At 59.9% G+C, this 115,343-nt stretch carries 113 protein-coding genes and 4 pseudogenes (1 of these 117 running past the window's edge); 89 read left to right on the forward strand and 28 right to left on the reverse strand.

Translation table 11 applies throughout. The features are described 5' to 3' along the window. Positions 1-831 precede the first annotated feature (831 nt). The 19 genes from AC07UK_RS25320 (at position 832) to AC07UK_RS25410 (ending at position 17,431) form a co-directional block, all read left to right on the forward strand. Positions 832-1,851, forward strand: a complete 1,020-nt coding sequence (locus AC07UK_RS25320; RefSeq protein WP_479947397.1) for a nucleotidyl transferase AbiEii/AbiGii toxin family protein — start codon at positions 832-834, stop codon at positions 1,849-1,851. A gap of 142 nt (positions 1,852-1,993) precedes the next feature. Next, on the forward strand, positions 1,994-2,512 hold the full coding sequence (locus AC07UK_RS25325) for a hypothetical protein (RefSeq protein ID WP_494686611.1): 519 nt from the start codon (positions 1,994-1,996) through the stop codon (positions 2,510-2,512). A gap of 567 nt (positions 2,513-3,079) precedes the next feature. Further along, positions 3,080-3,367: a hypothetical protein gene (locus tag AC07UK_RS25330; RefSeq protein ID WP_494686610.1), complete on the forward strand. Its 288-nt coding sequence runs from the start codon at positions 3,080-3,082 to the stop codon at positions 3,365-3,367. A gap of 66 nt (positions 3,368-3,433) precedes the next feature. Next, positions 3,434-3,742 (forward strand): hypothetical protein, encoded by a 309-nt coding sequence (locus tag AC07UK_RS25335; protein ID WP_479947392.1) that lies wholly within the window; start codon positions 3,434-3,436, stop codon positions 3,740-3,742. A gap of 201 nt (positions 3,743-3,943) precedes the next feature. Further along, on the forward strand, positions 3,944-4,126 hold the full coding sequence (locus AC07UK_RS25340) for a hypothetical protein (protein WP_494686609.1): 183 nt from the start codon (positions 3,944-3,946) through the stop codon (positions 4,124-4,126). Positions 4,127-4,789: 663 nt separating this feature from the next. Next, on the forward strand, positions 4,790-5,005 hold the full coding sequence (locus AC07UK_RS25345) for a hypothetical protein (RefSeq protein ID WP_494693894.1): 216 nt from the start codon (positions 4,790-4,792) through the stop codon (positions 5,003-5,005). A gap of 42 nt (positions 5,006-5,047) precedes the next feature. Continuing rightward, on the forward strand, positions 5,048-5,356 hold the full coding sequence (locus AC07UK_RS25350; RefSeq protein ID WP_494686607.1) for a hypothetical protein: 309 nt from the start codon (positions 5,048-5,050) through the stop codon (positions 5,354-5,356). A gap of 617 nt (positions 5,357-5,973) precedes the next feature. Beyond that, entirely contained in the window at positions 5,974-6,324 is a 351-nt protein-coding gene (locus AC07UK_RS25355; RefSeq protein ID WP_494686606.1) for a hypothetical protein, read from the forward strand. Positions 6,325-6,345: 21 nt separating this feature from the next. Beyond that, entirely contained in the window at positions 6,346-8,289 is a 1,944-nt protein-coding gene (locus AC07UK_RS25360; RefSeq protein ID WP_494686605.1) for a site-specific integrase, read from the forward strand. Positions 8,290-8,413: 124 nt separating this feature from the next. Next, positions 8,414-12,091, forward strand: a complete 3,678-nt coding sequence (locus AC07UK_RS25365) for an SIR2 family protein (protein ID WP_494686604.1) — start codon at positions 8,414-8,416, stop codon at positions 12,089-12,091. Positions 12,092-12,345: 254 nt separating this feature from the next. Continuing rightward, on the forward strand, positions 12,346-13,131 hold the full coding sequence (locus tag AC07UK_RS25370; RefSeq protein ID WP_494686603.1) for a hypothetical protein: 786 nt from the start codon (positions 12,346-12,348) through the stop codon (positions 13,129-13,131). Positions 13,132-13,155: 24 nt separating this feature from the next. Beyond that, on the forward strand, positions 13,156-13,428 hold the full coding sequence (locus AC07UK_RS25375; protein WP_494686602.1) for a hypothetical protein: 273 nt from the start codon (positions 13,156-13,158) through the stop codon (positions 13,426-13,428). Continuing rightward, positions 13,409-14,536 (forward strand): AlbA family DNA-binding domain-containing protein, encoded by a 1,128-nt coding sequence (locus AC07UK_RS25380; protein WP_494686601.1) that lies wholly within the window; start codon positions 13,409-13,411, stop codon positions 14,534-14,536. The genes AC07UK_RS25375 and AC07UK_RS25380 overlap by 20 nt, the downstream gene beginning before the upstream one ends. Positions 14,537-14,578: 42 nt before the next feature. Then, positions 14,579-15,076, forward strand: a complete 498-nt coding sequence (locus tag AC07UK_RS25385; protein WP_494686600.1) for a hypothetical protein — start codon at positions 14,579-14,581, stop codon at positions 15,074-15,076. 6 nt (positions 15,077-15,082) lie between these two features. Continuing rightward, the gene (locus tag AC07UK_RS25390) at positions 15,083-15,313 is read left to right on the forward strand and encodes a hypothetical protein (protein ID WP_494686599.1); all 231 of its coding nucleotides are present in this window, start codon (positions 15,083-15,085) and stop codon (positions 15,311-15,313) included. A 13-nt stretch (positions 15,314-15,326) separates the two neighbouring features. Then, positions 15,327-15,581 carry a hypothetical protein gene (locus AC07UK_RS25395; protein ID WP_494686598.1) on the forward strand — a complete coding sequence of 85 codons (255 nt, stop codon included), beginning with the start codon at positions 15,327-15,329 and terminating at the stop codon, positions 15,579-15,581. Then, positions 15,578-15,733, forward strand: coding sequence for a hypothetical protein (locus tag AC07UK_RS25400; RefSeq protein ID WP_494686597.1), 156 nt, complete (start codon positions 15,578-15,580; stop codon positions 15,731-15,733). Before AC07UK_RS25395 ends, AC07UK_RS25400 begins: the two co-directional genes overlap by 4 nt. Further along, on the forward strand, positions 15,733-16,788 hold the full coding sequence (locus tag AC07UK_RS25405; protein ID WP_494686596.1) for a phage integrase family protein: 1,056 nt from the start codon (positions 15,733-15,735) through the stop codon (positions 16,786-16,788). Before AC07UK_RS25400 ends, AC07UK_RS25405 begins: the two co-directional genes overlap by 1 nt. After that, entirely contained in the window at positions 16,757-17,431 is a 675-nt protein-coding gene (locus AC07UK_RS25410) for a tyrosine-type recombinase/integrase (protein WP_494686595.1), read from the forward strand. Before AC07UK_RS25405 ends, AC07UK_RS25410 begins: the two co-directional genes overlap by 32 nt. Positions 17,432-17,544: 113 nt before the next feature. Here AC07UK_RS25410 and AC07UK_RS25415 read toward each other — a convergent pair whose 3' ends face one another. Continuing rightward, on the reverse strand, positions 17,545-18,423 hold the full coding sequence (locus AC07UK_RS25415) for a DNA-binding protein (RefSeq protein ID WP_494686594.1): 879 nt from the start codon (positions 18,421-18,423) through the stop codon (positions 17,545-17,547). A 755-nt stretch (positions 18,424-19,178) separates the two neighbouring features. Between AC07UK_RS25415 and AC07UK_RS25420 the strand changes: the two genes are divergently transcribed. Further along, complete coding sequence (locus AC07UK_RS25420; RefSeq protein WP_494686593.1) at positions 19,179-20,240, forward strand: hypothetical protein; 1,062 nt, start codon at positions 19,179-19,181, stop codon at positions 20,238-20,240. A gap of 193 nt (positions 20,241-20,433) precedes the next feature. Further along, complete coding sequence (locus AC07UK_RS25425) at positions 20,434-21,063, forward strand: hypothetical protein (protein ID WP_494686592.1); 630 nt, start codon at positions 20,434-20,436, stop codon at positions 21,061-21,063. Here the strand turns inward: AC07UK_RS25425 and AC07UK_RS25430 are convergent, their stop codons facing one another. The 3 genes from AC07UK_RS25430 to AC07UK_RS25440 all read right to left on the reverse strand — a co-directional run bounded on the left by AC07UK_RS25430 (position 21,064) and on the right by AC07UK_RS25440 (position 24,286). Further along, positions 21,064-21,696: an ATP-dependent DNA ligase gene (locus tag AC07UK_RS25430; protein WP_494693897.1), complete on the reverse strand. Its 633-nt coding sequence runs from the start codon at positions 21,694-21,696 to the stop codon at positions 21,064-21,066. A gap of 95 nt (positions 21,697-21,791) precedes the next feature. After that, positions 21,792-23,972: a TraI/MobA(P) family conjugative relaxase gene (traI, locus tag AC07UK_RS25435; protein ID WP_494686590.1), complete on the reverse strand. Its 2,181-nt coding sequence runs from the start codon at positions 23,970-23,972 to the stop codon at positions 21,792-21,794. Beyond that, complete coding sequence (locus tag AC07UK_RS25440; RefSeq protein ID WP_494686589.1) at positions 23,969-24,286, reverse strand: plasmid mobilization protein; 318 nt, start codon at positions 24,284-24,286, stop codon at positions 23,969-23,971. Before AC07UK_RS25440 ends, traI begins: the two co-directional genes overlap by 4 nt. A 261-nt stretch (positions 24,287-24,547) precedes the next feature. Between AC07UK_RS25440 and AC07UK_RS25445 the strand changes: the two genes are divergently transcribed. The 29 genes from AC07UK_RS25445 (at position 24,548) to pilV (ending at position 47,280) form a co-directional block, all read left to right on the forward strand. Further along, positions 24,548-25,507, forward strand: coding sequence for a hypothetical protein (locus tag AC07UK_RS25445; protein ID WP_494693895.1), 960 nt, complete (start codon positions 24,548-24,550; stop codon positions 25,505-25,507). A 42-nt stretch (positions 25,508-25,549) separates the two neighbouring features. Further along, positions 25,550-26,053 carry a SprT-like domain-containing protein gene (locus AC07UK_RS25450; RefSeq protein WP_494686706.1) on the forward strand — a complete coding sequence of 168 codons (504 nt, stop codon included), beginning with the start codon at positions 25,550-25,552 and terminating at the stop codon, positions 26,051-26,053. Next, positions 26,050-26,379 (forward strand): hypothetical protein, encoded by a 330-nt coding sequence (locus tag AC07UK_RS25455; RefSeq protein ID WP_494686705.1) that lies wholly within the window; start codon positions 26,050-26,052, stop codon positions 26,377-26,379. The genes AC07UK_RS25450 and AC07UK_RS25455 overlap by 4 nt, the downstream gene beginning before the upstream one ends. 22 nt (positions 26,380-26,401) lie before the next feature. Further along, the gene (locus AC07UK_RS25460; protein WP_494686704.1) at positions 26,402-26,653 is read left to right on the forward strand and encodes a hypothetical protein; all 252 of its coding nucleotides are present in this window, start codon (positions 26,402-26,404) and stop codon (positions 26,651-26,653) included. 119 nt (positions 26,654-26,772) lie between these two features. Next, the gene (locus AC07UK_RS25465) at positions 26,773-27,156 is read left to right on the forward strand and encodes a hypothetical protein (protein WP_494686703.1); all 384 of its coding nucleotides are present in this window, start codon (positions 26,773-26,775) and stop codon (positions 27,154-27,156) included. A gap of 17 nt (positions 27,157-27,173) precedes the next feature. Further along, complete coding sequence (locus AC07UK_RS25470) at positions 27,174-27,410, forward strand: hypothetical protein (protein WP_494686702.1); 237 nt, start codon at positions 27,174-27,176, stop codon at positions 27,408-27,410. 270 nt (positions 27,411-27,680) lie between these two features. Continuing rightward, positions 27,681-27,923, forward strand: coding sequence for a hypothetical protein (locus AC07UK_RS25475; protein WP_494686701.1), 243 nt, complete (start codon positions 27,681-27,683; stop codon positions 27,921-27,923). A gap of 75 nt (positions 27,924-27,998) precedes the next feature. Then, positions 27,999-28,358: a hypothetical protein gene (locus AC07UK_RS25480; RefSeq protein ID WP_494686700.1), complete on the forward strand. Its 360-nt coding sequence runs from the start codon at positions 27,999-28,001 to the stop codon at positions 28,356-28,358. Positions 28,359-28,453: 95 nt separating this feature from the next. Continuing rightward, positions 28,454-28,681, forward strand: a complete 228-nt coding sequence (locus tag AC07UK_RS25485; protein WP_494686699.1) for a hypothetical protein — start codon at positions 28,454-28,456, stop codon at positions 28,679-28,681. Between the two features lie 58 nt (positions 28,682-28,739). After that, entirely contained in the window at positions 28,740-29,213 is a 474-nt protein-coding gene (locus AC07UK_RS25490) for a thermonuclease family protein (RefSeq protein ID WP_494686698.1), read from the forward strand. 52 nt (positions 29,214-29,265) lie between these two features. Then, entirely contained in the window at positions 29,266-29,652 is a 387-nt protein-coding gene (locus AC07UK_RS25495) for a hypothetical protein (RefSeq protein ID WP_494686697.1), read from the forward strand. Between the two features lie 40 nt (positions 29,653-29,692). Further along, entirely contained in the window at positions 29,693-29,896 is a 204-nt protein-coding gene (locus AC07UK_RS25500; protein WP_494686696.1) for a DUF3717 domain-containing protein, read from the forward strand. Positions 29,897-29,948: 52 nt separating this feature from the next. After that, positions 29,949-30,710 carry a hypothetical protein gene (locus AC07UK_RS25505; RefSeq protein WP_494686695.1) on the forward strand — a complete coding sequence of 254 codons (762 nt, stop codon included), beginning with the start codon at positions 29,949-29,951 and terminating at the stop codon, positions 30,708-30,710. Between the two features lie 614 nt (positions 30,711-31,324). Then, positions 31,325-32,005 carry a nucleotide-binding protein gene (locus tag AC07UK_RS25510; protein ID WP_494686694.1) on the forward strand — a complete coding sequence of 227 codons (681 nt, stop codon included), beginning with the start codon at positions 31,325-31,327 and terminating at the stop codon, positions 32,003-32,005. An 11-nt stretch (positions 32,006-32,016) separates the two neighbouring features. Continuing rightward, the gene (locus tag AC07UK_RS25515; RefSeq protein ID WP_494686693.1) at positions 32,017-32,655 is read left to right on the forward strand and encodes a DUF6753 family protein; all 639 of its coding nucleotides are present in this window, start codon (positions 32,017-32,019) and stop codon (positions 32,653-32,655) included. An 18-nt stretch (positions 32,656-32,673) separates the two neighbouring features. Further along, on the forward strand, positions 32,674-33,564 hold the full coding sequence (locus AC07UK_RS25520) for a hypothetical protein (protein ID WP_494686692.1): 891 nt from the start codon (positions 32,674-32,676) through the stop codon (positions 33,562-33,564). A gap of 28 nt (positions 33,565-33,592) precedes the next feature. Further along, positions 33,593-33,871, forward strand: coding sequence for a hypothetical protein (locus tag AC07UK_RS25525; RefSeq protein WP_494686691.1), 279 nt, complete (start codon positions 33,593-33,595; stop codon positions 33,869-33,871). A 362-nt stretch (positions 33,872-34,233) separates the two neighbouring features. Next, entirely contained in the window at positions 34,234-35,046 is an 813-nt protein-coding gene (locus AC07UK_RS25530) for a carbon-nitrogen hydrolase family protein (RefSeq protein WP_494686690.1), read from the forward strand. Positions 35,047-35,709: 663 nt separating this feature from the next. Beyond that, complete coding sequence (locus AC07UK_RS25535) at positions 35,710-35,964, forward strand: hypothetical protein (RefSeq protein ID WP_494686689.1); 255 nt, start codon at positions 35,710-35,712, stop codon at positions 35,962-35,964. Between the two features lie 206 nt (positions 35,965-36,170). After that, positions 36,171-37,394 (forward strand): replication initiation protein, encoded by a 1,224-nt coding sequence (locus AC07UK_RS25540; RefSeq protein ID WP_494686688.1) that lies wholly within the window; start codon positions 36,171-36,173, stop codon positions 37,392-37,394. Between the two features lie 243 nt (positions 37,395-37,637). Next, complete coding sequence (locus AC07UK_RS25545) at positions 37,638-38,033, forward strand: TcpQ domain-containing protein (protein ID WP_494686687.1); 396 nt, start codon at positions 37,638-37,640, stop codon at positions 38,031-38,033. A gap of 1 nt (position 38,034) precedes the next feature. Continuing rightward, the gene (gene pilN, locus AC07UK_RS25550) at positions 38,035-39,717 is read left to right on the forward strand and encodes a PilN family type IVB pilus formation outer membrane protein (RefSeq protein ID WP_494686686.1); all 1,683 of its coding nucleotides are present in this window, start codon (positions 38,035-38,037) and stop codon (positions 39,715-39,717) included. A gap of 50 nt (positions 39,718-39,767) precedes the next feature. Further along, on the forward strand, positions 39,768-41,126 hold the full coding sequence (gene pilO2 / locus AC07UK_RS25555) for a type 4b pilus protein PilO2 (protein ID WP_494686685.1): 1,359 nt from the start codon (positions 39,768-39,770) through the stop codon (positions 41,124-41,126). Then, positions 41,113-41,601, forward strand: a complete 489-nt coding sequence (locus tag AC07UK_RS25560; protein WP_494686684.1) for a hypothetical protein — start codon at positions 41,113-41,115, stop codon at positions 41,599-41,601. The genes pilO2 and AC07UK_RS25560 overlap by 14 nt, the downstream gene beginning before the upstream one ends. 9 nt (positions 41,602-41,610) lie before the next feature. After that, entirely contained in the window at positions 41,611-43,128 is a 1,518-nt protein-coding gene (locus AC07UK_RS25565) for a GspE/PulE family protein (RefSeq protein ID WP_494686683.1), read from the forward strand. A 3-nt stretch (positions 43,129-43,131) separates the two neighbouring features. Then, positions 43,132-44,250, forward strand: a complete 1,119-nt coding sequence (locus AC07UK_RS25570) for a type II secretion system F family protein (protein WP_494686682.1) — start codon at positions 43,132-43,134, stop codon at positions 44,248-44,250. Between the two features lie 58 nt (positions 44,251-44,308). After that, positions 44,309-44,860 carry a type 4 pilus major pilin gene (locus AC07UK_RS25575; RefSeq protein WP_494686681.1) on the forward strand — a complete coding sequence of 184 codons (552 nt, stop codon included), beginning with the start codon at positions 44,309-44,311 and terminating at the stop codon, positions 44,858-44,860. Positions 44,861-44,875: 15 nt separating this feature from the next. Then, the gene (locus AC07UK_RS25580) at positions 44,876-45,847 is read left to right on the forward strand and encodes an ATPase, T2SS/T4P/T4SS family (RefSeq protein ID WP_494686680.1); all 972 of its coding nucleotides are present in this window, start codon (positions 44,876-44,878) and stop codon (positions 45,845-45,847) included. Positions 45,848-45,915: 68 nt separating this feature from the next. Further along, entirely contained in the window at positions 45,916-47,280 is a 1,365-nt protein-coding gene (pilV, locus tag AC07UK_RS25585) for a shufflon system plasmid conjugative transfer pilus tip adhesin PilV (protein ID WP_494686679.1), read from the forward strand. A gap of 203 nt (positions 47,281-47,483) precedes the next feature. Here pilV and AC07UK_RS25590 read toward each other — a convergent pair whose 3' ends face one another. Beyond that, positions 47,484-47,837 (reverse strand): hypothetical protein, encoded by a 354-nt coding sequence (locus AC07UK_RS25590; protein ID WP_494686712.1) that lies wholly within the window; start codon positions 47,835-47,837, stop codon positions 47,484-47,486. On the opposite strand from AC07UK_RS25590, the pseudogene AC07UK_RS25595 reads away from it, so the two are divergent. Further along, a pseudogene (locus AC07UK_RS25595) lies at positions 47,772-47,909 on the forward strand (DapH/DapD/GlmU-related protein); the annotation flags it as partial. The gene AC07UK_RS25590 and the pseudogene AC07UK_RS25595 sit on opposite strands and share 66 nt — an antisense overlap. Positions 47,910-48,102: 193 nt before the next feature. On the opposite strand, the gene pilM reads toward AC07UK_RS25595, so the two are convergent. Both pilM and AC07UK_RS25605 read right to left on the reverse strand, forming a co-directional pair. After that, the gene (gene pilM, locus AC07UK_RS25600; protein WP_494686678.1) at positions 48,103-48,552 is read right to left on the reverse strand and encodes a type IV pilus biogenesis protein PilM; all 450 of its coding nucleotides are present in this window, start codon (positions 48,550-48,552) and stop codon (positions 48,103-48,105) included. A 4-nt stretch (positions 48,553-48,556) separates the two neighbouring features. Continuing rightward, the gene (locus tag AC07UK_RS25605; protein ID WP_494686677.1) at positions 48,557-49,528 is read right to left on the reverse strand and encodes a TcpQ domain-containing protein; all 972 of its coding nucleotides are present in this window, start codon (positions 49,526-49,528) and stop codon (positions 48,557-48,559) included. Positions 49,529-49,657: 129 nt separating this feature from the next. On the opposite strand from AC07UK_RS25605, the gene trbB reads away from it, so the two are divergent. The 25 genes from trbB (at position 49,658) to AC07UK_RS25730 (ending at position 76,872) form a co-directional block, all read left to right on the forward strand. After that, entirely contained in the window at positions 49,658-50,662 is a 1,005-nt protein-coding gene (gene trbB, locus AC07UK_RS25610) for a P-type conjugative transfer ATPase TrbB (RefSeq protein ID WP_494686676.1), read from the forward strand. Between the two features lie 20 nt (positions 50,663-50,682). Next, a complete protein-coding gene (locus tag AC07UK_RS25615) occupies positions 50,683-51,048 on the forward strand; it encodes a TrbC/VirB2 family protein (protein ID WP_494686675.1) in 366 nt (121 codons plus the stop codon). A gap of 12 nt (positions 51,049-51,060) precedes the next feature. Further along, positions 51,061-51,396 (forward strand): VirB3 family type IV secretion system protein, encoded by a 336-nt coding sequence (locus AC07UK_RS25620; RefSeq protein ID WP_494686674.1) that lies wholly within the window; start codon positions 51,061-51,063, stop codon positions 51,394-51,396. Positions 51,397-51,403: 7 nt separating this feature from the next. After that, a complete protein-coding gene (locus AC07UK_RS25625; protein ID WP_494686673.1) occupies positions 51,404-54,004 on the forward strand; it encodes a VirB4 family type IV secretion/conjugal transfer ATPase in 2,601 nt (866 codons plus the stop codon). 388 nt (positions 54,005-54,392) lie between these two features. Beyond that, positions 54,393-54,854 (forward strand): hypothetical protein, encoded by a 462-nt coding sequence (locus AC07UK_RS25630; protein WP_494686672.1) that lies wholly within the window; start codon positions 54,393-54,395, stop codon positions 54,852-54,854. Positions 54,855-54,856: 2 nt separating this feature from the next. Further along, positions 54,857-55,591, forward strand: a complete 735-nt coding sequence (locus AC07UK_RS25635) for a TrbJ/VirB5 family protein (RefSeq protein WP_494686671.1) — start codon at positions 54,857-54,859, stop codon at positions 55,589-55,591. A 16-nt stretch (positions 55,592-55,607) separates the two neighbouring features. Beyond that, positions 55,608-55,799, forward strand: coding sequence for a hypothetical protein (locus AC07UK_RS25640; protein ID WP_494686670.1), 192 nt, complete (start codon positions 55,608-55,610; stop codon positions 55,797-55,799). Positions 55,800-55,824: 25 nt separating this feature from the next. Further along, positions 55,825-57,801: a P-type conjugative transfer protein TrbL gene (gene trbL / locus AC07UK_RS25645; RefSeq protein ID WP_494686669.1), complete on the forward strand. Its 1,977-nt coding sequence runs from the start codon at positions 55,825-55,827 to the stop codon at positions 57,799-57,801. 25 nt (positions 57,802-57,826) lie between these two features. Then, positions 57,827-58,603, forward strand: a complete 777-nt coding sequence (locus AC07UK_RS25650; RefSeq protein ID WP_494686668.1) for a VirB8/TrbF family protein — start codon at positions 57,827-57,829, stop codon at positions 58,601-58,603. A 12-nt stretch (positions 58,604-58,615) separates the two neighbouring features. After that, a complete protein-coding gene (gene trbG, locus AC07UK_RS25655) occupies positions 58,616-59,497 on the forward strand; it encodes a P-type conjugative transfer protein TrbG (protein WP_494686667.1) in 882 nt (293 codons plus the stop codon). Between the two features lie 8 nt (positions 59,498-59,505). Beyond that, entirely contained in the window at positions 59,506-60,921 is a 1,416-nt protein-coding gene (locus AC07UK_RS25660) for a TraB/TrbI/VirB10 family type IV secretion system protein (protein ID WP_494686666.1), read from the forward strand. A gap of 456 nt (positions 60,922-61,377) precedes the next feature. Then, positions 61,378-61,698, forward strand: coding sequence for a hypothetical protein (locus AC07UK_RS25665; protein WP_494686665.1), 321 nt, complete (start codon positions 61,378-61,380; stop codon positions 61,696-61,698). A gap of 140 nt (positions 61,699-61,838) precedes the next feature. Continuing rightward, entirely contained in the window at positions 61,839-62,027 is a 189-nt protein-coding gene (locus tag AC07UK_RS25670) for a hypothetical protein (protein ID WP_479947266.1), read from the forward strand. Beyond that, positions 62,020-62,760 (forward strand): ParA family protein, encoded by a 741-nt coding sequence (locus AC07UK_RS25675; RefSeq protein ID WP_479947264.1) that lies wholly within the window; start codon positions 62,020-62,022, stop codon positions 62,758-62,760. Before AC07UK_RS25670 ends, AC07UK_RS25675 begins: the two co-directional genes overlap by 8 nt. A gap of 12 nt (positions 62,761-62,772) precedes the next feature. Next, complete coding sequence (locus AC07UK_RS25680; RefSeq protein ID WP_494686664.1) at positions 62,773-63,837, forward strand: ParB/RepB/Spo0J family partition protein; 1,065 nt, start codon at positions 62,773-62,775, stop codon at positions 63,835-63,837. 162 nt (positions 63,838-63,999) lie between these two features. Beyond that, positions 64,000-65,391 (forward strand): DUF5710 domain-containing protein, encoded by a 1,392-nt coding sequence (locus AC07UK_RS25685; RefSeq protein ID WP_494686663.1) that lies wholly within the window; start codon positions 64,000-64,002, stop codon positions 65,389-65,391. A 197-nt stretch (positions 65,392-65,588) separates the two neighbouring features. After that, complete coding sequence (locus AC07UK_RS25690) at positions 65,589-65,885, forward strand: hypothetical protein (RefSeq protein ID WP_494686662.1); 297 nt, start codon at positions 65,589-65,591, stop codon at positions 65,883-65,885. Between the two features lie 15 nt (positions 65,886-65,900). Next, positions 65,901-66,407 carry a KfrB domain-containing protein gene (locus AC07UK_RS25695; protein ID WP_494686661.1) on the forward strand — a complete coding sequence of 169 codons (507 nt, stop codon included), beginning with the start codon at positions 65,901-65,903 and terminating at the stop codon, positions 66,405-66,407. 216 nt (positions 66,408-66,623) lie between these two features. Continuing rightward, a complete protein-coding gene (locus tag AC07UK_RS25700) occupies positions 66,624-67,613 on the forward strand; it encodes a KfrB domain-containing protein (protein WP_494686660.1) in 990 nt (329 codons plus the stop codon). A gap of 64 nt (positions 67,614-67,677) precedes the next feature. Then, positions 67,678-69,714, forward strand: coding sequence for an ankyrin repeat domain-containing protein (locus AC07UK_RS25705; RefSeq protein ID WP_494686659.1), 2,037 nt, complete (start codon positions 67,678-67,680; stop codon positions 69,712-69,714). A 276-nt stretch (positions 69,715-69,990) separates the two neighbouring features. Next, a complete protein-coding gene (locus AC07UK_RS25710) occupies positions 69,991-72,510 on the forward strand; it encodes an ArdC-like ssDNA-binding domain-containing protein (RefSeq protein WP_494686658.1) in 2,520 nt (839 codons plus the stop codon). 40 nt (positions 72,511-72,550) lie between these two features. After that, the gene (locus tag AC07UK_RS25715) at positions 72,551-75,067 is read left to right on the forward strand and encodes a type IV secretory system conjugative DNA transfer family protein (protein WP_494686657.1); all 2,517 of its coding nucleotides are present in this window, start codon (positions 72,551-72,553) and stop codon (positions 75,065-75,067) included. A 296-nt stretch (positions 75,068-75,363) separates the two neighbouring features. Then, entirely contained in the window at positions 75,364-75,678 is a 315-nt protein-coding gene (locus tag AC07UK_RS25720; RefSeq protein ID WP_494686711.1) for a hypothetical protein, read from the forward strand. Positions 75,679-75,755: 77 nt separating this feature from the next. Next, positions 75,756-76,361, forward strand: coding sequence for a lytic transglycosylase domain-containing protein (locus AC07UK_RS25725; RefSeq protein WP_494693898.1), 606 nt, complete (start codon positions 75,756-75,758; stop codon positions 76,359-76,361). A 103-nt stretch (positions 76,362-76,464) separates the two neighbouring features. Continuing rightward, positions 76,465-76,872 carry a hypothetical protein gene (locus tag AC07UK_RS25730; protein ID WP_494686656.1) on the forward strand — a complete coding sequence of 136 codons (408 nt, stop codon included), beginning with the start codon at positions 76,465-76,467 and terminating at the stop codon, positions 76,870-76,872. A gap of 172 nt (positions 76,873-77,044) precedes the next feature. Here AC07UK_RS25730 and AC07UK_RS25735 read toward each other — a convergent pair whose 3' ends face one another. Further along, positions 77,045-77,641 carry an MFS transporter gene (locus AC07UK_RS25735; RefSeq protein WP_494686655.1) on the reverse strand — a complete coding sequence of 199 codons (597 nt, stop codon included), beginning with the start codon at positions 77,639-77,641 and terminating at the stop codon, positions 77,045-77,047. 472 nt (positions 77,642-78,113) lie between these two features. Between AC07UK_RS25735 and AC07UK_RS25740 the strand changes: the two genes are divergently transcribed. From AC07UK_RS25740 to AC07UK_RS25750, 3 genes are all read left to right on the forward strand, one after another. Further along, a complete protein-coding gene (locus AC07UK_RS25740; RefSeq protein ID WP_494686654.1) occupies positions 78,114-78,422 on the forward strand; it encodes a hypothetical protein in 309 nt (102 codons plus the stop codon). A 98-nt stretch (positions 78,423-78,520) separates the two neighbouring features. Continuing rightward, positions 78,521-84,097, forward strand: a complete 5,577-nt coding sequence (locus AC07UK_RS25745; protein ID WP_494686708.1) for a helicase-like domain-containing protein — start codon at positions 78,521-78,523, stop codon at positions 84,095-84,097. A 12-nt stretch (positions 84,098-84,109) separates the two neighbouring features. Continuing rightward, the gene (locus AC07UK_RS25750) at positions 84,110-85,795 is read left to right on the forward strand and encodes a DNA cytosine methyltransferase (protein WP_494686653.1); all 1,686 of its coding nucleotides are present in this window, start codon (positions 84,110-84,112) and stop codon (positions 85,793-85,795) included. Between the two features lie 122 nt (positions 85,796-85,917). Here the strand turns inward: AC07UK_RS25750 and AC07UK_RS25755 are convergent, their stop codons facing one another. The 3 genes and pseudogenes from AC07UK_RS25755 to AC07UK_RS25765 form a co-directional block, all read right to left on the reverse strand. Then, complete coding sequence (locus AC07UK_RS25755) at positions 85,918-86,112, reverse strand: hypothetical protein (protein WP_494686652.1); 195 nt, start codon at positions 86,110-86,112, stop codon at positions 85,918-85,920. Between the two features lie 1,214 nt (positions 86,113-87,326). After that, a complete protein-coding gene (locus AC07UK_RS25760; protein ID WP_494686651.1) occupies positions 87,327-88,013 on the reverse strand; it encodes a hypothetical protein in 687 nt (228 codons plus the stop codon). Between the two features lie 106 nt (positions 88,014-88,119). Further along, a pseudogene (locus AC07UK_RS25765) lies at positions 88,120-88,725 on the reverse strand (IS3 family transposase); the annotation flags it as partial. A gap of 1 nt (position 88,726) precedes the next feature. Here AC07UK_RS25765 and AC07UK_RS25770 point away from each other — a divergent pair. Continuing rightward, a pseudogene (locus AC07UK_RS25770) lies at positions 88,727-90,434 on the forward strand (Tn3 family transposase); the annotation flags it as partial. A 48-nt stretch (positions 90,435-90,482) separates the two neighbouring features. Here AC07UK_RS25770 and AC07UK_RS25775 read toward each other — a convergent pair. Next, positions 90,483-90,740 (reverse strand): hypothetical protein, encoded by a 258-nt coding sequence (locus AC07UK_RS25775; protein ID WP_183035892.1) that lies wholly within the window; start codon positions 90,738-90,740, stop codon positions 90,483-90,485. A gap of 331 nt (positions 90,741-91,071) precedes the next feature. Here AC07UK_RS25775 and AC07UK_RS25780 point away from each other — a divergent pair, with 331 nt between their 5' ends. Both AC07UK_RS25780 and AC07UK_RS25785 read left to right on the forward strand, forming a co-directional pair. Then, a complete protein-coding gene (locus AC07UK_RS25780) occupies positions 91,072-91,209 on the forward strand; it encodes a hypothetical protein (protein WP_494686650.1) in 138 nt (45 codons plus the stop codon). Between the two features lie 108 nt (positions 91,210-91,317). Then, positions 91,318-92,051: pseudogene (locus AC07UK_RS25785) on the forward strand (TIGR00366 family protein); the annotation flags it as partial. A 119-nt stretch (positions 92,052-92,170) separates the two neighbouring features. On the opposite strand, the gene AC07UK_RS25790 reads toward AC07UK_RS25785, so the two are convergent. From AC07UK_RS25790 to AC07UK_RS25855, 14 genes are all read right to left on the reverse strand, one after another. After that, a complete protein-coding gene (locus tag AC07UK_RS25790) occupies positions 92,171-93,094 on the reverse strand; it encodes an enoyl-CoA hydratase-related protein (protein WP_494686649.1) in 924 nt (307 codons plus the stop codon). Between the two features lie 37 nt (positions 93,095-93,131). Continuing rightward, complete coding sequence (locus tag AC07UK_RS25795; protein WP_494686648.1) at positions 93,132-94,355, reverse strand: CaiB/BaiF CoA transferase family protein; 1,224 nt, start codon at positions 94,353-94,355, stop codon at positions 93,132-93,134. A 10-nt stretch (positions 94,356-94,365) separates the two neighbouring features. Then, positions 94,366-95,334: a Bug family tripartite tricarboxylate transporter substrate binding protein gene (locus AC07UK_RS25800; RefSeq protein WP_494686647.1), complete on the reverse strand. Its 969-nt coding sequence runs from the start codon at positions 95,332-95,334 to the stop codon at positions 94,366-94,368. A 134-nt stretch (positions 95,335-95,468) separates the two neighbouring features. Continuing rightward, complete coding sequence (locus AC07UK_RS25805; protein ID WP_494686646.1) at positions 95,469-96,431, reverse strand: LysR family transcriptional regulator; 963 nt, start codon at positions 96,429-96,431, stop codon at positions 95,469-95,471. 637 nt (positions 96,432-97,068) lie between these two features. Beyond that, complete coding sequence (locus AC07UK_RS25810; protein ID WP_494686645.1) at positions 97,069-98,319, reverse strand: adenylate/guanylate cyclase domain-containing protein; 1,251 nt, start codon at positions 98,317-98,319, stop codon at positions 97,069-97,071. A gap of 190 nt (positions 98,320-98,509) precedes the next feature. Continuing rightward, positions 98,510-99,547 (reverse strand): 4-hydroxy-2-oxovalerate aldolase, encoded by a 1,038-nt coding sequence (gene dmpG / locus AC07UK_RS25815; RefSeq protein WP_494686644.1) that lies wholly within the window; start codon positions 99,545-99,547, stop codon positions 98,510-98,512. Continuing rightward, a complete protein-coding gene (locus AC07UK_RS25820; RefSeq protein ID WP_494686643.1) occupies positions 99,544-100,506 on the reverse strand; it encodes an acetaldehyde dehydrogenase (acetylating) in 963 nt (320 codons plus the stop codon). Before AC07UK_RS25820 ends, dmpG begins: the two co-directional genes overlap by 4 nt. An 11-nt stretch (positions 100,507-100,517) precedes the next feature. Next, the gene (locus AC07UK_RS25825; protein ID WP_494686642.1) at positions 100,518-101,303 is read right to left on the reverse strand and encodes a 2-keto-4-pentenoate hydratase; all 786 of its coding nucleotides are present in this window, start codon (positions 101,301-101,303) and stop codon (positions 100,518-100,520) included. Further along, positions 101,303-102,172 carry an alpha/beta fold hydrolase gene (locus AC07UK_RS25830; RefSeq protein WP_494686641.1) on the reverse strand — a complete coding sequence of 290 codons (870 nt, stop codon included), beginning with the start codon at positions 102,170-102,172 and terminating at the stop codon, positions 101,303-101,305. The genes AC07UK_RS25825 and AC07UK_RS25830 overlap by 1 nt, the downstream gene beginning before the upstream one ends. After that, entirely contained in the window at positions 102,169-103,437 is a 1,269-nt protein-coding gene (locus AC07UK_RS25835) for an LLM class flavin-dependent oxidoreductase (protein WP_494686640.1), read from the reverse strand. Before AC07UK_RS25835 ends, AC07UK_RS25830 begins: the two co-directional genes overlap by 4 nt. A gap of 36 nt (positions 103,438-103,473) precedes the next feature. After that, positions 103,474-104,373 carry a transporter gene (locus AC07UK_RS25840; protein ID WP_494686639.1) on the reverse strand — a complete coding sequence of 300 codons (900 nt, stop codon included), beginning with the start codon at positions 104,371-104,373 and terminating at the stop codon, positions 103,474-103,476. Between the two features lie 99 nt (positions 104,374-104,472). Then, entirely contained in the window at positions 104,473-105,312 is an 840-nt protein-coding gene (locus tag AC07UK_RS25845) for an alpha/beta fold hydrolase (RefSeq protein ID WP_494686638.1), read from the reverse strand. A 157-nt stretch (positions 105,313-105,469) separates the two neighbouring features. Next, a complete protein-coding gene (locus tag AC07UK_RS25850) occupies positions 105,470-106,414 on the reverse strand; it encodes a catechol 2,3-dioxygenase (protein WP_494686637.1) in 945 nt (314 codons plus the stop codon). A 29-nt stretch (positions 106,415-106,443) separates the two neighbouring features. Beyond that, positions 106,444-107,115 (reverse strand): 2Fe-2S iron-sulfur cluster-binding protein, encoded by a 672-nt coding sequence (locus tag AC07UK_RS25855; protein ID WP_494686636.1) that lies wholly within the window; start codon positions 107,113-107,115, stop codon positions 106,444-106,446. A gap of 229 nt (positions 107,116-107,344) precedes the next feature. Between AC07UK_RS25855 and AC07UK_RS25860 the strand changes: the two genes are divergently transcribed. Continuing rightward, complete coding sequence (locus AC07UK_RS25860; protein ID WP_455286566.1) at positions 107,345-107,872, forward strand: flavin reductase; 528 nt, start codon at positions 107,345-107,347, stop codon at positions 107,870-107,872. 46 nt (positions 107,873-107,918) lie between these two features. Then, positions 107,919-108,797, forward strand: coding sequence for a TetR/AcrR family transcriptional regulator (locus AC07UK_RS25865; protein WP_494686635.1), 879 nt, complete (start codon positions 107,919-107,921; stop codon positions 108,795-108,797). A 156-nt stretch (positions 108,798-108,953) separates the two neighbouring features. On the opposite strand, the gene AC07UK_RS25870 is transcribed toward AC07UK_RS25865, so the two are convergent. Both AC07UK_RS25870 and AC07UK_RS25875 read right to left on the reverse strand, forming a co-directional pair. Continuing rightward, positions 108,954-109,367 carry a hypothetical protein gene (locus AC07UK_RS25870; protein WP_494686634.1) on the reverse strand — a complete coding sequence of 138 codons (414 nt, stop codon included), beginning with the start codon at positions 109,365-109,367 and terminating at the stop codon, positions 108,954-108,956. Beyond that, positions 109,364-110,311, reverse strand: a complete 948-nt coding sequence (locus AC07UK_RS25875; protein WP_494686633.1) for a DNA-binding protein — start codon at positions 110,309-110,311, stop codon at positions 109,364-109,366. The genes AC07UK_RS25870 and AC07UK_RS25875 overlap by 4 nt, the downstream gene beginning before the upstream one ends. Positions 110,312-110,766: 455 nt before the next feature. On the opposite strand from AC07UK_RS25875, the gene AC07UK_RS25880 reads away from it, so the two are divergent. The 5 genes from AC07UK_RS25880 to AC07UK_RS25900 form a co-directional block, all read left to right on the forward strand. Next, positions 110,767-110,988 carry a DUF2188 domain-containing protein gene (locus AC07UK_RS25880; protein ID WP_494686632.1) on the forward strand — a complete coding sequence of 74 codons (222 nt, stop codon included), beginning with the start codon at positions 110,767-110,769 and terminating at the stop codon, positions 110,986-110,988. 740 nt (positions 110,989-111,728) lie between these two features. Next, entirely contained in the window at positions 111,729-112,298 is a 570-nt protein-coding gene (locus AC07UK_RS25885; protein ID WP_494686631.1) for a TetR/AcrR family transcriptional regulator, read from the forward strand. 66 nt (positions 112,299-112,364) lie between these two features. Continuing rightward, positions 112,365-112,940: a carboxymuconolactone decarboxylase family protein gene (locus AC07UK_RS25890; protein ID WP_494686630.1), complete on the forward strand. Its 576-nt coding sequence runs from the start codon at positions 112,365-112,367 to the stop codon at positions 112,938-112,940. Between the two features lie 85 nt (positions 112,941-113,025). Next, positions 113,026-113,484 (forward strand): hypothetical protein, encoded by a 459-nt coding sequence (locus AC07UK_RS25895; RefSeq protein WP_494686629.1) that lies wholly within the window; start codon positions 113,026-113,028, stop codon positions 113,482-113,484. A gap of 968 nt (positions 113,485-114,452) precedes the next feature. Further along, positions 114,453-115,343 carry the start of a putative bifunctional diguanylate cyclase/phosphodiesterase gene (locus AC07UK_RS25900; protein WP_494686628.1) on the forward strand. It continues 1,299 nt past the right edge of the window, so the window shows 891 of its 2,190 coding nt (coding positions 1-891); its start codon is at positions 114,453-114,455; its stop codon lies off the right edge, out of view.

A 115,343-nucleotide genomic window follows, 5' to 3' on the forward strand; every position in this document is an offset into this window, starting at 1 on the left:
CGAACTACAGCCGACACTGTTGTGCGAGCTGGCGTGCGTCCGAGTAGTCTCACTATTTCGGTATCTGCAGTCTCACAAATCCGTCCCAGTCTCACCAATTCCGTCTTCCCCCACTCGCAAGGAAATTGTGGTATATAAGTAACTTTCTGTGAGCTAGGCGGCACTGGATATGCATGGCAACATCACAATCCGGCATGTAGGTATCGGCCTTTGATGCTTTTTTTATAGTATTGTTTAGGCATGCACACCAAAGGGTTCTTATGATGCAGAAGACGATGCTCCCTCTTGCGATGCACCCCAGCGACTATAACCGGCTCGCTGAGGCGGCCGCGGCTGCCGGATATTGTGTCGAAGACTTCGCTTTACTTTCCCTTCATCGAATCAGTGACGCATACCTGATGGCGGGGGATGGGCCCATGAAAGTAATGTTGCCACTGCCTCGTGCAGCTAGTTGGGCTGGAGTCGAAAACCGTCTATCCGCCCACGTTGTTCCCAAAGTCGCGTAGCCTGCCATTCCGTCTACGATGGGTGCAGAGTGCGCGAGAGTGCGCGGTAGACCTGCCAACGGGTTTCCAACGTTGGAAGGGCGTTGGACAAAGCAGGTATCCTTTGCCATACTGCAGAGCAAGGGAAAGATTATGGTTACTCTCACCGAATATCCTCAACTCCGCATGCTCCTATGGAATCGTCCTGGTACGACTAAGCTGGACGACAGGGAGGCACTCGCCGTTTACGAGGCGAACTGGCGCCACGTGGATGCGCCGCATATGACTCCCAAGGAGAGAACCCTCGTGAAGCGGCTCGCACGCCAGTTTGGTCACGGGGTGCTTCTTGTTTAAGCGCGAGCACCATCAGCGCATTGCAGCCTTGCTGTCCAAACTGGATGGTAAGTTGTTGCGTGAGTGCGATACTTATTTTGCAGGTGGGACTGCGATTGTCCTTTCGCCCGGCCTGGAAGAGTATCGCGAGTCCGTCGACGTCGATTTTCTCTGTGGATCTTCGGAAGGCTACCGGAAGTTGCGCGAAGCGATTCGCGAAAAGCCTGGGCTCCAAGGCGTCGCTACTAGCGACATCGAGCTGATGCGGGAAGTAAAGACCGATCAATACGGCATTCGGACGTTCGCCGCTCTCGACGGAGTACCGCTGAAGTTAGAGTTCGTCCTGGAGGGCCGCATCCAGATCGAGGGAGAGCTCGAGCCAGCCTTCGGTGTTCCTGTCCTGAGTCGTTCGGACATGTATGCGGAGAAGCTGCTGGCGAACGATGACCGCCAGGGCGACCGGCAGAGCATGCATCGCGACATCATTGACCTGGCAATGATGATTGAAGGATGGGGAAGCATTCCAGCGGAGGCGCTTACCAAAGCCGAAGGCGCATACGGGAATGCCATCCTGAAATCCTTCGCACGGGCTACGGAAACGCTCAGCACCGACCGAGAGTACTTGGCTTCCTGCATCGAAAATATGCAGATGGACCCCGAATTGGTCCATCGTATTCCGGCAATCTTAGAGGCGGAACTCCATCGCCTCTCGCCTGCGCACGCGCGATTGGCGCCCCCGCCACCCGCCTCAGAGTTGATCGACCAGTCCGAGCCCCTTCGGAATTTCCTGGCAGAAATCAATGCCACAGTGCAGCAGGGCAATTACGAATCTGGGCATTACCTAGGGCGAATCCTCTGGGCTGATGCCCGCTGCCTAGTCCAAGACGTTGGCAGGGGTATCGTCGTCCTCCATCCAACTGAGCATTGGCATGCACCGCCCGCCAAAGGCACTTATGCCCGAGTCCATTACCAGCATGGCGTTCCAGATTGGACCGATGTGGATCTGAGCCGCAGCATCACGTTGCAGAGGTAGCGCGCCGGGGCTGGCATGACGTCGAAATTTCCAACGTTGGAAACTAGCGGACCAATGCACGCACGCCCCTTGCGCCCTATGTATGCGATATATAAAGCATTGCAGTGCAACGCATCAATTGGGCTCAAGGAAGGTGTCTGCTGTGCCGAAAGACAATGCAAAGACAAGAAAACAAGCTTTAGAAATCTATAGCCTTGCCAGCATCGTGTGTGCGTGCTTTGCCATCGCTGCTGGGATGGCCGGTCGTCGTATCAAGCGCCGGAGAGTTGTCCAGGAGCAGATCGCGCACATTGACAGGTTGCTCGAGGCGCGTTCGACAGGTTCGCTACAGTCAAGAGAAGGCCCCATGCTGATCGCTCTATTTGTCCTTGGTGCCCTCCTCGTATCGATAGTTGCCCTCCAGCTCCTCGCCCCCTTAGGCTCTTATGGCCTCACCGAATTGTCGGAACTGGCGCAGCTACACTTCGCCGTTGAGACCTTCCTGAGACCACATATCAGGCGCGGAACTCCTCTTCGCGGCTGGCATCTGAACCGAGCCAGGAGGATTGCAGCGCGACGGGAACGACGCTTACAGCGCGAGTCTGCTATTGCGGAGGAGCACCACAAGAAGACCGTGGCCATCCAACGGTTGCGCTCTCGCTACGGCAAGAGGGGGGATTAATCCCTCCATGACCGACTATGGGCGCTGATTTTTCAGGGCGCTTGCCGGCAAAGGCGCCGACAGCGCCGTCGGCCAAGCACAGCTTAGTTCTCGCGCCCAGCCCTGCCTAGCAGCTAGCGCCCGTCGCCCAAAAAATTTCCAACGTCAGAAATCCCGCGCCAATGCCCGACCCCCTCGACCGGTTTTGTAAGCGCACTCCAGGGGGGGTATCCCGCGCTAGCCGACCATATTCAAGCTTGCGCGAGCGAAGATAGTGGACCGACACCGAGCGAATACGACGTGTACGGGGCACGAATGGATACCGGCTTACGAGTGGCTGGCCAGCCAATTTGGCGCTACGTGAAGAACGGGTTTCATATTTGCGAGAGCGCGCCAGGGAGTCGTACCTGTTTCCGTTGGGTCGAGCTTGATCCTGATCCCGCACCGATCGCTTCCCTACGTGCTGCTGGCATCGACAAGTGGTACGAACGAGAAGAAGATCGCGAGTTTTGACGAAACGAGGCGCAAGGCCGAGGGGACGCACGCCGCGAGTTTCACACACCAGATAATCCGTCCTTGACAGCGTTTATGAACGCCGCACTATTTCCATCCAGTGCAGAGCGCCTTCATGGCTGCTTTTTCCAACGTCAGAAGAAGGGCGGAAGGGCAGACGCAGTGATTAAGAAACTCTCACTGGCAGCTGGCCAATTCGCCAATATCATTTATGGAGAATCGTATGTCCCAAACCACCAAGAACCAGAAGCCCAGCATTGCTGTCTGGCTGCTTCGCTGCAGAGCCTCCTTGCTGGCGTCGCCCTTGCTCACGACATGGGTGTCTTGAAGCGCGAGCCAGAAGTTGGGCACTCGGCGCATTGACCAACGTGACGAAGCCTGGCCATCAGGAGTGCGAGCATGGCCCAACAGGCAGACTGAGATACATCGATGACACAGCACCTGACAATGACTCCCACGGATATGCATTCCGAACTGGCGGCCGCCGCATGCCGGTATGCGGCCATGAGCCCGTCAGATTTCGAGGGCGATACCCTCTTCGTGAGCTCGACCAAGCTGAGGGATCTAGGCATGATCGCCAGCGAAACGTGGGCTCGCGTCCCTGCCGGTGGTGCTGTCCGCGTCCGTCGCACGGTCGACGGCAAGCTGCAAGCACGGGTCACGCTGCCGTGGCAGGCTGCTACCGACGATCCGGGACTGGCCTTACACTGTGCCCGGCCTGCCGATCGAACCATCTGACAATTTGCGCGTGCGCCATCGGCGCTCTGACCGTCCATCGGGAATAGGTTGCGAGGACTGTGAATACTAGTTCGGCGCGCTCTCCGGCCTGATCGGATGTCATCCGGCCAACGGGCCCAATGAAGAGAAAACGCCCCTGTTGGGGAATCAGCGGCGCACCTGGAGGCGCCCCGCACCGGCAGCCGGAGGGAATCAAAGTCGATGGACCAGAATCGGGGATGGATCGTGCGCAGTGGCAACGACTACCTGTGCCCGACAGGGGGCGACGTGGGATTCACCGCCAAACTCAGTGAGGCCGGTGCGTTCGCCTCGCACGAGGAGGCCGAGCAGGCGGGGCAGGACCACTGCGACCCGGGCTATGTCATCCTGCGCGACCCGCGCTGAGCTAATCGCTTGCCCCATTTCTGACGTTGGAAAAAGTGACGCCCCCCCGGCGATCGACGCCACTGAAAACGCCCCTGGCGGGCAGACAGCGCCCGGGAGGGCCGACGATGGAAGACGACCGTAGCTGGGACAAGACAGACTGGAAGGCGCGCGCGGAAACGCTGGCTACCTTGCTGGACGGCTTCCGTGACGACGCACGCCGCTCCGGCATCTACTGTCGCTGGCGGAGCCGCATGCCGACGGCTGGCGCATCGAGCTGCCCGGCGACATGCCATTCGAGCGGGCGATCGACACGGACATGCAGACGCGGGCCGTGATCGCAGACCTGCAGCGCAGCGCTCGGGGTGACCAAAGCAACGCGGAATGACGAAAACGCCCCCAGGGCACAGGAGAAACCGATGGACGGATTCCAGAGAGAGGTGCGCACGTACCTGCGCACGCCTGACGAAGTGGCACACGAAGCCGAGGCGGCACAGGCCCGCGCGAGCGGCACGGTGTATGCCGGCCCGGAGGGATTGAAAACCCTGATGGATTGCCGACTGAGAACAGAGAAAAGCGCCCCACGGGGCAGGGGGAAGGATCGCGGGCTCGATCGCCGTGGCCGCCATTCACGATCTACAAGTGAACAATTTCACGTTCGGGGGGTTCCCTCAGGTTCTTATAGTGGAACCTGCCGACGAGACCTTCACGGTTCATTTGAGCTTTGAACGTAAGGACCAGAAGGCTCTTGCGACGCTGCAACTCACGCGCAAAGAGGCCTTTGCGACGGCGAAGCACTTCAACAAGAACAAGGGCGCCGTACATGACCCCGCCATTTTCAAGCGGGTGCAAGACGCGTTAGTAGGCCTCGAGGGACAAACGTCTGGTTGGTGGCGCTAGATCAACAACAGAAAAAACGCCCCGAGGGGCAGGGAGGAAAGCATGAGTGGTTTTCAACGCGAAGTGCGCCGCGACATGCGCACGCAGGCTGAAATCGACGCTGAGCGCGCCGACGAGGCGCGGCGCGCGCCAAGCATCTCCTATGTCGAACTCACCGCGGCGTTGGAGCGCCAAATCGACAGCTGCCGGAAGTTCGCGGCATCAAATGGGACCGAGGCGAGCCGACTGAACCAGTACCTCATCGCCGGCGGGTGTTTCGACCTCTGGAACGATGTTACGGCCAGCCAGCAGAGCGTGGGCGACCAGGAACGGCTGCGCGCGCTGGTCGACGCGGTTCGGACTGGTAGGTAGGCGGAACCGCCATCCGGGCGGTTTTTTCGCCACAGGCCACCATGCCGATAACGGCTAAACGCCCAAAATTTCGACATCGAGCGCTTCTTTGAAATGGACACCTGCTCGAAACATCGGAGAGACCACCGTGCGTAACGTTCTTAGGGTTGTGAATGCCATCGTCTGGTTCGCCTGGTTCTGGAGTTCCGCGCGCGAACATTTGGACGACGTAGGACGTGTAGTCGGCAACGCTTTAATTCCCCTATTTTTTGCGGGTGATCGATATCCTCCTATGGAAGTGGCGAGCAACTCCCCGCCGACGGGACGACGACACTGCCAAGTAGGCTCCAAGCCGCCGCGGGCGGCTTTTTCGTGTTCCGCCTTCATGCCGATAACTGAATTTATTCAGACAAGGACGAGGATCCCCAGGCAGACCTGTAGGGGTCGCTCCCAAGGTTGACGATTTGGCGTAGCGTGGGATGGGAGCAGGGCGGTCACGAGGCTCGCAATGCCGCTAAGTCGTATTAGCGGCATTGACGTTAATGGGCTAAAATCGAGGTTCTGCCACTTTGGCCATACGTGTGTGCGCTAACGTGCACAGTCCGGTCCGCGCATTGGACCGTCCAAAGGGAGCCGCCATGAACCGAGACGAGGTGTTGCACACGCTGCCAAGCGACGATGAATTCCGCGCCGCGCCAAGCTACCGCCAGCAGGCGATCGTCGCCGAGCTGATCGGGGCGGTGCTCGATCAGCTCGAGCGCGCGCAGCGCGACCCGGATCGCTGGGAGGCCGAGCACCTGGCACAGGCCATCGGCTACCTGTTGTCGGACTGGTACTTTGCCGCGACGGCCGCCGCCGTCAAGGCGCTGGCGCCTGCCAGCGAGCGCGCCGAACCGCACGCCTGGGCGAGAACCGACGACACGGTGACCACGCGCGCGCTGCGCGCCGCGCTCGCCTACGCGGCGGGCAAGCCCGCGCGCGATAGCTAACGCCAAACCGATCGCAATACGATGGCCAACCGTCCCCAGACCCTGACCACGCCGGCGCCGCGCCAGTATTCCCGCACCGAGTTCGCGGCGCTGCGCGCCTGGGTGCAGGGAATTCCCGTGGCCACCGTCGCGCGCCAGTACCTGGACGCCGGCGCGCTGGCCGACCTTGCGGATCCAGCTGACGCCGCGCTGGCCGACCCCGAGCGCTTCCTGCGCACGATGCGCGACGACCTGGTGCGCCTGGCGATCCTGCACGGCTCGCCGGTGCTGGCCGAGCACCTCAAGGCGTCGATCGCGCGGCATGGCCACGCGCGCCTGGGTGCGGCGTCGCTGCGGCTGGTCGAGCAGGCCGCGCGCCTGGCGGTGGCCGTGCCGGCGCCCGCGCACGCGGTGGGTCTGTGGTTCCGTCCGCTGGTGGCGCAGCGCCTCACGGGCGCCAATATCGCCACGCTCGCCGACCTGGTCGGCTGGATCAACGTGCGCGGGCCCGCGTGGTGGCGCGCGCTGCCGCGCATCGGCCCGGGCCGCGCGCGCGCGCTCGTGGCCTGGCTGCGCCGGCACGAAGGGTCGCTCGGTCTGGCAGTGGACGCCGACGTGCGCGAGGACGCGCCACCGGAACTGGCCGTGGCGGTGAACGAGCGCATCGAGCTCGCACCGGCAGGGCAGGGCGACAGCCCGACACGACGGCTCGTGCCGCTCGAGCGCATGGCGCTGCCACACGCGCTGTCCGGCGAGCGCGGCTCCAACCGCGCGGCACTGTTCCCGTATGTGCGGGCGCGCCACGACCTCGACGCGGTGCGCGCCTACCTGGCAGGCTTCAGCGGGCAGGATGCCACCCAGCGCGCTTACCGGCGCGAGCTCGAGCGCCTGCTGCTGTGGGCTGTCGCCGAGCGCGGCGTGGCGCTGTCCTCGCTGACGGTCGAGGACTGCGAGGCCTACAAGCGTTTCCTCGCCGCGCCGTCGGCCGCCTTCACCGGCGCGCCAGTGTCGCGCGCCTCGGGCCGCTGGCGCCCGTTCGCGCCGGGCGGCCTGTCGCCGGCGAGCCAGCGCTACGCGGTGCGCGCGCTGCGCGCCGCCTTTGACTGGCTGGTCAACGTGCGCTACCTGGCCGGCAACCCGTGGCGCGCGGTGCGCGACCCGGTCGCGGTCAAGCGCGCGGCGCCGATGCGGGTCGAGCGCGCGCTGCCGCTGGACCTGTGGACACGCGTGCGTCACGAACTGGGGGCCCGTGCGGGTGACGCGGGAGACGAAGCCGAGCCGCAGGCCGCGCGATGGCGGGCCGCCCGGGCGCTGCTGCTGCTGATGGGCGACGCCGGCCTGCGTGTGGCCGAGGCCGCGGCGGCGACCCGCGAGGCGCTGACCTGGCTGCCGGCCGATGGCGAGGTGCCCGCGACCTGGTGGCTGGGCGTGGTCGGCAAGGGCAGAAAGGAGCGCTTCGTGCCGTTGTCCGATACGTGCGTCGCGGCGCTCGGCGCGCACTGGCGCGACCGGGGACTGGTCTTCGCCGCCGAGGATGCGGTCGGGCCCCTGGTGGCGCCGCTGGTGGTGCCGCCGACGCCGCGGGCGCGGGCCAAGTTCGGATTGGGGGCAGAGGCCGGGATGGAGCCCGACGCGGCAGGGCAGGGCGGCCAAGGCAAGCAACGCGGCCGCTCAGGCTCCAACTCGGGCGGCTACTCGGTGCGCGGCGCACGCGCGCTGATGCGCTGGGCGACCGAGCAGCTGCTGGACCAGCTGCCGGATCTGAGCGAAACCGAGCGCCGCCAGCTGCATGGCACCTCGCCGCACGCGCTGCGCCACACCTTCGGCACCCAGGCAGTGGCGGCCGACATGCCGCTCGACGTGGTGCAGCGCGTGCTCGGGCACGCGTCGCTGCAGACCACCAGCACCTATGTGACCGCCGAGCAGCGGCGGGTGCGCGCCGAGGCGGCGAAGTACCATGCGCGCCTGGCACGGCCGGCACATTGATCGGCCCTGGCCGCTACTGTCTCTTATCGCCGACAGGTCGCGCGTGCGAATGGTACCGCCAGACATTGCCATGCTGGGATCCAGGGATGCCATCCCTCAGACCGTTGGGCGCTTGGTGAAATGATTGGTCCCGGATCGTGGGTTATTAAAGAAAACAATGGGGGCAAGAACAGTGAGCCTGAGATTCTCAGAGGACGGGCCGGTATTCCCGAACACGCTGATTGACGCCATGCTGGATGGTGACGTCGCCTTTCTGTGCGGCGCTGGCGTCAGTGCACCACAGCTGCCGATGTTCGGCGATCTTGTCGCGCAGGTGTATGAACGTCTCGGCGCTGAGAGTACCGCTGGCGAGTGTGTAGCAATTAGGGCTGGACGATACGAAGAAGCCTTGGGCGCCTTGTCGCGACGATTGGTCAACCCTGATTCCTTGTATCGCGAAGTGACAAATGTCCTGTCGCTGCCCAACCCCGATCTGGTCCGCCACGAGATTCTGCTCCGGCTCTCCAGGGCGCGGGACAATCGGATCGTGCTCGTCACAACGAACTTCGACACATTGTTCGAGCGCGCTGTCGAAGAGAGCGAGGGAACTGGCTGTGGGAAGCGTCAGAGCCTCGCCGGGCAGGCACTACCGCCGCCGGGCAGCGACATGTGCCATGGCATCATCCATCTTCATGGACGGATTCTGGATTCCGCGCTGGGCTTGGATGCGACCCCGCTCGTGCTCTCCAGCGCAGAATATGGCGACGCCTACATGCGATCGGGATGGGCTGCGCGCTTCCTGTTCGACCTTGTGCGCTGCAAAACCATCGTGCTCATCGGCTACAGCGCCAGCGATGCACCGGTTCGATACTTTCTGAATTTGCTGGAAGGTGACCGGGACCGGTTTGAAGATCTTCGGACGGTCTACGCGCTCGACGCATATGACGAGCATCCGGAGGAAGCAGATGCGCGGTGGTCGACCATCGCCGTGACGCCGTTGGTCTACCGAAGAGGCCCTGAGGGCGACTCGGACCGGTATGCTGCGCTATGGCGTGACCTCGCGCAGCTTGCCGACTTCGTGGAGCGGCCCCGCGCAGGACGCAAAGCGCGTGCCACCGCCATTCTGCAATCGCCGTTTGCCAGCACCACAGAGTTCCAGCGCGACGAGCTCGAATGGTTGCTGAGCGGAAAGGGCGATCTTTGGGATATTGTGGTCGCCTCCGTAACAGATCCCTCGTGGTTCGACTACTTCCAATCAGCGAAGCTGTGGGCTGCCGACGAAGCTCCCACCGTGATTGCGAATTGGTGCGCCAGGGATCTGACCAGCCAGACACGGGTGGAAGTGGCCATCGCATGGCGAGGCCGCCTGGGACAAGGCCTGCTCGATGCCCTGAATCAGCGATTGTCGTTCCCGCTCGAAACGACACCCCATCCCTGGGCGCTTGCGTGGAGAACCCTCATCAGCTCGTCATATCGCACGGGCGACGCAACCATGCACCAGTATTCCGTTGCGCGGGCCGTTGAGAGCCCCGGACGAACCGACCGTGACCTGCGACAGGCCGTTCGCATCCTGACACCGGAGGTACAAGTGAAAGCGAAATGGCGCATGGACGGCGCCGAGCAACCGGGGGAAGTGCGCTCGCTACGGGACATCCTGCATGTATCGCTGGATCTGGACGACAACAGTGAGATGGCAGACCTCAACGCTGCCGTCCGAGCCCTACCAGGAAGCAGGAAGAGGCTGGCCCAGCTTTGCACGGAAGCGCTCGTGAACGTAGGCTTCTCGGCGATGGAGGTGGACCTGATCAGCCCCGATTGGGACGGCATGGACCGAAGCGTGCCAAGCGTAGAGTCGCATGACCAGAACCAATTTCAGGATGGCGTCGTACACCTATGCGTGCTGCTCACCGATCTTCTGCCGCAACTGGTTGAGGAGGATATCGAGTACGCCCGAAGCCTGGCGCGCTCCTGGCGCAGTCTCCCGGGGACGTTGGGCCAGCGAATGTGGGTCCATGCGCAACGCAATACCGCGCTGTTCGACAGCGACCAGGCAGCCGAGAATATTCTGGCGTTACCGGGCGACGCCTTTTGGTCGATGCGGCGGGAACTGGTTCTCGCACTCAGGGAGCGAATCGGTGGCGCAGACCCGCAGATTATCGAGCAGATTGTCAGGCGGATCCTGGACGAATCCCCCTCGCTGTATGCGGGGTATGACGCGGCGAAAGGGGAGGCAGATTGGCGACCCCAAGCGCGGAGTCACCGGGTCTGGTTGCTCCTGACGCCCATCCGACTGGCCGGCGTACTGCCGGACGTCGGCCACGCCACGCTGGCATCCATTGCGGACCAGTATCCCTTCATCGTGGGTGACTATGAGGAGCAGGATCTTTTCGGCTCCTACATGTCCGGCGTGAGACATGCTTCGGGGGACCCAGCCCCCCTCGCCAGCGCAGTTCCAGAAGCGCGTCTTGACATGGCACGACAGCTCTACAACGAGAGGGATTTCGAGGCGCAAGCGAGCTGGTCGGCTTACTCCCGTGCCGACCCGACCGCTGCGTTCGAAGTTCTCAAGGATGCCGAGCCGACAGCCGAAAACGGCCGGCTCTGGTCGGACTTCCTCAACGCTCTCGTGTCTGCGACGATTCAGGAGGGAACGCGTGCCGGGGTATCGGCGCTCGTGGCCAAGGTGTTCTCCAGACTATGGAATGCCAGCGACGAGTTTCTCGCGCAGCAGTTGTCCCCCCTCAGCCACCTGCTGTCGGCGGCCTGTCAGAGCGCAACGGAGGATGACGGCATAACAAGCGCGTGGTGGGATCGCTTGTGGCGCCTCGCCGAGGCCCATGAGCCCGAAATCAGTCAGGAAGACGCGCCTCACTTCTATGATCGAGTGATCAATAGGCCAACCGGTCGGCTGGTGGAGTGGCTGCTTTCCTCGATGGATCAGCGGCGGGTCACCAGCGGAATATCGGAGTCTGACCAAAGGCGGCTGTCTGCGGTCGTATCGTCCGACACTGTCGCAGGCTGGCTCGGCCGCGGTGTGTGCGCGCGTAACGCGGGGTTCCTGCTTGCGGTTCATCCGCGGCTGGCCTTGCGGGAGTTCAGGCGGCGCTTGGCTCTCGATGGGCTGGAAGGTAAGACGTTGCGCGCCGTGCTGCTTGGTGGTCCTCCACTTGGCTTCACTGGGACACGCGCATTTAAGAAGATAATTTCTGCAGCGTTGTGCGAGACGGTGCTGGTTGACGGTGCTGCGGCCCATGCCGCATCCACGGTGCTATTACCGCTAGTGACTTGGCGCGTGACCCCCAGCACATTGCGATCCCCAATCTCACCCGAAGAGGTAAGAGAGCTGCTGGTTCACGCTCCTCACCCCGTGCTGGGAGGCGCTGCCCATTGCCTGCGCCAATGGGTCGGGCAAATCGCTGGGGGAAATCCTGAGAAGGGGTGGAGCACCTTCATCGGTCCGCTATTCGAATTGATCTGGCCAAACGAGGTACAGTTCAAGAGAGCTGCCGTTTCCAAGGAGCTTGCGGCGCTGTGCGTTGCGGCCGGCGCGGCTTTCCCGGAAGCCTTTCAAGGGGTCCGCCATCATCTTTCTCCGTTGGAGGGAGGGTGGAACGGCATCTATTTCATCAAGTCCGCGAATGTACCGACGACAGCTCCAGGAGCATGCCTGGATCTCCTTTGGTTGATCTGCGGGCCCGCATCGTCGGGGCAGACTGCGGATATGGCCGAGGTCCTCGACCAGATCGTCGCAGCCGATCCCGCATTGGAAATCGATCGACGTTTTCAGTGGCTGGAGCAGCATCGCGCGTTCAGGTATGAGTGAACAACGCCGAACGCAATGGCAGTCGAGACGGCGGCTGGCAATAACATTTGTGAGTATGGTGTTTAAATCAGAATGGGATTATCGGATGGCATTTCAAATTCGCTTGAATTGTGAATATTCAGATTATCGATCCGAAGACTCAAATGATATTAATATCCGATAACTGCTATTATCGGCATGGCGTTTGCTCCCACAGAATGGGCCGGTTTGGAAATCGGTCCGAGCCAATCCCAACAAAAACAAGGAGTTAGCCAATGGCGGAGCCACATCAGGCGTGGGGCACGGTGCGCGCGTACCTGCGCACTGAGACGTTTGACGACATTAAGGAAATCGCCGGACGTGCTGGCGTGAACATGGGGGCGTTAGCCCATCTGCACCAGCGCTCCACCGGGCAGGGCAACGGCGCGACCAAGGGGCAGTTGCTCTCGGCGCTGGATGGCGAACTGGCACGGCTAGCGGAGTCCGATTACCGGCAGGTCGTGGTGTTCATCACCGAAATCTTGCTGGACCGCCGTCGAGAGCTCGCCGGGCCGCTCGCGGATGACTTGGCCCGCCATGGCTGGGGTATCGTCGACACCAAGCTGGTGGCACTGGAGTTGTTTGATCCCGCCGAGTTAGCCGAGCTGCCCGATGCGCCCCGTGCCGAGCTAGCCAAAGCGGCGGCGCGCTTTCGCGATGGCGACCTCGCCGGCGCGATCACCGCCGCATGCGGGGCGGTGGAAACCGTCACCACGGAGATCTACCAGCGTTATGCGCTGGGCGATCCCACCGCGGCAACGTTCCAGGAGCGCTGCAACGTCGCGCTCAGGACCGTGGCCGAGCATGCGCCGGGGCTGCGCGAACTCGGCTGGGATGACGCGTCGCTCAAGCTATTCGTACGGAACCGTGGGGGCGCCTTCCGACAAGGCGCCTACGTCATGCAGACCCTGCGCTCGCAAATGGGCGACGTGCACGGCACCAAGCCCGTGCTCAAGCCGCTGGTGTTCGAGGCGCTGAAGTGGGCCGAGCTGTTCGTGCGCACCCTGACAGTGGCGGCATGAGCTGATCCCAACAAAAACACACTTATGACTACGCTCGACGTCCTCCGCTTCACCGCCTATGGGCACGGCTTCCATGCACGCGGCCCTGGCGTGCGCGCCTGCTTGCTGGAAGCCCAGTGGGACCAGAAGGCCAAGGCCATCACCTGGACCTGGCGCATCCACAGCACCGACATGCAGACGCTGCTGGCCGACGGCCAGGCCGACACGCCGGAGGCGGCTGAGGCCGCCATGCGCGCTTGGCTGGCAAGCGCACCTCACAACCTCGATGGGGCCACTGATGCTGCCACGACTCGATAACGACGTCCTGCAGTCCCTGCTCGACAGCGCCGCGCGCGAATCGTCGGAACTGGACTTCAAATCCGATTTCAACCCGGACAACCCGGACCATCGCCGCGGCTTGATCGATGATGCGTGCGCGTTGGCCAATGCCCGGGGCGGCTGGCTGCTGCTAGGCGTGGCCGAGGAGGCGGGGGCCGCGTCAGGGCTGCCCGGACTGCAGGTGGCCGACCAGGATGCCCTGCGCCGCCGCCTGATCCAGATGGTCGAAAGCGGACTGGAACCGCGGCTATCGGGGCTGCGCATCGAGTGCGTGCCGGTCGATGGCGGTCGACACGTTGTCGGCATTCGTGTGCCGCAGAGCTGGTCCGGGCCGCACCGCACCACCGGTAGCCGGCGCTTCATGGTGCGGGGCGACGGCGGTAACAGCGAGTACGATATTCAGGGCCTGCGCCAGGCCTTTCTGGCGCGGGACCACGCGACGCAGGTATGGGAGGCCTTTCGCAACGGTCGGATCGCGCGGCACTACGCTAATCGTTTGCCGCTGACGGTCCAGGCAGGGCCGGCAGCCCTGATCCACCTGTATCCGTTGAGTGCCACCGATCCCGGCAGCGCGATCGACTTGCAGGCTGCGGCAGCTGCGAGAGAGTTCGAGCAGGTAGAGGTCGTGCATCGACCGCGACCGAACCTGGACGGGATTCTCCGTCGCGGCGAAGATCGCGACGGGGCGTACACGCACTACGTGCAGATCTTCCGTAGTGGCGCGCTGGAAGCCTTCACCAATCTGGATCCCCAATTAGCCGAGCCGGGACTCGCGCTGCCATGGCTGCAGCGCCACGCCGATGAATTGCTGCCGAGATGGCTGCGCGGCTTGGAGGATCTGGGCGTTGCCGGACCGTATCAGTTCGCCGTCACGCTGGTGGGCGTGCGCGGCCTGCGCCCGTTGCACGCCAATGGACGGAATGCGCCCTGGGGCGAGGCCGCGCGGGACGATACCCTGCAACTGCCGGCGTGGTATATCGACCCCGCTGAGATCAACGCTGCCGCGCTTGCAGCTGTGCTGGAAGAGTTCCGGGTGTTGCTGCATCACGCGTTTGGACGGGATGGCATCCGGGACCGGTACTTTTAGCCCGTCGGCGCTGACGTGCGTGACTATCGAGCTGGCGCAGGCATGGATGTGCGCCGGCCATCCCACCGAAGGAGTTTCAATGCCAGTAAGACGCAAGGCTTCCACACTGCCTATCCGGACATGGTGCCTAACCCGAACGCGCACTCCGGTTCCGACCTGGCGACCTGCCGGGTCTGCCACATGTCGTTCGTGACGAGCGAGGCCGCCGACGTGCGCGCCCATGCGGCCGAGCATGCGGCGTTGGCCCAAGGCGGGATGCCATTGGTCGTCCGGGAACTACTCAAGGCAGTGGGTTGGAATCTCGCGCATCGCGATCGCCCGCTCGGCCCACTGCAGGATGATTACACCGCTGAAGACGGCAAGCTCGCCGTCGTCTACGGTTGGTGGATGCGGGCCGCGCTGCGCGGTGTGCCGGCCAGCGATTTCGATGCCTACATGGCCGAGCATTTGCGCCTGTTGGATTCGATCGTCGACGGTACCGACGGCGACGACACGCCACAGCGCCGTGCGACGAAGCGCTGGGAACAGTACGCGGGGTGATGGCATATGAGTGCTAGTTTGTTCGATCTGTATATCGCCGAAACGTGTCCGGAGGAGTACGCTGCGCTGCGCGCGGCCAACGCGCGCTATCACGCGCTGGCGGTGCGCTTTCTCGACGGCGAGGCGGGCGTGAGCGAGGCCGACTGCCTGGCGGCCAAGGATGAAGCGGACCGTGCCGAAGCCGCCGCGCGGGCGGCCTTCCGGCGCGCCTTCAAGTCGCAGGCCGATCCGAGTTAAGGAAAGAAATACCGTGGTACGAAAAGCCATTCCCGACCCCTTGCCGGCGGGCGAGTACCTGGCCACCTGCCGGGAGACCAGCCACATGCTGGCCATCGTGAACGGGCACGAGGAGGTGTTTCCCCAGGCGCGCTGTGTCAGCGACGGCCGCTGGTGCACCTTCTATCGCGACGGCAAGGAAGTGTGGGACTGCAACGCGAGCTATGCCGCTGCCAATTTCCTCATCGAACCGCTCAATCCGGTGCCCGACCGCGAGCCTCAGTCATGACCCTGCCACCACGCCCCAAGACACAACCGATCACCCACCACGTGCCCGAGCAGCTGGTCGAGGCCTTCCTGCAGGCCGCTGACGAGTTTTTCAGCGCTGCCCGAGGTCCGATCGACAAGGAGGAGGGCGAAACCCGCCCGAGCTGGTTGTGATGCGCGCCGGGCCTATGGCGGGCCTGACCCGCGCCCAGTACGCCGCCTACCGCGCCTGGCTGCAGGGCGTTCCGGTGAGCGCTATTGCCAGGCGCTGGCTGGCCACCGATCCGGACGCACTGCCGAGCGACCGCGAGGCGACCGCGATGCTGCACGCCGTGCGCGACCAGCTGGTGCAGCGCGCACACCAGCACGGCAAGCCGGCGCTAGCCGACGCGGTGGCCACGCCCGGGCGCTCCGGCAAGGGCATGGACCGCGCTATCGATGCGGTGGGCCAGCTCGAGGCATTGGGCACGCCGAGTCCCCGGCCGGAGCACGCGGTCACGCTGTGGCTGACCAGCACGTTCGCCCGCCGGCTGCAGGCAGCAGGCGTCACCACGCTGGGAGACTTGATGACGCTGTGCAACGACCGCGGCCGCAGCTGGTGGCGACAGGTGCCGCGCATCGGACCGCTCGCGGCGGCCACCATGATGCGGACGCTGCAGCGCTTCGCGCCGACGCTGGGCCAGCTGGGCGCGCACGTCACGGGCGAGCCGCTGCCGGTGCCGAGCTTAGCCGCACTGCTGCAGCCTGGCACCGGCCTCGCCGTACCGCTCGAGGCGATGCGGCTGCCGCTGGCGCTCAATGGGGCCGCCGGTTCGAATCGTGCCGAGCGCAGCCGCTGCCGGATCGCGGCCGACAACGACTATCAGGCGATCCAGACCTGGCTGTCGCTATGGCCTCAGCACTCGCACTTCAGCGCGCTGTTGTCGGACGATTGCCTCGCCTACCGCGAGTTCGTGGCGCAGCCGCAATTGCCGCCGCGCTGGAGCGGCCCCCGCCTGGCGCGCGACCTCCCGGGCTGGCGCCCGTTCACCGGGCCGCTCTCGCCCAAGAGCCGCCGCTATGCCGAGCAGGTCCTGGCGGCCCTGTGCGCGTGGCTGGTGGGCCGCCACTATCTCGACAGCAACCCGTGGGAGGGGCTGCCGACGCTGCGCGTCGCAGGCCCGGCAATCCACGCCGACCAGGCCGTCCCCGGCGCCCGTGTGGGACGAGCTGGCGGCATGGCTCGATGACCAGGCGCAAGACAGCGCCAGGATGCGCACGTTGCGCGCCGTGATCCTGCTGCTGCGCGACAGTGGCATGCGCTGTTTCGAGTTGGCCGGCGCCAGCTGCGCGGGCCTGCGGCCTGCCATAGGGGAGGGCACGGCCGGGCTCTGGGGGGAATTGCGCATCGTCGGCAAGCGCGAGAAGGAGCGCCATGTGCCCATCAGCCACCGCGCCTACGACGCGCTGTGCGCGCACTGGCACGATCGCGACTTCGCCTGGCCAGCAGCGGGCGACGGGCCATTGCTCGCACCCCTGCCCGGCAAGACGACGCCGCGCGGCCGGGCCAAGGCCGAAACTGGCCGCCGCGGCTATGGCGACCGCGGCCTGCGCAACCTGGTCGACCAGGCGGCCACGGGCTTCCGTGCCTACCTGGAAGCGTATCGGCCGGCCATGCTGGCCGAGGCCAATGTCCTGCACCCGCACGCTTTCCGGCATGCCTTCGGCACCCATGCGACCGAGGCCGGCGTGCCGGTCGACGTGCTGCAGAGCTACATGGGGCACGCCACCCCCGCGACCACGGCGCTGTACAACAAGGCCGGCGCGCGCCGGCGCCGGGCCGAGATAGGGAAGCTGTTTTCGCGTACGCGAAAATCGGCGGAGAACGGATAGCTAGCGGAACGGGATTTTCGCGCACGCGAAAAAAAGCATTTTTCTCCGGGCTCGAGCGAGCGGCCCCGCTCTCTAGGCGGTCTGTTGCAGTCGTGCGATCGAGCCGGGGCGCCTTATTTCGACCGGCCCGCTTTTCCTGGCGGAAGACTGGGCTGCTCCGTCGTAGCCAGGCGCTCCCTTAGGTCCGCAGTCGCACTTTGTGCGGCATCGCGCTCGGCCTTGGCCACGGCAGCTACCTGCTCTGCCGCCGCTCGGGCGGATCGCTCGTTGGCCAGCGCATCACGCAGCGAAGCGGCTTCCCCTTCAACCTTGGCCAGGCTGGCCTTGAGTTCGGTGATGGCCACGGCGGAGGCCTCGGCCGCGCGCTCGGCGCCGGCGAGCTCGGCCTTCGCCACGGCGGTGGCCTGGTCGGCGGCCGCCCGTGCATCGTGCTCGGCCGCCAGGGCGGCGCGCAGTTTCTCAATCTCGGCTTCGAGCGCCGGCACTTGTTCGAGACGCGCATTGGCCACCGCCAGCGCATCGTGGGTGGCCACCGCTGCCGTGCGCTCGCGCGCCGCCTCGGCCCGGGCCTCGGCCGCTTGCTCGGCGGCACCGGCAATGGCCTTGTCGCATTCGGCGCGCACGGCTTCAAGCGCCGCTTCACGCTGCAGCAGTTCGCCCTGCAGCTTGGCCACCTCCTCGGCGATTGCGGCGTTGTCTTCCTCCACCTCGGCGATGCGCGTGGCGGCCACACCTAGGGCCTTTTCCTCGGCGCCGGCAATCTGCTCGCGCAGGATCTGAAGGATGCGCGCATCGATCATGACCGGTGTGGCATCCGTCTGGGCCGGCTGCGAGGCCCGCCAACTCTTGAGATGCGCCAGCACCGCGTTGGGCGAACCACCGCCCAGCTCATTGATCACGGCGCGCACGCTGACCTTGCGGCCGGTCGCTGCCAGCGCTTCGGCGGCGGCGCGTACGTTCTCTGCCGTGACCAGGGGGGATTTCGTTTCCACGTTCGCGTCCTCGTTTTTCTCGGGTTGCTATAAGCATAGCAAATAACGCTACTAAATAACAGTAACGTTATCGATATTTGTTATCTCATTTCGACTGAAGAAGAGAGACTCGCGCCAGCGCCACCTCCTTGACGCGGACGTGACGGGTCGATGGTGTGTTATTTCTGCATCACGGCCGGCGGAGGAGGGGTGTGGGTTGGGGCCTAGCGTCTTGCTGGATCCTCGAACGACCGCAACGAACGCGAAGGTGGGGCAGACGCCTGAAAGAAGGATCGCTCCAGCCGGATGCTGGATCAGCTATGCGCTGCTTCGAGTTGGCCGGCGCCAACTGCGCGGGCCTGGCGGCAGGGGAGAGCACAGCCGGGCTCTGGGGAGAATGCGCACCCCACGCTTTCCGGCATGCCTTCGGCACCCCACTCGACCGAGGCCGGCGCGCCGGCGCCGGGCCGAGATCGGGAGGCTGTTCTCGCGTACGCGAAAATCGGCGGGGACCGGCTGACCGGGTAACCGTTTGAGGACCAGCGGAGCATGGCCGGGTATGAGTGCAGCCTTCTCAGCCTGGCGAACAAGTTCCGCGAATAGCCGCGGGGGCATTCGAGCGTGCCGTTGGGCACGGCGAGAGGCAGCGGGCTCGGCATCGGAAAAGGCCAGCGCTTTTTCCAACGTTGGAAAAAGATGCGATGGGACCTACAAAATCTCCGGAAGATATGAGACCATGAAACTACTTTAAAAATATTAGTTCGGAGGTGTACCAAATGAAGATGCATCGATCGGTGCTCGCAATCGTTGCTGCAAGTGCTATCACGGCGGCGTGTGGGGGAGGGGGTGGCGAAAGTGCTGATACCTCGACTGGAACGACGGTGCCCCCTTCCTTGGTTCCGCCGAAATCGAAAGCAGAGACAACGCTGACGGATGGACTGCTGACCATCACCGGCGCGGGTAGCACGATCAACGGGGTGGACCAAACGGCGATCTCTCGAACGAGCGCCACCGCTGCGTCCAGCGGAATGTTCAATGTGAGCGCCGCGGTAGCTGTCGGCCCAATCGGTACGACGCCGGTTTCGGCTTTTGACACGCTCGACACCGCTGCGTATTGGTCGCTAACGCAGAACGGCTGGACATCCTCGTCATTCTCGTACCAAGTTCAGTACGCGCAGGACGAAACGATCTTCGTCGCGCCCGGAGGCGTCGCCCTGGGTCCGGCCCGTTGGACGATGAAGCTCAACCTGCAAGACGTGGGAGGCAAGCCCGCCAGCGACTATCTGCTTGATGCGGCTGGTAAGCCCCTCCTGGCCAGCTTTGTTCCGACGGAGTTGCCAGCGGGCGTCATGGCCGCATTTCCGTCGTTTGCCCCCACGGCGGCCACCGTGATCACCTCCATTTTTGGCGACCTGGACCCACTGCTTGCTACGGAAGCCGACCTCTACACGCGAAAGTACTGCGAGCAAAGCAAGGGCTCGTCTGCGCGTATTGAGTATCAGGTAGCAGCTGGCGGCGTTCTCAAAGTGTGGGATGCGACGGCAGGCTGCGGTGCCAGTGCAACGCCTGTAGCCGATGGTCAGTGGCAGACGCAGACGCTCCAAGGCAAGACGGTCTATTTGCTCACGTTCCCCACTACGGTGCAATACGAGAACTTCAGCGCCTATGTTCCGGCAGGCGCCTTTGCTCAAGGTGCGATGCGGGCCATCGTCGCCGGCTCGAGCACTGAGCGCTGGAAAATGGGCTACTTCATCCCGAAGGATGTCGCAATTCAATCGAAGCGCCCATTCCTGACCAACACCGCACTCGAGGCCATCCGGAAGGCCGCCTCACTCTAACGTCCTACCCGTGCGTGCTGCTTGACCCCAGCAACGCATTTCTCCCACCCGGCCCCTGTGGCCGGGATTTTTTTTGCCACGATATAAGTCTGCGCGCTATACGGTACTGGTACTGTGCCACCGGCATTGCCATCATCACTGAAACGAAAGATGAAGAACTTCAAATGGGATAAGCGGCAAGCAGCTGCTCGCGGTGTTCACCGCTGTCGTCGTGCTCTCGACGCTGTTGTACTCGCACCGTTGGTTGGCTCTCCAGAGGGATGCCGACGTTATCGCTTTGCTGGCGGCGGAACGCATTCTGTTCCACTGCCGGCATGCGCCTACCTTACTGGAGCACTTCGGCGGCGGGGTTGCGTACGCGTGGTTTTGGTTTTGCGTGGTCCAGCTCGTCGGCTATTGCTATCGAGATTCCAAGCCGATGGCCAAAGGCGAAAGCTGGGCGACGCGTATGGCGATCCTCGGTGTCGCGGCATTCATCGAGTATCTTGTGCTCGGCCCCGACACGCGATTTTCCCCGGTGAACTATCTCGTCGCCGTACTGATGGGGTGGTGGTCCATTGCGCTCCTTTTTCGTCCCGAGGAAACACTGCTACGCGCCATGGAGAGGCCTGTCAGAGCAATGCTCCTCGGGGCCTTGACGCTGTGGCTCGTCGCGAGCGTGTCCTGGGAAGTTAAGCAGCTGACGACCGGTGAAACCACACTCGACTTGGCACTTTCGCAGCTGGCCTTCAGCCTGGCCGGATTAGTGGCAGCCATTGTGCTGATTCAGGCCCGATTCCAAGAGGGTAGGGCCGCGCAGTTGCCTTCCACCCAGCGCGCTTAGTCAGCGCTTGAAGCGGCCGGGCGGCACCGCGCCCGGTCGCTTCACCTTAACCCAGTCCGTCGATCGAACTCCCGATTGATAGGTGCTCCCCGCCCGCTTACAAACCACCCCCTCAAGCCCGAGCGCGAGTACCTGCTGGTAGAGCCATACACCGTCGTCCACAGATGTCACCAGAAGTAGGCCATTGGGCAACGGCGTGAGCAGTCTCTTCAAGGCAGCTCGGCGTCGTTCTATCGGTTCAGCGCGAATGTCTTGACCGCGAACCGCCACCATGTCGAAGACGCAGTACGCTACGTGGTCCGCCCCTGGATACCATCGTCGCCGCATAGCTCTGGCATGCAGCCGATTGAAGTCAGGGCGTCCAATGTCGTCCATGACGACGACCTCCCCATCTAGAATGCTCCCCGAGGGCAGCAGAGCCAGAGCGGCAACGACTTCCGGAAACCAGACGGTGGCGTCCGCCCCCTCTTTGGTCCGCAGGCGAGGGGCGCTGCCTGTAGTGGCCAGGAGCCGGTATCCGTCCAGCTTTAGCTCGTAGGACCAATCAGACCCCCGCGGCAAAGCGCGCTGCTGAACCAGCAGCATTGGTGCTAAATCCTTTAAATCGGGTGCCGGCGGCCGCTTCGTTGGCATGACTTTCGGCCCTCCCTTGCAGCAGACAAGCTGACTAAGTTTACCTTTGCCGGTGATCGGGAATCCGTGCAAGTCCTACACCTTCACCTCCATAGCTATCGTCCACGCTGCACGCTGTTAGGTCGCGTCAGAACGGGCCTGCCCGCGCGATACGAGATAGTCACTTCTTCACCGGTTCGGGGTGATTTCCGCATTGCCGTCTTATCGTGCACCACATAGTCGTGATGGCCAACATGCTGAACGACATGGGACTCCGTTTGAGCAACGATTCTGCCCTGATATCGGGCACTCGGGCCGGCCACATACGAAAGCTTTGCCTTCGGATCAATGCCGCGCATCTGGTCTTCGACTGCCTTGATAGCGCTGCCTTGACCATGCCGCATGTCGTTCTGCCGCTGAACCGCCGATAGCTCGTCTCGCATGCTTTGCTGCAACGCCTGCAATTCGATGTTGGCGATCCTGATTCCCAACTCTGTTGCGGCTCTAACCGCGCGCTTCTTGAACTCAACATCGCCCCCTGTTAGGCGTACGCCATCAGGCCATTTGCTGGCAGCGTAGCGGAGAGAGAGCATCAGGGCGTCCTCTGCGACCTCACGCCGGCCGTATGTCACTCGGTCGCCTTCATCAACGAAGGCTTGCGTACCCCCATCAAATGAGTAATGAACCTTGCCATTGTTGGAGACGCGCCAAATGAGATTGCTGACTGCTCTGACATAAGGATCAACGGCCTGGATACCGACCGGTCGAATTGCGTTCTCCTCGGGGGCACCCTTGTGCTCTGGAATCTGGTCATCGACACCCGGCTCATCGTCGGCATTCCCCCCCTCACCGAGCGCACGTTTTCGGTCGCGCCCCTCCTGGTAGACCATGCCACGCAAGGCGCTAATTGCAGCCTCATCGCCCAACTTTGCTTGCTCCTCCACCCATGCGCGCCAGGTGGGAACCAGGGGCAGCAGGCTCTTCCTCATCTCTCGCTCACGTTCGATAGACTCCCGCAGCTGCACGCGGGCTTTGTCTGTTGTGAGTTTGAGAAGCATATAGGCCTGCTGCTTCTGCGGACCCGCAATGGATCTGTCAGTTTGAATCGCTGCCCGATTAGCCTTGTATTGCGTGTCGATTGCGGCGAGGCGCCGTTTATCGTTAGCGAAATGGGGGGTGAGGGCCTCTGTGGCTCGCGTGCGCAACGCGCGCATGCGGTCCCGTTCCGCGGCGAATCTCGCCTTCAGGTCGTCCCTGAGAGCCTTCCGCTCGAGCCGCCGCTCCAGTCGCTTCTGCGGATCTCGCTTATAGGTTCGCACCGGCGCCGGCTGGTGAGCTTCCTGCGAAGGTGGCCGGAAGGGCCCGAGGCGAGCCTCAAGCTCGGCACGCTTCATGAATCGGAATGCCTTCGATGCTGCAACGACTACCGGCTGGCCGCCGCGCGATGTCGCCTCGCCACTGAGGTCCGCGATCACCATTCCCCCGCCCCCCGTGTCGCGTAGTTCTAAGCCATGCTGCAGAAGGACGCGATGAATGTCCTGCCAGCTGGCGGTCTTAGGATCTTTCAGGACTTTGCGCAAAGGCGCGGCCGGAACCCGGGAGCACCATTCCTGCAGTGACTCTTCCCCTGACCAGGTGTTAATTGCGTCTGCCTTGCCTTGGAGCTTCGCTATATCTTCGTCAACGAAGCCCGCGTCCTCAACGATGAGCTTCCTTCCTTGGACCTCTACAACCTTGAACAAGCCCGGGTCGTGATGCCAGCCAAATCGAATCTCCACTTCCCGTGCAGCGTGGTGGAGCGTCTTGTGGTCAAAACCCAATGGCACCGCCTTGTAGGTTTCTGGGTGGACTCGGTTCACTTCCACATGGACATGAATATTGTCGGTGTTCGCGTGGATCGCGGCGATGTACTGGTGATCAGCCATCCCGAGTGCGCCGAGGGTATGGCGGACTGCCTCGAATATATCTTCCGTTTTCGGCTTCTCGTGCTCCGGCCACGACAGGATGTAGTGGTACACCGGATTCTTCGCACGGGAATTCTTCTTGGCGACCGCGTACATTTCCGCCGGCGCAGTAGCCAGGCTGGTGACGTTGCCAATCTCCACGGCAATAGTCTTCTCCACTTCATCGCCAAGATCATCGAGTACTGATTCTTGCGTGATGTACTGGGTCAATCGGTCCCAGCTAGTCGCAGTCGGTGGCGCGGCTTGGTTCTCAATTCCTTCGGTGATGTACTTGCTCAGATCTTTGAAAGATGAGCGACCATCCCTGCGGTTCTTCGGCACCTTAACGATCATCGCCGCGCCCCTTCGTTCCACACACGTTGAATCGCAAGAACCACCTCATCAAGCGCGCGCTGCAGGTGCTGCTCGTGAATGTTGTCGGCTACGTCATGCAGCGCCTTTAGTCCGACAACGATCTCGCGAAGCAGATTGATGGTGTCCACGTCTGCGCGACCACGCGTTTGCCGCTTTAGACCGGCAGCCACCAGGTACTCCGACAGCGGCAACGCGCATTCTTGCGCCTTCTTCTGGAGAGCAGCTTTTTCCGCCGGCGTGAGGCGGATCTCCTGGCGCATAGATTTTGGGTTGTCGACTTTTTTGAATGCCATCTCATTTTTCCAACGTCAGAAATACGGGTCTCGGGGCGGAGCCCTGAGCAGGCCGCAGAAGGCCGAATCCGCGACGGGCGCCGCAGGCGACCTAGCGGATTCGGCCGGTGGACGTACGACACTTGTGTCGTACGTACATCTGCCATCCTGTCCTGTTGTTCCGGGGTGGCTTTTCTATCTTTCCGTCTATGGCGCAAGCCATAGACCCGATAGATCCGCGCCCAGGAATCGTGTGACGAAGTGTAGTGCATCTGATACTATATGAAAATCACGATTTCATATATCACGCCTGTGCGCAACGGCAATGTCCGCGACTATTGCCAGGCTGGACGAATGGCGAAGAACAGTGAAGCGATGACGAAGCTCGAGAGACATGAGTTGGAGAGCGTAGAGAAGGCCCGCAAGCTATTGCTGGCCAAGTTCTTCGATAGCTCCGCCAATGACAAACTGCGAAAGAAGGAGGCAGTCAGGCAACTGCTCGGGACGATCATTGCCGTCCGCGAGGCGGGTATGTCGTTCGAAGAAATAGCGACAACCTTCAGCGAAGCGGGACTGGTGCTTAATGCGAACACCTTGCGCCTGTACTTCTATCAGCTGAAGGCGCAAGCGGAGATTGCTGCGCACGAGAAGGCGCATGCCGAACAGATCGCGCGGACCAGGGCGCAGCTGGAGAGTGAAGATCTCCAGCGCTTCAGCACGGACGCCTTAGCCGCAGCAACTGAGATGGCCCGCCAAACTCGGATCAATAGCCGACCCGCGCTCCCGCCGGCGCAAGCGCCGGCGCCTTCCGCGGCCTCGCCGCAGAAGGCGAAAAAGCAACAGCGCGCGCGGCCCCCCGAGGGGGCCGCGCCGCCGCCTCCAACGCATGCGTTGGAGGCGGCGATTTCTAGGGCAGAGGAGGGGTTCCCGGAGCCTCCGCCCGAGCCAGACGCCTCGGTTTCCTCTGGCGAGAAGGGCGCAGAGCTTCCCGCTAGCGGTCAAGGTCTCGGCCCGACAATTGAAGAAGCGGAGCGCGCTGGCGCCAATTTTCGAGGCGTGCGACCGGACTTGCGCGAGAACGTGGTGGTTCACCAGGGGCGCGTCTACTACGAATCCGGCGAGCCATTTGACGGCGTTCTGACTAAGGCGCAAGCGCACTTGCTACGGCAAATCGGCAAGCTCATCGCGCCGACGCAGATGACGTCATCCAAGGACTTTGTCGCAATGCCCGCGAAGCTGTAGCGGGCCGGTCTTTCCAACGTAAGAAAAAAGGAAAAAAGGACCATGCCTGCCTTTGATCACGATTTGGATTGTGCAATCCAAACTATGGAGCCCGAGACGCTCTACACGGGCCAGCTGCGAATCGCTGCAACGCCTGAAATGTATGGCCCGCTCGAGCGCGCCTATGACGTCTTCAATGAGCGCCTATTCGATGGGAAGCTGCCTGGCTGTCTAATCACACTGCAGCGCGAACGGCGAAACTCGTACGGCTACTATTCGCGGCGACGCTGGGTGAGCCGCACTGGAGAATTCGCGGACGAGATTGCGCTGAATCCGAATCATTTTGCCGTCACACCGCTCTTGGAGTCTTTGCAAACCTTGGCGCATGAACAGGCGCATCAGTTCCAGGCGCATTTTGGGAAGCCGGGGCGGCGGGGCTATCACAATCGTGAATTTGCCGTAATCATGGGCCGCATCGGTCTGCAGACGTCGGCCACTGGGAAGCCAGGTGGAAAGACGACCGGCGAGTGCATGTCGGACATCCGATCCCCGGCGGCAAGTTCTTGAACGTCGTGGACGACCTGTTGGCCGATGGCTTCACCATCGCCTGGATGGATCGTTTTCCCCCGGTCGCCATCGTTGCCCAAGCGACAGCGCAAGCAGAGGAAGCAACAGGCGTGGGCGATGGTGCGAGCGAAGCTTTGACCGCCGCCAGCCTGCCACTTTCAGCAGACCTGCTGACTAAGCTATCTGTGCGCCTGGATGCTAGTGGTGAGGCCGCTGCGCCAACCCGAACCAAGTACACGTGCCGTTGCTTGACCAACATCTGGGGCAAGAAGGGTATTCTTGCCACCTGCAACGTTTGCCACACCGAATTCATGCCGGCCGCCTGACAGACGCGGCAAGGAAACTGGAATGACAGGAAAGAAGAATCCTTACGACAAAACGAGCACTAAGCGCCAAAGCGCTCACCTGGATCGACTAGCGTCGAGCAAAGGACAGCGCACGGTCATTGACCTAGATGGCGAACGCATTGAGCAGCTCCGGGCGCTGATCGAAGCAGGGTATGGCAGCAGCAAAGCCGACGTCATTCGTCGTGCAATTCATGACGCGCATACCCGTTTGCTTGGATCACTGGCCTCCCCGAGCAGCAGCGACGACACCTGAGGGAAAAATTACTTCCGCATGGGAAAGCAAGCTTGCTATCGTTTATATAAACGATATATAATTATTCCATAGCGAGTTTACAGTACATATCGGTTTGAACGCATAGAGGAAAGGCAACCATGCAAGCTACCGTCATCCAGTCCATCCGCGTCGGCCAAGTCATCGACGCCATCGCATCCGCCGCTTACTGGCGCGACGAACCGAAATTTCGCAGCGCCATCGCCGCCCGCGTGGTGGACGGCATCCGCGTGGTGGAGGTGCCGGCCGCCGACGAAGGTTGCCTTTACGACTGGACGCAGACCAGCGAATCCCTGCGCGACGGCGATGTCTTTCTTTTCGAAAACGGCACCCGCGCCGGCATTCTGTTGGAGGCATGGCCGACCGCAGTAGACGGCGATCATGACGCGCTGCACTACCTTACGGACGGCTACACCTGGGAAACGCTGGACGGCGGGAAGTACGCCGCCGCCGCTGCCGTGGCTCGCAAGCTGACTTCCCATTGATCCGGAGGGGTAACGAAATGCAAATCGGCCAACTCATCAAGGTTACGACCACGCAAGAACGCAAGGGCGGCACGGGCAAGGTCACGTGGATTGTTCAGGCCGAAGTCACCAAGGTCAGCGCAACCGAAATTGAATGGAAGACGGTCGAAGTTGTCGCCTTCACGGCACACGGTGAAGATGCTCCGATCAGCGGCACCATCGCCCGCGCCGCGTTTCCATTTCTGAAAAAGACCGGCCGGGTAGAGATCCTCTAACCATTTCGCCATCTGCCTAACCAAAGCCTGCCGTCCGGGCGGGCACCTGACCAACGCAACACGCAAGGGGGATGAAAGTGTACGTCTACGTTATGAGCGAGCCCGGTCTGTTCACCGTTGGCTTCTATGACCCTTCCGGTAGGTGGCACGCAGACTCCGACCACAGCGACCGTGAGGCAGCCGCACAACGTGTCGCATGGCTCAATGGCCAGCGCGCCTAACCACCACCCGCCCGCAACGCGGGCAGTCTCCACGCACTAAGGAAGCACGATGACCGCGATTGAACGAGTGAAGACCGATGGCCGCCTGAACGCCCTGCGCGCCGCGCTGACGGACGGCGAGCTGGAAACGCTGCTCGAAGCAATGCGCCTAGCCCTGGAAGCGAAGCGCAAGGCCATGCGCGACGCGGTCGAGGCAGGCATGCCGCTGACCGAAGCCGACTTCGGCATCCCCCAGTTCGAGGCCATCAATGCGAAGCTCGCGAGCGCCTACGATCTCGATGCCGCCACCTGATGGATACGAGAATGCTTTCCACCCCTCCGGCGCTGGTGGATTTGCACCCGCCTCACCCGCAACACCGGCCAGGCGATGGCCGGCCTCTGCCCGCAGTGCGACGAGTGGACGCAGATCGAGAACAGCATCAACGATGGCTCGTACAAGGACGACCCCGAAGGCTTGGCCGTGGCCGTGGCCGCCATCGTCAAGCTGAAAGCCGAGGCCGTTGCCAAGGGCGGCACGTTCACCACCGCCACCCAGGTGACTACCATGGACGACCAGCAACGCCAATGGGCTGAGGCCGTTCTGAGCAATGACGAGGCATCCAGCGATGACGCGTTGGTCGAGCACTTCGTGGAGGGCGGCATTGCTCGTGCCGAAGCCCTGTCGGCCGTCGCGCGCCGCAACGAGTTCCTGAACCAGGATCTGAACAACCCGCCGCATCTGGCCTGAGCAAGCCGGTCCGATACCGCCGAAGCAATCTTCTCTTTCCTAGCGTTTATATAAACGCTATAACAAAGGCTTGAGTGTCAGGCAGGAGAAACGTAATGCGACTGAGCGCCGTCACCAAGAAGATGTTGAACACGGCTGCGATAGAGCCGGATCTCGATGAAGCGTTGTATCCGCTTCAAGCCGCCGCAAAGATTGACACGGGGGACGCCGCCGGCATCTTCTTCTCTGGCCCTCACGGAGACAACTGGCCAACGGCCACCGTAGAGGAACGATTGGCAATTCTCAGGGAATACATCGAGTTCGAACGCCTCCACGGCGGTTGAATCAGACAGCGAAGGGGCTCGGTTGCCCCTTGTACCCCCCAAAGAAAGGATAGAAAGCATGCTGCACGTTGCGCGAGGTAGCCTCCTGGCTTTCCTCATCGCCTCTTGGGCCGCCCCGGTCTACTCGTTCCCCGCGGATGTCGTCGCCATCTTGGACGGGGACACAATCATCGCATTATCGTCATCGCATCAGCAGACTCGATGCAGGCTGTACGGCATCGACGCGCCGGAGAAATCGCAACCGTATGGGGACCGCTCAAAGCAGAGCCTCTCCGATCTCATCTATCGAAAGCAGGTCGATGTAGAGGCCATGGGATCGGATAAGTACGGTCGAACAATCTGCCGCATCGCGGTAGGCGGGCACGACATCAACCGCGCTCAAATCGAACGCGGCATGGCGTGGGTCTATCGCCGGTACACAACAGACTCCACATATCTTGCCGCAGAGAGTTCGGCCAGGGCCGCAGCGCGCGGCTTGTGGCAAGACAAGCAGCCGGTTCCCCCTTGGGAGTATCGGCGGGACAGCCGGTAGTAGCGTAGGAATCCCCACTTCAGGAACTTTTCAATCGAAAGGAGCAGGTCTCATGCGATTTCTCTTCTTTGGTCTGGTTGCGATCTGCGTTGCAGCCATCATCTCCAACGGCCTCGGGCGCGATGGCGACGCGAAGCTTGAAATGCATCGCGCCGAGCAGCAGGCGAAGTTGGACCAAGAGCAACGGCAGATCCTTGCCAGCCTCGAGGCCATCAATAGCAAGACAGTGTCGACCTTCGTCGCGGACTGGCGTCAGCACCGCTCGGAGGTTACGGAGAAGTCTTTGGAAGAGCTGCGGATTATCCAAGAAAAGATCAGGAACGACCCGGCGTCCGCTGAGAAATTTACCCTGGCCGCACGTCAGGAAGCCGCGGACGAATTCAACGCTGCGATTTCGTCCCCCTTCGGAGCTAAAATGGATGCCAAGCCGGGGCTCTGAGCCTCCCAGTTACAGCACTGAACCCGGAGGATCACGAACCATGAAGATCTCACGGACTACGATCGAAACCTCGATCAATCGCTGCCGGAATGCGGAAGGTACTGACGGCTGCACCCTTCCCCCCGACGTGCGCGCGCTCGCTGATGTATGGGCCAAGATGAACTACTTCCACCTGGAAGAAATCGACGTAGCCGACCTTGACGAAAAGGCCAAAGCCGCACTTGCCCGTTGGCAACACGCTTGACCTTTCTTTTCCCCTTTAATACTTTATTTTTATCTATAAACGGAGTACCAGAATGGCTAAGGAATCCAAGAAACAGGGCGGCATGCCCGTCATCATCTGCCACGGCGACAAAGGTGGGGTAGGTAAGTCCGTCCAATGCAGCGTCATCTGCGACTGGCTGCGCGCTACAGGCATTGACTTCGCCTTGGTCGACGGCGACACCCGCAACCCTGATGTGGCGCGGATGTTCAAGTCCACCGCGCCGGTAGCCCAGCTGAACCTGCGGACCCACGACGGCTGGATGGACCTGACAGACTTCATGTCCGAGCACACCAGCCGTGTAATCGTCATCTCCATGCCAGCCGGGATTGGCGAAGAACTCAACAAGGAAGGCGCGACCTTCGTCAACACGATTCGTCTGCTGGAACGTCCAATGCATCTGTTCTGGGTCATCAATCGCCTCCCAGACAGCGTCAACCTGCTTTCCGAAGCTGAAAAGACCTTGGGCGGTGACCTGGCCGGCCGATACGTCGTCAAGAATCTGTACTTCGGCCCTGCGGAGAAATTCACGCGTTGGGACAGCAGTTCGGCGCGGACAGCGTTCGAAACCGCAGGTGGGATCACGCTGAAGCTACCGGAGCTTCACGAGCGCACCGTCGATAAGCTCTACGCCGACAACGACGCCATCATGCCGTTCTCGCTGGCCATCCAACCGGTTGGCCAGCACCGCGACAGCGTTCACAACTTCACCGCCAGCGAGAACATGGAATTGGTGCACTGGGTCAGTACGAACCACACGACCCTGAACTCCATTCGCCACAAGCTGGGCCTGTAACGTTTCTGACGTTGGAAAAAAAGGGGGAGAAATGGCCAGGTTCAAGTTCCGCCGAGGCGAACCCGTTGTCCATTACTCCCTAGTCGGACCGCACATCGGCTACTGGGGCCGAAAAGTAGGAAAACTTCGTGTGTTAGCCAATGATCCCAATAGCCTTGACGCCGGAGCCTGTATATCCGAGGCGGACCAGGGACACACCATATTTCCCGCCCCTAACCAGCATGGCGTGTATGACGAACGCCATGCCAGTCAGTTTATGTACCGGAGCACAAGTGGGCGGGATCATGCTGCAGCCTATGTGCTCCAGATTGGCCCCAACCAATGGGCGTACGCGACGGAGTACACGCTCGTCACGGGCGGCTTCTCCGGAGTTAGTTCGCCCCTGACCGCGACTGATGCTCGCCAATCGGAAGAGGAAGCAACAGTGGCAGCGCTGGCGGAGCTGGTGGGATTGCTTCGCAGGCATCTCCAATACGTGCTTCCGTCGGACGCAAGCCGCTATGAGAAGAGGCGCCGAATCGTCCGCGCCGCGATCATTGCTCTGATGCAACAGGTTTCGCCCGCCTTACGTGATACTATATTTATGTTAGTAACACGCTAAGGAGGGCGAAATCGTGGATCGGGTTGTGTGGCTCGTGGCAGGCAACAAGGGCGGCGTCGGCAAATCGGCGGTCGCCAAGGCGCTTGCCGGCTGGCTGAGGGCACGACCCGTCCCGGTCATCGTCATTGATGGCGACGGCCGCACTCCTGACGTTGCGCGCGCATTCGAGGACTCCCTGCACGTCAGCCAGATGCGCCTTGATGAGGACGGCGGGTGGCGCGAATACGCGGACTTTATCGGGGCGCACCGCCTTGTCGGCCACCTGGTCACAAACCTCCCCGACGGCATCTCCGAGAGGGCGATTGGCTTCCTAGACCGCTTTCGCATTGTTGCCGAGGCGCATGGCTTCACGGTCAAGGTGCTCTTTGTCATGAACACGCTGCCGGATGGCCTGCACCTTCTGTCTGAACTGGGCTTTGTCATGCAGAGCCTGTACCCCATCAAGAATCTTCACTTCGGTGCCGCGGGCAGCTTCTCTCACTTTGATGCTGCCTACGGTGATGCATACGCCGACCAAACCATTCTTTTCCCCGCCCTCAATCCTCGGATCATGAGCGTGGCCAGGGAATCAGGAATGTCCTTCGGTTCGTTCTCCACACAGAGAACTGAATCGCCTTCGAATTTTGCTATGGCGAAGATCGCGGTCGCGCACTGGTATGCCGATGCCTGCGAATCCTTTGCAGACGTACTCTAACGGAGAGTGAATTGAGCCAACTTGAGAACGCTCTCGCAGTCGTGATTGGCCGCGAGCCAACGACTGAGGAGATTGCGAAGTTCTACAAAGTCAAAGAGATCTGCGGGTTCTCCGACCACGATTCCGTTTGGTCCATGCTGGTTGCGTTCGGGCACTACGAGATCCTGTACCGCGACATCCCGAATCTCATCACGGAGCAGGCCAGCAAGACAATTGCCGATCATAAGCTCGCCCTGGAAGCAACGGCAGGTGCAGTAGAGCGGGCCGTGAAAGCAAACATCGTTGAGTCGGTCCGCGAGACCACGGCCAAGGTCCTGAAGGAAGCTGAGAAGACGGGCAGCGCCCTGGCGGCAATTCAAGCTCGCAAGGGATTCCTTTTCGGTGCGCTTGCGAGCCTCGTTATCGCATTTCTACTGCTGTTCGCCGCCGGGTACATCGGCTATGCCTTTGGCGCGCAGACGTCCTCTGTAGCCGCTTCGTGGGCACAGTCTTCCGACGGCAGTGCAGCGCGCCGGTTCTCGCAAATGAACCAGGTGAAGGCCATGCTCGACTGTTCTGCGCCGTACCAAATCCATAAAGACGGGGCGGCCACCTACTGCATCCCCTTTGACCCGCAGACCAAGAAGTCCTACGGGTGGCGTATTAACTAGTCAACAGGAGCCTTGCATATGAATTTGATCCCCGATGACGCGATCGCGACTATTGTCGCCGTCGACGTTGGAGCGTCCGACCATCAGGTGCCCAGCACGATGGCCGTGTACTCGTACGAGCCGGACGCAAACGATCCCGAGCTTTGGCACCTCACAGAAATTGAGCGCGAAGGCGACGGCTCCCTGCGCGTAGACGCTGAAGGCCGCAAGATCTCGATCTACGGCACGTCGCCCGACAACATGCACAACGCGAACAATATCGCGTCCATGCTGGGGTGGAAAACGTGCCAGCTATTCGGCAAGGATGTCGACCTTGAGCGCGAGTGCTTGCGCCAGCTCGTGAATGTCCAGGTGCTAAACGCGCCGCCGGCCGAATCGCCCCGCGCGCCGGAAAGTGCGCCTTCTGCCGCGGCGCGCGCGCCGGTCGAGTCGATCCCTCAACAGCGCCCCACCCCGCGCAGGCAGGAGAGTAACTTCATCGACGTTCCCGATACCATCGCCAACAGTCCTCTTCCGTCCGATCCGCATGAGCTGATGCCTCCGGGCGGTGACGACGATGGGGCCGTGGGCCTTGCCAGCGTGACCCAAGCAATCGAGGAACGGGCCGCTGCTGAGATCAAGGTGGCCGCGCTCGAGGAGCGACTCCAGTCTCAGCTGGCCCTGACGAAGCAGGTTCAAACTCGTTGCGATCAGCTCGAGGCAGAAAACCAGAGGCTTCTAGCCCAAGGCCAACAAGCCCCCTCTTCTGACGTTGTATCGCCCCTGTTCAGCGCCCTCCTCCACTTCGCAGAAAGCCATCTTGGGCAATGCCTGGCGGACGGCAGTATCGCAGCAGAACCTCTCGTAGCGGCCCTGAAAGCGCACGGGTTCGGACTGAAAATCAGCATCGTTCCTACCGCCGCCGCTTAGGGAAAATTCCAACGTCAGAAAGAACGACATGGGCGACCACATCGAAGCCGCGGCTAAATGTGTCGCCCTCTATCGCCGCGCGAGCATGGCAATCGACGCAGCGGAAGCAGCAAACACCCCCTCCTCTGCCGCCATCGCGATGCAGTTGCGGCACCTCTGTCAGCTATTGGAGCGGCTCTTCGAACTATGCGATACCAACGACGTTCCGGATTCCTCCCCATTTTGGCGCGAGTTTCGATCCGCCCAACGCGAATTCACAAGGCTGGCATCCTTGGCGCTCGACCGCTCCATTCCGTTCGATCGGTAGTCGTCGATGACGATCGCGTACGCCTCGGGCTGGCCTGCATTGCTGCAGGCGTTATTGGGTGGATCGGCTGGAATGGCAGCGTAGCGGCCATGTGCACCCTGCCCCTCTTTGTGCAAGCCTGGGCATTTTCTAGCTCTAAGCGCGCGGCCTTTTGCACTGCGCTCGTCTACTACCTAGTGGCGGCTCGCGGCCTGTTGCCCGGCGCAGCCACATTCTTTACGGAGCGTGGCCAGGCTCCGGATTGGCTGCTTGGGCTCACAATTTGGCTGGCGCCGTCAGCATTGATGGCTGGGGTGTGGGGCATGTGCTGGACACCTCGGCGACGCTGGAGGGGGGCAAGCTGCGCATGTCTACTTCTGGCGATGCCGCCAATCGGCATTGTGGGCTGGGCAAATCCGATCACTTCGGCCGGTGCGCTTTATCCCGGCTGGGGATGGTACGGTTTAGTCCTCACGCTTATCGCTCTAGCGTTTGCGGCCGTCCTCACGCGGGTTCGCATTCTGCTTGGAATTGCCTTCGTGCTCAGCGTGGCGGCAAATTTCCTCTTCACCCCAGCCTCTCCCTCATTGGCTGAAGGAATAGATACTCGCCTTGGCCGCGGCGTTTCCAATGGAGACGACTACGGTCAAATCCGTCGTCTGCAGGAAATTGTCCTTGCCGCATCGGCAGAGTCTCCAGCTGGGACCCTATTGGTTTTGCCCGAATTGGTTGGAGGGGACTGGGCACTCAACGAAGCGTGGTGGGATCAAGTACATCATCAACTTGTTGAACGTGGCCAGACTGTATTGGTGGGCGCCCGCCGAACGGCGTTTGGCACCAGCGTCTACGAAAATGGGCTGTTCCCTGTTGGCTATTCTGCCGGCAGTGCGTACATCGACCGCGTGCCCGTACCTATCGGTATGTGGCGACCATGGGCGGATTTCACTGCCAAGGCTCCCTGGTTCGCAAAAGGAACGATGCGTGTCGGAAATCTGAATGTTGGTGCACTAATTTGTTACGAGCAGCTTCTCGTCTTTCCCGCCATTCGAACGTTCTGGGATCGTCCGGCAGTCCTAGTGGGTGCATCGAATTCGTGGTGGGCAGAAGGCACGAGTATCCCAGCCATACAACAGCAGTCTGTAGCCGTGTGGGGCAGATTGTTCAATGTGCCAATCACCTATGCCGAAAACAGGTGACTGCAGCCTACGAATCAAAGGTCGTACTTTGTGGGTCCTGGGCCGGCCATGCAAGCAGCCGGCTAGCCCCTATGGTCATGGTTTATGGGGGAGGAATCCCAAAGGTCATGGTTTGTGGGGCGCAGGCGATGTGAACGCGCGGAATGTCGAAGCGACGGTGGCCACGAAGAACGACATAGGGTTCTCCGCGAAATGGCCGCGGAAACCACCTAGGGACCTGGCTCGCCCGGCAAATCAGGGCTCATGCGGCTCGCATCCGCCGTAGCCAGCGCTGGTCCGGTTGAAGGTTGGGGAGCTGAGGGAACGGTCTAGACACACACGTGCCCCACAAACCATGGCCTAAACACCTTCTTGCCTATACAGGAACGGCAAGAAGGCTGCCTGGCTTCGCAGATTGCGCCCCATAGACCATGACCTTTGCGTTTCGGTTGATCTGCAGCACCGTCCGCAAACCTCCCCCCATAGGCCATGACTTTTTGGCCTCTCAACATCGATTCCGCATGAAACATGGGGAAGCACAAGAGTATCCACTCACTTGCCTCTAATCTGATCCTAGGAGATGAGCGACAGTCTCCCTGCGTCATTGCCCATTCCGGTGCCCCATTCAGCATGACCTCTCCTCCCCACATACCATGACCAAGTGCAGAGTTACCCACAGCCTCAATGGGAAAAATTCCTTCTGAAATCAATGATTTATATCTTATTTCTACAAAAACACATGAGTTTCCCCAGAAAGCCCTACCTTTCCCCATGGAGCCAGACCTTAATGAAGAAATCTCCCCACATAGCCTGACCGCTTACCCCATAGAGGATGACCGAACTTCCTTGAAAGCCCCGCCAGGCAAGGCTTTCAGTGACGTATACGCTGTATACGGTGTTTATTTAAACAACAACAACCCGTTGGTGGTGGGTTCTTGATAGACCCTTAACCCCAAAAACCATGACCTTGGCAAAGCCGAACGGCGAGATATGAACCTGCGCGGTGGTAGCCCTGCTGGCATTGGCCTGATCGTCATCCCTCGGGCATGAGATGTACCGATGGGAATCGCTAAAGGTCATGGTCGATGTCTTGATAGCATGACCTTTTGCACCTACAATGACCCCGACTATTTCAAAGGCTCAAAATGAAATCTAACCAGCTGCAGACAGCAAGCGAGCTAAAGAAGCATGTCGCAACTATTCACGTTAGCGGAGAGTTGTCCCTTCTAGAACGAAAAATCGTGAATGTGTTGTTGCTCAACGCCTACGATGATCTCCTGACGAAGAAGACGCATCGAATCCCAGTCGGGATTCTGAGCACGATGCTTGGCTTCGACAGTAAGAACACTGACGCGCTAAAGAAGGCATTGCTGAACGTGATGTCGACGCCAGTGTCATTCGACCTACTGCAAGATGGCGAGTCAGATTGGAATGCATCGCCGCTCATTGGCTACGCCGGCATTCGCAGCGGCGTCTGCTCATACGAGTACAGCGATTGGCTTGCTAAGAAGCTGGCTAACCCCGAGATCTATACCCTTATCAACATCAACGTCCAGAAGCAGTTCAGCGGCGGCTATGCGTTGGCCCTTTACGAGAACTGTCTACGCTTCAAGCGGACAGGCTCCACTGGGTGGATTTCGGTCGCGACCTGGCGACGACTGCTGGGCGCGGAGGCCAGTACCTATGACGAGTTCAAGCACTTTTCGAGCGAGGTGATCAAGAAGTCCGTCAAGGAAGTCAACACGGTCTCGAATATCCTCGTCACACCAGAGTACGGGAAAGAAGGGCGGAAGGTCACTCAGATCAGGTTTCTCGTGAAAGAGAACCCTCAGCGCTCCATGTACGACAACGGCGGCGAGGACGAACAGGCTCAGATCCGTGAATCGGAGACATTCAAGCGCTTGGTCAAGTTGGGTATTGGCGATCGCTTGGCGATCAGCTGGATTCAGCAAGAGCCAGAACGTGCGAAGCAGACTGCAGAGTACGTCGAGGACAAGGCGCGCCGTAAGCAGATCAAGGGCAATCCTGGTGGATACGCCCGAACCGTTTTCGAGAATGGTAATAGCCTGGCGCTGCCTGAGGCCTCGGAGCTTTCGGCAAATCGCCAGTATGAGGCTCACAGTCAATCAGACGCGAAGGCCGCGGCGGAGGTGCAAATCAAGGAAAAGCGAGCCCAAGCAATTTCGGGTGCAATCCGATCCCTTTCGATTGAGGAGAAACGTGAACTGGCCTCAGCGTTTATTGCGGAGGGCGGCAGCGCAAAGACCTACGTGGAAGAAACTGCCACGTTCAAGGATGTTCTGGAGCGCACGGCATTCACGACCTGGCTCCGTGCGACTATCGGCAAGCAGGTGCCGCAGGCAGCTTAAGTCGCTAGCGGTTTTCGGCATGTGGCGGTACCGGACCGGGTTCGTGAACGCAATACATGCGAGAGGATGACCAGCGTGCCCATACTGCAATCCAAGCTAGACGCGTCGATCGCGTCCCAAATTTCCAACGTTGGAAAGAGACCGAAGAAGAGCGGACGTGGCTGGAATTTTTCCACTCTCTATGATATTTTAATATCATTCTATAGACATAACACTTTGAAGCCAAACCTTGTGAGGGCACCTATGAAGCATGCACTAGTCGCTCTGGCCCTTGTTCCGCTTTCCGCAACCGCCGGCTTGGTGGTGGAAGATGAGGGGATCAAGCCAGCGGTTGTAGTACCTGACACACCGGTTAAGCCGGTTGTGGTTCCAGTGGAGATCTGGCGGGGAGAACAAGGGAGCACGGTGCATGCCTCCTTGCAGCAGTGGGCTCAACGCGCGAAATGGGTTCTTATCTGGGATGCCAAGAAGGGCACTGACACGGTTGACTACAAGATCGAAGCGCCCGTCACGTTTGAGGGCAGCTTCGATAAGGCGGCGGCCGATTGGATTAGGCGATATGAAAAGGCCCGCATCCCCCTCTATGTCGATATCCAGACAACACAGCGGGTCATTTACGTTTCCGCAGGGGAGAACTGACATGCGTCAACTAGCATTCCTGGCATTCAATGCAATGTTTATTGCTGGGTGTACGACACTAGACAATCATTCCGCGATCACGCGGCAACTCCGGCAGCAAGAGGCGGAAGCACAGGCAAAAATGGATGCCGTGAAGACTGGGGCGACTCTTCGGAAGCGCGAAACCGTGCGCTACCTGCAGGAACAGTTCATAAGTCTTGAGCCGGTTCTACAGAAGACAGCAGTTCCGGCAAACTCCCCATTGCTTCGTTGCCGGATTTCGATCGAGACGGTGGCGCCGATCAGCATGCTTGAGTTTGCACAGACGATCACCCGCAAATGCAAGGTCAATGTTCGTGTGACACCCGATGCAATCGCGGCCGTCCAGAATCCACTAGCCGCTGACACCGGAGCGGTCGTGCCCGCTATTCAGGGTGGAGCACCAGCGTCGATGGCACCACCGGTCATTGGTGCTCAGCAAGCAACGACAGTTGCAGGCCAGGTCGGCATGATCGATCTGAACTATTCGGGCGAACTGCCTGGGCTTCTGGATACCGCTACTTCGCGCTGGGGTGTCTCCTGGAAGGAAGAAGACGGTAAGGTGAAGATCTACAACGTGGACACGCGCGTCTTCCACGTGCATGCCTTCAATTCGGACACTGCATTCAAGGCCGACGTGGTGAGCGGGACTACGATGGTGAGCGGCACAACTTCGTCGGGTGCTGGCTCCACAGGCGGAGGAGCTGGTGGCTCAGCCTCCGGCGGCATTGGCGGCGCTACTGGCTCCCAACAGACCACGACCGTTACCCTCAAGATGGAGCTGTGGCGCGACATCATCGCCACCGTCACCGGAATGAGGTCTGCAAAGGGCGTGGTGGTGGGTTCGCCGTCAACTGGCACGATCACTGTCACTGACAACGAGGACGTGCTCGCGCGGATGGACAGATATCTGACGCCGCTGAATGCGCAGCTGGAGAAGCAGGTTGTCTTCAATGTCGATCTGGTTTCAGTGGAGATCAACGACACAGATGCACTCGGTCTGAGCTTCAGTGCGCTCTATCAATCGCTAAGCCAAAAGTACGGCTTCGCGCTTGCTAGCAGCTTCACGGCACCGGCAAATGCTGTGACCGGGACATTCTCCATCCTGAAGAACTCGGGTAGCCCATGGTCCGGGACCGACGCCATTGTCAAAGCGCTGTCAGAACAAGGCAACGTTGGTTTGAAGCGTGCGCCGTCCGCGACCACCCTCAATCTACAAACGGTTTCCGTTCAGACGGCTCGCCAAACCGGCTTTGTACCTGGCGCTACCACGACGAACACTGCTCAGGTGGGCTCTACCACTACGCTGCAGACTGGCATGGTGACAACCGGTTTGAACATGTCGCTGACGCCCTATGTGCTGGAGGACAACAGGATGCTGGTGCAGTTCAGCATCAACCTTTCCTCGCTGCTTAACATCCGCACCGTCAGCAAGGGCGATGCATTTGCGGAGGTCCCGGAACTGAATCTGCCGATCAACATGTCGCAAAAGGTTCGCCTGAATCCAGGGGAGACGCTAATGTTGTCGGGCTTTGATGATGAAGATACCAATGCAACTCAGTCAGGGACTCTCACCCCGAAGAACTGGCTTCTGGGTGGCGGCATCAACGCGACCAAACGCCGCACCAAGCTGATCGTGCTCATTACGCCCATGGTGCTGCAATGAGACTGCCAAGGCTTGCACGCAAGCGGCCAAGCCTTCCGCTATCAAAGGCCGTGGTTGACCCGTCGCCGGCAGCTGGAGGGGAGACGGCGATCATCTCGATCAACGGTCGGAAATTCGTCACGGGACTATTTTGGTCGCCGCTCTCCCGCGCGCGCGCCTACATGGCGGAAGCCCGCGAACTGGGGAAGAAGCATGATTGGGACATCGTTGCTATCCGCCGCAGTACAACGCGCATCCAAGCGGGATTTGTCAGCAAGAACCGCGGTGCGCTGAAGGGAATGTACAGCCTTGCGTCGGCGCTCGCAGGCGTGCTTGGTGACAAGTGGATTGGCGTCTTCGAGGTGGGGGAAGACCGGTACGCGATCGTTGCTGTCCATGACGGCACGATTGTGCCCGGCTACGACCGAACCGTGACCGGCTTTGATGAGGCGAAGTCCGTGATGGAGCACGGTGTTGCGCTGCTCGACTTCGGAGATAACGTGTATGCGCCGCGTTCCTTCAACCTGGCGTTGAAGGAGTGTGATCTTGCAGAAGTGCTCAACGCGAAGCGTTTGCGGCCCGAACACAAGCTCAAGCAGCTGACGTTTGGCATGACCCGGAAGGAAATGGGGGTTATGGCGATACTCCTCCTTCTTGTCGGTGCCGGCGTCTACGGTTATGGAAAGTGGAGCGAGCATCGCGAACAGTTGAGATTGCAAGAGTTGAAGAGACAGGCGGAACTTCGGGAGCGTGCCTTGAAGCTGCTCGAAGAGCAGGCCAAGAAGAGCCAGCCTGCGCAGGCTCTCGAGCACCCATGGGCGCATATGCCGTCGCCGGCAGCGTTCGCTGCGGCATGCCAGGAGATGAGCCGAAAGCATACGCCGCTCAGCATTGTCGGCTGGATCGAAACTTCGTCCGAGTGCAGTGGGAAGGAAAGGACTGTGACGTATGAGCGATTCGATGAGGGCTTGACTGTTTCCGAGTTTCAACGCCTCGCCGCGGTTGATGGCGCGAGAGTCGGCATCGAGGATGTTCCAACGAAGGCCACGGTCATTCGTGATCTGAGTGTTCCGCCAGCGGGCGATGAGTCGTTGATGGACGCCACCGAGGCGCGCTTGCGTATCGCCTCTGAAGTGCAGCGCTGGGGTGACACGGTCGCAAAGGATTTCAGCATGACGGCGAGGGAGGTAAAGGTGCCAAGTGTTCCCCAGCCTCTTCCAGGCCAAGTCACGGAGCCGGTGGCTCCACCACCCGCACCCACATGGCGCGAATTTACCTTCGAGTTCAAGACGGGACTTCAGCCATTGAGACACATCGATAATCTTAGAGATGTGCCCGGATTGCGCATCACCAGTATCAAAGCCGTGGTCAATCAGACCGAAGCAAGCATCGAATGGATCGTAAAGGGGGATCTGTATGCGAATCTTTAATTGGACAGTCGGCATCATGTGCGCGCTCGGTATCACCACGGCCTATGCCGCGAACGTTCCATCCGAGGATCAGCTCGGGGAAGTCCATGGGCAGATGCTCTTGGTGAAAGCACAGGCCAAGCTGGAAGAAGCTCGGCAAAACCTTGCATCCATGGCTGGTGGCATGGGCGATAGTGGCGCGCTTCCGAATGTGCGCAGGATCGACAAGATCAACGATGAGCCCGCCACCGCCGAGTTGATCTTCGCGGGGAACGTCAAAGTGGAGGCGCGCGAGGGCACCAAGCTCCCTGGGGGGTATCGCGTCGAGAAGATCGATATCAAGGCCAGGACTGTGGATATTGCACGGGGCCGAGACCGCTACACGGTTGGAATGTCTTCCATCGTTCCGCAAAGTCCGCCGAAGAACGGGCAGCAAGCCGGGCAGGGCGCATCGCCGGGCTTTCCCGCCCCTTATGTCCCCTCTCTCACTCGCTGAGGCACGGCCATGGGCGCCAACGACATTGGCAACGGAGCCTTGCTACCCGCTGTGCTTTCCGCCTCTGGAAAGCTCAGCGTGTCCGAAGATCATCGCGACAAGGTGTGCCTAACCGAAGACCATGTTCTCTGGGTCGTAGGGTCGTATTCCACCGATCCTGCGGTGCTGGCCTACATGGAACTGCTTCGTCGCAACGGCGTGAAATTCACGAAGTCGGTGGCCAGTGTCGAGCAAGTGCAGGCGCTCTACGCACGCGGGGTATCCGTCGATAGGGAGGATCTGACCCATCGGCAGGAACAGGTGATGTCCATCATCGTGGAGTCCAACCAGCGAGATGCGAGCGACATCCATTTCCGCAACGAGGAAGCGCGGACGCTGGTTTTTGCTCGAGTGGACGGCTTCTTCGAGCCGGTGCGCGAATTCAATCGACAGGATGGTCGCGCCATTTGCCGGGCCATGTACGGCTCCATGTGTGACGTCGCGGAAGAGCAATACTACGAGAATCGTTCGCAGAACGGTCGCCTGAAGTCTGAGTACCTGCGCGAACTAGGGCTCACGGGCGCGCGTATCGGCACGAGGCCGACAGATGACGGAAACCTGGTTGTACTGCGCCTGCTAAAGAAGGGGACCAAGCGTACGCTTTCCGATCTGGGGTATTTATCGGAGCAGGTCGATATCATTACGCGGATGACGCGCAATCCATTCGGCGTGAATATCTTCAGCGGCCCGACGGGCGCGGGCAAGTCCACCACGCTCGAGGTCCTAGTGCAGATGCTGCTGGAGTACACGGGCCACAGGATCAACATCCTTACCGTCGAGCATCCCCCCGAGTATAGGATGGACGGTGCTGTTCAGACCCCTTTGATGTGCGACTCGGACGATCCTGCGTCGGTTGCCCGCGCCTGGGCTAATGCGATTGCTGAACTTCTGCGCCTGGACCCGGACGCGATTGTGATTGGTGAGGTCCGGGATCTGGATTCTGCTGTCGCTGCATTTCGCGCGGCCATGACCGGCCACGGTGTGTGGACGACGAACCATGCCAACCATGCTTGGCAGACCCTTGACCGCCTCATTGACCTCGGCGCGAGCCCTGCGCTCGTAACGGACGCTTCAATCGTAACTGGCCTCATCAACCAATCCCTCGTTCCCATCAATTGTCCTGGCTGCCGCCGTCAATACAAGTTGGCGCGCCATACCCTAGCGCCGGATCTGCAGGAGCGTGTGGAGCGCCTGTGCAACCCCGACACCGTGTATGTCAGGGGGCGCAATCCGGGATGCAAGGTTTGCGGCGGAAGGGGGTATAAAGGGCGCCGCGTGGTCGCTGAGGCAGTTGCGCCCACACAGAGGCTCATGAATATCTACCGGGACGGCGGCAGTTCTGCGGCCCGTGCCGCATGGGTCCGAGAGATGAATGGCATCTCCAAATGCATGCACCTGATCCGCAAGGTGAATGCGGGCGACGTTGATCCGCTATTTGCCGAGCAACAAGTCTGTACCTTGGACTATGACGAAATCACCCTTGGTTAAACCATGAGCGTACTTGCAAACACTCTGGAGTTTCTGGCGAGCCCGCGTGAGGCTTGGTATCAGTTCAGTACCTGGTGGCTGCGCGGCCAATTTCGAGAGAAGGATAAGACTGACTTCTTTCGCACACTGAAGCTGATGCTCAATGGCAATGTGCAGATGCCCGTCGCTCTGTCGGAGATCTATCGCGCCTATAGCGAGGACGGCACGAAGCGACGGAACATCGTCGCGATGGTTGCGAGCGATTGTCTTCTGCAGGTGAATACCGGGAAGACTTTGGGCGACGCCATGCGTCGATGGCTCCCTGACGATGAGTGCTCGTTGTTGGATGCAGGGAACACGTCTGGCGACATGATCGGCGCATTCGATCGGCTGATCCGCATTATTCAGTCGAAGGGCCTTGCGACAAAGGCAGTGATGAGCGCGACGCTCTATCCGTCGATCCTGTTGCTTCAGTGCGGCTACATACTCAACAAGGTATCCGTTGAGCTGGTGCCAAAGTTGCTGCGCGGAAGGACGGCGGAAACAATCGAGGGGCCGGCCTATGTGCTAAAGGAACTCGCGCATTTCGTGTCTAGTTATGGCGTCGTCAGTCTCAGCGTAGGTGCAGCAATCGTCGTTGCGATCGTTCTTTCCCTTCCAGTTCTTCGAGGGAACATCCGGTACTACTTAGATAAGCTTCCGCCATGGTCTTTTTATCGGATGATGTACGGAAGCACGTTCTTCTTGAACGTGGGCGTGCAGATGAGCGCCGGCGTAAAGCTTTCCAAGATCCTGAGCGATGCCGCCGACAAGGCTAACCCATGGTTGCGCGAGAGGCTGGAAGCGGCGCTCTTTGGCGTCAATAACGGCAAGACCCTGGGCGATGCCTTGGCGGACGCAGGCTATGACTTCCCGGACCGGCGCGCGGTTTATTTTCTTCGGGCCATTACGTCGCAGAAGGGGGCGGAAGAAAACATCGAGCAGTTCGGCAAGGAATGGCTCGATGAAAGCATCACGAAGCTTCAGCGCATGGCAAAGGTCATGCTCGCTTGCGGGATCATTCTGAACGGCGCGCTGATTCTACTGGTGCTGGCCGGCGCGAGCGGGATGGAAGATGCGTCGATCTCCGTCATCGATCGATAGTTTTTTTGTAGTAGTATTGGCTTTTATTATTGTTAAGTCATCCATAGTGGAGGTAGCGATGAAGTACAGTTTTTTCCAACGTCAGAAATTGGTGGCCGGCAAGGAAGCGCAACGCGGATTCCTCTCGGTCGAAGCTATCGTGGTTCTTATCATTGTCATCGGGTTGATGGCCCTGGGCGCGTCGAAGATGGACATGCTGACGGGTAACTCCGAAGCCAACGAGGAGATTAGCAATATCCAGGCAATGGTAACGTCCACGAAGGCGCTGAAGTCCTCGTCTGGGTATGGCACCAGTGGTAGCGATCTGACCGCAACTCTTATCGCGATCGGTGGCGTGCCGAAGAACATTGCTGTGGTAGGTGGTGTCCTGCAGAACTCTGTAGGGGGGGTCTACGGCGTGACGAGCACTGGGCCGGGCTTCAGCATCTCTTCCAGCGGGATGAGCACTGCCCTCTGCGTGAAGGCTGCTACGAAGCTATCAAAGAGCGGTCTCTTTGCAACGACGAAGATCGGCAGCGGTTCGGCAACCGCGGGTGAAGTGACCTCACAGACTGCCGGAACTGCCTGCGCGGCCGGTAACGTCACTATCACCTTCGCGATCGCGACCTGACGAGTCAGGGGCAGCATGCGCATTCATAAGATCGAGTTCGTCGATCTGTACATCGGGAAGGGGTTTTCCGAGGTCACTGGTATCAACGGCAAACCGGGGCGCAGCGCCGTGCCTGCGCCCTTGCTTGCCGATGTGCAGCAGCTTCGCAACGAATGCGCGGAAAAGTACGGGCGATACGGGGAAGAGGAGTTCTCGTTGAATGTAGAGGGCACCATGTTTCGCGTTACGGTCATGGAGGATCTGACCGAGGAAGTTACGTTCGTACTGCGTCGCTCGTCAGCGAGCATTCGCCCTGCGACATCGTTGCCCCTGGCCCCAAGCATTCTGGAGTTTCTGCTTTCAGAGGATCTGCGCGGGCTGATCCTGATAGCAGGTGAGATGGCGACGGGGAAGACTTCAACGGCTTCCACCCTTTTTGCAGAAAGACTTGCCCGGTACGGGGGAATGGGGGTGGCAATCGAGGACCCCTGCGAAACCCCACTCCACGGGGAACGAGGAAGAGGCCGCTGCATACAGATGTGGGCAACCGAGAAGCGTGGCGGATATCAGGCGTTCCTCAAGAAGGCGCTGCGAAGTGGTGCGGGCTTGTTTCTTGTTGGGGAGATCCGCGATGAGAAGACAGCACTGGAGGTCGCGAGAGCAAGTATCAACGGCCATACGGTGCTGTCTACCATCCATGCTGACTCTCCGGGAAACGCGGTGCAGCGCTTCCACTCACTGTGCTCGGGGGAGTCTCCGCGGGCCGCCAATTTGATTGCAGACGGCCTGGCGGCGGTGGTTTGGCAAACAATCCGCCGCCGGTCGCAGGACCAGAGGAGCGCTACACGCTTAGAGACCAAGGTGCTACGTGTCCGAGGTATCCACGCTGTCACCGCGAAGATCCGCGATGGCAAGTTCGCGATGCTGGATCAGGATGTGGTTGACCAGGCAAACAAGGTCGCATTCGAAATGCAGCAGGCGATGCAAGCGCAAGGAGTGAAGGTATGAGAAATCGGAGGAGCGGGGGGTTCATTTCATTCGAGGTGGTGATCGGAGTACTGGTCTTGATCTCGAGTATGAGCTTCTTGAGCTATTGGCTGAATGAGGATGCGGATCGCAAGGTGAACTCATCTGCTGCCAGTAACGCGCAAACGGTTGTCGACGCAACGCAGAAATGGATGGGTGACAACCTGACAGCGATCCAGGCGGCGGCGAATCCATATGTTGCTTATGACGTCTCGGCTATTGCCTCCTACTTGCCTACGGGATTCGTGCCGACGAACGCATACCAGCAGTCATACTCGATTCGCGTGAACAAGGTCGCTGGCAACCGGCTGGAGACCTTGATTGTGACAACTGGCGGTGAGGCCATCAGTGACAAGAGCCTCCGTCAGATCGGCCAGCTTGTCGGTGGACAAGGAGGGTATATCAGCGCGCTCAGTCCCAACACTGCTACAGGATCATTCGGGGGATGGTCGTACCCTATGGCGAGCTACGGCGGGTCGCCCGGTGCTGGCAAATTGGCATTGGCAGTGTTCTTTCAGGATGGCATGGCGGTCGACTCGGGGGCGTACCTGCATCGGCAGGCAGTTGCAGGTCGCCCGGAGTACAACCGGATGGAGACCGCCATTGACATGAACGGGAACAGGATCGACAACGCGGGGGCGGTTACTGCGCAATCGGTTGCCCTGCCGGCCGGCAACTCGGTGCGAGTTGGAAACACGTTCTTTTATGGTGACGCACAAAATACGGCGGTGCGCTCACAGGTGGGAGGGGGGTTCTATGTCCAGGATGTGAACGGCAATGCGGCGGATATCAAGTCGGCCAAGGACATCTACGCGAACACGACCCAGACCAACGAAAGCTATGTGAACGGGTGGTTTCGAGCGCGAAATGACGCGGGCTTGTATTGGGAGAAGTGGGGCGGTGGCTGGTATATGAGCGACCCCAGCTGGATTCGCGCCTATAACGGCAAGAACATCTGGACGTCGGGCACACTTCAAGCCGATGGCAATGTGAACTCAGCATATATTTCCGCATGGGGCTGGATGAACTCGGCGGGGCGATTGCGTACTGGCGAGTATCTGCAGATCGATGGGTGGGCGCCGGAAGGGGGGGGCTGTAGCCCGAACGGGCTGCAAGGGCGCGACGGAAACGGGATGCCACTTTTTTGCCAATCTGGTGTTTGGAAACGATCGGGCGGCAGTATTACCCCGTTCCGGGTTGACGGGGGGGCGACGTGTAGTTGGGCACCTACGAGCGCAGTTTGCCCGGCTGGCTCACGCCTAGTATCAGGCGGCTATGTGTTGACGTGGTTCAACGGAAGTAGCTTCAGCCATGCTCCGGATGCCTCTTACCCTGATGCCGCAGGTAATCAGTGGGTGCTGAACGGATCAGGAACGAATTCCTGCTTCCAGGCGTTTGCGAGCTGCACCTACTAAGGTGGGGTAAAAAACAACACACCGACGTCCGTTAACGTTGTCAAGGAGAGCGCGCGGCCCCGCTGGTGAGGTAAAGTCGCGGCCTCTTGATCGTTCGATAGATCGTCACGCCTCCGCAGTGGCCCAATATGTCGTTTCTACTGTATATCGCCTATCTCCTCCGCAAGCGCATCTCCGTAGATAGCGCATGCCAGTTCTTCAATTCAGCTTTGCTCTCGCGCAGTCATCGTCACCGCATCTTGCGCAGGGCTTTCCCCGGCGTGCATGCGAAGTCCACAATAGCTCGTCCATTCTATGCTGGTCGGGAAGGCAACTTTCAATTGGGCCACCGCAGCTTCATGAACATAGGATGTGTTGTTCTCAATGGCGCAGACGTTCGAATCGGCGATCACGTGCTTGTCGGTCCCGGCGTCAAATTCTGCACAGATACACATCATGTCCAGCCCTATCTCAGGCGCAGCAATCCGCAGTCTTTCAGCCGGCCCATTGTGGTTGGGAATCATGCGTGGATTGGCGCCGGCGCTTTGATTTGCCCTGGTGTGACGATCGGCGATCATGCCGTAGTGGGCGCGGGTGCCGTGGTCACGCGAGATGTCCCAGCATTTGCTTTAGTTGCCGGTAACCCGGCTATTGTCAAACGGACTTGGCATGACGATGGAGCGCTCAAACCACCAAAGATGAGCTTCCCTCTAGCCGACGCTAAGGATACTCGTGCCGAAGTAGCGGAATGCGTTGAGCATTAAGTTCGGTCTGGTTCCCCCGGAGCGTTGACCGAGGGCTCGATAGAAGTCGAGCCCGACTGATGCGGGCTCGATTTTGGGCTTACGGCACGATGACTGTGGCGCCGTCTGGTACGGCTGAGGGGAGGGGCTTGGCAAGGGTGAAAGGTCCAGATCCTTGGGGTAGGGTGATTGCGGCACCACTCTTTGTGCCGGCATGGACAGTCGACTTGCTAATGCGCACGATTGCGGTCGCCAGACCTGGCCGCCCCTGTGGATAGTAGACGTATGGCACCCCAGCATCCACGTAGTTGGCAATGCCAGGAGATTTCACGAACCAAGCGGGCAGCGCCAGAGACGCGTCGGGCACGACCCCATTGGTCGTGGGGTTCGTCACTGCGTAGTCGGATACGCGCTTGGAGTAGTTGAGCATATTTCCGGCCAGCGCATTTGTTTCGCCCGCAGTGGCCGACTGGCGGAGATAGTCGCCGGTCTGCAGAGTGACAGCTAACGCAATGGCGCTTGCGCCCGCGGCGATTACGTATCCCAGCATACCGTTACCGCTTTGCGTCGACCACCTGGATGGACTGGGCGCTCTTCCTTACCCGCAGGTCCACGGTAGGTACCAGATTCGCAAGCTGACCCAACACCTCCACGAATGTCCCTGTCATGGGGTGATCCTCCGTAATGCGGTAGGGGTTGGACGCGAGCCAGGTGGGGGCGGACCAGCCTGCCGTCGCAGCCCATGCATCGAGATTCTCTTTGAGGGTCTTGCCCTTCTGTAGTACCCAAGTGCGAGGTTGCTCGACGACAGGAACGATGAGAGGGGCAGGTTGTATCAGCGCCGGTGCTGCGACGGAGAGCGTGCCTGCATTCTGCGGCCCTTTAGGTTGCAGGAGTTCAGCAAGCAGGCGGTAGGCGTCCTCTGGGCGGAGAAGGTTGCTTTGGGCCATAGAGACAACCTTTGTCATCGTCTGAAGCGTTATCGCATCAACGGCGGTGGCCGCCGATGTAGCACGAGCCGCAGGCGATGGCACAGCAGCAACCGCCTCGGGACGATACAGCGGGGCCGTCTTCAGCTCAGCCTTCGGTGCAGGCAGGCGCGTCGCTGTGCGTAGTGCGATGGTTGCCTTGCTGGCGTCGCGCTTACTTCCACCTGGTTCTCGTGCGGAAGTATCTTCCTCGATAACGATCTTGCCTGCGGCGACTCCATTCTCGGTCAGCCACTGCTTCACGGACGTGGCGCGTTGCCGGGCGAGCGTACTGCTTCCCGCCGCATCCCCGTAGCCCGTGACGACTATCTGATCGGCGTCGATGGCGTCTTCCAGCCTGTCTGTCAGTGTGCGGCGCGAGGAGGGACCCAAGACGGAGCGACGAATACTATAGCCGACTTCGAAGCTCGCCGTTGTTGACATCGCACTCGGGTTCGTCGCCGTCTGCTGCGGTGCGTCCTCATCGACGTAGAAGGTTGCATGTGCAGTGCTTGCGAGAACGAAGCCGAGTGCAGCCACGAGTTGCTTTGCTTTCATTGGTAGTCCAGTTTCTGACGTTGGAAATTCGGGGCGGTTGTGATTGCCCGGAAGGCTCTGATATTATGCTATTGCACATTCTACTAAATTAAAAGCACAATACGGGAATCGTACACAGGAAACCTTGAGATGACTGCGACTGTTGCGGAAGTGGCGCGGGCCGGGGTGGGCCCTGGTAATGGTAATGATCCCGCTGAACGGCTGAATGAATCTATCCGACGCAGCCTGGGAGCTACCTGCATGAACGCCCTACAGGATGAGAGCGTTGAAGAGATCATGCTGAATCCTGATGGCCGAATCTGGCTTTACAAAGTTGGGCACGGCATGTTGGACACGGGCGATCGGATGCCGCCCGCCAGGGCGCTGAGCCTGATGAACACTATTGCCTCAGTGCTGGATACAACCGTAACGGCTGAGAATCCTCTACTCGACGGAAATCTCCCCCTCGATGGCTCTCGCTTCTCTGGCGTTATCCCTCCGGCAGCGGCAGGGCCAAGCTTCTCGATCCGTAAGAAGGCACTGCTGGTGTACACACTGGAGGACTACGTCAAGGACGGCATCATATCGTTGCCGTTCTATAACGCCATCCTCGAGGCGGTTAAGCAGAGAAAAAACATCCTTGTCGTCGGTGGCACAGCGTCGGGCAAGACGACGCTTCTCAACGCGATTATTGCTGCCATCGCCAAGCATACCCCTCAGCATCGCGTTGTCATTATTGAGGACACGGCCGAGGTCCAGTGCGCAGCGCAGAACAAGGTCATGGTGCAGACGACGCGCACCATATCAATGCTTGATCTTCTGCGGTCTACATTGCGCTGGCGACCGGACCGCATCATTGTCGGAGAGGTGCGGGGTAAGGAAGCAAATGCATTGCTGAAGGCGTGGAACACAGGTCATCCGGGTGGCGTGGCGTCCATTCACGCCAACGACGCACGAAGCGGGCTGTTGCGCGTGGAGCAGTGCGTGCAGGAAGGCGTTGCCGTCGTCAATCCGGTCGTCATTGCTGAGGCAGTTGACGTGTTGGTGGTCATCAAGAAAGGGGAGGTGTCGGGAAAGCGGGTAGTGGAGCAAGTGGCACAGGTAGAGCGCTATGACAGCGTGACCAACGAGTACATCATTTCTGATGTAGTCTAATTTTTAAAAAGGTGAATACTATGAATCACAACATCATGAATAGCGCGTGGCGCGTGCTGAAAGCGAAGAAACCATCGTTTCTCCAACTCAACGTCGTGGCGTGGCTGTGCATCTACACAGGTGCCGCCCTGGCTGCGGACGCGGCGCCGTGGGACGGCCCGCTCTGCGGCGTTGCCAACTGGTTCAGGGGCACCACGCCGATCGCCATAGGCTCTATTGCATTCGCTGCCGCCGCTGGTGGCTTTCTGTGGGGCGAGGAATTCACTGGGATCATGAAGAAGGTCGTGAACATCGTCATGGCGATTGCGATCATGATCGGTGGCGCTTCGTTTGTGGGCTGGATCGCTGTCAAGATGGGCGCCGGGGCCAGCGCCTGCAGCGTCTAATCGAGGGCACCTATGAGCAGCGATCATCGCAGCGAACTTATCAAAGTTCCGATTCATCGGGCCGGCGTTCGTATCCTGATGTTCCTCGGCGGAGAGCGCACGCAAGTATTGCTGCTCGCCTTCGTGTCCCTGTACTTCGCCTACCTGCTCACTGTTCGCTTCAACTTGCTCTATGGCATTGCTGCGGCGGCGTCACTGTGGCTAGTTGGTATTGGTTTGCTGAGGAAGCTCGCAAAGAACGACCCCCGGATGTGGGCAGTGCTGAAGCGTGCGCGGAAGTATCGGGGCTTCTATCCGGCACGGGGCCGCTTTGATGCGCCGGCGCCGCGATACCCCGATTTCAAATAGGTGAACCATGGGTGTTCTATTCATTATTCTGGTCATTCTGCTGGAAGGCGTCCTAATCGCCTACGCTTTCCTGCGCAAGCCGCCGGGCATGCAGGAGGAGTTCCGTGATTCGGAACAAGGCCTTGCGGACTTGCTCCGGTACGCTGAACCTGTTTCGGACGGCGTACTTTCGGGGAAGGGGGGGGAACTCATCGGCGGGTTCTTCTACCGGGGGACTGACGCAGAATCCTCGTCAAACGCCGAACTGGATGCGATCTCGCTTCGCGTCAACAATGCCCTGGCGCGTTTCGGCTCGGGGTGGATGGCCCACATCGACGCGAACCGCGGGGATGCGGTTGGCTACAGCGCGCGGACATCGTTTGTCCATCCAGTCGCCGAGTTGATAGACGAGGAACGCCGGCTACAGTACGGCGGGGAAGGGCGCCACCACGAAAGTCACTACGCCATTGTTCTTACCTGGTTGCCGCCGCGTGCAGCGGAAAGCAAGGCGACAGCAATGATGTTTGAACACAGTGAAGAGCTTCAGAGCGCCAATGCCTCATCGCGGGCCAAGCTCATCGCTCAGTTCAATGCTGCGCTCGACTCATTGGAGGGAGAGCTGCGAATGGTCTTCGATTCCATGACACGCATGCGCTGTCACGAACGCGTGAATGCGGGCGACCGTCGCAAGTACCTAGTGGATGACCTTCTTGGCTATGTCCACTATTGTGTCACCGGCATCTCGCAATACTTGGCAAGACCGAGGGTCGGCATCACCGTGGATACGATCGTCGGCAGCCAGGATTTCGTTGGTGGCAACACTCCCAAGATCGGCCAGAAGCATGTTCGCGTGGTGGCGATCGACGGGTTTCCGTCGTTCGGATACTCGGGCATCCTGGATGTGTTGAACTCGCTGCCGGTGGCTTACCGGTGGAATACGCGCTTCATCTTCATGGACCCCGAGGAAGGCCGCACGCTGCTCGAGCGCATGTTTAAGAAGTGGCGGCAGAAGATCCGTGGGCTTCGCGATACCGTTTCGAATAGTACGTCTGGCGCGGTGGACCAGGATGCGCTTGAAATGATGATTGATGCGCAGAGCGCGATGGGTGAAGCGGCGTCAGGCCGTGTTCGGTTTGGGCACTACACCAGCGTCATCGTCTTGATGGACGAAGATCTGCCGGCGCTTCTCGAGGCGGTCAATCTCTGCGTTGATACGATCCGAAATCTCGGCTTTGCTGTCCGGCTCGAGACCATCAATGCGGTGGAAGCTTACCTCGGGAGCCTGCCGGGCCACGGGTACGAGAACGTGCGGCGACCAATCGTCCATACGATGAATCTCGCGCATCTCATGCCGACCACCGCGACATGGCCAGGCCTTGACCGCAACCCGTGCCCCTTCTATCCACCCAACAGCCCGCCCTTGCTGTACGCGGATACCACGGGCGGTACCCCATTCCGGATCAGCACGCACGTCCATGACGTCGGCCACTTCCTGGCCCTTGGTCCGACGGGCGCAGGCAAATCGACGCTTATCGACCTGATGGAGCTTCAGCATCTTCGCTATCAGTATGCGCGCACCATCAAGTTCGAGAAGGGTTACTCATCTTTCGTTGCATGTGCGGGTGTCGAGGGGGCCTACTATGATTTGGGTGGCGACCACCCCAGCATCGTCAAAGGCAAGCCATATGCAGACGCTCTCTGCCCATTGCGGCATGTGGACCAACCATCGTGGCGGCTGTGGGCTCTCGATTGGATCGAGACCTGCCTAGTGCTTGCAAAGGTCGATGTCACGGCAAGGCATCGGAATCTCGTTGCTGACGCTCTCCAGTCATTGGCGGATGGCGATCCGGATTTGCGCACCATGACGCATTTCGTATCGCAGGTGCAAGATACCCAGCTGCAGGAAGCATTGCGGACGTACACCCTTGCCGGCAACAACCAAATGCTGGATGGGGAAGACGACACGCTCTCGGATAGCCACTTCATTGTGTTCGAGATGGAGCACCTCATGAGCAAGGGGCCGCAGTATGTAGTCCCTGTGTTGCTGTATCTCTTCCGCAAAATCGAGACGTTGCTTGACGGATCGCCTACCTTGCTTGTGCTTGACGAAGCCTGGTTGATGTTCGACAACGAGATCTTTAGCAGCAAGATCAAGGAGTGGTTGAAGGTGATGCGGAAGCGCAACTGCGCTGTCGGCTTTGCGACACAATCGCTTTCTGACGTTGGAAAAAGCAAGATCCGGGACGTCCTGTACGAAAGCTGCCCGACCAAGTTCTTCCTTTCCAATGTCGAAGCGTTGCGGACGGCAAGCGTGCGCGAAGAGTATGAGCGGATTGGTCTCAACGAGCAGCAGATTGACCTCATCGGCCGCGGCGAGAAGAAGCGAGACTACTACTACGCGTCGCCGCTCGGCCGGCGCAGGTTCAGGCTGGGGCTAGGCCCCGTGGCGCTCGCGTTCGTGGGTTGCAGTGGCGTGGAAGACATTGCGCAGGCGCGACGCATCCTCGCTTCCGGCACAGACAATTTTGGGGCTGACTGGCTCATGCACTGTGCTACAGCCAAAGAATGGGGCGACGGCTTGGCCGAATGGGCATCCCTCTTGCGCAGCCGCCGCAGCTTGGCGACATGAAAGTGATATTGTAATATCACATAGGAATGCTATAATAAAAGCACGAAGGCAAAAAAGGGAGATTCACGATGACTGCTCTTGTGCTTTTGGTTCTGGCTCTTGGTGCTCCCGTCGTAGGCCTGTTGGCAGCGATGGCGGGCAGCGTTGTTGGATTCGTCGGCGTGCTGGCCGTGCGCGGGGTTCTCGCGGCGGTCCGCAGGCTGGTTGGCCTCGGAAGGGCATATTGCCCTAGCAAATAATGAGAAGCTCAAAAATCACCCGCTGTGCGGTGGGCTGGCTGTTGGCCGTTGGGGTCGCCCATCATGGTTTGGCAGCGCCATTCACGCCTGGCCCTTCGTCCGTTTCGGTGACGCAACGAGGGGTGACATGCAATGGGCGCACTCCAGTCTTGAACGTGGCACTTGCGATTAACGCTGAGGACGTGGGCCGACCAGGCCTGATCTATGTCGGTACACATGACCCTCAACAGACGCAAGCTGCATTTCTCGGCCAGTATGGCTGGGAGCCCTTTACAGGCGTCGCCTTTCCTCCTGCTGTTATTCGGAGGGATGGCCTTGTTTCGCAGACTTTGCAGATCCCCCTCTCCAATGTTCCTGGTTGGCTGAACTGGAGCCTGTACGTCGGCTATGGAGCGTTGTCCGTCGCCTCGGAGAATATGGTTCGCCAAGCCGTGCTTTCCGTTGCCAAGGCAAAGGCAGAATGGCCGGACCGCACAATCCCTCCAGTGAATGAGGACCATTTCAAGAGGTCCTTGATTCAGGAGGATATGAGGAAGCTGAGCAAGTACAGCTTTGTGCGGTACATCACACCTGACTTATCTACGATTTGCGAACCGGTTGGAGGAAACTAATAATGAAGCTGAAGTCTGTGGTCCGTATTCTCGCGATGTTGCTGGTTAGCACCCTTGCGCTCCAGGCACGAGCCGGCGCGGTAATCGGCGCTACCGAGCCCACGCAGATCCTCAACAATATCCAGCTGCTGATGACCTATTCAGAGAATGCACGGCAGACTGTGACAGCGATGAATCAGTATCAAACCATGCTGACGAACCTCAAGCAGATGACGCCGAGCAGCTTGCTCGACCAGGCGGCGCAACAGCTGTTTCAGGATCAGGATATGCAAAAAGCATTTAGAGATCTGCGCCAGGTTTATGTGAACGGCCAGCAAGCCGCGTACAGCCTTGCTCAGATGAATCAGCAGTTCAAAGGCAATCATCCCGGCTACGGGGCCTCTGTGAATTTTGCAAATGCATATAAAAACTGGTCGGATACGAACCTGAGCGCGGCGAAGAATGCAATCAAGCTTGTGACGACGCACCAAGAAGCCTTCGGGAGTGAGGAGAGTATGATTAACGAACTCGCTTACAAGTCCCGAACGGCGGAAGGCCAGATGCAAGCAGTGCAGGCCGGCTCTGCGATCAGCCTGCAGCTTGTCGGTCAGCTCCAAAAGCTCCGGCAACTTCAGATGGCGCAGGTTCAGAGCCAGAACGAGTTTGCCGCGGCACAACAGAGCGAGAAAGACGTACAACAGTATGGCCTTGAGCGGGCATTCGGCGGGGTTGCGTCGAAGTCGGTAAGGGGCCAGTAACCAACAAAGGTAAGAAATGCAATCGAAGCTCTTCATCGCAGTGTTGTTCGCCGCAGTTGTATGCGCGGCTTGTGGTCAACAGACGGTCGATAAGCCGGTTCCGGTATCGGCAAACGACTCTGCATCGCAGAAGTCGTCGGGTGACACCGGTGTCGACAAGGCCTTCGGCGGCATTTCGAGCAATTCTGTCAAACGTAAATCGGACTAGTGGCGCCTAGCGCCGGCACATCCCAATGCAACCTTCTATTCGCTCGTCTGCCCTCTGGCTGCTACGGTATCTGGACTCGCTGCAAGTCTCCCTCATCCGAGGGGTGCTGGAGCAACCGAACTTTCGAAAGCAATTGCGTTGGGGCGTGCTTTGCATCTTCCTCCTGTACGCCGCCGTCTCATTGAAAGCGTCGGCGGACACCTCCCTTCTGCAACTTGATTCGATCGATGCCAAGTTCAGAGGCTTCCAGAATAGCTGGTATTCCGTAGTCAAGGGCTTCGCTCAAGGCTTATTCTGGAAGCTCGTGCTGATCGATTTCGGGTGGACGGCAGTAATATATGTATTGGAGAAAAACGACTTTGCTGAGGTTCTTTCGTCCCTAGTTCGGAAGATATTTACGGTCGGATTCTTCTTTGCTCTGTTGAAGATGTCCGACAGCTGGATTCCAGCCATCATTCAATCGTTCATTACGATCGGAAAGGCGGCAGCGGGGGTGGGCGATCTGACGCCTGACGGCATCGTGAACAAGGGGCTGGACCTTGCGATGGGCGCATTTCAGACGCTCAAGGGACTCGGCGTCACTGAGAAGATCGTGGTCGTGTTCCCCGTCACTTTCATGGCTCTGCTCATCTTCCTGGCATTCCTGTGGGTTGCCGCACAGTTGCTCGTCACGCTCGTGGAAAGCTACATAGCCATCGGATTGGGCGTGATCTTGCTTGGATTCGGCGGATCGCGCTGGACGACTGACTTTGCGACGAAGTATCTCCAGTTTGCGGTTGGAACGGGCATCAAGCTGATGCTGCTATATGCGATTGTTGGCGGTGGCCAGACGCTGTTTTCCGGGCAGTTGATCGATCCGAACGAACTCATCAAGAGTTGCATGGTGATCCTTGGTGTCTCCTTCGTCTACACATACCTGGCAATCAATATTCCGCAGCTTTCGGCGGCAATGATGTCGGGCAGTCCAAACCTCACCGCCGGTGGGCTGGCTGGTGCTGCAGCGACCGTTGCGGGCGCGGCGGTTGGCGCCGGTGCGGCGGCTGCGGCGACGGGCGCGGCTGCGGCGGGTGGAGTCGGCCAGGGTGCTGCTGGAGCCTCCGGTTTGCATCAAGCCTTGAATGCTGGTTTGGCTTCTGCCGGCGATCACGGGAAGTCAGGTATTGGTGCGCTGGGTCACGCGATTGGCGAGGTTGCGAGTCATGGGGCTGGCCTCGCGGGCGGGGCTGCCAGCGGCACCGCTCAGTCAGCGCGTTCGGCTTTCGCAGACAAGGTGGGTCAGTCAGCGGGCGGCAAGATTGCGTCGAGCATCGAGGCGAGCCGCGGCGGGTCCGTGGCCGGTGTGCCCGCTCCGGCGCCAGCGTCCCCCGCAGCAGGCGCGACTGCCGGGGCGCAGACCGCACCGGCGGGAGATACATCGTCGGCTACCTCTGATGTTGGCTCGACTCCCGCGGCAAGTGAAGGAAGCTCAGGAGCGTCGTCCGACGGTGGCGTCGCAGCGGCGGGCACCTCGAACAGCGAGGCAGTCTCGGCAAGTGCAGGGGGCGCGGCAACGCCGGTTGCAGCTGGTTCAACGCCCTCAAGCCCGAGCGCAACTAGCGCTGGCGTCGGGACAACGGGAACGCCGCAAGCCGCCTCGGCCGCGCCGGCAGCGGCTCCGGTCGCTTCGGCCCCGTCGACTCCAACGGCGGCTCAGGCACCGACAGCACCGCAGCCTAAGGCGCCGCAGCCGCAGTCAGCTGCGGCGAGCCCGAGCCCAGCTGTTGCCGGAAGTTCCATTGACGGAGCAGGCGCTTTGGACGCAGGCGCTAACAGCGCTACCGGAGACGCTTCTACCGCGTCCCTCAGCGGGGATCGTCAATTGCCTACTGCTTCCTCCGGACAAGGCAAGGGAGAGAAGCCAAGCAGCCTGGCTGAAAGGGTGCGAGGGCTCGAAGGTTACATCCCGCAAGACGGCGCGGCGAACGCGGCAATCAACATCGATATCAGCCACACCCGTGACTGATTTAAAAATGTAAGGAACGACATCTATGTTCTGGCGTAACAAGAACAGGTCCACTCAGACGGAGGCGGCTGCGGCAAAAGTCTCTCCAATGGACGTTGTGGAGGTGCCGGCGGCTCCTGAAAAGACGAAGGCTGCGAAGGGGAAGAACGCGGAGAACCCATACATTGCACATGGTCGCGATCAGGATGATCGCTACATGAATCTGGCCAAGGCGAAGCACAACTGGCAGGTGGCCTTTTGCATGCAGTCAGCGCTCCTCGCTATCTCGATTGGGTTTAACGGTTACGCGCTTCTGAAGCCGAAGTTTCAACCGTTTGTGGTCTTGCAGGACCAGATCGGGCATGTCGTGGCTGTCGGGCCGGTTGACCAGTCCCATCCAATTGACTCGCGTCGGATCATTCGGGGCCAGACGATTGAGTGGGTCGAGAACGCTCGCGCGATTATTGGCGACCTCAAGGCGGCGAAGAAGAACATCGAATGGGTGTATGCCCGCGTCGCAGCCAACTCAGGCGCCAAAACGAAGCTGGATGAGTTCTATAGGCAGCGCGAGCCCTACAAGACGGCCGCAACGTCAACCGCAACTGCCGTGGTCACTCTGGCTCTGCCGAGTGGAGGCAATACCTGGGATGTTGAGTGGACGGAAGAGTGGCGCAATCTCCAGGGGGAAAAGCTTCGGACAGAGCGGTGGAAGGTCAAGCTGACGTTCAGCCTTTCCGTACAGGATACGGAAGAGGGCATCCGTCGCAATCCGGCGGGGTATTTCGTAACGGACTTCAGCTGGTCCAAGCAGAGCGGCATTTAAGGAATAGTCGACGTGAAAAAGCATACGCTGATGGCCCTTGTGATGGCCGCTGTACCCCTCGTCTCGACTGCAGCAAGCGGCAAAAAATTTCTGACGTTGGAAGACGCCGCAGTGTCGCAGGCGAAGAAATGGCAACAAACGGGAGTCGCCAAGCCGATCATGTCCGACGACGGGAAGATTCTCTATCCCTTTGGGCAGTACCTGCCGACGATTACATGCGCGCCTTTGCGGGCCTGTGACATTGAGCTTGAGCCTGGCGAACTGATTACTGGAAAGCCTATGCTCGGGGACTCGGCCAGGTGGATCGTTTCCAAGGCACAGTCTGGTCCGGCAGAGAAACAAGTGACCCATGTGATGGTGAAGCCGACGGAAACGGCGCTCGAGACCAACATGATCATTACTACCAATCGCCGGACCTATCACGTCCGACTCTACTCGAGCGCGAATGAACGCGACTACATGAACCGCGCCGGGTTCTACTACCCGCAGGAGATGGTGGAGGACTGGAACGATGCAGAGAAAGAGGGAGCGCGACGGGCGAAGGAAGAGGATTCGCGCGTCGTTGCAGAGCTCCCCAATGCATCGGTCGATAAGCTCGATTTTGGATATGCGATTGAAGGGGACAAAACGTCCTTTACCCCGACTCGCGTATTCAATGACGGCGTGCGGACATACGTTCAGATGCCGCAACTTATGAGTTCGGCCGAGGCGCCGGTTCTGCTGCTGCTAGATCGCGAGAACAAGCCGCAGATCGTGAACTACCGAGTCAAGGACGCCTACTACATCGTGGATAAGCTTTTTGATCGAGCAATGCTCGTGGTGGGCGTCGACTCCAACCAGAGCAAGGTGTCGATTACTTGGGACAAGGCGCCGCGTCGTGGCCTGTTCTGGTAGGGGGAAGCATGGCATCTACAGCAAACGATCCGTTCGCATCTCCCGATAGCGTGCAACTGAAAGGCAAGGTTACTGGTGTCACCAGGCTTTCGCGCAAAGCGAAGGCGCTCATGACCATGGTTGTGATCGCAGGCTTTGTCGGGGTGCTCTTCGCTATTCTGACCGCCGGGGAAGCAGAGAACACAACGACAACGGCAAATGACCCCAATGAGGCGGATCGAGCCAAGGCAAAGGGCGTCATGATGGTCGAAGCGGGGGCCGTCACCAAGGACGTGCCCGACGGGCAAGCCTCGGCCATGGCTGACAAGCTTGGCGTCGATGCATCACTGCAAGGCGGCATTGATATCGGTGCATTGAATGGTGGACAGGCGGCATCAGAGGCGGCAGCAGCGGCGCCCGCTTCAAAGCAGCCAGCGAGCGCAGTGGCGACGGAAACTGCTCCGACCGTCCCGGCAGTGAATGCCGCGGCGGCGCCCTCAGCCGCGCCAGCGGAAACGCCGGCGCAACAGGCGGCACGGAGACTTCGTGACGAACGCGAAGACAAGGCGCGTCGCGCGCGCGACGCGCCGATGGAAGGAAGCGGAACAAGCGAGATGGGCGCGGGCGGGGCTGCGGCATCCAATCCGCAGCTTGCTAGCATGATGGCGCAGGCTCAGGCCGCCTTGGATGCACTTGGCAAGGGGGGCAGCGCCGGCGGCGCGGGGGCCGGCTTGGGCTTGGCGGCCCAGCAACAGGAGCAGGATGATATCAACAGGCAGGTCCGCAAAGAAGCATTCTTGCGGGATGCCGGTGCCTCGTCAAAGAGCACATATCTGCAAGAGGTGAAACAGAAGCCGCTAGGGAAGTATGAGGTGAAGGCGGGATGGAACATCCCGATGGTGTTGGAGTGTGGCATCAACTCGGATCTGCCTGGGCAGACTTGCGCTCGTGTCAGCGAGAACGTTTATGACACGGTGACGGGCCGCTATTTGCTGATTCCGCAGGGGACGAAGGCGATTGGCATGTACGACAGCCGAATCTCTTTCGGTCAGTCTCGCCTTCTTGTGGTGTGGAATCGACTGATTTTTCCAGATGGCTCGAGCTTTGTCCTGCAGGGCATGCCTGGTACAGACGGTGCAGGAAATGCCGGATTCGACGGCGAGGTCAACAATCACTATTTCAGGTTGTTTGCTGGGGCCGCCATGATGAGCTTGATCTCCGCCGGCGCGCAGTTGTCGCAACCGCAGCAGTCGCAGACTGGAAGCAATGCACCGTCTGCGCAACAGACTATCGCTGCGGCAATGGGGCAGCAGTTGGCGCAAGTAAGCGGAGCGCTCATTAGCCGCAACATGCAGATTCAGCCGACCATCACACAGGCTCCTGGATATCGGTTCAACATCACTCTGACCAAAGACATGCTTTTTACTGCACAATTTGGTCGGTGATCCCAAGGCACTGTTACCAACTCGGCCCCATACGCGTTCAGGCGCGATGGGGCCGATTTCTTTTCGGGCAGAGCAAGGCCGCACACAGGGACGATCTGCATCGTGCGGAGCCGAGCATGAGAACCATCGGCATTTTTCGTGCCATTCTTTTAGTATCAGCTACAATCTCGAATAGAAAAGTGATAACAAATGAAACGGGAGGAGCCGTACGGGTACAACATGACATCTCAAAAGAACGCGCGATCGAGAGCTGCGCCGGTAAAGAGCGCGGCGAAGACCAGCCATGCCAGAACCGTATCTGCTTCAAAGGGGCCGGAGGCCAAACGAAGTTCGGTAGCGGCTGCTCCTGCGGAAGCCGCCCATGTAGTTCGGCCGAAGAGGTTGGGCCGTCCCCGGACCAGGTTTGAGGAACCGAAGGTAGTGCCCACGCGGTGTCCGGCAAACATGTACACCTACATGAAGATGATCGCCCCGCTCGAATGGCGGTCACTAACCGGCATGTTCCAAGACATGATGACCAGGTTCTTGGACACGCAACCATGGAAGCATGGGCTGCTCTGGCGCAAGCCACGGACTGCATTGACGTTCCAGGAGGGCGTGCCTGGCCGAACGGGGTGGGAGCAGGTGAACATCCAGTTGCCCCCGGATTTGGCGGAGCGCGTTGAGATCGCCGCCGTAACCGCAGGCATCTCGAAGGCGGCGTTCTGCTATACGGCGATGTTCTGGTGGATTCAGTACATTTATCCGCCAAAAGCTGTCCGTAAGCTCACCCAGTGAAGTTTTTTCCAACGTCAGAAAAGAGGGCGGTGCGTCGAGCACCGCTCCCCCCTCAGAAGTAGGGTGCTATAAAAATATCAAGAAATGTTTTGCATGCGTGGCCAAGCTATCATAATATCCCAATATCGTAGGAGCGCTAAGTGACCGAAGAGAAAAAGCCCACGCTTGTTCGACTACCAGTAGAGTTTCGCCGGGAACTGCTGGACGAGAGTGCGGCCCTGACCCGGGAAAGGGGGCAAACCGTGTCCATCCCACAACTCGTGGTCGAACTGGCCCGCGAGGCGTGGGAGGCACGAAGAACCCGCAAAAAAGGACAAGACCATGCCTAAATTTGTCACCGTCATCAACAATAAAGGTGGCGTCGGGAAAACGACCGTCGCGTGCCACCTCGCTTTCGCCTCGGGAGAAGCTGGCAAGAAGACCCTTTTGTGCGACTTCGACACGCAGGGGAACGCGGGGCAGTTTTTGACCAAGGACCTGAGAATCAATACGCGTCGTGGCGGGTCGGAGCAGCTTTTCGATGGAGCGGAGATACAATACACCCCCGCTTGGGTGGACAACGTTCAACTGTTGCACGGGCATGGGTATCTGCAAGAGTTGGATTCGCGCGGTGATGACCTCAGCGAATTGGCAATCCAGAAACGCGGCGAGATCCGCAAGCTGCCGTTTGACTATGTGATTTTCGACACGCCGCCCGCTCTCGGCCCGCGGCAGACCGCGCCGTTGTTTTGGTCGGACCTGGCCGTCGTGATTGTTGAGCCCCACATCACTTCATTGACTGGGATGGCAGATGTCTTTAAGAACATCGCGGATGCGCGGAAGCGCAATCCGAGTCTGCAGGTGCAGGTGGTAGTCAATCGGTACACCAAGGCGTCGTCGTCGCAAAAGAAGGTACGTGCGGAACTTGAGCAAAAATTCGGCAAGATGATCGTAGGCGAGTTCACGATGCGTGTCGCGGTTTCCGATGCACTGGCCAACTATCTGCCGGTGTGGCGGTTTGCGAAGGACAAGAAATTGAACGCCGCTTGGAAGGACTTTTCTGGGCGAGTGTTGGGACTTTAAGGATAGGAAAACATGGGTACTCTAGACTTCCTCAGCAACCTGGAGGCTCCAGCGGCAACCGCTATCTCCATCCCGCTCGATGACATCGAGCCGGACCTGAAGCAGCCGCGCACGCGCTACCGCGAGGTCGATGGGTCTGTATCCGACCAAGGCGTACAGCACATCAAGGACCTGGCCGCGAGCATTGCTGACGTAGGCCTACAGCAACCCATCACTGTGCGGGAAGGGGAGAACGGTGGGTACATCATCATCATGGGTGAGTGCCGCTGGCGCGCGTTCCGTCATAACCGCGACGAGGGAGTTTCCGGCCACGAGGCGATTCCGGCGTTTGTCCGGAACGACATGTCCTTGGAGAAGATCCGGCTCGTGCAGCTGGCTGAAAACCTCAACCGTGACGACCTTACTGACTTGGAGGTGGCACGCTTTGTCCAGCAGACGCTCGACGAAAATCCCAAGCTGAAGAAGTCCGAGATGGGCGCGATCATGCGCAAGGACAGTCAGTACATTTCCCGTATCTTGGCCCTCCTGAAGCCTGAGTGGGCGCATGTCGTCGATTCAGGGATGATCACGTATGCGTCACTCCTGGAGCAGTACCGTTCGCTGCCTGCCCCGGCGCGCGAGGAAGTCGTTGCGAAGGTGAAAGCAGAAGGCCGGAAGAACATCACGTCGACCGATCTCAAGGGCGCAAGGGACAAACACAAGGCTGGCGTGAGCATTGACGCTAGCTTGGCAAAGTCCGTCGATGTGCTGTTGGCGGAAAATACGCCCCAGGGCGAGCACTACACGCCGCCGCCGATGACATTCAAGGATCGTGGGATCACGGAAGCAGTGGTTCCCCATACGGTCGAGGCGGTGAACGCCGACCTTGCGACGAAGCGAACGGTCAAGCTGACTGCGCGGCAGCTCAAAGCACTGATCGACAAGAACGCCATCACCGGGAAAGAGAAGGGGCTGCTGATCGAGATTGTATTGCCGGTCGAGGACATGAAGCGCATTCACAAGAAGATCGGCGGCAAGGTTCCAGAGAGCGACACTCTGTTGCCGACAGCTTTCATGGATCAACTCAATTCGATCTGAGCAACGGGGGCCAATGGTCCCCGTTTTCTGATGTAGTAAAGTGAATATGTTATTGCATACTCGGAGGTATCAGTTTTGCGAGTACGATGGGGCTTCGATGCGGCAGCGCCGCACGAGCAAAAGCCGGTAGAGTGGGAGAGCGGGAGGCTTACCAATCCACACATGATCATGATGGGCGACACTGGTAGTGGAAAGACCCATCAGCTGCGCCATGCCTGTATGAGCATTGCTGCTACGAGTGTGCCTGACGCGCGAGTCCACATCTTCGATCGCCACGGCGACATTGAGGTGCCGGGCGCCTCAACTGTGCTATTCAGCCAATCCTCCGATTACGGCATCAACCCCTTGGAACTGAACCCCGATCGCCACTACGGAGGGGTTAGAAAGCGGGTGCAGTCCTTCATTGCCGCCATCAACCGAACCAGCCATCGCCTCGGACATCGGCAGGAAGCTGTACTACGGAATCTCCTGCTTGATCTCTATCGGTCGATGGGGTTCTCGTTGGACGATCCGCGCACTTGGCATGCATCGAACGCAGCTGAGATCTACACCGCACCAGGCAAAGAGGACCGGCTGTATCTCGAAGTTCCCTACGAGGAGCGGGAGCGCGCGAAGAAATGCGGACTCAGATTCGATGCTGAAGAGAGGGCCTGGTGGTGCCTATCGAGCGAGCACCAAGGCGAGGCGCGCCGCTGGCCAGTGAAGCTCACGGGTCTACGGTATCCGACGCTCCTAGACGCGATCCGCTTCTCGACTGGCCGGTTGCGTGCGATGTTTCTCGGTTCTAGCCAGCAAGCCGTTCGTGCACTTGAGGCCGTTCAGCGAGCGGCGAAGACACTGACCATCAAGCAACGCAACGCCGCCCGTCTGGGGGAATCCTTTCAGGACGGCGAGCAGATCAGCACTGAATTGCAGGAGGCTCGCGCCAAAGCTATCGCAACATATACGGCTGCGGTGAATGCCATCGTGACGGGCCGCGAACTGGACGATCTGTTGAAGTATGACTCAATCGAAACGGTGAAGTCCGTGCTCGATCGGCTCGAGAACTTCTATGCAATGGGTGTGTTTCGCAGTGTGCCGCCGCCGCATGATCCCGCGGCGAAGGTCCATCGCTACGTGCTCACCGCCCTTCACGATGATGCCCAGAAGCTCCTGGTCGATACGAAGGCAGAAGGCATCTTCGCCGACGCGATGCAACAAGGGGAGCAGTCGGAAGTGAAGCACGTACTTGTGGTGGATGAGGCTGCAGCGTTCATAAGTACAGATAGCGATCACATCTTGAACCGAATCGCTAAGGAGGGCCGGAAATTTGGCGTCATGTTGCTCTTGGCCTCTCAAGGTCCGGGGCATTTTACCGATGATCTGATGTCCGCTGCGGGGACAAAGGTCATGTTGGGTTTCGACCGGAACCAGTGGCGCGATGCAAATCGCATGCTTGGCATGTCGACCAAGGCACTCGAGTGGATTGTTCCGCGTCGCCGCTGCGTCGTGACTATGAAGGTCGCGGGCGAGGTCCAAAGCGGCACGCATTGGGTCAATTTCAGAGCCGGCTAAGGGGATCGACGCACGCCGTGCCCCCCAAACACCAAGCAAACGGCCGGACTCCCTCTCCAACGGGATTTTCTGACGTTGGAATTGTGACGGGAAGTTAAGAGTTATTAAGGGCCAAAAGTCTTTACAAACTCTTAATTCTGCGTATCATGTCTGTGCGGGACGTGATCTCAAATACACGGGTAAGGAAACCAAAAAAAATGAAGAACGCAAAGCAAAGCCTCGTGCAACTCAATCCTGAGTCCGAGCACTTTATCCCCGACGCTGCGGACGTTGTCTCCCCGGCGGTGCTCGCGCAAGTGTTTGGTGGTGGTCCGTTGCCATTTCCGACGAACGCCGATGGCTCGGTCGCCACCTCGGTGTATATGGAGCACCTGGAAGCAACGTGGGCTCTCGCAATGGAGGAAGTGGATCAGCCTTGCGGTTCCGAGCAGTTTGGGTTCTATCTTGCGGAGAGGCCGCGTGAGGATGCTGTAGACTTCGTGGCGTTTCCATAGGCCCCCCAAGCGAGAATGAACGAGCAGGAGTTCGATAGCCTTGTCAAAACCACGCGACTGACCGAAAAGAGTCGCGAGGCGGCCCGGCTCGTATATGTCGATGGAAAGTCGCAGGCCGAGGCTGCGGCTGCAGTCGGTCTCTCGAATGTCCGCGTTTCCCAAATCATGGCCACTGTGAAGAAGGCTGAGGCGGAGCGTCAGCACGCCGCGCCTTCAACGAGTGCGATCGATCTGGTGCGCGCGAGCTACGCGGTGGCCGTGAAGGCGGCACGCGATCTTTATGGCGACGATACCGCGATCCAGACCCCCGGTGAGAATGGCAAGTTCGTCGGGATGGTGGACACTCGGACGGAATTTCACTTGGTCCAGCATCTGGGGCGCAACACAGTCGCAATCCACGATCTGGCTATCTTGGACAGAGTGCCGGCGATCGGCAAGTCCGTGTCTATTCAGTACTCGAACGGGCGAGCGGCAGTCACTGAGCGGGCTTCCTGCCGAGAGCGTGACCCAAACACTAGGTAGTCGCTCTACAGGCGGAGCTGGTCGCCCTGTATAGCGAATGTTAAGAACGCGGCCGGCAATGACTTAGTTGTAGTATACATATTGTATTGGAGCACATGTCATGAACCAACAATCCGAGAACGAACGGCCGCGCAGCAAGCGCTTTGACGCGGAAGAGCCCCTGCGATCGCCAAGGGAAAGGAGAAGCAGCACAGCCTTATCGGGACCGCTGACGGCGTGAGCGTGACGCTAGAGAAGGCGCTTTGCAGCGTGACGTCGGACTTCAATCGTGGCATTGCCTCACTGCTTCGGGGCATCGATGGCGCCAAGTTCGACAAAGAGGCAGGCGCTTGGCAGACACCGATCGAGCAGTATGACGCGTTGAGCGCGGCACTGCCGGCTGTTCGTATTGAGGCCGCGACGGATACTTTGGCGAAGACCGAAGTGGCAGAGCGCGCAGCGTCCATCGTGGCATCGATGGTGGAAGGAACGCCTTCAATCCGAGATTTTCACCCTAATGGGGTCACCCACTTCGGTGAGATCGTTAGCGTCAATGGCCGGTACGCTGCGCAGCTGACCGGCGTAGACAAGGGCCTGGCCCGCGTCGTGTTGCATCGTCTGAATGATCTCCGTGACTCCGTGTTCAATGGCGATCGTGTCGGCATCACCTACGGCAAGGGTCGCGCGATGGTGCAGCACGTGAAGAGCGCTGAACAACAGTTCGATGAAGCGATTGGGCAGTCGCACGAGGGTGTTAAGGTCGTTCCGATCGCGGGCAGCTACCAGGTGTCATTCGAGTTCAATCCGGCGCTAAGCGAGCGCATCCAGCGCGTGGACGGATCGACGTTCGATCGCGATACGAAGTCATGGAGCGTGCCAGCTGACAAAAAGGAATTCCTTGCCCGCGCTGTACGGGATATGCGAGCGGAGTACGCAGCAGACAAGGCGGACCGGCAGGACGCTGAGCAGCTGGCTCGTGACAAGGTGGACAACGCGAACGTGCGTCCCGCTTACACGGCGGATGGTCAGTCCTATGCAGGGCGCATCGTTGGGCGGTCCGGCCGCTACCTCGTACAGCACACCGGGCGCGAGTACATGGTGCTCCACCGAGCAGCCGCACTCGACGGCACGCCGGCGATCGGCGCTGACGTCAAAGTCACGTATGACAAGGGGCGTGCCCGCGTGATCGAGCGCCGCCGCGAACAGGCAAAGCCACTCGAAAGATAGTCGTAGTTAAGCCGGCCAAGCAGCATGCTTGGTCAATCCATGTACTCGGAAAAAAGGAATATTTATGTCGGCAAGAAGTGATTTCTTTGACGCCCTCGCGGAGGGCGATTTCGCGGTGGCCACGGACTTGATGCAAAAACATGGCTTCGGGCCTAAGACCAAGGATTGGACGCGCTTCCGGAGGTCACCGCTCGCATACGCCACGAAGGCTGACAATCGCGAGTTCGCCGCCGACCTGATCGCTAGGGGCGCAGACGTGAACGAAATGGTAGCGGGGGAAACGCCCCTCGTGATGATGGCTAGCAGCGCCGAGACCGCTGAGTTGTTAGTGAAGGCCGGTGCCAATATCGAGGCGAAGCTCAAGCGCGATGCAACCAATGTCAACGTGGTCAAGGGAGCCACCGCGCTCATCAAAGCTGCGCACGACAACAACGAAGCGCTGGTGACAAAGCTGATCGAACTCGGCGCGGACGTCAAAGCCACCGACCGCCTGGGGCGCACGGCGCTGCACTATGCAGCCCACCATGACGGAAAAATTGCCGATCGCCTGATCGCCGCCGGCGCCGACTTCATGGCAAAGGACCGCTTTGGCCGCCCGGCCCTGTTCAAGGCACCGACGCAAGCAAACAGTCAAGAAGCCGCGCAGTCGGTGGAAAACTCCATTTCCCCAATTCAGGGCCTCCGCGAGACAAGTGCGGCGATCAACGCTGCTCTGGCCTCGAATCAGCAGGCGGCCGACATTGCCGCGCGACGCGACATCCTTGAGACGAACCATGGCCTCACTGCGGTTCCGAAGGACGCGCTCAGCAAGTTCGAAGCCGCCGACTTGGCGCTGCAGGACGCTACCGCATTCCGTACCATTCAATCTCACTCTGAGAAGCTCGAAGCGGCCTATACCATTGAGAACAACATGGAGCAGCAGGCGAACTATCGTGCGGCACTGATTGAGCAGGCGCCCGATGTTGCCAAGGACCTTGGCCACGTGTTTGCACAAGAACAGCGAATGGTGGCGGAAAAGGACGCCAGAAAATCGCTTGAGGCGCAGAGCATGCTGCAAGATCACCTCCAAAAATATGAGCACGCGCTCGGAAAGCGAATCACCATTCCTCATGGCGAGTTCCATTTCCTCGAAGGCGGGGATGCCTTGGGCGATGACGCGCGATATGGCGTGGTGCCGAGAACCATCGACAAGCCCGTTATTCGGTTCAAGAGCGAGGACGAACTTGGGAAGTACCTTGCCGAGCAGAACATCGATGAGGCTGACCGCCGCGCCATCGATGCGTTCTACTCGCTGAGCCGACTGCAAGATCGCGCACGGCACCTCGAGGTGCAGATTGCGCCCGAGAATTCGATCATTGCAATCGAACGGTCGGTGCCGCAGGAAGCCATCAACCTGGAGGAATACATCTCGCGCCTCGAAACCGGCAAGGACAACGGGTTGGATCTTGACGCTGGCACTGAGGGCGGTCCGAGCACGTTGCTCCGCGGCCGATTCATTCGCGACGAGGCTGGACAGTATCGCCGCATTGGTGAGGAGCGTATCGCGCTGGTGGACGAGGGCGACAAGATCCGGTTTGTTGATAAACAGTTCGATACGTTTCAAGCGGCGACCGAGCTTGCCAGTGCAAAGCAATGGCAGGGAATTCAGGTGACGGGAACCGACAAGTTCCGCGCCGAGGCCTGGTTCGCCGCGCGTCTTGCTGGTCTCGAGGTCGTGGGGTACGAGCCGAAAGAAAAGGATCTGGAGCGGCTGGAGCAGGCGGTGCGAAAAGGGCTTGCGCACAGCCATTCGGAGCCATCCCCCGAGGTTGCGGCGTCACGTACGAAGGCGGAAGAATTCGCTCTGTCCGCAGGCAAGGGACTGCAGGGCGTATCCGCCGATGGCAGTTATAAAGGCAGGATCGTGCACGAGACTGACCATCATGTCGTCCAGGACGTTGGCCGCAACGTCGCGGTCGTCCATGCGAAGGCCGGGCTGGAAGCCGAACGCCTGCAACAAGCACGAGCGGGAGACAAATCCATTCGTGTCCAGTACAGCAAGGGCCGGGCGAGTATCGCGCCCGAGCGCGAGCAAAGTCGTGAGGCGGCGCTGTCACGTTAATTGGGACTGATGTCCCAGCATCCGCGTGGTCGCGGGGGACACCGCCGGCACCATTGAAGTGTCGTCGGTCGGGACCACTCTTAACCGGCAGCGGGAAGCAACTGCGTTCCGCTGCCGGTATCTTCATTTCACGTCACCCGAGGTATGCAAATGACCTTGAACGAAGAGATCACCCCGCCTAATGCGTGGGAGGGTGGAGTCGATGTTGCTGAGTCGGGCTTTGAAGAGCACGAACTTAGCGATTCTTCTGAGCCCATTGTGGTTGAGTAATTTGCCATGGGATATGACCATCGCCAGGCGCTCGCGAGCCGCTTCGCGAAGGACTTGGAATCCGGGAGGCTGCCGTGGGCCTCGGCTGGGTCAGTAGGCCTCCCGATCAATCCCGTCACTGGGAAGACCTATCGGGGCGGCAATGCGCTCGCGTTGCTAGCCCGCGGCCTCTCCGACCCGCGCTGGTGCACGTTCGAGCAAGCCAAGAAGAATGGGTGGAACGTCAGGCGCGGTGAAGTTTCCACTGTTGTGGAGTTCTGGAAGTACGCTCAAGTCGAAGAGCGGCGCAATGCCGACGGCAGTACTGAGAACATTCGCGTGCCGCTGGCAGAGCCTGCTGTCAAGTTTGCGAATGTGTTCAACGCTTCCCAGTTCGTGGTCGTACCAGAACTGGCGAAGGTGCTCCAGGACGAAGCCATCGCGAAAGCAGAGGCACTAATCTCCGCCGCCGGCATCTCCGTCTTCCACCAAGCTGGTCGGCCGCCGATATACGACGGGTCGAAGGATGCGTTATACCTTCCCCCGCTATCGTCGTATGAGGATGACTCGGGCTACTACGCAGAGGTGCTGCGGCTTGTTGCGGTGGCAGCGGACCATCCGTCGCGCCTCCCCCTGCAGCCGGTAGGCGGTGAGGCCGCCCGATCGCTAACGCACGAGATAGCCGGCGCGTTCCTGTCAGGAAGGCTCGGCATCCGCGCGGGGCTAGATCATGCTGCTCCGGGCAAGCCGCTTGATGCCTGGCCAGGGTTACTTCGAGCAGACCCAAACGCGCTCTACCGCTGCGCGCGTGAGGCTGAACGCCTCGTGGAATTTGTGGTTGCTCGCGAGAAGACTCATTCCCTAACCGCGCGTAATAGGGGACAAGGGCAGGATTCAGCCCGCGTATTTCCAACGTCAGAAAAGGAGGGCGGCGTGTCGGCAACCAAGGGCAGCTATCGCCTGCCGCTATATGTTCCCTTTCAAGAGATTGACCAAGCAAAGAAGGCGGGTGCACGTTGGGACAAGGAGCGCGAGACCTGGTACGCGCCACCCGGAGTCGATACGAAGCTTGTTGCAAAGTGGCTCGAGCGGCCGAAGGAGCTAAGCGAACGCGAGATCGTCGACCAATTCGCGGATGCTTGCCGCGAAGCCGGCCTTGTGTTGGATGGGCCGCCGATCATGGATGGCAAGTGGCATCGGACTGGTGTCGACACGGCCAAGAATGCGAAGGCCAAGCAGGGTGTCTACATTGGACATCTCGACGGCGATCGGCCAAATGGCTATATCGAGAACAAGCTGACCGGCTTTGCTACGCCATGGTCGGTTCAGGGAGTTGTCCTCTCAGCTGAACAGCGTGAGCGGTATGATCGCCTGGCGCGCGAAAGTAGCGAAAGGCGGGCGCAGGAGATGCGCGCGGCCCAAGATAGAGCGGCCGAAGCGTCAAGGAAGACGTGGGACCGACTTCAACCAGCTGCTTCTCACGCCTATCTCACTCGCAAACAGGTGCTTCCTTTTGACGTTCGTCTGGATCGCGATGCCCTTGTGATTCCCATGAGGGATGTTGATGGCAAGATCTGGTCGCTTCAACGTATCTTTGCGGATTCGTCTCGCGGGAAGATGTACGTCGAGAATGGTCGAAAGACCGGTTGCTTCCATGTAATTGGGGATCTCACAGCATCGCGCACGGTGCTTTTTGCGGAAGGCTACGCGACTGGCGCCAGCCTCCATATGGCCACATCGCTACCGGTAGTTCTGGTTTTTGATAGTGGCAACCTTGCAAATATGGTTGAAGCCCTCAAGCCGACATTGGCAGACCAGCAAGTCATCATCTGTGGCGACGACGACGTTCTGACGCCGGCGCGCGTTCTAAGCAGGCTGAACGGCATGCTGTCCGCCGAAAAGACGTTCGCGAGGCTCCAGCTACGTCAGATCGATCCGGATGAGCTGTTGTTCGACGGTAGAGCCAGGCCGGCTAAGCACAATCCACTTTGCGCCGTCTCCCTTCGCGAGGAGGCCGGGCCTGAAGGCGTGCCTCGCATCGTTGGACAGATCACAAACACGGAGACCAATCAGGTGCTGCGTGTCATGATGAACAATGTGGGGCGCGAGAAAGCACTCGCCGCAGCCGCGATGCACCCGAATGGAAAGGCAATCTTCCCCACATTTGCCTCCATGGAAGGGGCGCAGCCAACGGACTACAACGACTTGCATGTCCGCGAAGGCATTGAAGCAGTCAAGGCCCAATTGGGGCGCGAGGTAGAGCTGAACGCGTCGCAATCTGTAGAACAGCCTACGCCCGGCGCCGTTCAACCGTACAAGATCTTCACAGCGAAGGCCGACGGCCGATACATCGGGAAGCTGGTTGCCATTACTGAGGACCACATCACGCAGGAGATCGGCCGCGGCATTGCCGTGACGCACCTTCGCGCGACGGTGGCCGGCGTTGCACCGATAGGGGTCGCCGTAGAGGTTGCGTATGCGCAAGGTCGTGGCGAGCTCAAGCCGAGGGAATTCACGCGGCGCTTGGAAATGGAGGTCCAGCGATAGTAAGATATCGTGATATATAAAAAGCATGAAGGAACACAGCATGATTCAGACGGGAAAACGCAACCAGTCCACGCGGCTGAGCTTATTGGTGTTCCTGGTATTCGGCCTGTGTCTGGTCGCCACGTGCTGGGCCGCAACTCAGTACCTCGCATTGATGCTGCGATATCAGCCAGGACTGGGGGATTCACTGATGACGCTGCGGTCGGGTATCCGGATCTACCAGCCGTTCTCCGGTTTGGCATGGAGCCTGTCTTGGCTGAACGCTAGTGGAAAGCTAGCGGAGTTTGTGAGGCATGCATGGTTCATCCACATGGGCGGCATGCTTCTCAGCGTCATTCTAGGGTTCTACCTGTGGTATCGACGCAGCTTGCACACGCAGACCCCCGAGGACCTTCACGGCTCCGCCCGTTTTGCTCGGGCAGAGGACGTGCGGACAATGCGCCTCGTGTCGTACGAGATGAAGAAGGGCTCGTGGCCTGCCTACAAGCGGATCACCTACCACGCATCCGGTGTTTATCTAGGTGCCTTCGATATGCCTGACGGAAGGAAAGTGCTCCGGTATGACGAGCCGGCGCACATTCTGGCATTTATGCCGTCTCGGAGCGGGAAAGGGCGAGGCTTGGTGGTTCCAACGCTGTTGTCGTACCCGCACAGCACAGCGACCAACGATATCAAGGGCGAAAATTATGAACTGACGAGCGGCTTCCGGCACTCGGCTGGATCGTTGGTTATCAAGTTCGATCCGACCGCGATAGACGGGCGCAGCATCGATGGCATTACACCGTCGCGAAACACGTGCACATGGAATGTTTGTGAAGAGGTTCGCGACTATCCCTACGACGTGCAAGATGCGCAGAACATCGCGGCAATCGTGGCGGACACCAAGGATGAAGGGATTGGCAACGATCACTGGATCAGCACATCGTGGGGCTTGATAGCGGGGCTGATCCTGCATTGCAAGTATGCAGAGAAGGACAAGTCCCTGACAGGAGCCTTCCACTATTTGACTGATCCGACCTTTGAGGACAGCGAGCAGATGCTCATGGGGCTCTTGAACGCTGAGCACGATCCAACAGGTCGGTTCGGCTGGACAGACTCGTCGGGTCGCCCGACCAAGGTACATCCAATCGTTGCTGCGGTTGCTCGCGCAAATTTGAACCGTGAGGCAAAAGAGCGGGCGAGTGTGCTCTCCACCGCGGAGACAAAGCTGTCTTTGTACCAAGATCCAATCATTGCGAAGAACACCCGGCGGTCAAACTTCCGCATTGCCGATCTCATGAATCATGACAAGGCGGTGAGCTTCTACCTGGTGGTACCGCCGTCGGACAAGCGTCGACTCCAGCCTCTGTTGCGGATGTTCTTCACGTATCTGCTTAGCCAGCTGACGCGGAAGATGGAGTTTGCAGACGGCGAGACGCTTCGCTCGTACCGTCACCGCCTGCTTTTGGTGATTGACGAACTCGCCGCCCTGGGAAAGATGACCCAGCTGCAGGACGGGCTTGGCTATCTGGCGGGTTACGGCATTACCGCATTCCTCTTCCTGCAGGACAAGATCCAGCTTGAGGACATCTATGGTGACAAGCAGACCATCTTCGCAGGCTGCCAGGTGCGCCTAGCTTGCGCGCCCAATACCTTGGAAACCGCGAAGGATATCTCTGCTATGACGGGCGTTACGACGGTGAAACGGCAGACCGTGAACTACTCCGGCCGACGTCTGGCAGCAACCCTGGATCAGATGAGCATTTCCGAGGAGCTTGTCGAGCGCCCCCTGATGACTGACGAGGAGATTATGCGGCTGCCGCGCGATGAACTGCTCGTGTTCAATGCTGGCCATCACCCGATTCGGGCGAAGAAGCTCATGTACGACAAGATGCCGGTCTTCAAGCATCGCGCGGAAATGGAAAGCCCCTCGAAGGTCGAGTTTGTGGCGATTGTCGACGGGGTGGTGCGCTCGCACTGGTTCATGATTCAGTGCGATGTTGCTGACGACGGAGCGATCAAGCTTTGTATCAACACGTATGACACATTTCCGCCAGTATCCATTGTCGTGAAACAGGAGAACTTTGAAACGGACGAAGTGGTGACGTTGGACTACACGCTCACCAACGAGGAAGGCGAGGAGTTCGTGCAGGAACTGTCGGTGGATGATCTTCGACTGCTCGCGATGCCAACGGCAAACGCACGCATTGACCCTCGCGAGTATTTTGAAGTGCATTTTGTGCTTCGCGATGCCTCGGCCATTCCCGGAGGGCGCATTTCTGGCTTCGGTCGCCGTCTTTCGGACTACGAGAGGGAGGCGCGGAAGCGCGTTAAGGCCCACTACTACCAACTGGAGGAGGACACCGGAAAGGCAGCGGACATCCGGCTTGAGCGTGCCGAGGCCGGCTTCCGCTACAACGGAACGGTGATCCTTGCGACGTCGCACTACGTCGCCCTCGAGCGGCGTGCGGACGCTGGTGCGGTGTCGCTTCACAGGATCGCTCGGTTGTCTCGCGCACCGAATGTGGGTGAGCAGGTTGCTATTCGTTATGTGGGTAACAAGGGGACTGTAGCCTAATGGGATGCTCTTCCATGATATCGGTGAACACAATTCCCGATGTTCCGAATGTCCTAATGTGTCGGGCGGCAGCACAGCACCTGTATCGGCTTCTTGCTCGCTACAACTGGTGTCTGCGTGACGCCCGGTATTTCGAAGAGCGGTGGCGCTTGTTCTGGCCTACCTTGCGGTGGTGTGAACGCGCGATGGTCCGGCTTTGCCTGGCCGCCCAAGGTGGCCTTCGTGTGGGCCAGCGGCTGCGGCTTGACCGGCTAGGTATGGACGTAGAGGAGGGAACGGCACACCAGCCGGTCAGAATGTCCCCTGACGTCGAAGCCGAATTCGTCAATGTGCTCGGGCTCTACTATCAGCGGCTCACCACACGAGCCGAAATTGTCGCGATGTGGTCAGAGCAGTGGCCGCAAACAATGTCAGCCCTGCATGCGGCGGGGGCAGGTTCGGGGTGGTTCTCGGAGCCGGAGGATTTCGTGCCCTGGCGCTTGTTTCATCGCGCGCGGCAGGAACTCTCTGCAAAGGGATGGTCTGCGATGGAAGCGCAGCACGCCGCGGCGGATCTCGCTTCTGCCCTTCATGCGCATCTGCACGCAAAGGAGCAATCGCTATGCGGATAGTGGTGCACGCCTTTCGGATGCTGGTTGGTTTCGCACTGTGTTGTGGCGTAGCGCAGGCTAATGACCTCCACGCACTTATGGCGAAATGCATTCCCGAGGTCCATCCAACAACTATGGGTGCCATAGTCCGAGCAGAATCTACGGGCTACATGTACATCCTCTCGGACGACGGTCCTGGGCATTTGCCATGGAGCCAGCGCAAGTCAATGCTGCGGAGCTTCAATCCATCATCCCTCGAGGAGGCCACGAACATTGCACGTGGCCTGATTCAGCAGGGGCATTGGGTTGGCCTTGGCCTGACGCAGCTTGCCAGCAGGCACTTACCTAAGCTTGGGTTATCGATCGAGCAGGCGCTTGACCCCTGTACGAACCTGAGAGAAGGTGGGCGGGTGCTGGTGAACTTCTACATCGATGCGTTGAAGAGGTATCCGAATCCGCAGGATGCGCTTTACGCGGCCATTAGCGCCTACAACACCGGCAACTTCGGTGCAGGATTCTCGAATGGCTATGTGCAGAAGGTTGTCAATGCGGCCGGCTACACGGTACCAGCGCTACAGGCGGGCAAGCCTCAGCGGACGAAGGCGCTTGCAAATGCAACGGGCCGTCCCCAAGGCGTGCGTGTGGCCAGCCCGCGGACATCGCTTGATGCTCGCTTCGCCAAGCTGGAAGCGGAGAACTTCTGAGACAGTGTTGTAAGAAACCAACGCGATCGCGCGTTGCGCAGAGCAGCTGGCCTCCCCGACGAGGTGGAGCACGACTAGCTTGGCGAATCACTAGGAAAAGACCATGCTCGACAACATCAATCGAATCATCGAAGCCACGGGATTCGCGCTAGCGGTCTTTCGGGAGCGACACGGACGCGGCTACAGCGCTGTTCTCACTTGGACGCTTCACGACGCTGTGTGGATCGAGGGCGCGCTAACAGGGCCAGCCATTCCAGCAGTCACGCTGCAGTCGTTCCTGGGTCGTGATTCCGGCAAGGATTTTCCGATTGGGAGCGGCGATACTCTGGTGGATGCAGTGCGCGAGCTTGACACGGTGCTCGCCCGCGTGACTGGTGAGGAACGGATCGACGTGTGGCGAAACTCAGTGATCGACGCAATCGAATCGTACCGCGATGCCGAACGTAAGCATTCGAGCCCGTATTACCTCGAAATTGCCCACGAAGCCGGCGAACTTGTGATCGTGCAATAGCCATCGGAAAAGCACGTAGGGGGCATATGACAGTAGCACTCAAATGGCGTTGGCGGCCGACTTCTTTGCCGTTAGCCTTGGCTAGGCCGAACGACGGTGATGGCCGGAAAATGGACGGCGGATGCTGCTCCAAGAACGTCCGCTTGCCGACGCTCACCAGACTCTCGCATGTCTAACCCTGCCTGGAGCTTCTCACGCTCGTCCGACCGTATGGCAGCACCACCGCCAGTACTGCAGCCAGCGCGGCACTCGCCGCGAGACAGTAGAGCGCCAGCGTGAAATCGCTCGAACGGCTGCGGGCAATACCCACCAGCCACGGCGCGAAGAATCCCGCGAAGCCACTGATCGCGTTGATGAGCGCAATGCCGCTGGCCGCGCCTGCCCCGGAAAGAAACGTTGGCGGAATGGTCCAGAACACGCTCAGGGATCCGACGATGCCGGCGGCTGCCAGGCAGATGCACGCAAAGGACAATAGCGGCACATGCGATGTGAAGCCGCTTGCCAGCAACCCTGGTGCCCCCACGAAGAGGGCTCCTGCCAAGTGCCAGCGTCGCTCCATGTGCTTGTCGGAATGGCGTGCATTCGCGAGCATGGCCACCGCGCCGACGACGAACGGAATCGCGCTCACGAAGCCGATCTCGACGATCGTCAGATGGCTCATCTGCCGAACGACCTGCGGCAGCCACGTCGACACGCCAAAGAAGCCGATGCCGATGCAGAAGTAGAGAAAGCCCATCGCCCAGACGCCCAGTGACCGAGCGTGAACCAACCGTCCGGTGCTGGCTCGGCGTCGGCGGGAATTGCACGGCAGTCCAGCTAATTCCGGATTTCCAGTCCAGCAAACTGGTCTGTAGTCCAGTTAATTCCGGTTTCCTACAACAACCCCTGAGAGCGTCAGGTCGGGTATTTCCAACGTCAGAAATTGCGTTGGCCCCGAAATAGTGCTATAAATAAAGTACATTCAACGAGGGAAGCGACGTAGAGGTGCGCCAACACCCCTGCGTCACTCAGAACCGCAGATGCGAGCTGCGTCCCTTGCCATGGCTTCCCGCCCAAATTGGGCAGGGAGAAGCCTAGCAAAGATTTAGGTACGAAGAAAGGCTCGCACATGAAGCGCCGTAAACAAGAACAGCTGAATCAGCTATCGTTTGACTTTGCATTTGATGAGGCCGTAGAGACCATCGCGCGCATTGAGGCGGATGCGATCGCGGACGAACCTGAACTATTTTTTGGAGAAGATCATGCTGGAAGGAAACCTGGAACCACTGGCGATCGCGAAGCGAGTGTTGCAACCGAGCACGCTGCAGGCGGTCTGCCGCAAGCCGTACACGGTGCGCGGCTGGAAGATTCTGGATCGCTGGGCAATGAACGACCCGGCGAAACTCAAGGCATTGGAGCAGGAAGCGGAGTTCCTGCTTTTGAGTCGCCTGCTGGAACAGCAAACGATGGAGACCGAGGTCCTGGCGGAACAGACCGCGCTGGAACGCCTGTCGCAGGGCGAGACGGAAGCGGAGATTCTGGCAAGCGCGTTGGTGAACACCGAGTTGTAAAGCCGACGGATTACGTCATCACGGAAGCTGACGCGCTGGGAGAGGGAGGCGCGAAAACGAAGTTCCGTGACAACGTGGCGGCTCTCCGATTGCTTGATGTGCTTAGGGAGGAAGACCGCGCCGCCACTGTCGAAGAGCAGGGCACCCTGGTGCGCTATGTTGGTTGGGGTGGCCTTCCGCAAGCATTTGACCCCTCAAACAAGGAATGGAAGAAGGAGTACGATGAGCTCCGCTCCGTCCTTTCCGGCGCTGACTATGACGCAGCGCGACGCTCCACGCAGGATGCACACTACACGGCGAAGCCCGTCGTAGAGGCAATCCATAGCAGCCTTCAGCGCTTCGGCTTCACTGGCGGCAAGCTCATTGAGCCATCCGTCGGTAGCGGGAACTTCGTTGGCCTGATGCCGGCGGATGTACGCGGCCGCTCCAAGGTCACTGGCATCGAATTGGACCCGACGACGGCGGCGATCGCCAAGCACCTGTATCCCTCGGCTACGATCATCAACAAGGGATATCAAGACGTCAGCATCCCTCAAGACTACTTTGACGCAGCGATTGGCAATCCGCCGTTCGGGAACCAGAAGCTGTACGACCGTGAACACAAGGAACTGGGCGAGTTCTCGATTCACAACTACTTCATCGCCAAGACGCTCGACAAGGTAAGGCCCGGTGGTGTGGTCGCGGTTGTTGTCAGCAACTTCTTCCTGGACGCGAACGTTTCCACGGCGCGCGAGCACATCGCGAAGTCTGCCAATCTTGTTGGCGCTATTCGCCTCCCCAATACCGCCTTCAAGAGAAACGCGCTGACTGAGGTCACTACGGACATCGTGTTCTTGCAGAAGCGCACGCCGGACCAAGCGCCGGATCTGTCGTGGGTCAATGTGGGTACGGTAGCAGACCCGGATTCTCGCGAACCCATCACCCTCAATGAATACTTCATCCGACGCCCGGAAATGATGCTCGGCACAATGGCGTTGCAGGGCACCATGTATGCCGGGAACACGGCAGCGCTTATTGCGCCCGCGGCCCAGGATCTCGCCGCCGAGCTGGACCGCGCAATCGCGCTTCTTCCCGAGGGGATCTATCAGTCACGACGGAGCACTACCGTCGATCTGCCGCCGACAGAGACGCCAGGGGCGCAGGTGGAAGTCCCCGAACACACCAAGGTAGGCGCCTACTTTGTCACACCCACAGGCACCATTGCCCGCCGGCTGCCTGACCTTCTGGCCGATCGGCGCTATGAACTGATCGAGACCAAGAATGAGCGCGCTGGCCAGCGCATCAAGGGAATGGTGGAGATCCGGCTCGCACTGCGTTCACTGATGGAGGCAGAGCGTACTGACGCCGCTGACGCCCAACTGCAGGCGCTGCGCAGGGATCTAAATCGCGTTTACGATCGCTTCGTCAAACAGCATGGCCACATTAGCAGCCTGGTGAACAAGCAGGCGATGGGCGACGACCCTGAGTATCCTCTGCTGCATGCCCTGGAGCGCGATTATGACAAGGGCATTTCCAAAGAGACCGCGCGAAAGCATGGCGTCGAACCTCGTGAGGCCTCCGCAGTAAAAGCGGCGATCTTCACGAAGCGGGTGATGGCTCCGACGCGTGAGATCACTACTGTCGAATCCGCAAAGGACGCGCTGGTGGTGTCGATGAACGAGCGCGGGCGAGTCGATCTGGACCTGATGACTCGTCTAACCGGGAAAGAGCAAGACGCGCTCGTCACGGAGCTTCGTGGACTCATTTTCCGCAACCCGAAGGGCGGACACTGGGAGACGGCCGATCAATACCTGACCGGCAACGTCAAGGCGAAGCTCCAGCAAGCAAGGGATGCCGCGACCGTCGACGGAAGCTACGAAGGGAATGTCGAAGCGCTGACGGCGGTTCAGCCCAAGGACATCGAGGCTGTGGACATCGCCATTCAACTTGGTTCAACGTGGGTGCCAGAGCAGTACGTCAGTGACTTCATCACGCATGTGCTCGGCGGCGTCTCGCGCCAGGTCAGCTACCAAGAATCCATCGGCAAGTGGTTGGTGAAGATTAGCCCTGCCGATCGCACCACGAATCACGTCCAGTGGGGCACTGCCGAAGTGGGCGCGAATTCGCTAATCGAAAGGGTGCTCGAGGGGCGTCCGATCGAAGTGAAGGAACAGGTTGGACGTGACGAACGCGGTCCCATCTATCGCACCAACGCGGAAAAGACGGCGGCGGCGAACCAGAAGGCTGACGAGCTTCGCCAGGCCTTCGTCGACTGGGTATGGACGGACAAGGACCGACGGGATGCGCTTGCGAGGCTCTATAACGATCGGTTCAACACCGACGTGGAGCCTCGCTACAACGGATCGCATCTGAGCCTGCCCGGCGCTTCGGTCGACATTACTTTGCGGCCCCACCAGAAGGATGCCATCTGGCGAGGAGTGCAGGACGGAACGGCACTCTTTGACCACGTAGTCGGCGCAGGCAAGACAATGGTGTGCATCGGCGTGGCAATGGAAAGTCGCCGCATGGGCCTTGCCCGCAAGCCGATGATCAACGTGCCGAACCATCTGACCCTACAGTGGAAGGATGCGTTCTACCAGCTGTACCCAGACGCCAACGTGCTTGTCGCGGAAAAATCTGACTTCAAGAAGGAGAATCGCGAGAAGCTGTTCGCGCGCATTGCAACCGGTGATTGGGATGCAGTTATCGTCGGGCATTCGAGCTTCAAGAAGATCGGAATGCCCGAAGATACGCTCAGCGAGATCCTGTCGGAGCAAATCGACGACCTCACTGGCGCGATCGAAGAGATCAAGCGGAAGAATGGTGATCGCATGACCATCAAGCAGATGGAAAAGGCGAAGGAACGCATGACGGCAAAGATGGAGCGGATGGCCGATCGTGGCAGCAAGGACAAGGCCGTAACGTTTGATGATCTGGGTGTGGATCTGCTCATCACCGACGAGTTTGATCTATACAAGAATCTCTTCGTCAATACAACGATGCAGAACGTGTCCGGCCTCGGGAACCTGGAAGGTAGCGATATGGCCTTCGACTTGTTCGTGAAGTCGCGATATCTCCAGCAGCGCTATGACGGTCGTGGCGTGTTCGGTGCAACTGGCACACCGATCTCCAACTCGATTGCAGAGATGTACACGCTGCAGCGCTACATGCAATACGACGAAATGAAGGCACGTGGGATTGTCCACTTTGACGCATGGGCATCGACGTTCGGGCAAGTCGTCGCAGGTTGGGAGCTTGACGCGACAGGCGTGAACTACAAGCTGAACTCACGTTTCTCAAAGTTTCAGAATGTCCCAGAGCTGGTGGGTATGTACCGATCGTTTGCTGATGTCATTCTGCGCGAGGATCTGGAAGAGCAGGCGCGTGCTGTAGGCAAGCGCTTCCCGGTGCCACGCATCGCTGGAGGGAAGCCAAAGAACATTGTGGTGGAACGCTCGCCGCTACAGGCCGAGTACATGGGTATCCAGGAGCGCAAATACGATGTGAACGGCCAAATGCTCTTGCGAGGTGATGGCACCCCTGTGACCGCATGGAACGAGGGCTCGATCATTCATCGCATGGAAAACATGCCAAAGGACCCGCGCAAGGACAATCCACTCAAGGTCACGAACGACGCGCGAAAGGCTGGTTTGGACTTCCGTCTCATCAACCCCGCAGCCCCTGACTTTGAAGGAAGCAAGGTCAACGCGGCCGTGGACGAGATGATGCGAATCTACGAGAAATGGAACAGCCGCAAGGGCACTCAACTAGTGTTCTGTGATCTGTCCACCCCGAAAGGAGCATCCAACAGGCCAGGTGTGGAGGTGTCGACGGAGCGTGGCGACGATGATGCCGAAGAGCTGGAGAGCGCGGAGGCAATCTCCATGGATGATCTGTTGGCATCTGGCTCCGCGTTCAGTGTCTACGACGACATTCGGAATAAGCTGATCGCGCGAGGCGTGCCGGCATCGGAGATCCGCTACGTGCATGACGCAAAGACGGATTTGCAGAAGGCCAAGCTTTTTGACCTCGTGAATCGGGGCGACGTGCGCTTCCTGCTCGGGTCGACGGCGAAGATGGGCGCCGGGACGAATGTCCAGAAGAAGCTGGTAGCCGAGCACAACCTGGATGCACCATGGCGCCCACGCGATCTTGAGCAACGGGAAGGCCGCATCATCCGACAAGGAAACGAGTTCTACGCGGAGGACCCGGACGGCTTTGAAGTCGAGGTGCTGCGCTATGCGACAAAGCAGACCTATGACTCGCGCATGTGGCAGACGATCGAGTACAAGGCCGCGGGCATCGAGCAATTCCGCAAGGGTGGTGGCAGCCAACGCGTGATCGAAGACATCGCGAGCGAGGCCGCGAATGCTGCAGAGATGAAGGCGGCAGCAACGGGAAATCCGCTGATCTTCATGCAGGTGCAACTTTCCGCAGATCTGCGCAAGCTGGAAGCCGTGTACTCAAACTACAAGCGCAACCTTCATAGCATGGAGAGCCGCTTGCAATGGCTGGATCGCGCTGAGGGGAGGGCTGCTGAAAAGGTTGCAAATCTGGAGGCAGAGATCGCCGTCCGCGACGCTAACTCAACCGAGGAGATGGCTTTCATCTCTGGCGGCCGGACTTTCACCAAGGACACGAGGGACGCGCTGCTCACGCATATTGGCGTGGCCATGGAAACGGCCATCAAGGGCGGGAAGACGTTCGCATTCGATAAGGAAGCACCGGTTCGGATCGGTCGCTATCGCGGCTTCGATGTTGACGTGGTAGCTCAGCGTGGCGCAGTGCAGTTCGTTCTGCGGGGGCCGGCGTACGAGCGGCGACCTGTGAACCTGGCTTATGACAAGAATGACAAGTTCAGCGTCGACGGGTTCATTCGCCGCTTGGACAACGTTCTGGAGCAGTTCGAAAGCTCAATCGCGGACGCGAAGGACGATTTGGAGCGGGAGCAAGCAGAGCGGGACAAGGCTCGCGCGGAGGTTGGGCGCCCCTTCGCAGAGGAATGGAAGCTGCATGCACTGCGCAAGGACGTTGCTGACGTCATGGTCGAACTGAAGAAGATGCAGGCGGATCAGGAGTACGTTTCGTCGTGGAAGCCCGCCAGCGCTGGTGGGCCGGGAATCCAGCCGCAACAGGAACAGGTGAACACCGAGATTCCGAACGATATCCAGGGCACGGTATCGCGAGTGGACGAAACCGTGCGGCGGTTCCTTAACGGCGCAGCGAATCCGAATGTGGCGAGCGAGATTTTCGACCGAGCATTCGATGCGCTAGTTGAGATGGGCGACGGCCGCGAGGTGCATTCGCTTCTGCTCGATCGAATCAAGGAAGATCGAGCGCTGGCGGAGGCCGTAGCGGCTTACCCTGGAAAGCGCTATGCGTCGCGGGAGATGCTAGCTGCTGCGGAGATGGTGACGCAGTATGAGAACAAGGCCCAAGCGCATGGCAGGCAGCTTGGATATGAGGTGCTGAAGCCGAACCGTGACGAAGGGCAATATGTCGGCCGAATTGTCAGCGAGACGGCTCGACACTTCATCCAAGATATTGGCCACCAGCGCGCCACAATCCATGCCAAGGACGATTTTATGAGTAAGACGGTATCTGTGGGGGATAGGGTCCGTGTTACCTATCGCTTTGGTGCTGCGATGACGTCGACGCGTGACCGGCCGCAGGATGGGCTGGGTGTACAACACTAGGAGGTGAGAACTATGATCGATGGCTATTTCATCAAGAAGATCGGCGCGAACAAGGGAAAGCCGCGTGTCTGGTTGGAGGGGCTGCAGGCCGCCATCGCCGGCTTCCAACCTGGCCAGCGTTACGACGTTGAAGTCCGGGGGAAGACGCTAGTGCTGCAGGTCAATCCCGACGGCTCCCGCGTCGTTTCTTCGAAGACGGCGGGCGAACGCGTAAATCCTGTCATTGACCTGAATTCTCAAGCCCTGCTTGCCGTGTTCGATGGCATGGCGGCGGTGCGTGTCGTGGTGCGTGAAGGAGAGATCTATATCTTGCCACTGGCTTCCGAGCTTCGGAAGCAGGAACGAATGCAGCGTCTGCGAGAGCGGCTGGAGAATGGCGAAGCAATCCGCATGGGTAGCCTGAGTCATGGTGGCGGCATCATGAGCCATGCTTTGCATGCCGGCCTCGAGCGCTCCGGGCTGAAAGCCGAGTTGGCATTCGCCAATGAGATTCGCGACGACCTGATGGAGCAGGCGAGCCAGCACAACGATGCCTGGTCTGAAAGAACCTTGCCACTCGTTGCTCCCATGCAGGAACTGGCCTTCGACGAGCGAGCAATGTCGCACATTCCCAAAGTTGAAGTTCTGGAAGCCGGTTTGCCATGTTCAGGCCTCAGCAAGGCAGGGAAATCCAAGAGGGGGCTCCGTCACGAAGCCGATCATCCCGAAGTGGGACACCTGGTGGTTGGCGCGCTGGTCATTATCTCGAAGGCCAACCCTGCAATTGTTATTGTGGAAAACGTCCCACCAGCAGCCATCTCTGAGACCGCCTCTATTCTCCGGAACCAGTTGCGGGATATGGGCTACGACATCCAAGAGCGCATGCTAAGCGGCAAGGATTGGGGTTCGTTGGAGCATCGCGATCGATGGTGCATGGTTGCGGTCACGCATGGCATTGAGTTGGACCTTGACGAGCTTCTGCCTCCAAACACGGTTGTCCGCAAACTCGAAGACGTTTTGGAACCGATTCCGGCCGATGACCCTCGATTCAAAAACTATATTTATCTGAAGGACAAATTAATCAGAGATCAGGAGGCAGGTAAAGGCTTTGCCTTTAAGGTGGTTACCCCGGAAAGCACGGAGACCGGAGTGCTGAACAAGCTTTACCATAAGGCTCAGTCCACTGGGACCTACCTGGCCTCGCCAGACGATCCCGACAAGATGAGGCTCCTTACAGCGGTTGAACATTCGCGCGTAAAACGTGTTCCCGAGTGCCTGATTGAGGGGCTCTCTAACACAATTGCTCATGAGATGTTGGGGCAGGCGGTACTGTACGAACCCTTCCAGGATCTTGGACAGCACGTTGGCAACTCCTTGCAGCGCCTCGCGGGCCGAAGCGGCGTCCCGTTGGCCAACCGCAAGGCTGCGGATGTGGCAATGGAAGTTGGCGCACCGACTGAGGTCGCGGAGATCGCAGCGGGAGTGGTAGACGCGGTGAGTGCTGCGAACATCGAGTCGGGCCGCTACAAGGGCCAAGTCGTCGCGGCCCACGGGCACTTCGTTGTGCAGGACGTTGGCAGAGGGCTAGGAGTGATACACGATCGTCGTCAGTTTGACGACCCGCCGCGGCTGGGCGCAACTGTGCGAGTCGCCTATGACCGTGGCCGTGGGAAAGCCGAAGAACACGCGCGCGCCCAGATGTCGCTGGGGCTTGAGTAGCGCAGGGCGCCAGCGCGAGGGTGGCGCTCTTCTTCCTGAAGGCACTTTGCTATGCCAGGTTGGCCAGCAATGTGCCTTCAGGAAGATTCGACAACTTTCCAAAATCGACCAGCTGGCCAGCATCACTGAATTTTGGTGTTGTTTTTGCCGCTCGCGACAAAACGCAATAAACTGCCAGCAAGCAACAGACTAGTCTTGCTGAGGGCGCTTTCGGCATATCCGCTTTGTTGGGGGCGGCCAAAGAATTCAGCCGCCCATTCTTGGCGCTCCTCTACACAGGGCTCGCCGGCATATTCTCTACGCAGGATCTCCAGCATCAATTGAGTCGCCGGCGGATATGCGCCGTCATTTCCTGCTGAAGCTGATTGGCACGAAGAACCAGGAGGCGCAGGCGGTGGACCTCCCCACAGAAGCTCACGAACAACTGGCAAAGGCTCTCGTTGATAGAGCGACCGCAAATATTGGACCGTCAGTCGTTACTCCGTCCCTTGTCCCTCTCCGCGATATACGCCAACTGTCTCGACCGAGTACGAGCGTACGCCTCCGCTTGTCATTTCCTCCGGGGCCGTCGAAAGAATCAGCGGGACTTTGTGCTTTGTTGCGACCACGATTCCCGTACGTCCAGTGGGATATGTTGTCCTCTGAACCGTATCGCCGCAGAGCGTAGTCAAGTCTACGCCACCTATTATTAACCGGTCGCAGAAGCCGTGAGCCTCGACTACAGTGGTTGCTGATGGCTGCGGAACGGGTGAGTCGCTTGGCTTAGCGTCCCTGCGTGGAATCTGAGCCGCCACATCGGCATGCGTGAGCGATGTCCAATTTTGGAAGCGGAACCGTACACCACTCTGTGTGCCGTCCTTGTCTGTGGCTAAGTCGCACTGGAGTGTGCTTGATTTTGCGGCTTTGGCAATGGCGCATTTTCCGTGGGCGGCCAGATATTCAATCCCCTCGCCTTGGCCCCGATAGACGCCGACCGTTTCTATCGGAAAAGTTGACACCCCCTCTGTGCCCGGCTCTTCTGGCCCCGTCGAAAGTATCAGAGGGACCTTGTTCAACGTAGCGACGACAATTGCGGTTCTCCCGCTGGGAAAGATAGTCCGGCGTACGCTCTTAGCACAAAGCTGTGTCGCATCAGCGCCGGCGATTGTCAGTCGGTCGCAAGTACCCCATGCCTCGACCTCGACGGTTGGCGGGCTTTGGGAGGGTTTTGGAGTGTTAAACTTTATCTCACTCGGCGCCCGCTGGGTGACTACGGATTCCGCTTCCCGTTTGATGTGCTCCCCTAACAAGGCAAACCACCTCATTTGCGTGGGTGAAAGCCGCATGCCCTGCGCCGTGGGTGAGGCCGCAGCGGCATCTGCAAGGATTCGTTCGATATTGCGCGCCCGCTGGATTGGGACGCTGTGACGATCGTCATTCGATAGCTGTGCCGCTGCAGCACTAAGCGAGTCTTGCGATCGCAACCATTTCGCCATGGCCCTCAACGCCTCTGGGCGGCCTGTGGCCAACAAGGATGCCGCAAACTCGTCCACTATGCCTCGTTGTCCCATCCCGGGAGCCCCCAGAGATTCAACAGCGTATGTCCAACTTCATGCAAGACGATCATGGGAAGCGCGTCACCGGCGCCCTTCTCGAGCAGGTCGTTGATTAATTCCGTGCAGATGGTAACGTCGGGAGCGGAATAGGCGTTCACCTCGCCACATGGCTTCACACTGAGCTTGAACTTGGGAAGCTCATAAACCGAGTCGAGCGTATCCAATGGAAAACGCAGCGCACGCTCTAACACGGCACGTTGCTCGACCGTGCGGACGCCAAAACGGAGAATTGTCAGTCGAGCGCGAATTGGCTTATTGGCCGTTGGGGTAACGTAGATGGCAATCCCGTCCCTCTCCACTGCCGAGAAGTCGAACCGACGAACCCACTTGTCCTTTACCTCACCATAGCTGGTTGGCTTGGAAAAGTCTTTGCGATCTGCCTCGACGGCTGGATATGTCACAACTGTCGCACCTGGCCCACTGGCCCATACCATGGCCACGTAGCTATCACCGTCGCGGGTCGGATAGATCTGCCCCTTCAGCGCCTCCTTCCCAGGGAAGGCGACGACTTTGTCGAGGACAATCGCTGAATATTTCTCCGACACTTCTACCGGCACACGTGCGAAAGCCAGCGAGCATACAAAGGCGAGTGAAACCAAGGCGGCCCAGGATCGATTGCGCAAGTCTCATCCTCTTTAGCTTTGGGGACCTGGCGGGCTTGCCGGCTTAGAGGTGGCTTCGCTTGTTCGGACAGGGATCCGGAATTTTTAAGTGGAAGCGCTGGGGCAGTCAGGCTGCCAATTTGATCGCTGGCAGCGTCGCGAAGTATGCCTCATCCGGGGTCTGGTCCGCCAGACTGGAATGGGGCCGTCGTTGGTTGTACCAGGTCAGGTAGTTAGCGATAGAGCGGCGTGCATGGCTCACCGAGTCGTAGGCTTTCAGGTAGACCTCCTCGTATTTGACGCTGCGCCAAAGGCGTTCGACGAACACGTTGTCGCGCCAACTGCCCTTGCCGTCCATCGACAGCAGCTGGATGCCGCGGTCAAGCACGGCGTGGGTGAACTCCGTGGCGGTGAACTGGCTGCCCTGGTCAGTGTTGACGATCTCCGGCGAGCCGTATTTCGCAAAGGCCTCCTCAAGCGCCTCGACAGCATGGCAGCTCTCCAGAGTGATTGCCACCCGGTGGGCCAGTACTTTGCGGGTCGCCCAGTCCACCACCGCCGTCAGATACACGAAGCCCCGCGCCATCGGAATGTAGGTCGTGTCCAGCGCCCACACCTGGTTGGCGCGATCAATCTTCCGGTCGCGCAGCAGGTACGGCCAGATCTTGTGCGCTGCATTCTTGCGGCTCGTGTTCGGCCGACGGTATAGCGCCTCGATGCCCATGCGCTTCATCTATGCGTGGAGGGCCGACTGGCTCCCTGATCGGGTGACGGCTCGATTGAGGCGCCTGGCAGCCAGCATTAGAGGGCCAGGATCGCAAACGGGCGCTGGCCGCCTTCGAATGGGGGACGCTGTTTGCCCTACGGGTGGCGCTGCGTAATGGCTCGGTTTTCCTGGACCACAGCTTCGCATTCCGTAGCCAGGCGGCACTGCTGATTTCCAACGAGGATTGGCAGGCCCGGCGTAACCATTTCTACGGTCATCTCAAGCTGCCGCAGGACGCCAAGGCTTTTCTGGAGCCCGTGGTGGCACATTTGGATGCGGGGCTCGCCAAGTTGCGAGACGCGGCCTTGCGCGGCGAACTGAAGATTGATAGCGCGATCCATATCGATCCGCTCACGGCAACGAGGCCGGAAGCCTCCGTGGAGGCGTTGCGGCGCGCGCTGTTCGAGCGGCACCCCGGTGGGCAATTGCCGGAAATCCTGCTGGAGATTGATAGCAGCACCCACTTCAGTTGGCTCCTGCTGGGCCGGGAACCGCATTCGCGCAGCGAGCTGCTGATGGTCTACGCCGCGGTACTGGCGCACGGCACCTCGATGTCGGCGGCAGACCTCGCACGCATGGTGCCGGAGTTGTCGCCCAGCGCGATCCGACAAATGATGCATCGCATCGCGGACGAGCGCAAACTCCGCCAGGCCGCCGATGCTGTCCTGGTCTTCATGCACCAGCATCCGATTGCCCAACACTGGGGGCGCGCCGATCTGGCATCATCGGACATGATGTCACTGGAGACCACGCGCACGGTCTGGCGGGCACGGGCCGATCCGCGCCGGCGCACGAAATCGATAGGCATGTACACGCATGTCCGCGACCGCTGGGGCATCTTCTACGACCAGCCGATCCTGCTCAATGAGCGGCAGGCCGGCGCGGCCATCGAGGGCGTCATCCGCCAGAGCGGATCGGAAGACGTGGCGCAACTGGCTGTCGATACCCACGGCTTTACCGATTTCGCCATGAGCCACTCCCGGCTGCTTGGCTTTGATCTTTGTCCACGGCTTGCGCATCTGCGCGACCGCCGTCTCCATGTGCCCAGGGACCACGACATATTGGCCGAATTGGCTTCGGTGACGGACGCGGATGTCCGGCTGGATCTGATCGAGCACGCCTGGGACGAACTGGTCCGCATTGCGGCATCGGTGCAGAGCGGGCAATGCACCGCCGTCCAGGCGCTCACGCGCTTTGGCGCGGCGGCGAAGGGCCAGCCTGTCTATGAAGCGGGCGTGCATCTCGGCCGGCTGTTTCGCACCATCTTCCTGATTGACTATTTCACCATTCCTGCGTTCCGCCACGAGATGCAGCATGCCTTGAACCGAGGCGAGGCGGTCCACACGGTGCAGCGGGCCATCCACTACGGAAAGATTCCGCTCGAACTGACCCGGCATGATGCGTCGCTGGCGGCGGTGTCATCGGCGCTGACCTTGTTGTCGAATGCCGTAATGGCTTGGAACACGCTGCACATGCAGCGCGCGCTCGATGCCATCGAGGCGATCGGCGGCGAAGCCATGCGCGCCGAAGACCTGCGCCAAATTGCCCCGACTCATCTGGAAGGCATCAACCTGCGCGGCACCTTCGACTTTCCGATTGCACGCTATGCCCATCGCCTCCTGCCGAACCTCGCAACGGCGCTGGATCAATCAGCCCTGCATCAGCAGGCCGGTTAGAGGCAGCCAAGCCTGGAACCGGGACCAGGCTTCTTGGCCCATCACGCTTCACCGGCCGTCGAGCTTCGCCGAGACGGCACGTGCCAGCGGTTCGATCACCGCGCGACGACGCTCAATCATGCTGGCCGGCCCTTCGCTGTAGACCTCGCAGTCAAGCCGGGCGCCACCGCCGGGAGCTGGCGTCAGGAGGATGCGGCCCAGCTTGCCGATTGCCGCATGCGACAGATGGTAGACGAAGGTGCCTCCTGGCATGAGCTCGCGCTCAACCGCTACATCCTTCGGCCAGACAAATGACGAAGTGGCCATCGATTGGCTCCAGTTGGGGTTCGAGGCGGAATCGTGGAGGCGCTGCCGGAAGGACTGAGCAACGCGGCGCTCCCTATTGTAGAACGCCTACCGCTGGGAGCCTCGCTTGGTTGCAGCGCTACACCGGCCCTCTGATGTTCGTCAACTGGGACAGAGCCCAGATTTGACTAGAATCGGGAAATTTCCAGGGCAATTTTCGCATTGCTCCGATATCCCGGCGGACTCGATATCCAATGGGGGAGAAGGGTCGCCAGCCGCCGGGCAAACACCAGCCTATGTCCCTTCCCGGCCATGAAGGGCCACTCGTCCGAGGCGTCACCGAGACATTCACATGGCAGTTCCACTCAGCAAGCGGTCGTTCGATCAGGGATACCTCGACGCAGACAACAGCAGCGAGAACAGCCTTCAGACGATGGCCGTCAAGCTATTCGAGGCGCACGGATCGACCGTGGAAGGGATGAAGTTCTGAAGGCGGAGATAAGCGGCTTATGGAAACAGATTATAAGCGTCGCCGGCGCGATGATGCGCGGGTCCTGGGGATACAGAGGCTGCGGCGAGCTGTGTGTTGAGCGCTGGGGCGGCTGCGCTTACCGATGCAGACATGGGCGTCGACCTCAACGACGCGGATGAAGCGCTCGCGCGTCCATCCCGCCCCGGCGAGTGGCTGGAATACAGTCCCCTTCTGACTCTAGTGCTGGTGGCCATGGGCGCGGGCTGGCTCTACCAGGAGTTTTCCACCAAGGATCCAATCCTCGCCATCTCAAACCTCAATACCTACAATTTCCTGTTCCTGCTGCTCGGCATGCTGCTGAACTGGCGGCCCAAACGCTTCCTGCGCGCCGTGGCGCGGTCGGTGCCGTCGACGGCAGGTATGCTGATCCAGTTTCCGCTCTACGGTGGCATCGCCTATATCCTCACCAAGGCGACCGGCACCGATGGCGCGACCCTCTCCCATCATCTCGCCACCGCCTTCGTCGCGATGGCTACTACGGAGTTTTTCTCGGCTGTGATGGGGATGTACTCCGCGGTGCTGGGATTCTTTGTCCCGTCCGGCGGCGGCAAGTGGATCATCGAGGCGCCCTATGTCATGCAGGCTGCCAATGAACGGCAGGTCCACCTGGGGTGGGCGGTGCAGGTCTACAACGCAGCGGAGGCGCTGCCCAACTTGATCAATCCGTTCTGGATGCTGCCGTCGCCAAGGATGTGGTGGGCTTCACCTTCACCCAGTTGCTGGTTCACACACCGCTGGTGCTATTGATGCTTTGGTTGTTTGCGACCACGCTCCCATACCTTCCGCCAGTGATGCCATGACAGCCCGAGATCGGCCATTTCGGACATCGGCAACGCTTGCGTCCAGACATCGCGATGTCCGCTCCATCTCGTACCGGACCTTCAGGCATACGCCAGCTACGTACGCGCAGGCTGGCCGCTCAGCGCTCCAGTCCCGAGAACGAAGGTTGTCGTTTGTCGAGGAAGGCCGCCACCCCCTCACGGAAGTCGCTCCCCTGCAATGAAGCCGCGATCTCGCGCTCGGCCAGCGCCACGCTTTCACCTAGTGTCTGGCCGAGCGCGAGGTACGATTGCCGCTTGGCCGCCGCCATTGCGCTGGGCGAGCACAGGGTCGCCAATGCAGCGGCACGTTCGAGCACCGCCGGCAGGAAGCCATTGGCTTCGAGCACCGCTGAAATCAGACCGGCGCGTTCGGCCTCCTGAGCGGTCATTGACCTCCCGCTAATTAGCCACTCGAGCGCACGAGACAGGCCGATCATCCTGGGCAGGATCCAGGCAATCCCGTGTTCGGCGGCCAGCCCGCGCCGCACGAAGGCGGGTACCAGCCGTGCTTCGCGGCTGGCGTAGCGGATATCGCAATAGAGGGAGAGCACCAGGCCAACCCCGGCTGCCGCACCGTTCAGGGCGCAGATGATCGGCTTGCCGATTGCCAGCAGATAGCTGTAGCGCTGGCCAAAGTCTTCCCTGGTGGCGACATCGCTAAATACGGAAGTCTCCGTACCATTGCCGCATTGCCGCTCGGACTCCGCCAGCCGCGCGCGAGCCGCCGACAGGTCGGCGCCGGCGCAGAAGGCCTTGCCGGCCCCGGTCAGCACGATCACACGGACCTCCCGATCGTCACGGCAGCGCTCAAGCGCAGCGCGCAATCCCGCTTCCATCTCATGGTTCCAGGCATTGAGTTGGTCCGGTCGGTTGAGCGTGATAACGGCAATCCGGTCCACTACTTCGCAGCGGATGAGCTCGTTGGTGCTCGGGCAGTCAGCGTTCATGATTGCGGGTATGGGGTGGTTCAGGGTGCGGATGGCGATGCTGTCCTCGCGGACAATCTGGACGAAATCTGACATGGCTGGACTCTCTATTGGCAGGGCGCCAGTTCTTGTTTCAGAACGCGCCTTGCTGGCGCAATGTGTCGATTGCCCTGGCCGACAGTCCGAGCAGCTCGCTTAGCACAGCCTCGTTGTGCTCGCCCAGGCCCGGGTTGGGCTTCAGTGCCAACGGCAGGGATTGTTGAAAGCGCAGCGGGCTGTTAGGCAGTACCACCTCGCCCAATTTGGGATGCGTGACATAGCTCAGCATGCCGCGCTCGTGCATATGACGGTCGTGCACAACCTCATCGAGCGTTCGTACCGGCGCACAGGGAAAGTGATAGGTCTGGCTGGCCGCCATGACCTGCGCGCGCGTCAGGCCGCTGGTCCAGGAAGCGACCAGTTCGTCCACCTCGCTCATCAGCTCACAACGCGAGGTGTGCGTCGCGTAGCGCTCATTGGTGCCAAGGTCGGCGCGCCCCATCGCCTGGCACAGCGATGGCCAGTGGCCTTCGGTGACGCAGATAATGGCGATGTAGCCATCCTTCGCCGCATAGGTGTTGTAGGGCGACATTGCCAGTGCCCCGTGCCGGTTTCCGGTGCGCGGATTGCGTTCGGGATCCTCGTAATACAGTGTCAGGTTGGAGGCGAGTGTCGGATACATCGCGTCCTGCATGGCGATCTCGGCAATCCGTCCACGACCGGTTCGCTCGCGCTCGAACAATGCCGTCACGATGGCGCCATAAAGGTGGATCCCCCCCAGGAAATCACTGATGGCCGGCCCTGCCTTGACCGGGGCGCGGTCGGGATAGCCTGTCACGTACATGGCGCCGCTCATCGCCTGGATGGTCAGGTCCATGGCAAGATGGTCGCGATTCGGCCCGCTGGTGCCATAGCCCGAGGCAGAGGCGTAGACCAGGCGAGGATTGATCTCCAGCAGCGCTTCGGCGCCAAGGCCAAGACGCTCCATCACGCCCGGCATGAAGTTCTCCAGCACCACGTCCGCCTTGGCCACCAGGTCACGAAAGACGCTGCGGCCTTGCTCGGTCTTGAAATTCAGCGTGATGCCGCGCTTGTTGGAATTGAGCATGGCCAGGGGCAGCAGCGACTCGCGACGCGAGCGCACCGGCTCTCCATGTGGCGGCTCGATCTTGATCACATTGGCGCCCGCCATCGCCAGCAGGAAGCCGCAATAAGGTCCCTGATAGATCTGGCCCAGGTCAAGCACGGTCAGGCCTGTAAGCGGAAGGTCGCGAGCCGGAAGGTCATTGGTCACACTCGTGGTCGGGTTCATCGTCATGGTATGGATCTCACTGTTTCTGCATCCCGGCCTGCCGGGCTGCCTGCTCCCAGCGGCTGATTTCCTCAAGCTGGAAGCGCTTCAGCTCACTGGCATCGCCAAGAAACGGCTCGCCGTAGGATTGCCGCACCTTTGCCACGCCTTCGGGCAAGCGGTAGATCGCCTGTAAATGCTCGCCAAGGAGGTTGACGATGGACGCCGGCGTACGAGCCGGCACGAAGGCCGCGGTCCAGTTGACCATGTAGTAGTCTCGGAAGCCCGACTCCTGCAGCGTCGGCACCTGCGGGAAGGCGGCGACGCGTCGGTCGCCGCTCACAGCAAGCATGCGAACCTTGCCGGCCGTCAGGAAGGGAACGACGGCGCCGAGGTCGGCAAAGGCAAAATCGAGTTGGTCGCCGGCAAGGTCCGACAAGGCCGGCGCGACGCCCTTGTAAGGCACCGGCGTAGCGCGGCCACCCGCAAGGTGCAGGAAAAGTTCGGTGGCGATCTGGTAAGAGGCCGCACCGGCGCCGTAATTGAGCGTGCCAGGCTGGGCCCGGCTGCGCGCTGCCAGATCGCCGATCGTTTTCGCACCGGAGGAGGCCGGCACCACCACCGCCATCACGCCGCTTGTCAGACGGGCCACTGGCGTGAAATCCTTCACGGGGTCGTATGGCAAGCGCTTGAAGATCGCGACATTGGTCGCCATCGGCGAATTGCTGGCCAGGAAGATCGTGTGGCCGTCGGGGTCGGCACTGGCCACAGCCTGCGCGGCGATGAAGCTGTTGGCACCGGGCCGGTTCTCCACCACCACCGGCTTGCCCAGCCGCTCACCAAGCTTCTGTGCGACATAGCGCGCGGTGGTATCGGCGCCGCTGCCGGGCGGAAAGGACACTATCAGGCGGATTGGCTTATCAGGGTATGCGCCCGCGCTGAAAGGCAATGCCAGCGAGAGCAGCGAGGCCGCTGCGGCAAGGCGCAGGGAGGTGCGTCTATTCATCTTGTCTCCACGCTAACTTATCGGGGGCGAGCTCTGTCTGGCCCGCATGGCTGCAGAATAGGCAACCACAGACTTCAGACCAATCGCGGTGGGTCTATATCAGTCATACCACTACTGGTATGACCGAGTGACCCTTATCGCGCGGGGAGTGCGCGGCTGATCTCGGCGCGCAGCCAAGCGCAGGCCGCATCGCGGTGGGTGAGGTTATGCCAGAACATCGAGACTTCCGTGGCAGGCGCCTCAAAGGCAAGCTCGGCCACCACGACATTGTCGGGCAACGCCAGCCGCCTGGCCGTCCTGGCCGGGATGGCGCAGATCATGTCGGTCTCGCTGACGATCTGCGGCGCTGCCATGAAGCTGGAGATGGTGTACACCACGTGGCGCGAGCCGCCTTGTTTGCGGATGGTCCGGTCGATCAGTTCACCCAGCAAGGTGAGGCCGGTTGGCGAGACGTCCAGGTGGGGCAGAGCGCAGAAGTCCTTCAGGCTGATCCGCACCTTTCCTCCGCCGTGGCGCGGCTTGCGCATCACACAGACGAACGCCTCGGAGTAAAGCAGCGAAGTGTGGATCCCGGGCGCGGAGGGGATGGCCGAGCCAATGCAGAGATCGAGCTCGCCGCTTGCCAACGCATCGACGGCGCCGCTCCGATGCAATGGACTGAATTGCGCCGTGATGGAGGGAGCGGCGGTGCGCAGCGCGGTCAGCAAGGAGGGGGCCAGCGAGAGCTGGATATGCTCATTGCAGGCCAGTGAAAAATGTCGCACGTGGGTGGCGGCATCAAAGGGCGCGTTGACGCCGGCCAACTGAGCCGTCGTTTCCAGCAGTTTTTCCACGATCGGCAGCAATTCCTTGCTGTGCGCGGTCAGCAGCATATGATTGCCCTCACGCACCAGCAGGGCATCCTGGAACACGTTGCGCAGGCGGTCGAGGGTTCGACTCATAGCCGGCTGTGAGACTTCCATCTGGGCCGCCGCACGCGATACGCTTCGCCCCCGTAACAGGGCTGCAAGCGCGAATAGGGTATGGACGTCAACGTTGCCCAGCCGATCCAGAGCAGATGGCGGGATAGGTTTGCCTGATTTAATTTCCAACTCCACGTCATCATTAAGATGGCCACATGATAGTGCCTGTCGGAAAAGAGCTACGCGGATTCCGGTAATGGAACGAATGATTCGCGGTGTCGCGACTGCCAACCGGTATCGAACATTTTGCAGTCCGATGTATGTTCGCTTCGTCCGATGATCACGGCAACGGAGGCGATGGCGGTTGTACTTCGGAAGCGGCCATTTGTCTTCCGGTACTCGCAACGACTGAGAAGGGTCGATCAGAGACAGCCGTGAATAGGCGGCGGCAACCGGCCGAGACCGGCCATGAAGCGCCGTAGAGCCGCCCGCTCCCTCAGTCGTTGGAACGTCAGGTCCAGGCAGGCTAACGGACTTTCGCTCGCCAGCGACTCAGATTGCTTCATCGACCAACGCGGTCGTCCAGTGAGAAAGTGAAGAGAAGCTCGCCACGGATGAGCGAAGCTGTTGAGGCGCGATGGCCGAGACCTTCATCTAGGAATAGAGCGCAACTACGTCGCTCTCAGCCCCAGTCGAGGCCAAGACAACGACACCATTGCCTTCGAGAACTAAACGGCAGGATCCAACCGATCACCGCGTAGACTTACCGCTTTCCGCTTTGGTCCTGGTTCGAAATTTCAAGTAACCCCGCATTCGGAAGGACCGTTCTCACCTAGTCTCTGAACAGTGACGAAGGACGCGGATTTGGCTCACACAGGAACCAAGTGTGCAACTCCCCCATCCCCTTCGCTGCGATCCTTCCTCGATCTTCAAACGCAAAGGCATCACCTAGCAGACGACGCGTTGTGTCCGTTACCTGTATTCGTCCGGCAACGCCGTGCGACTCCATTCGGCTTGCGGTATTCACGGCGTCGCCCCACAAGTCATAGATAAACTTGTGCTTGCCAACTACACCCGCAACGACGGCGCCGCTATTGATGCCGATGCGCATCTGCAGGTCGTAACCTCGTCGTTGGTTGAAGCGGTGCAGTGCGTCCATCATGTCGATCGCCATGTACGCTGCACGAACGGCGTGGTCTGTTGCGGGCTCAGGCAGGCCAGAAGCCGCCATGTAGGCATCACCAATAGTTTTGATCTTTTCGAGGCGGTACTGATCTGCAATGACATCGAAATCAGTAAAGATTTCATTGAGGACGCCCACCAGCCGCTCCGGACTCATCCCCGAGGAAAATTGTGTGAACGCTACGATATCTGCGAACAACACGGTTACCTCTGGCAGACTATCAGCAATGATCTCAGGAATATCACCTGGAACAAGATCTGGGCGCGCCTTCAGCCGCTTGGCAATTGGATACGGCAATAGACTGAGCAAGAGTCGTTCCGAGAGTTTCTGCTCGGCAACGATCTGCTCATATAGGACTTGCAGCTCGTCGCGTTGTCGGCGGATTAGCTCGTGGCTCGCCCGTAATTCTTCATTCTTCCTGGCGATCTCCGCCTCGGCCCGCTTCTTCTCGGTAATATTCCGTCCCTCGGGGAGCAGGAAGACGATGTCGCCTTTTTGATTTCGAATGGGCAGGAGCGAGAAATCGACGCTGATCGTCTCTTCAGGCGCCAGGCGCGAGTAGACTTCGAAGTCGCAACGGACGAATTCACCTTGTCCGGCACGCTGGATAAGCTCACGTACTGCGGTTCTGGTGTCCTGCGAGACACCCCACCAATCAGCATCCCAAAATGGCGTTCCCCTGACCTGGTCCATTCGAATGCCGAAACTCTCGACGGCTGCACGATTGATCTCAAGAATCATGCCGTTGACATCGAGCAATCCGACGAACTGATACATATCGTCGACGATGACGCGAGCAAATTTTTCTCGCAAAGCGCTCGGATCATCCGTCTCGGAGAGCGTCACGCCGCGCACGCAGAACTCAGTGGCGTCAGAAAACACCCGGCAATTGGTAAGCATGCTGCACCTCACGCGCGAGAAGTGTGCGGAGTTGTGCCCCTGTATGAACCTAATCCATGTAGCAGTTTAGGCGGCCTGTGAGCGCCGAATGTGCGATGATGTACAGAAGAGTCCGCGCTCCTCAAGCGGGAGACGCTCAAGGAGCACGCATTCCTTCCTCAGTAGCTTGCCCGATGTATTGGGCCTCGCCTTAGATTGAGGTCTCTCGACGATTTGGCGACAAGAGGTCCAGCGCTACATCGACGATCATGTCTTCCTGCCCCCCGACCATTTTCCGTTTGCCGAGTTCTACAAGGATATCGACGGTCTTCAGCCCGTACTTGGCCGCGGCGATCTCCGCATGTCGCAGGAAGCTCGAATATACCCCTGCATAGCCAAGGGCGAGGGTTTCGCGATCCACGCGCACCGGACGATCCTGCAACGGGCGCACGAGATCGTCGGCCGCATCCATCAGTCGATAAAGGTCACAGCCGTGATTCCACCCCTGTCGTTCCGCTGCAGCGACGAACACCTCCAGCGGCGCATTCCCGGCGCCTGCACCCATTCCGGCAAGGCTTGCGTCGACCCGCGTGCAACCCTCTTCGACAGCCGCCATGGAGTTGGCGACTCCAAGGCTCAGGTTATGGTGGGCATGGATGCCGATTTCCGTCTCCGGCTTTAGCACGTCCCTGAAAGCGCGAAAGCGATCGCGGATGTCGTTCATGCTCAGCGCGCCGCCCGAATCGACGACGTAGACGCACGTGGCCCCATAGCTCTCCATGAGCTTCGCCTGTTCAGCCAGCCCTTGCGGCGTGGTCATGTGGCTCATCATCAGGAAGCCCACGGGATCCATGCCAAGCTCCCGCGCATATTCCAGATGCTGCCGCGATACGTCGGCCTCCGTGCAATGCGTTGCTACGCGGACTACCCGGGCACCCGCATCGTAGGCGCTGCGCAGATCATGGGTAGTGCCGATACCCGGCAGCAGCAGGGTGGCAATCCTTGCGCGCTGCACGCTTTCGGCAGCCGCGGCGATCCATTCGACATCGGAATGCGCGCCGAAGCCGTAGTTGAAGCTCGATCCTTCGAGTCCGTCGCCATGTGCCACTTCGATGCTGTCGACGCCGGCCTGGTCGAGCGCGGCAGCAATGGCCCTGATATGCGCGATGCTGTACTGGTGACGGATCGCATGGCTGCCGTCGCGCAATGTCACGTCGGAGATGTAGAGTTTCCTTTTCAGCGTTGTCATTGGCATGTCTCCTTGCTGCCTCGCGCAATGCCGGATTCCATCCTGCGGCGGGCCATCATCTCCCCGCAAGCCAGCGCGGCGGACGTCATGATGTCCAGGTTGCCGGCGTAGGACGGCAGGTAGTGGGCTGCCCCCTCGACTTCGAGGAAGACGGAGGTCTTCAGGCCGTGCTTCGGCCCGATGCCCGGTATGTTGACCGGCTTGTCGGCCGGGATGTCATCGAACTGGACGGCCTGCTTCAGGCGGTAGCCCGGCACATAGGTCTGAACGCGCTCCACCATCCGCTTGATGCTGTCTTCGATTTTCCGCGTATCGGCGCGGTCGGACAGCACGAACACGGTGTCGCGCATGATGAGCGGCGGCTCCGCCGGATTCAGGATGATGATTGCCTTCCCGCGCGCTGCGCCGCCCAGCAATTCGATGGCCAGACGCGTGGTCTCGGTGAATTCATCGATGTTCGCCCGCGTTCCGGGGCCCGCCGACTTGCTGGAAATGGAAGCGACGATCTCCGCGTAGTGGACTGTGGCTACCTGTGAAACAGCGGCAACGATGGGAATGGTTGCCTGGCCACCGCAGGTGACCATGTTCATATTGCTTGCGTCCTCGCTTTCCAGGTTGATCGCCGGAATTACATACGGCCCGATTGCCGCCGGTGTCAGGTCAATGACCTGGAGGCCATGCTGCTGCAGCACGTCGTTGTGCCGCTTGTGCGCGCCGGCGGAGGTCGCATCGAACACGACATCGATCTCGTCAAAAACATCCAGCTTGAGCAGGCCGTCAATGCCTTCGGCAGTGGTCGCCACGCCGAGGCGACTGGCTCGGGCGAGCCCATCCGATCCCGGATCGACCCCAACCATCGCAGCCATTTCCAGGTGCTTGCCGTGCCGCATCACCTTGATCATCAAGTCCGTACCGATATTGCCGGGACCGATGATCGCCACTTTTACCTTCTTCTCCATGTCGACTCCTGTCAGCGTTCGAAAACAGCACGAACGGAACCCATGCCTTGTATGTGCGCTTCGAATATGTCTCCTGGCCGGACCGAAACCATCGGGCCGAGCGCGCCAGAGAGCACGACATCGCCGGCCCTCAGGGGCGCGCCGCGAGCCGCCATGGTCCGGGCAAGCCAGAGCAGCGCATTAAGCGGATGCCCCATGCAGGCCGCGCCGCAACCCAGCGAGACGATCTCGTCCTGTCTCTCGGTGACCATGCCACAGAGGCGCAAGTCCACGTCCTTCAGCCGGTGCGGGACGGACCCCAGCATGAATGCGGATGAGGAAGCGTTGTCGGCAATGGTGTCGGCGATGCGGATGTCCCAATCACGGATACGACTGCCGACAATCTCCAGCGCCGGCAGGACGTGATCGACGGCCTGTTCCAGCTCTCGGTGCGTGACTGCGTCGCCCGACACATCCCGGCCCATTACAAACGCAATCTCGGCCTCGATCTTCGGCTGGGAGAGCGCGGACCACGGCACCGGCTCGTCCTGGGCATAAGCCATGTCGTCCAGGAGGATGCCGAAGTCTGGCTGGTCGACGCCGAGCTGCTTCTGGACCGCAGCGGACGTCAGGCCGATCTTGCTGCCGACCTTCCTGCCGCCGGCAGTGATTCGACGCTCGATATTGAGTTGCTGGATCGCGTAGGCGTCATCGATGACGAGGCCTTCGTACGTGCGCCGCAACGGCTCGATCCATGTCGAGGTCCGTTCGGCGTGGTGGAGCAGGTCCGCCGCGGCCTTGATATCTGCCGCGTTCATCAGGCTTCTACCTTTTCAAGGAAACACGTCACCGCATCGAACGTCTCGGAACGCTTTTCCACCTGTGGGATATGTCCGCAGTTGTCGATGATCGTGACCTCGCTGTCGGAGATCAGGTCCTGAAACTTCGCGGCATAGGCGGCCGACACGAGCTTGTCCTCCCGACCCCATATGATCTGTGTCGGAGCCTGAAGGCGATGAAGCCGCTTGGCCAGACCCTGATCCGGAATCGGCCAGACGAACGAACCCGTGCAACCTAGCGTCCATATGCGCGCGGCCAACGCTTTGGACATTGCTTCCGGTTCCTCGGGCAACGCCAGGAATGCGCGCGCCTCCTCGCTGTCCGGATTCGCGAACAGCAGAGACGGCATATCGGCCGCGGGAATCGCATTCCAGTTCACGACTGGCATGTCGTCGCGCCACAGTCCGATGGGATCGAGCAGCACGACGGCGCTGAACAGATCCGGGAATGTCGATGCCAACTCGGCCGCCAGCATACCGCCGAAGCTCTGGCCGATCACGATCGGACGATCCAGGCCAAGGCGTCTCACGGCCTCTTCATAGGCGAGGACGATGTCGTGCAGATCCTCAAGTTGCCGGACGGCGTAAGGATCTTCGGGGCTGGTTCCTGGAAATTCGGGAGCATGGATTCGGTAGGACGCTGCCAGATCGAGTAGGAAGTCGTCCAGGACCAAGCCGCCGGAGGGGTGCAGGTACAGGACATCGCGGCCTTGGCCGACGATCTTGACGCGCAGGTTGACACGTTCGCCCCAGACAAGGACGTGTCGCTCCTCGACGGCAGCGTTGCTAGATTCGCCAAAGCCAGAGGTCAGGCTCCGTTCGCGGAGCTTGGAGGTTTGCTGGTTCATGATTGCCCTTCCACAGTGAGTTGTTCGGCCGCCTGCTGCGGCACGCCGCCAAGACGCTCCGGCCACCAGTGGTGCTGGTATCCGTCGCTGGCCCAGAGCTTCTTCAGGTCCGGCATGACGTGCCTTGCGAACATGTCGATGTTGTATTGCGCCAGTTCCTTCGGCATCGAGCCGAACTGCAGCATGGCGTGGAGATTGCCGATGCCGAACTCGCGCGCGAAATCCAGCAGTTGCGCCTTCACCGTGCTGACGCTGCCGCAGACGAGCGCCCCCGACGCGACCAGGTCCTTGAAGGTCGCGGTCCGCATCCTTTCGTACATGCCGAAGTCCTTCGGGTCGCGGAAGATGAACTCCAGGCCACGGATATCAATGCCGCCGGGAAGCGCAAGGCGATGCATGCCGATGCCACCCAGCGCCTTGCGAAAGAAGTACTCGGCGTGCTTGGCGTACAGCCTTTCTGCCTCGGCATCGGTCTCCGCAACGGCAATCGACTGCATGAAGCCGATGCGATACGGGTTCGGCGTTTTTCCGGCCTGCTCCTCGATCTCGCGGAAGCGGTCGAAGATTCGCTTGCCGGTCTCCTTCGCGCCGAACCACCCGAAGTAGTTGAAGCCGTAGTCGCGGTCGACAATGAACTTCATGGTGTTCGGGTTGCCGATCGCGGTGATCCACACCGGTGGGTGCGGCCGGTTTTGGATTGGCCGCGGCCAGATGTTGACTTCGGCATGTTGCGAAAACCTGCCGTTCCAGGCGAAGGGCTTGGGTTCCTGCCAGGCGCGAAGGATCAGCTCGAGGTTTTCGTCGAACCGGGGGCGCGTCTCAAGCGGCGGGACACCATTATTCACATTAGCGTCGTAGGCAAGCCCGATTGGAAACCCGCATACCAGGCGTCCGCCCGACATGCAGTCAAGCATCGCCTGTTCCTCGGCGACCCGCAATGGCTCGCGCGTCTTGCCCAGCGAGCGACCGATGGGGTAGATCGCGGTTTCAATCCCCTCGGCCTCGGTGATGTAGGCCAGCGCCGCTTCGAAAAGGTCCGGGTTCGGCATCATGTCGTACGCGCTTTGGCCGTGCTCGGTGATGGCGAGGCCATCGAAGCCGGCCCTTGCCGCATACAGCATCTCGTCCAGTGCGTCGCGGTAGGCGGAGCGCACGCCTGCAGGCGTGGTAAGCGAATAGGGGGTCGTCACGACCGATTCGAAGCGGTTCTCGAAATCGTTTGGCAAGGACCGGTAAGGGACCTGCTGGAAGTAATTGATCTTCATTTCCGTGCCTCTCTTGCGTTGCTGCCTTTCAGCAGATCACTGGAACAGCTTGACCACCCTGAGGGTCAGGCCAAAATCCTGGTTAAAACCGCCGGTTGTCGCGAATGCGTGATTCACTTCTCCAAGGACTTGCCATGTCTTGCTGACGAAATGGGATGCGTACAGCCGGACTTGCTGGTAGTCGGTGCGAAGACCGTTTGGTTGGCCATCGACCTTCTGCTGTCCGCCTTTGACGATCGTGTAGCCAATCCCTGCACCGGTGGCGGGCGTCAGTTGCTTGCTCAGCCATAGCTGGAGCTGGTAGGTGTTGCCCTGGGAGAGCGTCTTGCCGGTAGCGGCCGCGCCGTAGTCGTTGTTGTCGCCGTAGAAGATCACGTCGCCAGCCACATCCAGTTGCCAGCCCGACTTGAATTGCTGGACGAAGACCGCTTGCAGGTTCTCGCTCCAGGCATTCCGACCTACCGATATGGGGCGGAAGCGGTCGTAAGAGCCAAGCGGAAACGACGTAATGGACGCGAGGCCCAGGTATCTGCCGTTTTGCGGATCATTCAGCGGCCAGACAACGGCGCCGATCATGGGGTCACCGGCGCGCGCGCCGTTCGTACTAGCATTGGCACCTGCGACCTCGCTGTTGACCGATGCAAATGGCATCAGCAGTTGTACGTTGTATGAAAGCGAACTGGTCTTCGGATACCAAACCGCGCGCAGCAGACCCGAGTTCAGGTTCAGGCTCGTATCGTTCTTGATGTCGCCGACGCCCTCTACGTTCAGCTTCTCGCTGTGCGCGTAGTTGTAGTAGCCGACGCCGATGAACGAACCGCCGGGCAACGGGATATAGTCGCCCGGCTCGATCGGAACACCGTGGGCGGCGAGCGATACTGCGGCCAGCGTGCCGGCGGCTAGGGTCTGGTTGAGAATATGGATTCTCTTGTTCACTACTGTCTCCTCCGAAATTTTCCGTGCTATCCCGGTTGTTTCTTTGATGGCAGTTGCCAGCGCAGGAAAATGGGTTCTGTTGCGTACGAATTACCGTCGTCACGCTGCGAGGAAGTCCGTCACGAGCTCGTTGAATCGCGCTGCCTTCTCGATTTGCACCCAATGCCCACAACCCGAGAACATGTGAATTTCGGCGTGAGGAATGAGCCGGAACAGTCGTTCGCTCGTACTCGTCGGGATGACTTGGTCTTCCCGTCCGTGGACGATCAGCGTCGGCTGTTGCAGCGCGGACAGCTTCTCGTCAGGGACTGCCAGGGCTTCGATGCTTCGCTGCCGGGGCGCCGGGAACATCTGGCTGAACGTTTCCTGGTATCCCGGCCTGACGCTGGCCTGGAAGCGGGACTCGGCCAGAGAATCGCTGAGAAGACTGTGGTCGTATGCGAAGGTCCGGAGCAGGTCGCGCATGTTCTCCTTGGAGGGCTGATAGCCCCAGACCGCATCAAGACCAGGAGTCAGTTCGAACGGCACGCCCACGCTGCCCATCAGGATGATTTTTCGCACCCGCACGGGATGGGTCGTTGCCAGCCACAGTGCAAGCGCGCCGCCAAAGGAATTGCCGATGACGTCGACTTCGGAGAGGTTGAGGGCATCCATGAAGCCAACCAGATGCTGCAGCCAAAGCTCCCGGCCATAGCAGGCGCCATCGGGGCGCTCGGTATAGCCGAATCCGGCGATATCGGGGGCGATGGGCCTGCAGGACTGCGCCAGTCCCGGCAACGTGAGGCGCCAGTTCGCCCACGCCGTGACACCGGGGCCAGAGCCGTGAATAAGCAGCACAGGCCGGCCGCTACCTTTGTCGTGGTAGTTGGTGACAATGCCGGCGGCACGCACGGAGCGTCCGATTTCCGGATCGTTCGATTTCGCTGTTGCGTCTTGCATTTCGTCCTCTTCAAGGCGAAGTTGTCCCTTGCGACGCACGCACGGTGCTCGCTACGGGTTGGTGATGCAGTGATTGCGCAGTGCTGCCTGACGCCGGCTAGGCCTGAGTCCTTGGTGAAAGGACTCACGTCAGACGCACCGTGAGACGGATTGCGCGTCAGGTATAGATCTCGATGAAGTCGGGCCTGGGCTCGCCGTGGTGAAAGAAAATGCCGCGCCAGAGCTCCTCGGCATGCCAGGTGATCGTTGGCATGTCGGGCTGTGCGTAGTACCCGAGGCTGGCGAACATCTCATTGCGGTTCCCCGAAGGATCGAAGAAGTACGTGGTCTGCCCGCGCGTGATGCCATGGCGCTGCGGCGTGACGTCCATTTTTACGCGATGCTTGCCAAGGATGTCCGTCGCGCGAAGCAGGTCGTGCCAGCTATCGAGGTAGAAGGCGATATGGTGCAGGCCCGCGACCGGACCGCCAGCCATCGCCAGATCGTGGGGCTTGTTACCGCGGAACAGCCATGCCGCCGCCTGCACCGAGTGATCGGGACCTGCAAGGACCTGCTCGGCAAGATAGAAGTCCAGAGCCTCCTTGAGGAAGCGCACGTTGTCGGCCACCGTATTGACGCCGGCATCGAGGTCGACCGGGCACATCAGCATCACGTGGTCCAACCAGTGCACGCCCGCGCCCTGCAAGCCGTCCGGCCAGGGTTCCGGATCGATGGTCCCGACACTCTTGCCCCGGAATTCCTTCTCGGCGTACAGGTACATCACGTGGCCACTTGGGAGCGCAAAGCTGATGGTCTTGCCGCAGCGACCGAGATGTCCGGCGGCATGCCGTAACACGGCAATACCCCAAGCTTCAACGCGCGCAGCAAGCGTCTCGAGATCCGCCTCCTGATGCACCTTGTAGGCGATGTGCTCCACGCCTGCGCGGTCCGATTCGGTCAGCTTGAGCGAATAGAGATCCCATTCGTCCCATCCCTTCAGGTAGATCGATCCATCGTCGTCGACGTGGCTTTGCAGCAAGCCGAGTACCTTCGTGTAGTGGTGCATGGCTCGGTCGATGTCGAGAACGCGCAGTGCCACATGGCCAATTCGCAGGATGCCCATTTGTTGTCTCCTAGTGTTCTTCGCCACCGTCAGTGACGCGCGGCGGCGAGGCGCTGTCTGGCGCCGCCCAGTAGTTCGATGACGAGATTCGAATGCGGGTACACCTGGCATGCGAGGACGTCGTTGCGCTGCCTAGATGCCGGATCCACATGCGCGCGGCTCATGGCGCCGCATGCATAGCTCCCCGAGACGATCCGCACCTTGCACACCCCGCAACCGCCGCCATGGCAGCCGGAGCGAATAGCCGCCGAACCCGATGCCAGGGCCGACCGCAGCAACGGTTGGTCCGGCGGGCAAGCGAAGGCTTCACCGGTGTCGACGATAAGAGCCTGATGCGTGGGCCTGTCAGTTCGCTGGCAGCCCGGCGACGCACGGGCGGCTGCCGCCGTATCTTGATTCCACTGGACGGGGATGCGCACGAATCCGGCCATCTCCTCCTCGATCCCAAGGCGGTGCAGGTTCTCCATCAGACGGCCGAAGCGCCCAGCTTCATCGCGCCGGTTCCCGAGGCATATCGCGCTCTTCAGGCAGGCCGTGGACAGAAGCGCCGAAGTTTCGCTTACCTCGATCGCGATGCCATCTAGGGCAGCACGCATGGGTTGCAACGCGCTCGGGGGGTGGTGAACCAGGATCGCGCACTGCCGGATATCCAATGGTTCGGCGGTCGTGACGCGCCATTGCTTGTCCACTACCAGATACATCGCTGTCTCCTGCTCATGCATCGCCGGTCTTAGCCGGGAGTGCGCTCTTCGTGTTTGACTGATGGGTTCATCAGTTGTGATTGAATAATCAGCGACGACGGATGTCAAAGAGGGTTTACCCTCACCAAAAAAAGTTGTGGACTGATTAAATCATCAACTATGATCGATTCATCAGGTTACTGCGAATGGCCGCACCTGTAGACCGGGCAGCGGCGACAGGAGACGAAAAATGGTTGTGGCGAAAGAGTTTCGGGAGGCGATGGCGCGCCTCGGTGCGGCAGTGAATGTGATCACCACAGACGGCCCTGCGGGCAGGGGTGGATTCACGGCTTCGGCGGTATGCAGCGTGACGGATACCCCCCCGACGCTTCTGGTCTGCATGAATCAGGGCAGCTTCCAGTACGAACGCTTTGCGTCCAACGGCGTCCTGTGCGTCAACGTCTTGGGGGCCGAGCAGGAGCATCTGTCCCGCCTGTTCAGCGGGCAGTACGAGGCGGGCATTGACGAGCGTTTCGCACAGACGTCGTACGGCTCACTGGCGACAGGCTCACCCACGGTGGCGGGCAGCACAGTCTCTTTCGACTGCGAAATCGACCGTGTCGAGACCGTGGGAACTCATGGGGTCTTTCTGTGCCGGGTGGTCGGCATCAGCAAGGGACCGCAGGCGGCAGGCCTGCTCTATTTCAACCGCGAATATCATCGGGTGCGCAGCGCGCGGGAGCAAGGGCAGGACGCCAATGCCGCTCGGGCCAACTGATTTGCAGCCGAACCCAGACGTCCCGTGAGTCGGTGCAGCCGCGGACATGGCGGATCAGGTTCTCTTGCCAATACAATGGAAGATCCTCTTCGCCGGAAAACGCATCTTCGGCGGTGCCCGCCCACCTGGCGAATCCGCCGATCTGGACACTGAGATGGACGAACCGAGAAAACAACAAGCATCATCGAGCGGGAACGCTGCCGGAAAGAAGGCACCTGTAAAGACTGCAACGCGAGGACGCAAGCCGAAGGAGATGCGCACCGATGTGCCGGTCACTCCGGATGCCCCGTTGACTCGTGGCGCCCGTTCACGCCTCGCCACGCAAAGCAAGCTGATCGAGGCTGCGCATTCTCTGATGGCAGAGAAAGGCTTCGAACAATGCACGATCGAAGAGATCACGCGGCTGGCCGATGTGGGCTTTGGCAGCTTCTACAACCACTTCGAATCAAAGGACGATATCGCCCGAGCGGTATTTTCACAGCGCGCGGTGGAGATCGGGCTCATCACCGATGACATCTCCGGCAGAGAGTCCGACAAGGCCGTGGCAATCAGCTACATCCAGCGTATGTTCTTGACCAAGGCGGTGCACGACCCGGTGTGGGGCCGTTTCATCGTCCGGGCCCAGGATTCGCAGCGGCAAATGAACGAAACCTTTGTGGTGCGGGCCGCTTGCGACATCGGGATGGGTGTCGAACAGAAGCGCTTCACGATCCCGTGTGTCGAAACGGCGGCTGACATTACCATTGCCGCCCTGATCAGCGGAATGAGCAGGATCCTGGCCGGCGGGCCAAGCGAACAGATAACCGCCGAGACAATCGAGTGCCTGATGCGCCTTTACGGCATCAAACCGCAAGAGGCGGGTAGGCTCGCCACGCTGCCTTTGCCTGAATACGTTGTCGCGCGCTTCTCGCAGCCGACAGCGTAAAAAGGAAAAATGTCCCAGTCGGTCGAACAACTGCCGAGGCGGATGGGTGCGCGGATGACCGTTTGACTTGGGATAGCCGCCGTTGAGGCAGCCCAAATTCGAATGGCGGAAAAGGGTCGTTCTGAGCCATCTGATTCGGGCCGACAAGGCGCCGCGTCACCTGCACAATTGATCCGCCGCTGGCCGGGGTCGGGTTCGCGTGCAGGTAGCCGGTGTCGTACCAGAAGCGGTAGCAGCTCGCCACCACCGCCAACGCGCGGCTGCGGGTCGCCTCCGCCAGCGGCCGGTTGCCGGGCGCGACGGTATTGCCACGGTCGTCACCGTGCGCAAGCGCCCGCGCTCCCAGTACTCAACCGCCGCGTCGTGTGCGAGCAGCAGCTTGAGCACGGCCGGCTGCGCGGCCTTGGCCTCGGCCAGCGAGCCGTAGCGGCGCTTGACGCGCGCCAGCGTCCAGTGCGCATAGACCGGGTGCCCCAGCGCCTCGGCCAAGTAGGCCAGTGCTGCCTCCACCGTCGGCGGCAGGGGGCGCGGCGGGATCGTGGCCGTATCGATCCAGTCGGCCGGGTTCATGACTGGGCCCCTCGTTTGGCGCTCGCCTTGGGCGCCGATTTGGCCGATCCGGGCCTGGCGGCCTTGGCAGCGGGCGCCGCGGCCGCGAGCGTGGCGTGCAGTAGCTCGTCCAGTTGCGCGCGCTGGCTGGCGGTCACCGCCTTGAGCGCGCTCGCCTCGCCGGCAGCGGTCTGGCGCGCGGCGCGCTCGCTAGCCAGGTCCGCCTCGAGGCGCCCCCGCACGTCCTCGAGTGAGGCCAGGCGCCGCTCGGCGAACTTCAGTTGCGAGGTGAACTGGCCGCGCTCGGCCTGCAGCGCGTCGCGCTGGTGCGCGGTCTCCTGCAGCAGTTGTTTGGACAGCGCCTCGTAGCGCGCTTGCGCGGTGGCGATGGCCTCGGCCTGGGCGCGCTCACCGGCCGCCACGCGGTCCTGGGCGGCGCCTAGCGCCGCTTCCAGCTCACCGCTGCGCGCGGCGAGTTGCTCGGCGCGGGTCCGTTCGGCCGCCAGGCCGGCGCGCGCCTCGGCCAGATCGGTATCGCGCGCAGCCAGCTGGCCGCGCACCTCGGTCAACTCCTGACGCAGCAGCTCGACCCGCAGCTCGGCCTCGGCGCGCGCCGACTGTGCGGCCTCCGCGGTCTGCTGCGCCTCGCGCTTGAGGCGCACCACGTCGTCGAGCTGCACCGCGACCGCGGCCTGCCACAGCGCGCGCATCTGTTCGGCGATCTCGGGCGGGAGCTCGGGGATCGCGAGCTCCGTGAGGCCCGCGCGCACCACCTCGGCCTCGATCGCGTTGAGCGTGCGCGACAGCGTCGCCGGGTCGCCGCCGCCCAGGCGCGCGCGCAGCTTGCGCACCGAGACCGCGCGGCGAAAGCGCGCGGCGGTGGGCGGCGCCGCGTCGCCGGCCTCGGTGAGCATGGCCAGCACGGTGGCGCGGATCTGTTCGGGGGTGGCGGTGAGGCGGGGCATGGCAGCGTCCGGGCGGGATTTTCAGGCTATCTTACGCACGTTACTAACGTTAGGAAAGCCATTTTTGTTTGGCTTGTGGAAGCCAAGACCGATAAATCCCCATTATCTCGCCGAAACCGGCACCGAAGCACCGCTGACTGGCCGGGCAGGCCTCAAGGGGCCCACTAACGGTGGAAAGACACGGAAAAAAGACCAGTCAGCAAGTGACTGATTTGATGGGGGTTTCAGACGGGCATCGCCCGGAAACCCGCATGCGGCCTAGAGGTGGCTAACCCGGTAAATTGCATGGGAATCAAGGGGACCCCAACTTGGGAGGAAGCTCAGGATAAGCACCGGCGGGTAATCGAAAAAGTGCGCCGCAGGCTACCACACAAAGGCGCGGTGTCGGACGGCGCCTGATACCGTCACGGCGCAGGCAGGGCAGAGACTAGCTCCATAAACTTCAGGAGACAGCCATGCCTGGACATGACATCCACGTCGTACCGGCCGGAGACCGCTGGGCAGTTGAGGCTGAAGGCGGTCACGGCCGCGAAACGTTCGATACACAGGACGAAGCGATCGCCGCCGGAACCAGCCGCGCCAAGGAAAAACAGGTCGAGTTGTTCATCCACGGTCGAGACGGACAGATCCGAGAGCGCAATACGTTCGGTCACGACCCACGTGACATCAAGGGTTAATGTCGTGGCCGGCCGCCGCCGGCGTCCGCTTTGGCCGAACTACAGCCGACACTGTTGTGCGAGCTGGCGTGCGTCCGAGTAGTCTCACTATTTCGGTATCTGCAGTCTCACAGATCCGTCCCAGTCTCACCAATTCCGTCTTCCCCCACTCGCAAGTGTGAGGAACCGGAATTCGTGAGACTGCGTTCTCCGAAAAATCAAGGACTTACCCATTAATTCCGTCGCCGCTCGGCCATCTAAGAATCGGAATTAGTGCGACTACCCTGACGCGAAGCACGAATTCGTTGGACTGCCGTCAAGGCCGACAATGGCTTGATGAGGGCAAAGCAATCGAGGTGCCTTGTCCGCTGCGGAGATTCGTAGCGGTCAAGTTGGGCAGTTGCGGGACATACTCGCAGAGACAGGTTTCCCGCCAGAACGATTAGAGCTTGAAGTCACAGAATCTGGCCTTCGGATGGGAAGCCGTAGGAATATTGCCACTCGCTCCGGTCTAGTTCCGGCTCGGCGTGATTGCCATGACCATCGACAGAGCGTTGGCTGCGTGTAGGAGCAAAAAGGCGAGTGGCATGTTCGTCTGCACCCCGCGCTGGACGCACCTCCTAGGCGCTACTGCGAGCGGCGTCCGAGGTTGCGGAGCCACGATGGCGTTGAGGCATCCTTGGGTCTACAAGGAGCAGTCTTTAATTGTTACGACAATCAATATATCATTGAGTCTTGGCCCTTGGCAGACTCCGAGCAGCATGGCACGATCCATCGAATTTGATCGAGATGAGGTTATGGCGCGTGCTGTAGATGCCTTCTGGCGCTATGGCTACGAAGCCTTGCCTGCGAACGTCCTGGCAGGGGAGATGGGCGTGTCAAAGTCTTCCCTTTATAACACCTTCGGGTCAAAGCGGCAGCTGTTTTTGGAAGCCATCGAGATTTATGCAAATGCAAAAGCTCTCGCCATTCGAAATGCTTCCGAGGCACCGAGATTGCAGGAACAACTTCGAGGGATCCTTTTGCATATTGTAAAAGACAATGATGGCGGCCGTGGATGTCTCCTCGTAAATACTTCCATAGAATTTGGCTTGCATGACCCCGAGGTGCGTCGGTTAGTCCGAGCCGGATTCCAATCCATTAAGGCTGCGTTTGAATTTCTATTCATTGCCGGCCAGCGATCTGGGCAATTTAAAAGAGATATAGACCCCGCAATTTTGGCGATGACGCTAATTGCCGGCATTGCCGGGCTGCGGGTGCTGGCAAAAGCAGGTTACACAGAGCGTCAATTGTCCCCTGTGATTGATAATCTTATGCGCATTGCAGCATAATTTTTTGCGTCTTTTTGGACTGCATCGACCAGAATAAACAATACTACTTGTACACCAGGTGACACGATGACTCTATGCGCCCGTCTCTCCTTGCCTCTTGTGACCTTGGATACAGCAAGCCCCAATGCCAAGGATATTCTCGACGGTATTAGGGACGAGGTTGGCAGTATCCCAAATATGTATGCGGCGATGGCCAACGCACCGGGGTTGTTTGATGCATACCTTTATAGCTACACCCAATTCCGCCTGGAGTGTTCCCTGACGCCACTGGAACAAGAGGTGATACTTCTGGCGCTATCCGTTGCCAACGGCAGCTCCTACTCAGTGGCGATGCATAGCGGCATCGCCACTACAGTCATCAACGCGTCCCCAGAAGTTGTAAATGCAATTCGTGATGGGGGGAGCCTATTGGACGCAAGGCTTCGTGCGCTGGTGGGATTCACCCAAGCGATGTTCGTCCATCGAGGGCGACCGAGCCCAATCGAGCTAAAAGCATTTCTCGATGCTGGCTATAGTCAGAAGAATGTCTTGGACATCATTCTAGCCATAGCAATCACGACGCTCAGCAACTATACCAATCACGTATTCGAAACGGAGCTGGATGGCTGCTTCCGACATTTTTACTGGATTCCACCCTGTTAATCTTCATATGCAATCGCGTAGTTAACCATTTCACGTGGAAGGAATTTTGTTTTTTGCGTTATCCGTCAGGAGACGCAGACACAGCATGAAGGGCGAAATCAAGCCAAGGAAGAATTTAATTATGAAAGTGGAAGTCAGCGATGTTGATCGACTCGTTTTTGGTTTCAATACATTGAATTTCCTGGATTTCGCGTGGTTACACGAACGGATGGCGGACGCGAATCCGAAATTTGAAAAGGACCACGCAGCACGCTTCAGAGAGGTGTTCCCGGACCTTCCATTCACGCCGGAGTGGCTGGCCCAGGCGTGGTCACTATATGCGTTGTATGCGCCACGTCGCCCACAAGACCTTGAGCGTGAGGTTACCTTTCTGCATTTTATTCTTGGGCTTCAGGAGGCTCGGCCGAAGCAGACAGCTTACTCGGCGGCCGTATCGCGGATAGCCATGAAAAAAGGAGCGAAACGCGCACATCAGATACTAAATATTGTCACGATTTTTCACGAGAGCGACGGTATATTACCCATGCCGACGCCGGCCCAGTGAAACGGTTAATGCCCCAAATTGTAATTCCTTGTGTGAAGAGAGCCGCACATGTAATATTTTTCTAACGATGTTGCTTCCTGTTTCCCGATTGAAGTTGTTGGCAGCTACGTCACAATGCGTGCTTGTTTACCAAACAACGAGGGATCACACGAGGTTTCTCGCTGCCGATGCAGCCAATCGTGTGGTTTGAACTTGGTCTGCGGCAGCAATGATGGAGACAAGTATATTCGTCGTGCGCCCCGCGTGGTTTACTAAAAATGGATTCCGGCAGGATGGGGATGGCTAGAACACGTCTACATATTGGGCCTGTTGCAGCAGTGGATGAGCAACCACTGCTTACGCTCGAACGCTGGAGGGTGTATGAAACAAATCGCGGTGATCGCCATTTCGTCGGATATTGCGTGGAAATGCATGATGGCCGCGTGACAACTGCGATTCTTTCGTTCAATGCTAGTACGAAAACTGGCGTTACGACGAGCGGGCGGCAATATTTTCTGAAAGGCTGGCCCTGCTTTGATAGCGCTGCAGAGCATGTCTGGTCCTTCTACTCATTGCAGAATGAGGTAACCGAGACAAAAGATGTCAGTCTGGAATACTTGTCGTCAGACCCTTGATGGCCTGACTTCGAGTTCCATACTACGTCCGCGTGCATGACAAGCTGGCTGACGAAGCTGTCGCACGTGCCCGCCGCGGGGCAGGGAATAGGACTCGAGCTTCCGGTGGAGACCAAATCGACCATCATGCTGGGCGCTCCCGTGGAAAATCCGGCGGACGTTTCCATACCATTGCAGCACCCTCCGCGTCGTGGATACCGCTGGCCGTTACATTAGTCTAATCTTTCATTTATTCTCATACCCGGAATCGGGGGCATCATTTTGGACATAGTTTGGGACATATATTGCACGGACGGCGCAATTGACTGAGGCAGTTCAATATGGCTGCGGCGAGCGGAACTCTGGAGAACTCTTATGAAGTGTCCCCCGGTATTGGCGACCGAGGCAGAACGACTAGAGGCGCTGTCCGGGTATGGGCTGGAAAGCGATAGACCGTTGCCCAGCCTGGACCCAGTGGTCAAAATTGCCGCACGTGTTTTCAAGATGCCTGTTGCAGCGGTGAACATGATCGGCAGCGATCATGTCTTCTTTGCGGCAAGCACTGGTCTCGAGGGTGCACAAGTCGACATGAGCCGCGACGTTTCGTTCTGTGCGCACGCAATCACCCGGAACGAAGTCATGGTGGTGCCGGACGCCACGCTAGACGAACGCTTTTTCGACAACCCATTGGTCACGGGGCCGACCAACCTGCGCTTCTACGCCGGCGTCCCCCTGATGTCGCCCGATGGCCATGCCGTAGGGGCGCTCTGCGTGATTGATGGGCAGCCGCACCGCGATTTCTCAGAGGAAGACTGCGAGCGTCTGCGCGAGCTGGCCAAAATGGCAGCGGACAGGCTGGAGTTGCGCCGCATCGAAATTGCAGCGCAGGCGGTACGGCGGCGTTCCTCGGAGCCGTTGACCGAAGACCAGCCCACTGCCGTCGTGCAGTTCAATGAGCGAGGGGATGTCGTCGCCTGGAACGACGCTGCTGCTGCCCTGTATGGATACAAGCCGAGCGAGGGCCCCGGCCGAGCCTTGGACAGCCTGTTCCCCGAGCGAGAGCGGGCGGCATTTTGCCAGCTGGTTTCGCGCGCGGAGGCTGGTCCGGTCGACGAACCGTCCATGCTAGCGGAACTGCGCGGCCTGCGCAAAGACGGAACGGAATTCCTTCTCGGGTTGTCCCTAACTTGCCTGCGCACGAACGCAGACCTGACGTTCAACGCCCATCTTCAGGACCTAACAGCGCTGCGGCGTGAGGAACAGGCG

Source organism: Cupriavidus sp. GW821-FHT07C08 (assembly GCF_059419025.1).

Coding starts and splice junctions, on each gene's coding strand:
- AC07UK_RS25400 (WP_494686597.1), top strand. CDS start 15,578: ATGACCCTGCCACCACGCCCCAAGACACAACCGATCACCCACCACGTG.
- AC07UK_RS25755 (WP_494686652.1), bottom strand. CDS start 86,112: ATGCTGGAGATCCTGCGTAGAGAATATGCCGGCGAGCCCTGTGTAGAG.
- AC07UK_RS25500 (WP_494686696.1), top strand. CDS start 29,693: ATGAAGATCTCACGGACTACGATCGAAACCTCGATCAATCGCTGCCGG.
- AC07UK_RS25355 (WP_494686606.1), top strand. CDS start 5,974: ATGAACCGAGACGAGGTGTTGCACACGCTGCCAAGCGACGATGAATTC.
- AC07UK_RS25795 (WP_494686648.1), bottom strand. CDS start 94,355: ATGACGATGAACCCGACCACGAGTGTGACCAATGACCTTCCGGCTCGC.
- AC07UK_RS25665 (WP_494686665.1), top strand. CDS start 61,378: ATGAAGATGATCGCCCCGCTCGAATGGCGGTCACTAACCGGCATGTTC.
- AC07UK_RS25820 (WP_494686643.1), bottom strand. CDS start 100,506: ATGGAGAAGAAGGTAAAAGTGGCGATCATCGGTCCCGGCAATATCGGT.
- AC07UK_RS25830 (WP_494686641.1), bottom strand. CDS start 102,172: ATGAACCAGCAAACCTCCAAGCTCCGCGAACGGAGCCTGACCTCTGGC.
- AC07UK_RS25350 (WP_494686607.1), top strand. CDS start 5,048: ATGAGTGGTTTTCAACGCGAAGTGCGCCGCGACATGCGCACGCAGGCT.
- AC07UK_RS25565 (WP_494686683.1), top strand. CDS start 41,611: ATGGGCGCCAACGACATTGGCAACGGAGCCTTGCTACCCGCTGTGCTT.
- AC07UK_RS25545 (WP_494686687.1), top strand. CDS start 37,638: ATGAAGCATGCACTAGTCGCTCTGGCCCTTGTTCCGCTTTCCGCAACC.
- AC07UK_RS25615 (WP_494686675.1), top strand. CDS start 50,683: ATGAATCACAACATCATGAATAGCGCGTGGCGCGTGCTGAAAGCGAAG.
- pilM (WP_494686678.1), bottom strand. CDS start 48,552: ATGCTGGGATACGTAATCGCCGCGGGCGCAAGCGCCATTGCGTTAGCT.
- AC07UK_RS25790 (WP_494686649.1), bottom strand. CDS start 93,094: ATGTCAGATTTCGTCCAGATTGTCCGCGAGGACAGCATCGCCATCCGC.
- AC07UK_RS25470 (WP_494686702.1), top strand. CDS start 27,174: ATGCAAATCGGCCAACTCATCAAGGTTACGACCACGCAAGAACGCAAG.
- AC07UK_RS25465 (WP_494686703.1), top strand. CDS start 26,773: ATGCAAGCTACCGTCATCCAGTCCATCCGCGTCGGCCAAGTCATCGAC.
- AC07UK_RS25780 (WP_494686650.1), top strand. CDS start 91,072: ATGGCAGTTCCACTCAGCAAGCGGTCGTTCGATCAGGGATACCTCGAC.
- pilV (WP_494686679.1), top strand. CDS start 45,916: ATGAGCTTCTTGAGCTATTGGCTGAATGAGGATGCGGATCGCAAGGTG.
- AC07UK_RS25870 (WP_494686634.1), bottom strand. CDS start 109,367: ATGAACCCGGCCGACTGGATCGATACGGCCACGATCCCGCCGCGCCCC.
- AC07UK_RS25730 (WP_494686656.1), top strand. CDS start 76,465: ATGCTCGACAACATCAATCGAATCATCGAAGCCACGGGATTCGCGCTA.
- AC07UK_RS25620 (WP_494686674.1), top strand. CDS start 51,061: ATGAGCAGCGATCATCGCAGCGAACTTATCAAAGTTCCGATTCATCGG.
- AC07UK_RS25375 (WP_494686602.1), top strand. CDS start 13,156: ATGACTACGCTCGACGTCCTCCGCTTCACCGCCTATGGGCACGGCTTC.
- AC07UK_RS25460 (WP_494686704.1), top strand. CDS start 26,402: ATGACAGGAAAGAAGAATCCTTACGACAAAACGAGCACTAAGCGCCAA.
- AC07UK_RS25490 (WP_494686698.1), top strand. CDS start 28,740: ATGCTGCACGTTGCGCGAGGTAGCCTCCTGGCTTTCCTCATCGCCTCT.
- AC07UK_RS25890 (WP_494686630.1), top strand. CDS start 112,365: ATGACTCTATGCGCCCGTCTCTCCTTGCCTCTTGTGACCTTGGATACA.
- AC07UK_RS25675 (WP_479947264.1), top strand. CDS start 62,020: ATGCCTAAATTTGTCACCGTCATCAACAATAAAGGTGGCGTCGGGAAA.
- AC07UK_RS25875 (WP_494686633.1), bottom strand. CDS start 110,311: ATGCCCCGCCTCACCGCCACCCCCGAACAGATCCGCGCCACCGTGCTG.
- AC07UK_RS25405 (WP_494686596.1), top strand. CDS start 15,733: ATGCGCGCCGGGCCTATGGCGGGCCTGACCCGCGCCCAGTACGCCGCC.
- AC07UK_RS25360 (WP_494686605.1), top strand. CDS start 6,346: ATGGCCAACCGTCCCCAGACCCTGACCACGCCGGCGCCGCGCCAGTAT.
- AC07UK_RS25590 (WP_494686712.1), bottom strand. CDS start 47,837: ATGATCGCCGATCGTCACACCAGGGCAAATCAAAGCGCCGGCGCCAAT.
- AC07UK_RS25865 (WP_494686635.1), top strand. CDS start 107,919: ATGGCGGATCAGGTTCTCTTGCCAATACAATGGAAGATCCTCTTCGCC.
- AC07UK_RS25450 (WP_494686706.1), top strand. CDS start 25,550: ATGCCTGCCTTTGATCACGATTTGGATTGTGCAATCCAAACTATGGAG.
- AC07UK_RS25650 (WP_494686668.1), top strand. CDS start 57,827: ATGTTCTGGCGTAACAAGAACAGGTCCACTCAGACGGAGGCGGCTGCG.
- AC07UK_RS25855 (WP_494686636.1), bottom strand. CDS start 107,115: ATGTATCTGGTAGTGGACAAGCAATGGCGCGTCACGACCGCCGAACCA.
- AC07UK_RS25710 (WP_494686658.1), top strand. CDS start 69,991: ATGGGATATGACCATCGCCAGGCGCTCGCGAGCCGCTTCGCGAAGGAC.
- AC07UK_RS25695 (WP_494686661.1), top strand. CDS start 65,901: ATGAACGAGCAGGAGTTCGATAGCCTTGTCAAAACCACGCGACTGACC.
- AC07UK_RS25530 (WP_494686690.1), top strand. CDS start 34,234: ATGCCGCCAATCGGCATTGTGGGCTGGGCAAATCCGATCACTTCGGCC.
- AC07UK_RS25385 (WP_494686600.1), top strand. CDS start 14,579: ATGGATGTGCGCCGGCCATCCCACCGAAGGAGTTTCAATGCCAGTAAG.
- AC07UK_RS25380 (WP_494686601.1), top strand. CDS start 13,409: ATGCTGCCACGACTCGATAACGACGTCCTGCAGTCCCTGCTCGACAGC.
- AC07UK_RS25885 (WP_494686631.1), top strand. CDS start 111,729: ATGGCACGATCCATCGAATTTGATCGAGATGAGGTTATGGCGCGTGCT.
- AC07UK_RS25640 (WP_494686670.1), top strand. CDS start 55,608: ATGCAATCGAAGCTCTTCATCGCAGTGTTGTTCGCCGCAGTTGTATGC.
- pilN (WP_494686686.1), top strand. CDS start 38,035: ATGCGTCAACTAGCATTCCTGGCATTCAATGCAATGTTTATTGCTGGG.
- AC07UK_RS25810 (WP_494686645.1), bottom strand. CDS start 98,319: ATGCTTACCAATTGCCGGGTGTTTTCTGACGCCACTGAGTTCTGCGTG.
- AC07UK_RS25715 (WP_494686657.1), top strand. CDS start 72,551: ATGATTCAGACGGGAAAACGCAACCAGTCCACGCGGCTGAGCTTATTG.
- AC07UK_RS25725 (WP_494693898.1), top strand. CDS start 75,756: ATGGCGAAATGCATTCCCGAGGTCCATCCAACAACTATGGGTGCCATA.
- AC07UK_RS25335 (WP_479947392.1), top strand. CDS start 3,434: ATGACACAGCACCTGACAATGACTCCCACGGATATGCATTCCGAACTG.
- AC07UK_RS25880 (WP_494686632.1), top strand. CDS start 110,767: ATGCCTGGACATGACATCCACGTCGTACCGGCCGGAGACCGCTGGGCA.
- AC07UK_RS25845 (WP_494686638.1), bottom strand. CDS start 105,312: ATGCAAGACGCAACAGCGAAATCGAACGATCCGGAAATCGGACGCTCC.
- AC07UK_RS25390 (WP_494686599.1), top strand. CDS start 15,083: ATGAGTGCTAGTTTGTTCGATCTGTATATCGCCGAAACGTGTCCGGAG.
- AC07UK_RS25560 (WP_494686684.1), top strand. CDS start 41,113: ATGCGAATCTTTAATTGGACAGTCGGCATCATGTGCGCGCTCGGTATC.
- AC07UK_RS25430 (WP_494693897.1), bottom strand. CDS start 21,696: ATGCCAACGAAGCGGCCGCCGGCACCCGATTTAAAGGATTTAGCACCA.
- AC07UK_RS25740 (WP_494686654.1), top strand. CDS start 78,114: ATGCTGGAAGGAAACCTGGAACCACTGGCGATCGCGAAGCGAGTGTTG.
- AC07UK_RS25525 (WP_494686691.1), top strand. CDS start 33,593: ATGGGCGACCACATCGAAGCCGCGGCTAAATGTGTCGCCCTCTATCGC.
- AC07UK_RS25570 (WP_494686682.1), top strand. CDS start 43,132: ATGAGCGTACTTGCAAACACTCTGGAGTTTCTGGCGAGCCCGCGTGAG.
- AC07UK_RS25370 (WP_494686603.1), top strand. CDS start 12,346: ATGGCGGAGCCACATCAGGCGTGGGGCACGGTGCGCGCGTACCTGCGC.
- AC07UK_RS25420 (WP_494686593.1), top strand. CDS start 19,179: ATGAAGATGCATCGATCGGTGCTCGCAATCGTTGCTGCAAGTGCTATC.
- AC07UK_RS25605 (WP_494686677.1), bottom strand. CDS start 49,528: ATGAAAGCAAAGCAACTCGTGGCTGCACTCGGCTTCGTTCTCGCAAGC.
- AC07UK_RS25680 (WP_494686664.1), top strand. CDS start 62,773: ATGGGTACTCTAGACTTCCTCAGCAACCTGGAGGCTCCAGCGGCAACC.
- trbB (WP_494686676.1), top strand. CDS start 49,658: ATGACTGCGACTGTTGCGGAAGTGGCGCGGGCCGGGGTGGGCCCTGGT.
- AC07UK_RS25485 (WP_494686699.1), top strand. CDS start 28,454: ATGCGACTGAGCGCCGTCACCAAGAAGATGTTGAACACGGCTGCGATA.
- AC07UK_RS25720 (WP_494686711.1), top strand. CDS start 75,364: ATGTCCCCTGACGTCGAAGCCGAATTCGTCAATGTGCTCGGGCTCTAC.
- AC07UK_RS25750 (WP_494686653.1), top strand. CDS start 84,110: ATGATCGATGGCTATTTCATCAAGAAGATCGGCGCGAACAAGGGAAAG.
- AC07UK_RS25705 (WP_494686659.1), top strand. CDS start 67,678: ATGTCGGCAAGAAGTGATTTCTTTGACGCCCTCGCGGAGGGCGATTTC.
- AC07UK_RS25860 (WP_455286566.1), top strand. CDS start 107,345: ATGGTTGTGGCGAAAGAGTTTCGGGAGGCGATGGCGCGCCTCGGTGCG.
- AC07UK_RS25685 (WP_494686663.1), top strand. CDS start 64,000: ATGATCATGATGGGCGACACTGGTAGTGGAAAGACCCATCAGCTGCGC.
- AC07UK_RS25635 (WP_494686671.1), top strand. CDS start 54,857: ATGAAGCTGAAGTCTGTGGTCCGTATTCTCGCGATGTTGCTGGTTAGC.
- AC07UK_RS25850 (WP_494686637.1), bottom strand. CDS start 106,414: ATGGGCATCCTGCGAATTGGCCATGTGGCACTGCGCGTTCTCGACATC.
- AC07UK_RS25480 (WP_494686700.1), top strand. CDS start 27,999: ATGGCCGGCCTCTGCCCGCAGTGCGACGAGTGGACGCAGATCGAGAAC.
- AC07UK_RS25445 (WP_494693895.1), top strand. CDS start 24,548: ATGAAAATCACGATTTCATATATCACGCCTGTGCGCAACGGCAATGTC.
- trbL (WP_494686669.1), top strand. CDS start 55,825: ATGCAACCTTCTATTCGCTCGTCTGCCCTCTGGCTGCTACGGTATCTG.
- AC07UK_RS25495 (WP_494686697.1), top strand. CDS start 29,266: ATGCGATTTCTCTTCTTTGGTCTGGTTGCGATCTGCGTTGCAGCCATC.
- traI (WP_494686590.1), bottom strand. CDS start 23,972: ATGATCGTTAAGGTGCCGAAGAACCGCAGGGATGGTCGCTCATCTTTC.
- AC07UK_RS25660 (WP_494686666.1), top strand. CDS start 59,506: ATGGCATCTACAGCAAACGATCCGTTCGCATCTCCCGATAGCGTGCAA.
- dmpG (WP_494686644.1), bottom strand. CDS start 99,547: ATGACAACGCTGAAAAGGAAACTCTACATCTCCGACGTGACATTGCGC.
- AC07UK_RS25440 (WP_494686589.1), bottom strand. CDS start 24,286: ATGGCATTCAAAAAAGTCGACAACCCAAAATCTATGCGCCAGGAGATC.
- AC07UK_RS25505 (WP_494686695.1), top strand. CDS start 29,949: ATGGCTAAGGAATCCAAGAAACAGGGCGGCATGCCCGTCATCATCTGC.
- AC07UK_RS25580 (WP_494686680.1), top strand. CDS start 44,876: ATGCGCATTCATAAGATCGAGTTCGTCGATCTGTACATCGGGAAGGGG.
- AC07UK_RS25800 (WP_494686647.1), bottom strand. CDS start 95,334: ATGAATAGACGCACCTCCCTGCGCCTTGCCGCAGCGGCCTCGCTGCTC.
- AC07UK_RS25895 (WP_494686629.1), top strand. CDS start 113,026: ATGAAGGGCGAAATCAAGCCAAGGAAGAATTTAATTATGAAAGTGGAA.
- AC07UK_RS25835 (WP_494686640.1), bottom strand. CDS start 103,437: ATGAAGATCAATTACTTCCAGCAGGTCCCTTACCGGTCCTTGCCAAAC.
- AC07UK_RS25690 (WP_494686662.1), top strand. CDS start 65,589: ATGAAGAACGCAAAGCAAAGCCTCGTGCAACTCAATCCTGAGTCCGAG.
- AC07UK_RS25625 (WP_494686673.1), top strand. CDS start 51,404: ATGGGTGTTCTATTCATTATTCTGGTCATTCTGCTGGAAGGCGTCCTA.
- AC07UK_RS25330 (WP_494686610.1), top strand. CDS start 3,080: ATGAACGCCGCACTATTTCCATCCAGTGCAGAGCGCCTTCATGGCTGC.
- AC07UK_RS25535 (WP_494686689.1), top strand. CDS start 35,710: ATGGGAAAAATTCCTTCTGAAATCAATGATTTATATCTTATTTCTACA.
- AC07UK_RS25540 (WP_494686688.1), top strand. CDS start 36,171: ATGAAATCTAACCAGCTGCAGACAGCAAGCGAGCTAAAGAAGCATGTC.
- AC07UK_RS25825 (WP_494686642.1), bottom strand. CDS start 101,303: ATGAACGCGGCAGATATCAAGGCCGCGGCGGACCTGCTCCACCACGCC.
- AC07UK_RS25340 (WP_494686609.1), top strand. CDS start 3,944: ATGGACCAGAATCGGGGATGGATCGTGCGCAGTGGCAACGACTACCTG.
- AC07UK_RS25475 (WP_494686701.1), top strand. CDS start 27,681: ATGACCGCGATTGAACGAGTGAAGACCGATGGCCGCCTGAACGCCCTG.
- AC07UK_RS25520 (WP_494686692.1), top strand. CDS start 32,674: ATGAATTTGATCCCCGATGACGCGATCGCGACTATTGTCGCCGTCGAC.
- AC07UK_RS25775 (WP_183035892.1), bottom strand. CDS start 90,740: ATGGCCACTTCGTCATTTGTCTGGCCGAAGGATGTAGCGGTTGAGCGC.
- AC07UK_RS25575 (WP_494686681.1), top strand. CDS start 44,309: ATGAAGTACAGTTTTTTCCAACGTCAGAAATTGGTGGCCGGCAAGGAA.